The sequence below is a fragment of the Nostoc sp. FACHB-152 genome (assembly GCF_014697475.1).
Lineage (GTDB): Bacteria > Cyanobacteriota > Cyanobacteriia > Cyanobacteriales > Nostocaceae > Nostoc_B.
In genome coordinates this window covers 115,343-230,685 of the sequence record NZ_JACJRV010000004.1, presented here as the reverse complement: position 1 = coordinate 230,685, position 115,343 = coordinate 115,343, and the positions used below count along the sequence as shown (strand labels likewise).

At 40.4% G+C, this 115,343-nt stretch carries 96 protein-coding genes, 2 tRNA genes, 2 pseudogenes and 1 other annotated feature (2 of these 101 running past the window's edge); of the genes and pseudogenes, 33 read left to right on the top strand and 67 right to left on the bottom strand.

Annotated elements, in window-relative coordinates:
• A protein-coding gene (locus H6G76_RS06180) for a DUF1565 domain-containing protein (RefSeq protein ID WP_190697011.1) crosses the window boundary here: on the top strand, window positions 1-554 show its 3' portion. 1,123 nt of this gene lie to the left of the window's left edge; only the last 554 of its 1,677 coding nucleotides appear in the window; the start codon falls outside the window, past its left edge; the stop codon is at window positions 552-554.
• 433 nt (window positions 555-987) lie between these two features.
• Here the strand turns inward: H6G76_RS06180 and H6G76_RS06175 are convergent, their stop codons facing one another.
• Window positions 988-1,260 (bottom strand): DUF3493 domain-containing protein, encoded by a 273-nt coding sequence (locus H6G76_RS06175; RefSeq protein WP_190697008.1) that lies wholly within the window; start codon window positions 1,258-1,260, stop codon window positions 988-990.
• A gap of 33 nt (window positions 1,261-1,293) precedes the next feature.
• Between H6G76_RS06175 and H6G76_RS06170 the strand changes: the two genes are divergently transcribed.
• A tRNA-Thr gene (locus H6G76_RS06170) sits at window positions 1,294-1,365 on the top strand.
• Here H6G76_RS06170 and H6G76_RS06165 read toward each other — a convergent pair.
• A complete protein-coding gene (locus H6G76_RS06165; RefSeq protein ID WP_190697005.1) occupies window positions 1,366-2,409 on the bottom strand; it encodes a M42 family metallopeptidase in 1,044 nt (347 codons plus the stop codon). It lies immediately after the preceding tRNA gene.
• Between the two features lie 54 nt (window positions 2,410-2,463).
• Here H6G76_RS06165 and H6G76_RS06160 point away from each other — a divergent pair, with 54 nt between their 5' ends.
• The gene (locus tag H6G76_RS06160; RefSeq protein WP_190697002.1) at window positions 2,464-3,240 is read left to right on the top strand and encodes a class II aldolase/adducin family protein; all 777 of its coding nucleotides are present in this window, start codon (window positions 2,464-2,466) and stop codon (window positions 3,238-3,240) included.
• On the opposite strand, the gene H6G76_RS06155 is transcribed toward H6G76_RS06160, so the two are convergent.
• Window positions 3,182-4,228, bottom strand: a complete 1,047-nt coding sequence (locus H6G76_RS06155) for an SGNH/GDSL hydrolase family protein (RefSeq protein WP_190696999.1) — start codon at window positions 4,226-4,228, stop codon at window positions 3,182-3,184. The two genes, H6G76_RS06160 and H6G76_RS06155, sit on opposite strands and share 59 nt — an antisense overlap.
• A 266-nt stretch (window positions 4,229-4,494) precedes the next feature.
• On the bottom strand, window positions 4,495-5,865 hold the full coding sequence (locus H6G76_RS06150; protein ID WP_190696996.1) for an S-layer homology domain-containing protein: 1,371 nt from the start codon (window positions 5,863-5,865) through the stop codon (window positions 4,495-4,497).
• A gap of 1,821 nt (window positions 5,866-7,686) precedes the next feature.
• On the opposite strand from H6G76_RS06150, the gene H6G76_RS06145 reads away from it, so the two are divergent.
• On the top strand, window positions 7,687-8,892 hold the full coding sequence (locus H6G76_RS06145; RefSeq protein ID WP_190696993.1) for a histidine kinase: 1,206 nt from the start codon (window positions 7,687-7,689) through the stop codon (window positions 8,890-8,892).
• Here H6G76_RS06145 and H6G76_RS06140 read toward each other — a convergent pair whose 3' ends face one another.
• Window positions 8,893-9,915 (bottom strand): PleD family two-component system response regulator, encoded by a 1,023-nt coding sequence (locus H6G76_RS06140; RefSeq protein WP_190696991.1) that lies wholly within the window; start codon window positions 9,913-9,915, stop codon window positions 8,893-8,895.
• A gap of 150 nt (window positions 9,916-10,065) precedes the next feature.
• Window positions 10,066-10,203 carry a hypothetical protein gene (locus H6G76_RS06135; RefSeq protein ID WP_190696988.1) on the bottom strand — a complete coding sequence of 46 codons (138 nt, stop codon included), beginning with the start codon at window positions 10,201-10,203 and terminating at the stop codon, window positions 10,066-10,068.
• Between the two features lie 796 nt (window positions 10,204-10,999).
• Between H6G76_RS06135 and H6G76_RS06130 the strand changes: the two genes are divergently transcribed.
• A complete protein-coding gene (locus H6G76_RS06130; RefSeq protein ID WP_190696985.1) occupies window positions 11,000-11,260 on the top strand; it encodes a chlororespiratory reduction protein 7 in 261 nt (86 codons plus the stop codon).
• Between the two features lie 145 nt (window positions 11,261-11,405).
• On the opposite strand, the gene H6G76_RS06125 is transcribed toward H6G76_RS06130, so the two are convergent.
• Window positions 11,406-11,951, bottom strand: coding sequence for a DUF2854 domain-containing protein (locus H6G76_RS06125; RefSeq protein ID WP_190696982.1), 546 nt, complete (start codon window positions 11,949-11,951; stop codon window positions 11,406-11,408).
• A gap of 208 nt (window positions 11,952-12,159) precedes the next feature.
• Between H6G76_RS06125 and H6G76_RS06120 the strand changes: the two genes are divergently transcribed.
• The gene (locus H6G76_RS06120) at window positions 12,160-12,342 is read left to right on the top strand and encodes a hypothetical protein (protein WP_190696979.1); all 183 of its coding nucleotides are present in this window, start codon (window positions 12,160-12,162) and stop codon (window positions 12,340-12,342) included.
• 132 nt (window positions 12,343-12,474) lie between these two features.
• On the opposite strand, the gene H6G76_RS06115 is transcribed toward H6G76_RS06120, so the two are convergent.
• The 6 genes from H6G76_RS06115 to H6G76_RS06090 all read right to left on the bottom strand — a co-directional run bounded on the left by H6G76_RS06115 (window position 12,475) and on the right by H6G76_RS06090 (window position 22,026).
• Window positions 12,475-12,891, bottom strand: coding sequence for a response regulator transcription factor (locus tag H6G76_RS06115; protein WP_190696975.1), 417 nt, complete (start codon window positions 12,889-12,891; stop codon window positions 12,475-12,477).
• A 156-nt stretch (window positions 12,892-13,047) separates the two neighbouring features.
• Window positions 13,048-15,258 carry a polyphosphate kinase 1 gene (ppk1, locus tag H6G76_RS06110; RefSeq protein WP_190696972.1) on the bottom strand — a complete coding sequence of 737 codons (2,211 nt, stop codon included), beginning with the start codon at window positions 15,256-15,258 and terminating at the stop codon, window positions 13,048-13,050.
• 139 nt (window positions 15,259-15,397) lie between these two features.
• Entirely contained in the window at window positions 15,398-19,507 is a 4,110-nt protein-coding gene (locus tag H6G76_RS06105) for a carboxypeptidase regulatory-like domain-containing protein (RefSeq protein WP_190696969.1), read from the bottom strand.
• A gap of 184 nt (window positions 19,508-19,691) precedes the next feature.
• Entirely contained in the window at window positions 19,692-20,552 is an 861-nt protein-coding gene (locus H6G76_RS06100; RefSeq protein ID WP_190696966.1) for a molecular chaperone, read from the bottom strand.
• A gap of 59 nt (window positions 20,553-20,611) precedes the next feature.
• Window positions 20,612-21,121: a hypothetical protein gene (locus H6G76_RS06095; RefSeq protein ID WP_190696964.1), complete on the bottom strand. Its 510-nt coding sequence runs from the start codon at window positions 21,119-21,121 to the stop codon at window positions 20,612-20,614.
• 308 nt (window positions 21,122-21,429) lie between these two features.
• Window positions 21,430-22,026, bottom strand: coding sequence for a hypothetical protein (locus H6G76_RS06090; protein WP_190696961.1), 597 nt, complete (start codon window positions 22,024-22,026; stop codon window positions 21,430-21,432).
• Between the two features lie 457 nt (window positions 22,027-22,483).
• Here H6G76_RS06090 and H6G76_RS06085 point away from each other — a divergent pair, with 457 nt between their 5' ends.
• Window positions 22,484-23,896, top strand: a complete 1,413-nt coding sequence (locus H6G76_RS06085) for a cell wall metabolism sensor histidine kinase WalK (protein ID WP_190696959.1) — start codon at window positions 22,484-22,486, stop codon at window positions 23,894-23,896.
• Between the two features lie 100 nt (window positions 23,897-23,996).
• Here the strand turns inward: H6G76_RS06085 and H6G76_RS06080 are convergent, their stop codons facing one another.
• Window positions 23,997-24,536, bottom strand: coding sequence for a DUF2267 domain-containing protein (locus H6G76_RS06080; RefSeq protein WP_190696956.1), 540 nt, complete (start codon window positions 24,534-24,536; stop codon window positions 23,997-23,999).
• A 693-nt stretch (window positions 24,537-25,229) separates the two neighbouring features.
• Here H6G76_RS06080 and H6G76_RS06075 point away from each other — a divergent pair.
• Complete coding sequence (locus tag H6G76_RS06075; RefSeq protein ID WP_190696953.1) at window positions 25,230-26,120, top strand: hypothetical protein; 891 nt, start codon at window positions 25,230-25,232, stop codon at window positions 26,118-26,120.
• A 69-nt stretch (window positions 26,121-26,189) separates the two neighbouring features.
• Here the strand turns inward: H6G76_RS06075 and H6G76_RS06070 are convergent, their stop codons facing one another.
• Together H6G76_RS06070 and hslO are read right to left on the bottom strand one after the other, a co-directional pair.
• The gene (locus H6G76_RS06070) at window positions 26,190-28,250 is read right to left on the bottom strand and encodes a chromosome segregation ATPase (protein WP_190696950.1); all 2,061 of its coding nucleotides are present in this window, start codon (window positions 28,248-28,250) and stop codon (window positions 26,190-26,192) included.
• A gap of 143 nt (window positions 28,251-28,393) precedes the next feature.
• On the bottom strand, window positions 28,394-29,311 hold the full coding sequence (gene hslO, locus H6G76_RS06065) for an Hsp33 family molecular chaperone HslO (protein ID WP_190696947.1): 918 nt from the start codon (window positions 29,309-29,311) through the stop codon (window positions 28,394-28,396).
• A 226-nt stretch (window positions 29,312-29,537) separates the two neighbouring features.
• Here hslO and H6G76_RS06060 point away from each other — a divergent pair, with 226 nt between their 5' ends.
• Window positions 29,538-29,927 carry a hypothetical protein gene (locus H6G76_RS06060; protein WP_190696943.1) on the top strand — a complete coding sequence of 130 codons (390 nt, stop codon included), beginning with the start codon at window positions 29,538-29,540 and terminating at the stop codon, window positions 29,925-29,927.
• 81 nt (window positions 29,928-30,008) lie between these two features.
• On the opposite strand, the pseudogene H6G76_RS06055 reads toward H6G76_RS06060, so the two are convergent.
• From H6G76_RS06055 to hisD, 3 genes and pseudogenes are all read right to left on the bottom strand, one after another.
• Window positions 30,009-30,596 (bottom strand): annotated as a pseudogene (locus H6G76_RS06055) (Uma2 family endonuclease).
• A gap of 27 nt (window positions 30,597-30,623) precedes the next feature.
• The gene (locus H6G76_RS06050; RefSeq protein ID WP_190696940.1) at window positions 30,624-31,049 is read right to left on the bottom strand and encodes a universal stress protein; all 426 of its coding nucleotides are present in this window, start codon (window positions 31,047-31,049) and stop codon (window positions 30,624-30,626) included.
• Window positions 31,050-31,239: 190 nt separating this feature from the next.
• Window positions 31,240-32,541, bottom strand: a complete 1,302-nt coding sequence (gene hisD, locus H6G76_RS06045; RefSeq protein ID WP_190696937.1) for a histidinol dehydrogenase — start codon at window positions 32,539-32,541, stop codon at window positions 31,240-31,242.
• Window positions 32,542-33,044: 503 nt separating this feature from the next.
• On the opposite strand from hisD, the gene rpsT reads away from it, so the two are divergent.
• From rpsT to H6G76_RS06000, 8 genes and pseudogenes are all read left to right on the top strand, one after another.
• A complete protein-coding gene (gene rpsT, locus H6G76_RS06040; protein ID WP_190696934.1) occupies window positions 33,045-33,338 on the top strand; it encodes a 30S ribosomal protein S20 in 294 nt (97 codons plus the stop codon).
• Between the two features lie 74 nt (window positions 33,339-33,412).
• Window positions 33,413-34,198: a TatD family hydrolase gene (locus tag H6G76_RS06035; RefSeq protein ID WP_190696931.1), complete on the top strand. Its 786-nt coding sequence runs from the start codon at window positions 33,413-33,415 to the stop codon at window positions 34,196-34,198.
• A gap of 735 nt (window positions 34,199-34,933) precedes the next feature.
• Window positions 34,934-38,233 carry a DNA-directed RNA polymerase subunit beta gene (gene rpoB, locus H6G76_RS06030; RefSeq protein ID WP_190696928.1) on the top strand — a complete coding sequence of 1,100 codons (3,300 nt, stop codon included), beginning with the start codon at window positions 34,934-34,936 and terminating at the stop codon, window positions 38,231-38,233.
• 127 nt (window positions 38,234-38,360) lie between these two features.
• Window positions 38,361-44,393 (top strand): annotated as a pseudogene (locus H6G76_RS06020) (DNA-directed RNA polymerase subunit beta'').
• Window positions 44,394-44,759: 366 nt separating this feature from the next.
• Window positions 44,760-45,305 carry a GIY-YIG nuclease family protein gene (locus H6G76_RS06015; protein ID WP_190696920.1) on the top strand — a complete coding sequence of 182 codons (546 nt, stop codon included), beginning with the start codon at window positions 44,760-44,762 and terminating at the stop codon, window positions 45,303-45,305.
• A gap of 266 nt (window positions 45,306-45,571) precedes the next feature.
• Complete coding sequence (locus H6G76_RS06010) at window positions 45,572-47,050, top strand: protein kinase domain-containing protein (protein WP_190696917.1); 1,479 nt, start codon at window positions 45,572-45,574, stop codon at window positions 47,048-47,050.
• A gap of 104 nt (window positions 47,051-47,154) precedes the next feature.
• The gene (locus H6G76_RS06005) at window positions 47,155-48,789 is read left to right on the top strand and encodes a serine/threonine-protein kinase (RefSeq protein WP_190696914.1); all 1,635 of its coding nucleotides are present in this window, start codon (window positions 47,155-47,157) and stop codon (window positions 48,787-48,789) included.
• A 213-nt stretch (window positions 48,790-49,002) separates the two neighbouring features.
• Window positions 49,003-50,814, top strand: coding sequence for a serine/threonine-protein kinase (locus H6G76_RS06000; protein WP_190696912.1), 1,812 nt, complete (start codon window positions 49,003-49,005; stop codon window positions 50,812-50,814).
• A gap of 10 nt (window positions 50,815-50,824) precedes the next feature.
• Here H6G76_RS06000 and H6G76_RS05995 read toward each other — a convergent pair whose 3' ends face one another.
• From H6G76_RS05995 to rplS, 9 genes are all read right to left on the bottom strand, one after another.
• Window positions 50,825-51,469 (bottom strand): TIGR00730 family Rossman fold protein, encoded by a 645-nt coding sequence (locus H6G76_RS05995; protein ID WP_190696909.1) that lies wholly within the window; start codon window positions 51,467-51,469, stop codon window positions 50,825-50,827.
• Between the two features lie 260 nt (window positions 51,470-51,729).
• On the bottom strand, window positions 51,730-52,116 hold the full coding sequence (rplL, locus tag H6G76_RS05990) for a 50S ribosomal protein L7/L12 (RefSeq protein ID WP_190696906.1): 387 nt from the start codon (window positions 52,114-52,116) through the stop codon (window positions 51,730-51,732).
• A gap of 99 nt (window positions 52,117-52,215) precedes the next feature.
• A complete protein-coding gene (gene rplJ / locus H6G76_RS05985) occupies window positions 52,216-52,755 on the bottom strand; it encodes a 50S ribosomal protein L10 (protein ID WP_096579191.1) in 540 nt (179 codons plus the stop codon).
• A 61-nt stretch (window positions 52,756-52,816) separates the two neighbouring features.
• Window positions 52,817-52,983 (bottom strand) — a sequence feature (ribosomal protein L10 leader region).
• A 58-nt stretch (window positions 52,984-53,041) separates the two neighbouring features.
• A complete protein-coding gene (gene rplA, locus H6G76_RS05980) occupies window positions 53,042-53,758 on the bottom strand; it encodes a 50S ribosomal protein L1 (RefSeq protein ID WP_190696903.1) in 717 nt (238 codons plus the stop codon).
• Window positions 53,759-53,893: 135 nt separating this feature from the next.
• Window positions 53,894-54,319 carry a 50S ribosomal protein L11 gene (rplK, locus tag H6G76_RS05975; protein WP_015114848.1) on the bottom strand — a complete coding sequence of 142 codons (426 nt, stop codon included), beginning with the start codon at window positions 54,317-54,319 and terminating at the stop codon, window positions 53,894-53,896.
• A 6-nt stretch (window positions 54,320-54,325) separates the two neighbouring features.
• Window positions 54,326-54,958 (bottom strand): transcription termination/antitermination protein NusG, encoded by a 633-nt coding sequence (gene nusG, locus H6G76_RS05970; protein ID WP_190696900.1) that lies wholly within the window; start codon window positions 54,956-54,958, stop codon window positions 54,326-54,328.
• Entirely contained in the window at window positions 54,958-55,179 is a 222-nt protein-coding gene (secE, locus tag H6G76_RS05965) for a preprotein translocase subunit SecE (RefSeq protein WP_190696897.1), read from the bottom strand. The genes nusG and secE overlap by 1 nt, the downstream gene beginning before the upstream one ends.
• A 198-nt stretch (window positions 55,180-55,377) precedes the next feature.
• A tRNA-Trp gene (locus H6G76_RS05960) sits at window positions 55,378-55,450 on the bottom strand.
• Window positions 55,451-55,600: 150 nt separating this feature from the next.
• Entirely contained in the window at window positions 55,601-55,963 is a 363-nt protein-coding gene (gene rplS, locus H6G76_RS05955; RefSeq protein WP_190696894.1) for a 50S ribosomal protein L19, read from the bottom strand.
• Between the two features lie 156 nt (window positions 55,964-56,119).
• On the opposite strand from rplS, the gene H6G76_RS05950 reads away from it, so the two are divergent.
• Window positions 56,120-57,064, top strand: coding sequence for a glycosyltransferase family 2 protein (locus H6G76_RS05950; protein WP_190696891.1), 945 nt, complete (start codon window positions 56,120-56,122; stop codon window positions 57,062-57,064).
• 114 nt (window positions 57,065-57,178) lie between these two features.
• Here H6G76_RS05950 and H6G76_RS05945 read toward each other — a convergent pair whose 3' ends face one another.
• Together H6G76_RS05945 and H6G76_RS05940 are read right to left on the bottom strand one after the other, a co-directional pair.
• Window positions 57,179-60,415, bottom strand: coding sequence for an efflux RND transporter permease subunit (locus tag H6G76_RS05945; protein ID WP_190696887.1), 3,237 nt, complete (start codon window positions 60,413-60,415; stop codon window positions 57,179-57,181).
• Between the two features lie 92 nt (window positions 60,416-60,507).
• Window positions 60,508-61,953, bottom strand: a complete 1,446-nt coding sequence (locus H6G76_RS05940; protein ID WP_397333622.1) for an efflux RND transporter periplasmic adaptor subunit — start codon at window positions 61,951-61,953, stop codon at window positions 60,508-60,510.
• 483 nt (window positions 61,954-62,436) lie between these two features.
• Here H6G76_RS05940 and H6G76_RS05935 point away from each other — a divergent pair, with 483 nt between their 5' ends.
• A complete protein-coding gene (locus H6G76_RS05935) occupies window positions 62,437-62,979 on the top strand; it encodes a phycobiliprotein lyase (protein ID WP_190696884.1) in 543 nt (180 codons plus the stop codon).
• Window positions 62,980-63,092: 113 nt separating this feature from the next.
• Here H6G76_RS05935 and H6G76_RS05930 read toward each other — a convergent pair whose 3' ends face one another.
• The 4 genes from H6G76_RS05930 to H6G76_RS05915 all read right to left on the bottom strand — a co-directional run bounded on the left by H6G76_RS05930 (window position 63,093) and on the right by H6G76_RS05915 (window position 68,174).
• A complete protein-coding gene (locus H6G76_RS05930; protein WP_190696881.1) occupies window positions 63,093-64,661 on the bottom strand; it encodes a DHA2 family efflux MFS transporter permease subunit in 1,569 nt (522 codons plus the stop codon).
• Window positions 64,662-64,740: 79 nt separating this feature from the next.
• Entirely contained in the window at window positions 64,741-66,015 is a 1,275-nt protein-coding gene (locus H6G76_RS05925) for an MFS transporter (RefSeq protein WP_190696878.1), read from the bottom strand.
• 33 nt (window positions 66,016-66,048) lie between these two features.
• The gene (locus tag H6G76_RS05920) at window positions 66,049-67,533 is read right to left on the bottom strand and encodes an HlyD family secretion protein (RefSeq protein WP_190696875.1); all 1,485 of its coding nucleotides are present in this window, start codon (window positions 67,531-67,533) and stop codon (window positions 66,049-66,051) included.
• A gap of 176 nt (window positions 67,534-67,709) precedes the next feature.
• The gene (locus H6G76_RS05915) at window positions 67,710-68,174 is read right to left on the bottom strand and encodes a MarR family winged helix-turn-helix transcriptional regulator (RefSeq protein WP_190696872.1); all 465 of its coding nucleotides are present in this window, start codon (window positions 68,172-68,174) and stop codon (window positions 67,710-67,712) included.
• Window positions 68,175-68,401: 227 nt separating this feature from the next.
• On the opposite strand from H6G76_RS05915, the gene H6G76_RS05910 reads away from it, so the two are divergent.
• Window positions 68,402-68,770, top strand: a complete 369-nt coding sequence (locus H6G76_RS05910; protein WP_190696869.1) for a transposase — start codon at window positions 68,402-68,404, stop codon at window positions 68,768-68,770.
• A gap of 145 nt (window positions 68,771-68,915) precedes the next feature.
• Window positions 68,916-69,707, top strand: coding sequence for a hypothetical protein (locus H6G76_RS05905; protein WP_190696865.1), 792 nt, complete (start codon window positions 68,916-68,918; stop codon window positions 69,705-69,707).
• Window positions 69,708-69,757: 50 nt separating this feature from the next.
• Here H6G76_RS05905 and H6G76_RS05900 read toward each other — a convergent pair whose 3' ends face one another.
• The 7 genes from H6G76_RS05900 to H6G76_RS05870 all read right to left on the bottom strand — a co-directional run bounded on the left by H6G76_RS05900 (window position 69,758) and on the right by H6G76_RS05870 (window position 76,787).
• Window positions 69,758-70,069: a hypothetical protein gene (locus tag H6G76_RS05900; protein ID WP_190696862.1), complete on the bottom strand. Its 312-nt coding sequence runs from the start codon at window positions 70,067-70,069 to the stop codon at window positions 69,758-69,760.
• Window positions 70,070-70,568: 499 nt separating this feature from the next.
• Window positions 70,569-71,837 carry an FAD-dependent hydroxylase gene (locus tag H6G76_RS05895; RefSeq protein ID WP_190696859.1) on the bottom strand — a complete coding sequence of 423 codons (1,269 nt, stop codon included), beginning with the start codon at window positions 71,835-71,837 and terminating at the stop codon, window positions 70,569-70,571.
• A 177-nt stretch (window positions 71,838-72,014) separates the two neighbouring features.
• The gene (locus tag H6G76_RS05890; RefSeq protein WP_190696855.1) at window positions 72,015-72,284 is read right to left on the bottom strand and encodes a hypothetical protein; all 270 of its coding nucleotides are present in this window, start codon (window positions 72,282-72,284) and stop codon (window positions 72,015-72,017) included.
• A 774-nt stretch (window positions 72,285-73,058) separates the two neighbouring features.
• Complete coding sequence (locus H6G76_RS05885; RefSeq protein ID WP_190697257.1) at window positions 73,059-73,817, bottom strand: YebC/PmpR family DNA-binding transcriptional regulator; 759 nt, start codon at window positions 73,815-73,817, stop codon at window positions 73,059-73,061.
• Window positions 73,818-74,003: 186 nt separating this feature from the next.
• Window positions 74,004-74,981: a sucrase ferredoxin gene (locus tag H6G76_RS05880; protein ID WP_190696852.1), complete on the bottom strand. Its 978-nt coding sequence runs from the start codon at window positions 74,979-74,981 to the stop codon at window positions 74,004-74,006.
• 610 nt (window positions 74,982-75,591) lie between these two features.
• Complete coding sequence (locus H6G76_RS05875) at window positions 75,592-76,131, bottom strand: hypothetical protein (RefSeq protein WP_190696850.1); 540 nt, start codon at window positions 76,129-76,131, stop codon at window positions 75,592-75,594.
• Between the two features lie 53 nt (window positions 76,132-76,184).
• Window positions 76,185-76,787, bottom strand: a complete 603-nt coding sequence (locus H6G76_RS05870) for a DedA family protein (protein ID WP_190696846.1) — start codon at window positions 76,785-76,787, stop codon at window positions 76,185-76,187.
• 118 nt (window positions 76,788-76,905) lie between these two features.
• Between H6G76_RS05870 and H6G76_RS05865 the strand changes: the two genes are divergently transcribed.
• On the top strand, window positions 76,906-77,688 hold the full coding sequence (locus H6G76_RS05865; RefSeq protein ID WP_190696843.1) for an ABC transporter permease: 783 nt from the start codon (window positions 76,906-76,908) through the stop codon (window positions 77,686-77,688).
• A 4-nt stretch (window positions 77,689-77,692) separates the two neighbouring features.
• Here the strand turns inward: H6G76_RS05865 and H6G76_RS05860 are convergent, their stop codons facing one another.
• Window positions 77,693-78,331 (bottom strand): Uma2 family endonuclease, encoded by a 639-nt coding sequence (locus tag H6G76_RS05860; RefSeq protein WP_190696840.1) that lies wholly within the window; start codon window positions 78,329-78,331, stop codon window positions 77,693-77,695.
• A 224-nt stretch (window positions 78,332-78,555) separates the two neighbouring features.
• On the opposite strand from H6G76_RS05860, the gene H6G76_RS05855 reads away from it, so the two are divergent.
• Together H6G76_RS05855 and H6G76_RS05850 are read left to right on the top strand one after the other, a co-directional pair.
• The gene (locus tag H6G76_RS05855) at window positions 78,556-78,972 is read left to right on the top strand and encodes an ankyrin repeat domain-containing protein (protein WP_190696838.1); all 417 of its coding nucleotides are present in this window, start codon (window positions 78,556-78,558) and stop codon (window positions 78,970-78,972) included.
• Window positions 78,891-79,145 carry a DUF4253 domain-containing protein gene (locus H6G76_RS05850; RefSeq protein WP_190696835.1) on the top strand — a complete coding sequence of 85 codons (255 nt, stop codon included), beginning with the start codon at window positions 78,891-78,893 and terminating at the stop codon, window positions 79,143-79,145. The genes H6G76_RS05855 and H6G76_RS05850 overlap by 82 nt, the downstream gene beginning before the upstream one ends.
• Window positions 79,146-79,495: 350 nt before the next feature.
• Here H6G76_RS05850 and H6G76_RS05845 read toward each other — a convergent pair whose 3' ends face one another.
• The 4 genes from H6G76_RS05845 to H6G76_RS05830 form a co-directional block, all read right to left on the bottom strand.
• Window positions 79,496-80,008 (bottom strand): hypothetical protein, encoded by a 513-nt coding sequence (locus H6G76_RS05845; RefSeq protein WP_190696833.1) that lies wholly within the window; start codon window positions 80,006-80,008, stop codon window positions 79,496-79,498.
• A 10-nt stretch (window positions 80,009-80,018) separates the two neighbouring features.
• The gene (locus H6G76_RS05840) at window positions 80,019-81,299 is read right to left on the bottom strand and encodes an acetyltransferase (RefSeq protein WP_190696830.1); all 1,281 of its coding nucleotides are present in this window, start codon (window positions 81,297-81,299) and stop codon (window positions 80,019-80,021) included.
• Window positions 81,300-81,482: 183 nt separating this feature from the next.
• Window positions 81,483-81,710 (bottom strand): hypothetical protein, encoded by a 228-nt coding sequence (locus tag H6G76_RS05835; RefSeq protein WP_190696827.1) that lies wholly within the window; start codon window positions 81,708-81,710, stop codon window positions 81,483-81,485.
• A 714-nt stretch (window positions 81,711-82,424) separates the two neighbouring features.
• Window positions 82,425-83,354, bottom strand: coding sequence for a 1-acyl-sn-glycerol-3-phosphate acyltransferase (locus H6G76_RS05830; protein ID WP_190696824.1), 930 nt, complete (start codon window positions 83,352-83,354; stop codon window positions 82,425-82,427).
• Window positions 83,355-83,480: 126 nt separating this feature from the next.
• On the opposite strand from H6G76_RS05830, the gene H6G76_RS05825 reads away from it, so the two are divergent.
• A complete protein-coding gene (locus H6G76_RS05825) occupies window positions 83,481-84,347 on the top strand; it encodes an alpha/beta hydrolase (protein ID WP_190696821.1) in 867 nt (288 codons plus the stop codon).
• Here H6G76_RS05825 and H6G76_RS05820 read toward each other — a convergent pair.
• The 6 genes from H6G76_RS05820 to mnmE form a co-directional block, all read right to left on the bottom strand.
• Window positions 84,344-84,733 carry a hypothetical protein gene (locus H6G76_RS05820; RefSeq protein ID WP_190696818.1) on the bottom strand — a complete coding sequence of 130 codons (390 nt, stop codon included), beginning with the start codon at window positions 84,731-84,733 and terminating at the stop codon, window positions 84,344-84,346. The two genes, H6G76_RS05825 and H6G76_RS05820, sit on opposite strands and share 4 nt — an antisense overlap.
• A gap of 72 nt (window positions 84,734-84,805) precedes the next feature.
• A complete protein-coding gene (locus tag H6G76_RS05815; RefSeq protein WP_190696815.1) occupies window positions 84,806-85,138 on the bottom strand; it encodes a XisI protein in 333 nt (110 codons plus the stop codon).
• The gene (locus H6G76_RS05810; protein WP_190696811.1) at window positions 85,126-85,542 is read right to left on the bottom strand and encodes a XisH family protein; all 417 of its coding nucleotides are present in this window, start codon (window positions 85,540-85,542) and stop codon (window positions 85,126-85,128) included. Before H6G76_RS05810 ends, H6G76_RS05815 begins: the two co-directional genes overlap by 13 nt.
• 41 nt (window positions 85,543-85,583) lie before the next feature.
• Window positions 85,584-86,354, bottom strand: a complete 771-nt coding sequence (locus tag H6G76_RS05805; RefSeq protein WP_190696809.1) for an SDR family NAD(P)-dependent oxidoreductase — start codon at window positions 86,352-86,354, stop codon at window positions 85,584-85,586.
• Window positions 86,355-86,379: 25 nt separating this feature from the next.
• Window positions 86,380-86,604, bottom strand: a complete 225-nt coding sequence (locus tag H6G76_RS05800; RefSeq protein WP_190696806.1) for a hypothetical protein — start codon at window positions 86,602-86,604, stop codon at window positions 86,380-86,382.
• 98 nt (window positions 86,605-86,702) lie between these two features.
• Window positions 86,703-88,091, bottom strand: coding sequence for a tRNA uridine-5-carboxymethylaminomethyl(34) synthesis GTPase MnmE (mnmE, locus tag H6G76_RS05795; protein ID WP_190696803.1), 1,389 nt, complete (start codon window positions 88,089-88,091; stop codon window positions 86,703-86,705).
• A gap of 298 nt (window positions 88,092-88,389) precedes the next feature.
• Between mnmE and H6G76_RS05790 the strand changes: the two genes are divergently transcribed.
• The gene (locus H6G76_RS05790; RefSeq protein WP_190696800.1) at window positions 88,390-88,590 is read left to right on the top strand and encodes a hypothetical protein; all 201 of its coding nucleotides are present in this window, start codon (window positions 88,390-88,392) and stop codon (window positions 88,588-88,590) included.
• A gap of 252 nt (window positions 88,591-88,842) precedes the next feature.
• On the opposite strand, the gene H6G76_RS05785 is transcribed toward H6G76_RS05790, so the two are convergent.
• The 7 genes from H6G76_RS05785 to H6G76_RS05755 all read right to left on the bottom strand — a co-directional run bounded on the left by H6G76_RS05785 (window position 88,843) and on the right by H6G76_RS05755 (window position 97,805).
• Window positions 88,843-89,361, bottom strand: a complete 519-nt coding sequence (locus tag H6G76_RS05785) for a hypothetical protein (RefSeq protein ID WP_190696797.1) — start codon at window positions 89,359-89,361, stop codon at window positions 88,843-88,845.
• A gap of 522 nt (window positions 89,362-89,883) precedes the next feature.
• Window positions 89,884-90,486, bottom strand: coding sequence for a DUF4360 domain-containing protein (locus H6G76_RS05780; protein ID WP_190696794.1), 603 nt, complete (start codon window positions 90,484-90,486; stop codon window positions 89,884-89,886).
• An 828-nt stretch (window positions 90,487-91,314) separates the two neighbouring features.
• Window positions 91,315-92,931, bottom strand: coding sequence for a mucoidy inhibitor MuiA family protein (locus H6G76_RS05775; protein WP_190696791.1), 1,617 nt, complete (start codon window positions 92,929-92,931; stop codon window positions 91,315-91,317).
• Window positions 92,932-93,037: 106 nt separating this feature from the next.
• Window positions 93,038-93,967, bottom strand: coding sequence for a LysR family transcriptional regulator (locus H6G76_RS05770; RefSeq protein ID WP_190696788.1), 930 nt, complete (start codon window positions 93,965-93,967; stop codon window positions 93,038-93,040).
• A gap of 274 nt (window positions 93,968-94,241) precedes the next feature.
• Window positions 94,242-95,045, bottom strand: coding sequence for a BMC domain-containing protein (locus H6G76_RS05765; RefSeq protein ID WP_190696785.1), 804 nt, complete (start codon window positions 95,043-95,045; stop codon window positions 94,242-94,244).
• A 184-nt stretch (window positions 95,046-95,229) separates the two neighbouring features.
• The gene (locus H6G76_RS05760) at window positions 95,230-95,976 is read right to left on the bottom strand and encodes a transferase (RefSeq protein ID WP_190696782.1); all 747 of its coding nucleotides are present in this window, start codon (window positions 95,974-95,976) and stop codon (window positions 95,230-95,232) included.
• A 158-nt stretch (window positions 95,977-96,134) separates the two neighbouring features.
• Entirely contained in the window at window positions 96,135-97,805 is a 1,671-nt protein-coding gene (locus H6G76_RS05755; RefSeq protein ID WP_190696779.1) for a ribulose bisphosphate carboxylase small subunit, read from the bottom strand.
• A 27-nt stretch (window positions 97,806-97,832) separates the two neighbouring features.
• Here H6G76_RS05755 and H6G76_RS05750 point away from each other — a divergent pair, with 27 nt between their 5' ends.
• Entirely contained in the window at window positions 97,833-97,970 is a 138-nt protein-coding gene (locus H6G76_RS05750) for a hypothetical protein (protein WP_190696776.1), read from the top strand.
• Window positions 97,971-98,013: 43 nt separating this feature from the next.
• Here the strand turns inward: H6G76_RS05750 and H6G76_RS05745 are convergent, their stop codons facing one another.
• The 3 genes from H6G76_RS05745 to H6G76_RS05735 all read right to left on the bottom strand — a co-directional run bounded on the left by H6G76_RS05745 (window position 98,014) and on the right by H6G76_RS05735 (window position 99,068).
• Window positions 98,014-98,316, bottom strand: a complete 303-nt coding sequence (locus tag H6G76_RS05745; protein WP_190696774.1) for a EutN/CcmL family microcompartment protein — start codon at window positions 98,314-98,316, stop codon at window positions 98,014-98,016.
• 6 nt (window positions 98,317-98,322) lie between these two features.
• Window positions 98,323-98,670 (bottom strand): carbon dioxide-concentrating mechanism protein CcmK, encoded by a 348-nt coding sequence (locus tag H6G76_RS05740; RefSeq protein ID WP_015111750.1) that lies wholly within the window; start codon window positions 98,668-98,670, stop codon window positions 98,323-98,325.
• Between the two features lie 89 nt (window positions 98,671-98,759).
• Entirely contained in the window at window positions 98,760-99,068 is a 309-nt protein-coding gene (locus H6G76_RS05735; protein WP_010995042.1) for a carbon dioxide-concentrating mechanism protein CcmK, read from the bottom strand.
• Window positions 99,069-99,720: 652 nt separating this feature from the next.
• On the opposite strand from H6G76_RS05735, the gene H6G76_RS05730 reads away from it, so the two are divergent.
• From H6G76_RS05730 to H6G76_RS05720, 3 genes are all read left to right on the top strand, one after another.
• Window positions 99,721-101,577, top strand: a complete 1,857-nt coding sequence (locus tag H6G76_RS05730; protein WP_190696771.1) for an NAD(P)H-quinone oxidoreductase subunit F — start codon at window positions 99,721-99,723, stop codon at window positions 101,575-101,577.
• Window positions 101,578-101,722: 145 nt separating this feature from the next.
• Entirely contained in the window at window positions 101,723-103,219 is a 1,497-nt protein-coding gene (locus H6G76_RS05725) for an NADH-quinone oxidoreductase subunit M (protein ID WP_190696767.1), read from the top strand.
• A gap of 154 nt (window positions 103,220-103,373) precedes the next feature.
• Window positions 103,374-104,504: a CO2 hydration protein gene (locus H6G76_RS05720; RefSeq protein ID WP_190696763.1), complete on the top strand. Its 1,131-nt coding sequence runs from the start codon at window positions 103,374-103,376 to the stop codon at window positions 104,502-104,504.
• A gap of 151 nt (window positions 104,505-104,655) precedes the next feature.
• On the opposite strand, the gene H6G76_RS05715 is transcribed toward H6G76_RS05720, so the two are convergent.
• Together H6G76_RS05715 and H6G76_RS05710 are read right to left on the bottom strand one after the other, a co-directional pair.
• Complete coding sequence (locus H6G76_RS05715; protein ID WP_190696759.1) at window positions 104,656-104,964, bottom strand: P-II family nitrogen regulator; 309 nt, start codon at window positions 104,962-104,964, stop codon at window positions 104,656-104,658.
• Window positions 104,965-104,968: 4 nt separating this feature from the next.
• Complete coding sequence (locus H6G76_RS05710; protein WP_190696756.1) at window positions 104,969-105,940, bottom strand: sodium-dependent bicarbonate transport family permease; 972 nt, start codon at window positions 105,938-105,940, stop codon at window positions 104,969-104,971.
• A 1,050-nt stretch (window positions 105,941-106,990) separates the two neighbouring features.
• Here H6G76_RS05710 and H6G76_RS05705 point away from each other — a divergent pair.
• Together H6G76_RS05705 and H6G76_RS05700 are read left to right on the top strand one after the other, a co-directional pair.
• Window positions 106,991-108,553, top strand: coding sequence for an efflux RND transporter periplasmic adaptor subunit (locus H6G76_RS05705; RefSeq protein WP_190696753.1), 1,563 nt, complete (start codon window positions 106,991-106,993; stop codon window positions 108,551-108,553).
• 74 nt (window positions 108,554-108,627) lie between these two features.
• Window positions 108,628-111,759, top strand: a complete 3,132-nt coding sequence (locus tag H6G76_RS05700) for an efflux RND transporter permease subunit (RefSeq protein WP_190696750.1) — start codon at window positions 108,628-108,630, stop codon at window positions 111,757-111,759.
• A 164-nt stretch (window positions 111,760-111,923) separates the two neighbouring features.
• Here H6G76_RS05700 and H6G76_RS05695 read toward each other — a convergent pair whose 3' ends face one another.
• The 3 genes from H6G76_RS05695 to H6G76_RS05685 all read right to left on the bottom strand — a co-directional run bounded on the left by H6G76_RS05695 (window position 111,924) and on the right by H6G76_RS05685 (window position 114,416).
• The gene (locus H6G76_RS05695; RefSeq protein WP_190696747.1) at window positions 111,924-112,841 is read right to left on the bottom strand and encodes an alpha/beta fold hydrolase; all 918 of its coding nucleotides are present in this window, start codon (window positions 112,839-112,841) and stop codon (window positions 111,924-111,926) included.
• A gap of 12 nt (window positions 112,842-112,853) precedes the next feature.
• The gene (locus tag H6G76_RS05690) at window positions 112,854-113,681 is read right to left on the bottom strand and encodes an SDR family oxidoreductase (protein WP_190696742.1); all 828 of its coding nucleotides are present in this window, start codon (window positions 113,679-113,681) and stop codon (window positions 112,854-112,856) included.
• Between the two features lie 198 nt (window positions 113,682-113,879).
• Window positions 113,880-114,416, bottom strand: a complete 537-nt coding sequence (locus H6G76_RS05685; RefSeq protein ID WP_190696738.1) for a hypothetical protein — start codon at window positions 114,414-114,416, stop codon at window positions 113,880-113,882.
• A 594-nt stretch (window positions 114,417-115,010) separates the two neighbouring features.
• On the opposite strand from H6G76_RS05685, the gene H6G76_RS05680 reads away from it, so the two are divergent.
• A protein-coding gene (locus H6G76_RS05680) for a class I SAM-dependent methyltransferase (protein WP_190696735.1) crosses the window boundary here: on the top strand, window positions 115,011-115,343 show its beginning. The gene runs 465 nt beyond the window's last position; only the first 333 of its 798 coding nucleotides appear in the window; its start codon is at window positions 115,011-115,013; its stop codon lies beyond the right edge, outside the window.

Genomic DNA, 115,343 nt, shown 5'->3' with positions numbered 1-115,343 from the left:
GGGCAAGAGCATACATTGAAGCGTTAGCCTCTCAAAATATTATTGCTGGCTTTCCTGACGGGACATTTAGACCTAATGAACCTGTAACTCGCGCCCAATTTGCTGCCATTGTCACCAAAGCTTTAAACCCGACAAGCAAACGTGCGGCTACTAAGTTTAAAGACGTAGCCAGCAATTTTTGGGCTTTTGCTGCAATTACATCTGCTTATCAAGGGCAGTTTGTTTCAGGCTATCCCGATGGCACTTTTAAACCACAGCAACAAATTCCGAGAGTACAAGCATTAGTAGCCTTAGCCAATGGTTTAGGTCTAACTGCGACTAACCAGAATGTGCTGAGTTTTTATAGTGATGCTGCCCAAATTCCTAACTATGCAAGAGACCCAGTTGCGGCTGCTACTTCACGGCAATTAGTGGTTAACTATCCTACAGTTAAGCAACTAGATCCTAATCGTCAAGCTACTAGAGCCGAAGTTGCTGCTTTTGTTTATCAAGCATTAGTTAATGCTGGACGTGTTCAACCAATTACTTCACCGTATGTGGTTACAGTTCAGTAGCGCTCTGATGAGATAGTGAAAAGCGCCAAGACTAGCAATTTGTTAGCTTGGCGCTTTTTATTTTTTAAGTTTTCTTAAAGCTAGGGTCTTTATATTTAGTTGACCCCATTTAAATGTTATGGATTTATGTTCAGAGTCTTTATATTGGCTGACTCCGTTTGAACAATTTCCAGTTTCGCAGAAATTTTGAGTTTTCCTGATTTCCTAATATTTTTTTTATGTTTTCTCTCTTTATGTTGCATATTATGTCAGAAAGTTAATTATTTTACACAATTTAAAGATATGTAAATAATTTGACAGTTTTTAAATTAACCTAGTTCTAATTAGCTCCTAAATTAAATACAGCCTGTGGATTTAGTTTTACGCATAAAAAACGAATCGGACAAAAGTATTAATTTTATCTTCTGTCTTGGTTATATTTAAGTAACTATACTTACTTAGGTAGCTGTTGACGACTTTTTTCCCAACGCCAGAGGAAAACTATTAGAGCTACGATTCCTACCTGTAACGCTAAATTAGGTAAAGAGCTTTCCAGATCTCTACCAGCAAGGACTCGAAAAAAGAAAACAAACGCGCCAATAAAACTGGAAGCACCAATGCCAATATAAATAAATTGCCGCAACCCACGATAAGGCGTTGCCATTTCAGCTTTTAAACGGGCATACTGTTCTGGACTAAGGCGGGTTTTGGGATTTGGTTCTACCATATATAAATGATGCTATAATTTTTTCTCGTGTATGCCGATGTGGCTCAGTGGTAGAGCAGCTGATTCGTAATCAGCAGGCCACGGGTTCAAATCCCGTCATCGGCTTTATTCTGTGAAGGTGTCACAAAAAGCTTTTAATAGATTAATACAGTTAGCGATCGCACCCAAATGAGCAATTTCGTAACCGTGGGTGTTTTGTGTCGGAAATGCCAAACAAGCAGCACGTCCGACATGGCCAAATTTCATGGCAATTGAGGCATCACTACCAAAGCCACTGAGGAGCGTTAGTTGTAAGTCTATATCTAGCTGCTTGGCACAACGGTATATTTGCCCATTTAAGGCTTCATCATAGATACCGTAAGCATCTTGTGAAAGTAACACCGGGCTGTCACTATCTTTGACGGGATATTCTGGAGATAGAGGACAAATTTCTAAAGCAATCAAAGCAGCTAAACTCTGGTTTTGAGTAAAAAATAGTGCGCCAATTGCTCCGACTTCTTCTTTTGCTGATGCTACCAAATACACATCACAGGCTGGTTGTTTGAGTCTTTCGGCTAAAGCTAAAAGAATAGCTACAGAAGCTTTATTATCTAAGGTGTAACTGGCGATGTGATCCTTTAACCGAATGGGACGTTTACGGTGCTTCCCAATTACCATTCTGGTTCCTGGGCGAATACCTGCGGCTTCTAGTTCAGTAGTAGTAAGTTTGGTTTCAATCCAGGCATTTTCCCATTGTACAGGTGTATCTTCTTGCTGAACTTTTTGCGGCGATTCGTGGGAAACATGGCGAGAACCAAAGCTGAGAATACCACTAATAGTTTCATTATCTCCCAATAAGTCAACTACACCTTCACCATAAACCCAAGGAAAAGCACCCCCCAGCTTACGAACTTCTACGCGTCCGTCTTCGCCAAGATTTTTGACAATTGCCCCAATTTCATCTTTGTGAGCTGTAATGGCGATCGCTCGGCTAGAATCTTTCCCAGAAATTTTCGCAATAATATTATCGGCGCGATCGCTCCAAACTTCTACACCCAGTGCTGTAAATTGTTGCGTCAAAAATTGGTTAATTTCTGCTTCTGCACCACTAGGAGAATGGTGCATCACCAATTCTTCAATAATTTTAAATAGCTGGTCGTAATCCCACATTCACGAAAACAAGTTTAAATATTTGTATTTACCATCACACAATATCAAGATAGTATGCAAGCAATACCTGTACAAAAGCCCAATGCTCCTCAACTTCCAACTTTTACATCCATAGAAGAGGAGCGTCTGCATCGTCAACAGAGATTAGCAGCCGCATTACGTTTATTTTCTAAATATGGTTTTGATGAAGGAATCGCTGGTCATATCACAGCACGTGACCCGCAAAACCCAGAACACTTTTGGGTCAATCCTTTTGGGATGCACTTTGGTTTAATCAGAGTCAGTGACTTGATTTTAGTAAACCAAGAAGGTGAGGTAATTATAGGCGATCGCCCGGTAAATCGGGCTGCTTTTGCGATTCATTCCCAAGTTCATGCAGCTAGACCTGATGTAGTAGCTGCGGCTCATGCTCATTCTATCTATGGCAAAAGTTGGTCTAGCCTTGGTCGTCGTCTTGACCCCCTAACTCAGGATGCTTGTGCTTTTTATCAAGACCATAGCCTGTTTGAAGATTATACAGGTGTCGTACTTGACCCAACCGAAGGTCAGCGTATTGCCCAAACCCTGGGCAAAAACAAAGCCATCATCCTCAAAAACCACGGTTTATTAACGGTTGGTCACTCAGTTGACGAGGCGGCTTGGTGGTTTATCACAATGGAACGCTCTTGCCAAGCCCAATTATTGGCTGAGGCGGCTGGCAAACCTAGCCCAATTAAACATGAGTATGCCGAGGTAGCACATACTCAAGTTGGGTCACATAATTTAGGTTGGTTTAGCTTTCAACCTTTATACGAAATGATTGTGCGCCAAGAACCCGATTTGTTGGACTAATGTTCAATTTTTTTTGTTGACGCTTGAGCATTGCTGCTGCACCCAAAGCACCAAGCGTCAACATTCCTAAAGGTGCTGAGGGTTCAGGAATTTGTTTAGACTCAATAGCACGCAATGCTGCATCAGCTACTAACTTGTGACCCACAGTAGTAGGATGCACATCATCCCAGAAGAAATGCTTGTCTGGGTTTGAACAAAAAACTGTTGTTGTTGGTAGATGACAAGCGTTATCTACATCTTCAAAACCAAAGGTTGAAGGCGATGACATCGCTTGATTAGATAAAGAATAAGTATCAACCGAAATAATATCCAGTCCGTAGGTTTTATTTAAAGCAGCAATATTTGTTGCTAAACCTTGGTTAAACTCATTAGTGAACTGTCGAAGACGTTCAGAATCTAGATTGTTAAGCTTAACATAAGGTAGCTTTGACAGGTCGGACAGGTTAAATACGACAATATTTTTAGCACCGGCTTGTGCTAAGACTCCTAAAGCTTGAGAAATATTATTGACTGCTGTTGTTGCGTTTTGAGGATTCAGAAACAGAGCATCATTAGCTCCACCCCATACTGTATAGAGTGCATTAGGGTCAGCGTTTTGAAAGGAACTGGTATATAAGCCAACTTGGGCTAATATTCCGGGTAAGCCGCTATCTGGAGAGACAGCATTAATTATGCCAGTTGAAGAACCACCAAAGGCATAGTTTATGCCTTCTATAGGGGGAGTTGTACCTAACTCAGTGAATAAAGTAGGTTTTAAATCCAGTTTATCTGCCAAATAGTCCACCCAGATCAAGCCGTTAGAATAGCGTCCATCAGAAGGGTAGTCACTTGGGTTCGGCACAGTACCCTGGCTAGCGTTGAAGACGTTACCTTGATCAGATAAGCTATCGCCAAACACAATAAACTGGCTAAACTGCGCCGCCGATGCTTTTAATGGCAGCATGAAAGAGAAAAAGACAAAGCCTGCCGCTACAAGTTCTTTTTTCATATGGTGTTAATAGTGATATTATTTGCTGGGTATCAAGCAAGTAAACAGCCAGAAAGGCTGTAAATGTAGCATTTGTATTTTCAGATCATTGCAAAATTCGGTACTCGAAGTTAGATAATTGTGTAATTTTACTTAATTAATCAAGGCTTATTTATCGATAACTAAATATATTTATGTGATCTTTATGATTAATCCGGTAATTGATGAAGAAAAAATAAGGTGGACTGTTTATCCACCCTGATCAAAGCTAAATTAGGTACCTAAATTTAGGTAGGCGATCGCTTTAACTTTAAAGCATCCACAGCTGATACTCCTTCACCTGGAGTGCCAAAATACCATAAGGCCGCAGCCGCTTCAGCACGAGTCACAGGTTTTTTAGGTTGAAATAGAGTTGTATAGCCAAAGATTCGTCTAATATTTGATTGCTCGGCATTTTGGAAATCCGCCAAAACAGCCCGTAATGCTTTTGGGTCTATTTTCCCCACGTCTTGGAATCCCCAAGTTTGCTTAACCGCATCTAAATTAGCATTAGGCAAAGCTTGGCGAGTATCTAAGGGTACTTTCCATAAAATCAATTGCTCTCGCGTCAGAGGTGCATCTGGACGAAATAAAACTGTAGTTGCATCTCCAGATAAAGGGCTGGGAATTAAACCTGCTTCGGCTAACCCCTGAATTACGGGAAAATCCGGGTCTGTTTTTGACACATCACTAAAAGCTGGCTGCGTACTTTCCGAGGCCAAGCGTATTTGTTTGGCTGGATTGTTTGCATACATCGCATTGTTAGCAGCAACTAACCAGCGTGCATATATTCGCCGGGGAATGATTTTATTTGGCTCAAATTGGGTTGTGGGATTCGAGTTAGTTTTGGTTGTTTGCGGCTCGATGGATAAAATACCTAATGCTGTTAAGTCTTGGATATGTTGACGTAATTCTTGTGGCGTTTTGTTTAAGTCTGAAAATTCCTCTGAGGTAGGTGTGGTTGCAGCAGTTGTTTGGTTATTAGATGTGTTGTTTGGCTGTGTTGCCGTGTTTGTAGGTGCTGTTGGGCCAATAAACTGCGAATCTCCCGGTTGAGGAATATTATTATTTGGCGGAGATTGTGCTTCACTACTATTTGGAACGTAGTCAATTACTAAATTAGTAGCGGTTTGTGGTTGATTAGGGGCAGCATTTGTAACTGATTGGGCTTGAATCGATACGTTTAACAGCAAATTACTCCGACGTGCCTCAAAAGTACCGATATCATCGGCTGGTTGTTGCAAAATCTGCCAGTTATTATCCTGTAACTGGCTGCGATAAAAGCTAGTTATAAAATTGCTCGGATCGGAACTAAGCCAGCGAGTTGATACTTTATTTTCTGAACCAGTAGCAGGCTTAACTTCCTGGAGTGTGGCATTTGTATATAAAGGAATTTCTTTGGGAAAATCAGCAGGTAACTGGACTGTTGGTTGCTTCTGCCCTGGTTGTGTTTCTTTCTGAGTAGCTTCCCCAATGATAGTTGAATTGTTTTGCAGCCTGGGATCTGCTGCCAAAGATTCTTCCAGATTTTTGGCAGATGGAGTGTTGGTACAGGCTGTTAAAGAGGTGAGTAAAACAGCCAAACTTAATAAGGCAGCTGGACGTTTACAGGGAAGCACAAGCAGAAAATTATTAATAGCGTGTCCTTTTCTACCCTAGCGCAGACTGGCGATACTTCACGGTGAGTTACAAGATTTAGTTTTGCTCAAGCTAATGTGCAGACTAGCAGCGCAGGGCGGAAGTAAAAAGTCAAAAGTATTATTGAATAAACTTTTTCGGAATTTTAAATGGTTGCTTTATTTACGCCATGCTGTAGTAGTAGTTTAGATGATCGCAGTTAAGGAATACTGTGCTTTGATCAAGTTGCGTAAATTTAGGTTTTAGGAATTAAGTTTCAGCGATCGCATATTCGAGTTTTTACCAAAAATACTTAGGTGATCAATACACATATCTATAAAGTTGAATAATTTTTTATTTAATAGCTACACACTATTTATTGACAGAATTAGCTAAGGCTCTGCCTCCATCTGATTACTTATAATATTCTTTGAAGCTAAATTTTTATTTATGCACAATATATTTAATTTTCCTTATTTATAAAATATTGAATAGTAGCTCAAAACACGTAAAAATCTATTATTAACCACTACTTTGAATATAGGAATCATATTTGATTTTTGAAAAGAATCAGTACATTGTTACCAGCCTGAGAAGCTTTTGCCTATTGTCTAGTGCCTATTCCCTCTTTACACAAGTATGTTCAGTAATCAAACCAGATTCCTATAAAATCTCTAGACATCACAACTCAGGAGCCAACAAAATTGCTTGAAGAACCTATACTTACAAAGTGGACAAAAATTGGTCAATAATAAAATTTTTAAATTAAAAGTGATAAAATAAAACCACATCTATATCTAGCATGAGCCTCAAAAGAAAAAAGTTTGCACTCACTGATGCTAAAAAAACTCTAAGCAATTGTGAGAGTAAATACTCTTTCATGTAGCAAGGCGATCGCAGTTGTTCAAGAAAGCCGATGTTTGGCTGTGACTGTTTTTGCCACCCTCACAAAAGTTTGCTGATCACAGTGAGGAAAATGCTAATGTGATAAGTTATTGTGTTTTCACACCAACAAAAAGGAGTGATTTGTCAGATTCGGGCTAAATCACTCTATTGAAAGCACTATCAAGCTAGACTTAGAGAATTTTGAGCGATCGCTAACTAAAAGTTTACAAAAGGCAGTAAATTTGTGGTTAAGAGTTATTTAACTGCTGCGGTAAAGGGGAAGCTATTCTGAGAAAGTCGGCCCTAAAGCTAAACCAAGTTTAGGGTTTTAGTAGTGATAGTTAAGCCAAGCGTCAAGTGTTTGCTAGAACAATTAATGGCTACCAGATAAATACTATGGTATGGGCAATTTGTTACCTAAGATCTCAGCCAATTAAAGCGTTAACCTTCAGCGATCGCTGCACAAATCAACTTAGATTTAGTATAAAAAAATGCCAGTATAATTCTCTGTCAATTGTATTAGTACTTAAAACCGAATTTATACTGACAAGTAGATTGTTTTATAAGCAGTATGCTAGCTAAAAAGAAAACAAAGGTAGAACAAGATGTATCTTTCAAAAAACAAGGAAACTAGGGAATAGAGAACAAACAATAGTCAAGAGGTCTTGTTGATTCTATTTGTAGCAGGTGGTGCGCCGCCTGTGTTGCTGCTCTTCAGAAATATAGGGACAGGAAGGTGTAGGGCGATAGGAAAAGAAATAGTGTTTATTTCATATTTTGCTAGGGCGTATCCGCGCTAGTTAGAGACTTACATCAAAAACCTAGATTCAGATGGGAGTAGGAAAAATCTAAAATAGATATTAAATTGGAAAAAACAACGACCATCGACAAAAATTCGTTCATTGTACTTTCTGCAAAGCGTCGCCAGGTTGTTACCAGTGCTGAAACACGATTACATGCAAGTTTCCCAGGATCAGCCTACTTCTTTTGAGGCTCCTCTCCAGTTATTACTATTTGTCGATGGACGACCTAAGTCTCGACAACAAGTACAGCGCCTACGTGCTTACTTAAAAGAATTACAGGCTGAGTATAATTTTGAACTTCAAATTATCGATGTCGGTCAACAACCATATCTGGCAGAACATTTTAAATTAGTAGCTACACCAGCTTTAATCAAAATCCACCCAGAACCAAGACAAGTTCTTGCAGGAAGTAACATTATTGCTCAACTCAAGAACTGGTGGCCACGCTGGCAGGCTGCTGTCGATGCTTATTTAAAATTGCAAGAAGATTTACAAGAGCGTATAGATGATAATGGGCGTATATCATCGCCTAAATCAACAATTACTTCTGTTGCTGTTTCTGCGGAACTGCTCAGACTCTCAGACGAAATTTTTAATTTAAAGCAAGAAAAAGAGAAGCTTCAGGAACAGTTGCAATTTAAAGACAGAGTAATTGCGATGCTGGCTCATGACCTTCGTAATCCCTTAACAGCAGCAGCGATCGCTATTGAAACTTTACAATCTAACTACAATATAGAGTTAGGTGAGTTTCAGCGTTTGAAACCAGCAATGGCAGCGCATTTATTAAAACAAGCTCGTACTCAAACTAAGATAATTGATCGGTTAATTGCTGATCTGTTACAGGTAGGTCGAGGCAGCGATAAAGAGTTTACTATTATACCGCAAAAAACAGAATTAGGACAACTCTGTTTAGAAGTGTTAGAAGAATTGCGCGATCGCTACATGGCTAAATCGCAAATTCTAGAAACAGATATTCCTAAAGATTTACCCAGCGTGTATGCCGATCCTGAACGCATCCGTCAAGTCTTAGTAAATCTCTTAGATAACGCCATTAAATATACCCCAGCTGGCGGCAAAATTAGCATTGCCGGATTACACCGCACCACTCAAAAGGTTCAGTTTAGTGTCGGCGATACTGGCCCTGGTATTCCTCTAGAAAGTCGTGATCTGATCTTTGAAAATCACTTCCGCCTGCAAAGAGACGAAGGTACAGAAGGATATGGGATTGGTCTTTGTCTATGCCAACGTATTATTCGAGCGCATTATGGTCAAATTTGGGTAGACTCTAATGCTAATGGTGGTGCGTGGTTTCACTTCACCTTGCCAGTGTATCCTTTTTAATTACCTCAGAACAATTCGATTACGTCCTTCTGCCTTAGCTGTGTAAAGTGCTTTGTCGGCGGCAACAATTAAATCTGAAGGGGAAGTTTCCCAAGTCGGAATCAGGGTGGCTACTCCTATGCTCAGAGTAACATAATCATTCACAGCAGAAGCATCATGAACAATTTGTAAATTTCGCACCCCAGTTTGCATCGCTTTCGCAACATGAAATGCGCCAGATGCATGAGTATTGGGCATGACTACCGCAAATTCCTCACCACCATAACGCGCTACCAAATCATGATGTTTTTGTGCTTTCTTGTTTAAAACAGCACCTACCTTTTGCAAGCAAACATCCCCAGCCGGATGACCATATTGATCGTTATAAAATTTAAAATAATCAATATCACATAAAATTAAAGATAATGGGCAGCCTTCTTGGGCTAGATTAATCCACTGTGTAGTTAAATATTCATCAAAACGGCGGCGATTAGCCAGACCAGTCAAGCCATCAACATTAGCAAGTTCTTGCAACGCCAAGTTTGCCGCCTCTAACTGTTTGTATACTTGAGCTTGCTGTAGCAGGCGGCGTAAACGTTGGCGCAAAACTGCCCAGTGAATTGGCTTAGTAATGTAATCAGTGGCTCCTGCTTCAAAAGCACGGTCTACAGACGCTGCATCATCTAAACTAGTAATCATTAATATTGGAGTACGTCCCCATAGCTTAGAAATCACAGCACCACCCGAAGCCGAGTCTATATCTAGATTTGCCAGTGCTGAGATCAGATTATTTCGGGCAATTTGCAGCAATTGTTTACAGCAAGTAAAACCATCCATTACAGGCATAATTGCATCTAGCAACACTATGTCTGGTTTAACAGTCTCATAAGCATCTAAACACTGCTTACCATCTGTGACCTCAACCACTCGATAGCCTTCTTGTTCCATAGCTTCACGCAAAAGCACGCGGATGGTCTTATCATCATCAGCCACCAGAACTACCGGAGGTTGTTTAGAAAGTGAAAAGGGGCTTATCGCTGACATGAATTGCGTTCCACAGAAAATAAGATTATCGGAATGGGTAAACTAGAGTAAGGTTTGATTACACAACCAAAATGCTTCAAACTCAGGTTTTGTTTGGGGTATGTACAACCTTACTAAAATGTAGATAGGCTAAGTCCGCCTGAGTTGAAGTTATTGGCTAATGTTAATGGGCGGTTTAAATTTAGCCTGCAACCCTGGTTGAATAAAAGGTAAAGTCGTCCACTGAGATGGCGATCGCCGCATAATAATCTGCTTAAGTACGGAAATTGCAGCATCAGAATACCTCAATCCACAATCCAATTTTTTTGGATAACAGAAGAGTCAACCAACTGCTGTCTAAAAAATTTTAGATAATTACGTTGCATGGAAATCTACTAAAAAGCTAATAGTAATTTTGAGTTGTCTAGTTTTAACTTTGGTAGCAAATCTTATGCTTATATTTCCCTAGTGCTAAACTGTAATTGCTATTTTAGGTAAAACTTCAAACATCCTCTAAAATTCTAGAGTTATAAAGTTACTTTATATACATACTGATAGTATTATCAAGCCCAGTGATAAAGTTACTTTGAACACATAATAAGGATAACTTCAAAAATTATCAAATCTACCTTAGAATATAGCTAAAATCCAATCTGAGGAACGCTAGGCATCTGCTTTGTTTATCTATAGCTCAAGCTTCTATCTCTGCTGTTAGAGGATGTCTGAGAAGTATTAATATAATTTTCTTGATACCTCTTAAAAAGAAGTATTTAAGGGTTTCTACAAGTCTTAAATACAACACAAAAAAATTTTAGACATCCTCTTAAAGAAGAATTCAATAAATTACATAGGGTTATTATCAAGCTAGGTGATAAACTTTATGGTGAAAATTTAGAGAAGCTTAAAAATTTCAGTAAAATTTCTTACCTTAGCCTTGAATACTTATCTATGCTCAAAACATATGGTAAAGTTTCTGAGACATTACTGATTTATTGACTAAAATATATAAAGATAAAATTTAGTAAAGGTAATTGTTTGTCTACCGTTAAACAATTACCTTTAAAATAAACTTCTTACAAAAAAAATAATCTACTCCATTAATACGATGCCAGACTATTTAATGTACCAACAAGATAATTTTGTTGTTTTAGAAACCAATCAACCAGAGCAATTTCTTACAGCCGCAGAATTATTAGAAAAGTTGCAAAAAGTTTTACAAGGAATTAATTTACAGGATTTACCACCAGAATTGCAAAATATCGATTCTGTGCAAGATAAAGCCCAATATTTAATTGACACAAGTTGCGAGTTAGATATCGGCGCAGGACAATATTTACAGTGGTATGCCGTGAGATTAGAAAAATAATTTTTGGTAAGTTTAATTGTGCATAAGATATTTTGAGATGTTTTACTTCTGTATTTACTCGCCCTGTCAATAATTAATAAACCTGCCTAATGTCCCTAACGTCAGTTGTTGATGAGAAACTCATGAACAACTGACTCACCATTGATTATTGACTAGTAATTAAAGCTAATTCAATCTTATTTTCTCCTGGCTGGGTGATTTTAATCTCAACTCCAGGGCCAAAATAGCTAGTCATTTTTTCTTGCTTTTCTTGCCAAACATTAATTGGAATAAAAGGGGAATCAAATTCTAAAATTAACGTATATGCACCATTAGTTTCTTCTTCTCGTAAACCGGTAACTGTTGGCCTGTCTTCATCAGAGGGACTCAGCCCCAAGTAAGTCAGTGCTGTATCGAAGTGGTCATCTTGACCGTAGCAATATCGCGTAATGTCTTTGCGAATTTTATTTTGAGTGACTGTTGCTTGTTGCTGCCGTAAAGATAATACTTGTGGTGTTGTTGCTTGTGTGAAAGGTATGGGTTTAAGTTCATTGGCTTTGAGTGCCAGCCCTCCCAACAATAAAGGAAAACCGTAAAAAAAACCGACGAGATTTAGGGTGGCATTATTAGCAGCATAGGCGATGAAACCGACAATGGTTAATATGCTACCGATGGTTAAACCTAAAGTTCCCAAAGAGATTTGGCGTAACATGAGCTGAAGATAATATTTATTAACACATTAGTTTATTATCATCGGCTATGTGTAACAGATTACGGAAGACCAACCATCCAAAAACCTAGTTTGTCGTTTCTTCGCAATCATTTAGTCACAGGTTTGACAACTTTTGGCTGTTTGATCAAGCTTCTCCCGGTTTTGCGTTAACTTTAAACTGGATATAGTTAACCATGAGACAACAACAATGGATCTACAAACTATCAAAGAAAGAATTACTGCTGTTCAAAGTAAACGAGACTACCTATTAAGCCTCCTGGAACAGCCCAACTTAGGCACTTTGAGAGTAGATGTCAATCAAGCTTTAGAAGAACTAGACGATTTAATTGATGAATATAAACGTACTATTCCAGAAACGGGCAATAATTAAGTAGAGATATAAAAACTGCGTCGGTATAACTCTACGTTACGAGTTATATCGACGCGCCCATATAATCAATATTCCCAAGCTTCCAGAACTGAGCCAAACCTACGTTAAATTGCCAATAACGAAGCCGCAACATTATCCTGCCATTCTCGTATCTCCCCCACGGTGGCCTAGGTGTCTAACCATAGCGATGAGTTCGGTGGTAGGGACATCTTTCTTACAAAAATAATCAAAGTTAGCCATTCCCGTGGTAGGTGAAGAATGAGCATCTTCTACTGAGGAATAAGCAAGTATCTGAGTATGTGGAGAGATGGCTTTAATTTGACTAGAAGCACTCCAACCATCCATGATTGGCATCTGTAAATCTAGAACAATCACATCAGGCTGGTAGCGTTTCACCATTTCTACGGCTTCTTGACCATTACTAGCTAACCCAACAACTTGAATATTTTCTTGACAAGAAAAAGCTAATTGCAGAGTTAAGCGAGTTAGTTCGTGGTCATCAACCACTAGAACGCGTAACGCAGAAGACTCACAGGAGAGCATTAACATTCAAGGGAAAACAAAATAAATTACAACAGTGCTTATAGTTTATGAGAGTAAGTTCCCAGAATTACTCTATCTTATGGTTGAATAAGTGCTGTCTAGTCAACAAATTCATCTAGATAAAGTATTGAAAAATTATAGTTTGCTAAAAAAATTATTTTTTTAGTTATCAGTATAAAAACTAACTTTTTTAGAATCAAGCAAGTTTCCAGCTATACCTGTAGAACGCAGTGCCATATTCATCAGAGTTATTTGTGAATTAGAATCGGCACAATCATCGCAGGGACGGCGTTGTATGTAAGTACCATCACCTTGCAATTCCCAAGCTTGACGGTTATCTGCTAGCATGATTCCGAGAATTTCTTGCAAGTCTTTAGCAATATCTTGGTCTTTAATTGGTGTAATTACTTCCACCCGCCTATCTAAGTTGCGGCGCATCCAATCAGCACTACCAATATAGATTTCTTCCTGAGCATTGTTATAAAAATAATAGATGCGGGAATGTTCTAAAAAGCGACCGACAATGCTGATTACCCGAATATTTTCACTAATGTCTTTGATTCCTGGGCGTAAACAGCAAATCCCTCTAATAATTAAATCAATTTCCACACCAGCACGGGAAGCTTCGTACAAGGTGGCGATGATTTGGGGATCGACGAGAGAATTCATTTTGGCAACAATCCGGCCAGAAAATCCATTCTGAACATTTTCGATTTCACGCTTAATTAGAGATAAAAAGCGATCGCGCATATTCACAGGCGCGATTAATAATTCTCGATAAGACTTTTGCCGCGAGTATCCAGTCAAAAAATTAAATAAGTCCGTAATATCAGCACCTAATTCTTCACGACAACTGAACAATCCTAAATCGGTATATAATCGTGCAGTTTTTGGATTGTAATTTCCAGTGCCGATATGTACATACCGACGCATCCGATCTTTTTCTCGGCGCACTACCATGACGGTTTTGCAATGGGTTTTTAAGCCAACTAACCCATAAACAACGTGAACTCCAACTCTTTCTAAACGCCTTGCCCAGTAAATATTATTTTCTTCATCAAACCGGGCTTTTAATTCTACTAATACTGATACTTGCTTGCCATTTTCAGCCGCAGCAATTAAGGCGTTAACAATCGGCGAATCACCAGAAGTCCGGTAAAGGGTCATTTTGATAGCTAGTACATTCGGGTCATAGGCTGCATGGGTGATAAAACGCACAACCGTAGCTGAGAAAGATTGATAAGGATGATGTACTAATAAATCCTTTTCCTGAATTACTGCAAAAAAGTCTTTGCCTTCTTCCATCTCCATGACATCTGTATCTATACTCGGTTCTCGCAATCTTTGCAGACGCGGAGGAACGACAGACTGACGAGGAGGATCTTTTAATTCCGGCAAAGGCAATGCCATAAAGTACATCAAGTCTCGCAGACCCAATAAACCATCTACTTCATAAACATCGCTGTCTGTTAAGTCTAAATCTTGCAACAACCTTGTCCGGATTGGTTCTGGAGTCTGGGATTGAATTTCTATTCGGACGGGATTACCACCCATACGACGTTTACGTAGTTCCTGTTCGATCGCTAATAGCAGGTCATCTGCTTCATCTTCTTCTAGTGTTAAGTCGGCATCACGGGTAATGCGGAAGGGATGATATTCCTGGATATTCATACCCGGAAATAGCGCATCTAAATTATGCGCGATCGCCTGTTCTAAAGGTACACCTGTCCAGTTTGCTGGTTGCCCATTTTCTTGAATGCCTAACTCTGGTGGTAAAGGTAAAAATCGCGGTAGAACGCTAGGAACTTTGACTCTGGCAAAAAATTCCTCGTCAGTATCGGGGTTTTTGACGACAACTGCCAAATTTAAACTGAGATTAGAAATATAGGGAAAAGGATGGCTAGGATCAACAGCCAAAGGAGTCAAAACTGGAAATATTTGTTCTTCAAAATAATTATCTAAATAAGTCCGTTGTTTTTGATTTAAATTAATATAATCCAGTAGATGAATACGGTGTTGGGCAAGTAGGGGACGTAGAACTTCTTCAAAATGTTGATGTTGTTTGACTACTTGCGGACTCAGGTTCAAGCGAATATCGTCTAGTTGTTGTTGCGGGGTACGACCATCGGGAGTTAACTGAGTAACTTTTGCTTCCACCTGTTGCTTTAATGCTGCAACCCGCACCATGAAGAATTCATCTAAATTAGAACTGAAGATTGCTAAAAACTTTAGTCGTTCTAACAGTGGTGTGCGTGAGTCACAGGCTTCATGCAACACTTTACTATTAAATTCCAGCCAGCTTAACTCTCGGTTGAGATAGTATTGTGGATCGTTTAAATTGATGGGATTGGCGCTCTTTTTTGATTTTGGCATGACGATCTGCGGGTAGCCAGAAGTAGCCCATACGACTGGAGAACAATAAACATAGTAGTGGAAATAGGTGATATACGAGAAGCCGCTTTTTTACAAAAGTCACTATGCTTTGATAAAGTATGCAATCTCTGAAAAAACTTTATTTTTGCTTAATTTCTTTGGCTGCTGTAGAAATTGGTAATTGCAGATTTTGGTCGTAGACGAACTCGTTACGAATAGTTACCTCGCGTTTGGGAAGAGTCGAGCTATTCGCGATCGCCTCTTGAGGCGGAACCTGCAATGTATACTTCCCTGTGGGAACTCCATCAACACGATACAGCCCAAATTCGTCAGTCATAGCTGATAAAACTTCTGTACCAGCGAGGTTTACTAGTTCTACTCGTACATCTGGCATAGGTTGACCTGCAACATCGGTAATTCTGCCGGCTAACCCGTATTCTAATCTGGCGGCAAAATCTAAATTAGTTACACCAGCCATTCCCACCTCAGCAACCCGACTGGTTTTCGGTAAGGTAAGTTCTACAGGTAGCTTTTCTGGGTCAACTTCTACTCGATAAACACCTTCTGGTAAACCGCCGACAAAGAAATTACCACTAGAGTCTGTTGTTGCACCACCAACAGCCTTGTTGTGGTTATTCATGACTCGCACACTAGCACCACTTAAGTCATAACCTTGGTTTTCGCCTTGGAAGATAATACGCCCAGCGATCGCACCACGGTCTTTCCCAACAGAGCTAAAATTACTAGGAACGGCTCGGCCACCAGCAAACGATAAGTCTGATACTAATGATATTGTCAGGCGATCGTCACCAAAGCCGCCAAAATTATTTCTTCTACCTGCAAGCGGAATACCTTGATATTCCACTCTGGCAAACAAACCAGGAAGTACTTGCATAGTAGCACCGACAACTGGCCCGAAATTCCCCTCACTATAAGCTAGTCCCATTCGCCAACTCAGTTGTCTAATATCCAATGGATTATGGTTAAGTGTAGCTGTATAGCGAGTAGCGAAATCACCACCAAAATTGCTACCTAAAGATAGTTGATAACTGCGATTAAAGTCATAGTTTAAATTAGTAGTGTATCTATCACCAAACGTATTCAAAGAAAGCCTAGCAGCACGATTAATTTGATAAAACGCATTAAATAAATATTGCCCTGTAATGTCAGGTCTACCGCTTAAATATAAATTAGAAAATGGTCTTAAAGAGAAAGTGGGTGATATATATTCATTAGAATCACTCCCACTTTTACGGCTACGTGCTAGAAAACCTAACTGAAAATTATTATTAAATCGATAGCTCACTTCTGCACTATGATTCAGAAACTCACTAGAGTTTTTTCCATTACGATAACCTGATGGGTAAGACTGGGAATTAGCAGTAATATCCAATTTGCCTAATTGGATATCTAAATCTGTGTTGTAAGCTAACTTACCAAAAGAATTACCCACGCTAGCAGATAAAACAACAGGATTAGCTACTCGCCAAACTAACCCAGCTTGGCTTTGTAATGCATTGGGTATAGCTTGTAAAGAACCTTCAAAAGTTAAGTTGTTAGAAAGACCTTGACGAACTTGGTAAAAACCTGCAAACTGACCAGCATCAATACTATTATCATCAAACAAAGTATTTTGAGCTAAATTCCCAGTTAAACCAACACCAGCTAATTGAACATTGCCACCTGCTGGTAATAACAAATCAGAAGAATTTATGCGAACAGAACGAATTTCACTAGGAACGCTAAGATTGTTACGATCAAAAATTAAAACCTCAATTTGATTATTTTGACCAACAGGCAAATTAACATCAATAAATTCGTATCTACCATCAAACCCCACTTGTTGCTGCGCCACAACAATGCCAGACACTCTGAGTTGCACAAAACTAGCTGGTGGTGCTACACCTTGGAAAGTTTGTAAAGGTCTAGAACGTCTAGGTAATAGTTCATTAGCACTGTTATTTTGATTAAATCTGTCTGTTGGTATATTTGTATAGCCAACTTGCGCTCCTGTAAGATTAAGCGAATTTAACAGTGGATTGATGCCAATTTGTTGCCGCCCAACTTGATAAAGGAATCCACCATTACGTTTATAGTAAAAATATTCAGATAAATCAGGAGAATTTTCAAAATTATTATTGACACGTACACGCCATAAGCCACCTGCTAATCTGCCACCCAGCAGTGTAGAACTTTGTAACCTTACATCTCCTGAGTTATTAACAATATTTAACTCTTGTCTGAAATTAGAAAATCCATTGTTAGGAGCAAATACATCTGGTTGTAACTTAACTGTTTGGCTAGTATATTCAGTACTATTGTTGCCCCAAGGCAAGTCAATAATTAAAGCTAAATCTAACGAGTTAAACTCTATTTTTGAAGATAATTTTTCCCGTATAACAGTATCACTAATATAAGTAATACCTTTAATATTTTGAATATCATTATCACCAAGACTAATAACACCTAAAGGTGTGCTTAATTTTGTCTTACCGTCTTTGATTTCAACGGTAAAGTCAGCAAGTTTAGCAAAGTCTTCTAACGGCAATAATAAAGTATTCCCTTGACGTATAACATCTAAGTTGCCGACCTCTCTTCTATTGATGATTACCCCAAGCAATAAATTTTCTAAGTTTGAACTTGCCGTTTGAGTGAAAGTTATTCGTGAACCATTATCTACATTTAATATACTCGTACTGACATCTACCCCTTCTTTCTGAGGCTGTACTTGGGAAGGTTGAGTTTTTACAGGTTTTTGAGTTGATGCAGAAGTAGTATTACTAGCAGTTTTTTGTGGAACCTGTGACTGAGGCGGTTGTTTCGTTAAAAATGCGCCTAAATCTTCCGATTTTTTTGTTGTATTGCTGTTAGTTGAAACTTCATCAGGGACATTAGCAACTTTTTGTGGAACTAATGAATGAGGTGGTTGTTTCGTTAAGAAAGGGGCTAAGTCATCAGAATGTATTGCAGTTTCATTAAATGCAATAGTAGTATCATGATTCTCCTGAAGTGCTTGTTTAGCCAAAAAAGTTCCGAAATCATCAGCAGTTTTAGAAGTATCATTGGTAACAACTTCCGAAATTGCTGTAACAGTTTGCGATCTTTGTTTAGCTACAAAAGTTGCTAAGTCTTCTGGTGTTCTTGTAGCGATTGTAACTGGATCTGAGACTGTTGGATTTTGACCCTGTGAAGATTGTTTGGCCAAAAAACCAGCTAAGTCTTCCTGGGTTTTGGCTGCATCACTATTTCTGGCAACTTCAACTTTAGTAGCTTGTGCCTTTAATGGAGACGGTTGTTTTAATCTTCTTGAGTCAGTTTCACTTGTGGCAACTTTAACAGGCGTTGTAGTCTTTTTACGTTGAACTGATGACTTTGGTTTAGTTTTGTTCTCTGGAGTTTTTGCAGCAACCTTAGCAGGCGTTTTAACTTTGTGTTGAGTAGAAGACTGTAGCGGTTGTTGTTCTGCGGCTGAGTTGTCTGGTGTTGTTGCAGCAACTTTAGCCGGTGCTTTAACTTTATGTTGAGTAGAAGACTGTAGCGGTTGTTGTTCTGCGGCTGAGTTGTCTGGTGTTGTCGCAGCAACTTTAGCCGGTGCTTTAATTTTATGTTGAGTAGAAGACTGTGGCGGCTGTGGTGTTACTTGAGATCTGTCTGGTGTTGTCGTTCTATCATTAATGAAAAATTCAATACTGGCTTGGGTATTTATAAGTTGAAATTCAGACTGAGTAGGCTGTTCTGCTGACAAAGCTACTAGCTTATCTGGCTTTGCTGAATTTTCGCTGGTAGTAGCAACTTCAGAGGGTGCTTTGATTTGTTTGCATTTAATCAGTTGTTTAGTCAACAAATCAGGAGATTTTTCTGATGTTGCTAAACTTGCACTAGTGGTAGCTGTTGTGTCATCTGTACATTTATTAATTTGTTTGGTTAATAAATCTTCTGACTCATCTGATGTTTGTGCAATTTTATCAGTTAAAGAAACTTCAGAGAAGGTTGTAACTGTTTTATTTGGCAGAACTTCTGCTTCTTCATCGGAAATACCTTCAGCAGAAAGTTCCCATTCTTCTAAGCCATTTGTGGAAAACTCAGCAGATGGTGTAGTTTCAGGTGGAATAGGAGTAGCTACCGTATGCCGCGCAGTTTTATACGCTGGGTTAGCACTATTTTTATCTGGTGCTGTAATAGGAGTATCTTGCGCTGGTAAAGTTGCGACTTCTGCTGGTGGTAAAGGCGGTGAAGCTTGGTAGATCATATTTGAATACACACGCTGGTATGACAGCCTAAAAAAGTTCTAGGCTGGAAGTTAATTGCAGAGACAGACAAAATAGCTTAAAAACTAAAAAATTTAGCTGAAGAAAAGACGAAGTATCTACAATATCAGGAGCGGTTAAAAGGCGACTAAAAGAGTAAAAGAGTTAGTCTTAAAACTGTTGTATTTACTTTGCCACTGTAAAGGTAATACCCTTATCAATTGCAGTAGCATTCAAATTTCCATCAACATCTAAGACGTATTTACCAGGTGGTAATTTTTTGCTGATGTTAAGTATCAATTGACGGCGAGTACCAGGCAATACAGGATTTGAAGGTAGCGAGCCTGCTTCTAACAAACCATCTGGTAATTGTGTTTTTTTCGATTGTAAGTTAGCGATTTTTTTAGTTACACTTGCGCCAGGATATTTATTAGCAGGCCAAATTCCATATTGTCCGTTCAACCGGACATAAGCATTACCTTGGCTGGAAATATCAAATGCTGCTTTTACAGGAGCAGCTTTTGTGTCTACTATGATTGAATTGAGCACACCAACTCTTTTAATGTCACCAACGTAGCCGTAAACAGCAACACCAAAACGCCCAACAACTTTAACAGCTACTGTTGCTTTCGGATCGATGATTTCGTTGTCAGAGGGTAATTCTTCTATGAAGATAAAAGCTCGATGCTCACCTGGATTTGGCTGAACACGAGGACGAACAGCAAAGCGTACTGTTTGAGTTTGACCAGGAGGAAGAGTGAACTGAACTGGATTAACTATAATCCATTGAGCTAGTGACTGTTCGGTTGAAGATATAGGCTGAGTTTCGTTTTTTTCATTTAATGTCCAGCCTTGAGTATAAACTCTAAATGTGGCTGGTTTCGAGCCGTTATTTAGTACTTTAAAAACTTGAGTGTTTTGCTTTTTTTGCCCAAGATTTAATTCAAATCTTGGCGGACTAACACCAATTGATATTGCTGATGTCGGGCAAGATGCCAAAACAGATAGACCGACAGCAGCTAGAAGACTTATAGATATTTTTCTCATAACTTAATACACCACTTTGCTGTTTCTATTTATGAAATTTATATTAACTAGTTACCTTGTCATTCTGTTACTCTTATGATTAGGTTTCCCAAATAACTACCAGATGCTTTTATGGCTGATAAATTAAATTTAAAAGTAGCTGAACCTTGCACAATAACTTTACCTGAGTTGGAACTATTTCCCTTAAAACTTGGTTTTGTTTCATGAACAAGTTCAACAGGGATTTCAGATGATGGTTGATGAGTGTTAATTACATTTGGGAATTCATAAGTTACTGATAAATTATTCTCGCTTCCCTCTGTAACTTCTACCTCCCATGTAATTGTGCGGTTGATTTCTTTATGAAGATTAGGTGGCGTTGAGCCAAATGAGCCAACTATTTGGACAACTTGACCTTCAACAATTTCTGATAGGGGAATTTGTAAAGGTTCATTGGTGATTTTTAGGCAACCATCTGTAACACTCTCGCTACTGCCACAAACTATTTGAGCTTTTGCACTACCAACATTGCTAAGTTGGAACATACAAAGTAAAGCTGATGCTATACCAAGACAAACTTGCAGCTTCATCAAATTTTTTATTAGGTAATTTATAAAACGATGAATTTGGCAATTAAGTACAACTAGAGCAATAGTAATATTTCATCTTTTTAGCAAACAATTATCCTAAAAAGGTAAAGGCTGCCTCAGCAGCCTCCAGTGTTTTAGCCTGCTGAGGCAGGTTGAGTTAACATAAAATCTGTGGAGGAGATATTAATAAAATATTGAAGATACACCACAGAGAAATTAACCAAGCAAAATTATCTTGCTCTAAATCAGTCTTAACTGCCATTTTAATAACACAGACTGAAGTAAGTTTAAAGATTAAGTCAACTTACTTATTCAGCAGTAGCTGTGATTGTTAAAACTCCTCCCGTGTGAAGTCCTGACTCTTGAACTCCCGCAAAATTGAAAGTAAAGTTTAATGTTTTCTCTATGGCCTCAGCATAATCTAAACCAGGCGCATCGTCTGCGATTCCTGTCGCATTGTTACCTGTAACAGAAACGGTTACTGTCGAACCGTTTATACCTTTTGTCAAATCATTGCCGTTATAACTAATCTTATGGCGAATTTTACCAGTACCGCCACCTAGTCCCCAAAACCTATATACAGGAACATTTTCGTAAGTTTTGTTTGTAGAAGTTAAACCAGGGCCAGTAATACCACCAAGAGATTGAGATATAGTAGGTGAGGCTAAATCTCCTGTTACATCAGTTTTAGCAGATGTAAATGTGCCTGAGGTATTACCTCCTGTTAAATCTGCAATTGTTGGTTTGAATGTGATAGTATCGTAAGTCTCTAAAAACACTACATCTGGAACTACTACCTCAATTTTTACACCATAGTCAACAGCTTTTGCAGGTGTAGATAATAAGGCGCTTGCGAGAGCGGCTGTGCTGAGACTGAATGCAGCTAGAAATAAGTTTTTTTTCATGGTGACTATATAAATGAATCTTGGGGATAAGATTACAAAATAAATCTATCCTTGTAGTAAAAATGGCACATCAGAAAAACCACTAAAATTTGTAAAGTTTATATATATATAGACTGGTAAAATCACTAGATAGACACATTGTTGTCCAACAGAATGTTATGGTTATTTTTCACTAATTAAATTGCTATAAAGTTTTCAAAAAAATATTAAACCGTAAAATTACTATTAGTATTACCTATGTTTTGCTTTTGAAATGAAGTAAGTTATTAGTTAAGCCCTAATTATTTAAAATAAGTTTTTAAATGATGAAGTGGCTACATTTATGAACTCAGAGTATGCTTTGCTTATTTATTAATTAGAATAATTATTTTGGTATAATATTCCGTTTATTTACTATATTTTTATTTAATAGTCCTTGTTAATGATAAATCTACGTAAGTAGCTCTAGTTTGCAAGTATGTTTCAAGCTACTCGCCGTCGTCTCGCTATTTGGTATACTGCTGTAACTGCGGTGTTACTGTTACTGTTTGCTAGTGGTGTGTATTTGTATGTCCGTAGTACTTTGGTGGAGCGGATTGATGATACCCTTAATCATGTGGTGGAAATTGTAGAGCGATCGCTTGTCATCGAATCAGTGAATAACAATACTGACAAATTCCGCATCAATGTAGAAGCCAGTTTTCCCAACAATGCTCAGAATGCGGACGATGACCATATCGACTTAGAATGGTTTAGTCCTACTGGTCAACTGCTGTGGTCAACTTTATCAGAACCTCTCAATATCCCCATTCACGGTAATCATACTGGCGAAACAGTCCGAATAGCTAAACAAGACCAGTGGGGAGACTCAGAATTATCATTGCGTCAAGTAACACAGCGTGTGGAATTTGGACGACAAGTATTAGGATATCTGCGTGTAAGTCATCCTTGGTTTGAAGTTACCAAACCCAGCCGCCAGCTACTTATAGATTTAGCCTTGGGTATTTGGTTAATGTTACTATCTGTAGCTGCAAGTGGCTGGTTTCTTTCTGGTAAAGCAATGGAACCTGTAGGTGAATCTTACCAACGTCTCAAGCAATTTACTGCTGATGCTTCCCATGAACTGAGAAGTCCAATTGCTTTGATTCAAACTAATGTGCAGGTTGCACTGTCTGAATTGGAATTAGTAGAAACAGAAGCTAGTACTTGTTTTAACTACCGCCAACAATTAAAGGTAGTGGAACGGCTGACGCAACGTTTAGGTAAGTTAGTTAATGACTTACTGTTTTTAGCACGACAAGACAGTGGTATTAGTAAAGTTGATTTTTCGCATTGTCCTTTAGATGCTTTGCTTATGGAAGTTGTCGAAGAACAGCAACTGTTAGCTAAGGAAAAGAGTATCAATCTAAATTTAGAGTTAGTTGACCCTCCTACTGCCGACACTAGTCCTGAATTGCTAGAAAATTGGTTTACAGTATTAGGCAATTGGGATCAACTGATCAGACTATTGACAAATTTAATTGGTAATGCATTACAGTATACTCCCACAGATGGAAAGGTAAATGTGGAATTGGCACGCCTAGAAGGAACTAATCGCGTGTCGAGAATGCGTACCAACACTGCTCAATTACAAATCAAGGTGAGTGATACCGGTACTGGTATTCCCTCAGAAGCACTACCACGTTTGTTTGACCGCTTTTATCGGGTAGATCCTGCACGTACTCACAAAAAGAGTGAAAGTATAAGCACAGACAAAGCTACTGGTTCAGGATTAGGGCTGGCGATCGCTCAAGCTATTGTCGAACATCACCAAGGACAAATTCAAGTTGAGAGTACCCTTGGCAAAGGAACGACTTTTATTGTCACTCTACCCATAACTCTAGAGTCTTAAATTTTATTTTTTTGTTTCTTGTGAAATTAGTCAATTTTTCAACAAAAAGCCTGTTTGAGATAATCATCCGCAAACAGACTTGACTTTTTTTGACTTTTAATTAGGCTTGTTCCCAAAGCTCACGGATGCGATCGGGGAGCCAGCCAGCAATTTCTTGAATTCGCTCTTCGGAAAGTTCGTCTTTGGTAGCAGAGAAGACCGCTTTAATTGCCTGATCTCGGTCTACTGTCCCAGGTAGTCCTCCTTCATTAGCAACTCTGGTAAGAAATAGATTGGAATCAATCCCAATTGGAGCCGGCCCTCTTAAAGGTTGACGGACTCGACTTAAAAATCTCACAATTGGATTGGTGTCTTTCCAAAGTTCAGCGACTTCCATTTCGAGTGCTTTATCTTCTGTAGGCACAGCCTCATGATGCAGCTCTGACTCAACACGATCAATCGCATCTGTCGTCATTAAGTCGCGCATGACGCGAAACACAACTTCGCTAAAGTCTCTTGCGTCATATAGATCGGCAAATCCGGCTTGAACCATAACCTTTTCTAGAAAGGAGCTATGTTCGTCGGCGATCGCAGTTCGAGAATCTTCAATCTCCGTTGGGTCAACTTCTGGAATGTTTTTTCTAAATGTTTGATCTGGCATTGTTTTTTGTGCTTGTTAATTTTGAGTCTTTATGCTTACTTATGTAAGTTCGCACAAATCAAAAACACTTAGTGTCCTCCAGAAGTTCAAATGCTATCTATCCAAAAGTTAGAAATTTCACGCATAATATCAGAGAGCTTACATTAATACCGACAAGCTATTTGCATAGCGATTTCATCCCTTGTGTCATCTGTGCCGTTTAATTAAACGTCTACTACGGGCATACAGATATCCATCATAACTCATATAGAATTTGCTTTAAATCAAGCTTAGGTTTAAGTCAACAAAAGTTTTGAAATTATTATCGCTACAATCAATAAAAAATTTATTATTGTCTTCCTACTTTAGGAATAACTATTTTTTTATATTTTTTTATTTTTTTATCCCCCAGTTAGATATATCACCATAATTAAATTTTTAAATTGAGATTATTGAGGGATCGGCATCAACCACAATATTCCTACCAAAACCATACAGTTGAGTAATCAGCACAATTTAATATGAACTCGCTCAATCTTTGCCTCTCCTTATTTACTACTAACTACGCAATGGGGCAGGCACAAAATGCACATCCAAAGTTGACAACTCTTTCATATCAAGAAAGGGGTTCAGGAAGATGCCGATACTAGATATGCAAAATTCACAAATTTATAGGGTTTTGGAAAACATACTCAATATCATTAGGAGTTAACCATGAATATGAAATCTCAAAAATTACGCAAATATGCTGGCATCTTCAGTGTTATGTGCGGAGGTTTACTGATTAGTGTGCCTGCAATTTCTCAAACAGCAGTAGCACAAGAATCTAATTCTCCAACATTAAGGCAAACTAATTCTAGAGTGAATCCCTGCCCTAGTGTTTTCTACGAAGAACCTTTTAATAATCGAGTTCTAGTACCTGAAGGATGTCCTGCTAATGCAATAACTCAAAGACTAGCTAACCAAGGGATTCTGTCCACAGCCCGCGCTCAAACTCAATCCCCTGGTACAACTACATCCTCACCATACCAAACAGGACTGGGCGTAGGCGGAGAAACACCCCAGACAAATGCTAATAGAGGACAACTTAATCCTTGCCCTCAAGTCTATTATCAAGAACCTTTTAACAGTAGAAACCTTGTACCTGAAGGATGCCCACCTAATACTTTCTCCCAAGGGCGACAATCACAAGGCGCAACATCTAATCAAGGTACTTCGGTAAATCCACAGGTTTCTACAGGTGGAACCACAACTCAAACACCTTTGCCATCACAACAACAAGCTCCTAGTGCAACCATCGCCCTTGCTAATGGTTTAGTTAACATTAATCTTGTGAATGATACTGCGGCTAAAGTAACTTATCAAGTAATCGGTGATACCGCAGCGCGCTCTCTTCCAGGTAAATCAAATGTGATGCTACAAAATATCAGCGCACCAGTTACTGTTACATTTGAACGAGAAGATGGTGGATTATTAACAGTAACCCCACAGCCTTCTTCTGAACAACAAGGAATGCTAGAAGTCAGGTTAAATGAAGCTACTGATGTAGCTCAAGATAGAAAAGCGATGAGAATTCAATCAGACGGTTCTATTTTCTTGAACTAACTTAAACAGGAAGTCTGATATATAAATCATGTAAAGACGTAGCAATGCTACGTCTCTACAAAAAATTACTTACAAATTAGTACCCTCTGTACTAGATGGCTGAGGTAACTGAGGTTCAGGCTGAGGTACAGGTTGGGGATTTAAAAATTGCTGCCAAGTTCTAATTTGCTCTTGGGCAGTACTGTAAACACTCGTTCCTTTAGGAATTAACCCAGCAGTTTCAATTGCTTGACTGAGATTTGTATTACTTTGATTACGGGCAATATCTAATAATTGTTGACTCCATTGGTCAATGCCGACATTCGCATCTAAGCGGAGAATACTTCTACTAGGTACTTTTTCAGCTAAACGAATAGCCTCAACTAAAGCACCTGGTGTTCCCACAGCTGCCATTTCCCGTGCTTTCTGCCAATTTTCTTTAGCACGAATTTGCCCTTGCCAATCATCAATAGCTGCTTGTGCTTCGCCAGAAAGCGATCTTCCTGAAGATGCAATTGGTTGGACTGTGTTAATTGCTGCTGCTAAATCTCCAGTTTGAGCTAAGTCTCTTGCCTGATCTAAGTATGGCTGGTCTTGAATGCGTTGTATTTTAGCTGTCCAATTATTAATTCTTTTGCGAGCATCTGGATACAATGCCCGACCCCTACGGATTTGGCTAGCTTCTGCGATCGCTGCCTGCAAGGAGTTGATATCCTCTAGTAATGCCATTTGTTCGGCACGCTCTAAGTAAGGTCTATCTTCGATTGTTTGTACTTGAGCTTGCCAACGGCCTATTTCTTGTCTAGCTTCTGAACCACGAGGATTATTACCTGGTATTTGCTGGGCTTCAACAATTGCTGCTGCTAAGTCGTTAATTGTACCTTGGCTCGCCAGTGTCCGCGCTTTTTCTAAGCGGGCAACATCTTCAATTTCTAATTGCCAACGGGCAATTAATTGTTGTGCTTTATTATAGTTTGGCCGGGAAGGGTCGATTTCTTGTGCTTGCGCGATCGCAGTTTCTAAACTAGCAACTGTACCTAGCCAAGCACTTCTTTGCGCGTCTGCTAAAGCGATAAAGTCTTCTATATCGGCTTGTAATTTAGTATTGTCGGGAATTTGCCTAGCAATGTCTAAGGCTGTATCTGCATCTTTTGCATCCAACTTAGCTTGTGCTAAATCCAGCATCTTCCGTCCAAATAAGGGAATGGACTCCTGGGCTTTTTTATAGAAATAGCTATCTTCCCGAATCGATTCCGCAATTTTGATTGCTTCTAATATGTTATCTACTACTTTAGATTTAGCTAAACTATCAGCTTTATCTAATTTATCGCCATCTTCCCGTACAGATACAATCAGGCGGTTGAGTTGATCGTATTTAGTACTTGCCCAGTATTGGTTGTCTACATACTGTAATTTTGCTGCCAGCAAAGATGCTGATTGCCAACGCCTTTGCTGCAATTGTTCTTCTACTGTTTTGTAGATATCTTCTGCCTTAGCCCAGATAGTTTGCCATTTGCTAATCTTCTCATCTACTAACTTATAGGCTGGCAGGTCTTCAGGTACTTTCTCGGCTATGGCGATCGCTTCTTCTAAATTGCCACCATGAAAACTTTGATCAGCTAATTTTAAAATATCCCGTGACCATTCCTCGACAAACCGATCAATTTCGCCACGCAGGGGATGATTTTGTGGTAATTGTTTAACCAGAGCGATCGCTTGTAACAAATCATTGACCGTCTGTTTAGAAGCCGCTAACTGAGCGCAGTGCAACCGCACCGACGCACTCGCTAACGGCCAAAAAATCGAGGGGCAGTTAGGAGCAGCTGGCAACTTCAATAACATTGCCATTGCCAAAAACCCTATACTGCCAGGAATCAACGCTAATAATATTGACCATAACACCCAACTTTTCATCCAGCGTGGCAAAGGCCTGGAACGTTTGCTGGGTGAACTACTTTCTGCTGAATGATTGTCTTTTATAGGTAGTCCGTCGGAGTTACTTTCTGTTTGTTGCTTCACGGAATTAGAGGTAGAACCAGTAGCTGGGATGGCAAATGCTTGATTGTCGCCGAAATGAGGTGTTCGGTTTATATGATCTGGTTCTCTGGCTTTGCCTGGAGTCCAACCGTCTGGAATATCCCGCTCTGTCATTTCTCACACCAAAAATTTATTAAACAGCGATCGGTTCTATATCAAGAATTTAGTTGTTGCCATAGTAGCTTTGTCAGCCTTAAAAAGCTACTGTTTTTCTCATCTTTCTCCTGGTATACCTTTAACCATTGTTTGAATCAGTCTTATTTTATACTTTCTTGAGAAACAGAAGATTCAGCTTGTAAATCAACAATTAACTGTGCTAAATGATCGCTACTTGCTTGGTACACTCTGCCACAAAAATCACAAGTTGCTTCAGCCCCATCATCTTTAACAATCATATCTTGGAGTTCTGCCTCTCCTAATATCTTAAGTGCGCCTAGTACTCGATCAAAAGAGCAACCGCAGTGAAAACGTAATATCTGAGTTTCGGGAAATATGCTTAGTCCCATATCTCCTAGCAGATCATTAAAAATTTCTGGTAGTGTTTTACCAGCTTGCAACAATGGGGTAAATCCTGATAAGGCAGCCACCCGTGATTCTAAGGTTGCTACTAAAGCTTCATCTCTGGCAGCTTTAGGTAAAACTTGCACTAACAACCCACCTGCGGCAGTTACTCCCGATGCACCTACAAATACGCCTAAAACCAAAGCTGAAGGTGTTTGTTCGGAACTTACTAGGTAATGAGCTATATCGTCACCAATTTCCCCAGAAACAAGTTCTACGGTACTAGAGTAAGGGTAGCCATAACCAATATCTCGGACAACGTAGAGATAGCCATTGCCTACTGCACCACCGACATCAAGCTTACCTCTGGCGTTGGGAGGCAACTCTACAGATGGGTTTCCGACATAACCGCGTACTGTTCCATCTAAGCCTGCATCTACTAATATACCAGCCAAAGGCCCATCGCCTTTAACCCGGACATTCACCCTAGAGCCAGGACGTTTCATACTAGAAGCCATTAATAAGCCTGCTGTCATAGTGCGCCCTAGTGCGGCTGTGGCTACATAGGAAAGCTTGTGACGCTGCCTAGCCTCTTCCGTCAAACGTGTAGTAATGACACCTACTGCACGAATCCCACCTTCAGCTGCTGTAGCGCGAATTAACTGATCCGCCATGAAAAAACCTTACATTTCTTAACAAGTACGTATTTTCTATTCTATGTTCTGATTTGCGATTTAAAGTGAGGGTAGGAGGATTAGCGATCGCATTTGCAATACTAGAAATAGGGGATAGGTAACAGGTGAGAGGTTACAGAGTTGAGTAATGTCTTAACTACCTTGCCTATTGCCATAATTCATCACTCAAAAGATTTTTCCTGAATTCCTTATATTTTTCAAAATAATGTTCGGTAATTATCAACAAAGCCAACTGCGAATAGAAATCGAGGCATCAGCTAGTGCCATTGCTGATAGCTTACTGCGTCCTGCACAACTAGAAAAATGGCTATTAGGACAACGCTTTGCCCCAGGAATGCCAGAAGAAATTTATCCAGGCTTCCAGTTTACAAGCTGGACTGGGCCGATCTCAATTCATCATCAAGTAGATGTAGCGAAAACTAATTGCCTGCGCTTAGTGCTGAGTGGCGGTATTGACGGTTTCCATGAATGGTATTGGGGCGAGGGTTGGGTACAGTCCCGCTTGGAAGGAATTTCGATGTTTCCCCTAAATCTAGGTCAAACCCTGAGTTTATTGAGCTTACGTCAGTTTTTACTACAGGCTGGTAAACGGTAAGCTTAGGAAGCTAGGGAACCCAAAATAATGTGGGCTTAATTCTCAAGCTTCTCTAGCTCCAAATTCTTTCAAAAAACTTTACTAATCTTCAGCCAATAAGACTTGCTCAACTGTTAATTCTAATTCGGTAAAAGTTGCCGATAAAATCCTTTCTGCACCAACAAACTCTACTGGTTCGTATAGTTCTTCAACTAATGTCAAAACAGTCACTTTGTTTATTAAAGGATCTACAATCCAATACTCTGGAATATTCAGAGCATTATACTCAACTCGCTTGGCTCGATAATCTACTGTCTTTGTTGATTCACTAACGACTTCTACTACTAACAAAGGGGGTGGTTCATTAACTTCAATTACCGCTTCTCTGTTTCTTAATTCTTGCCATTGTGACAAGGGAACTACAACTACATCAAGAATTCTTGATGTATCCTATTTGCCAGCACGGGGAGAACGAACACCAATAACCATTTGTTTAGCAGTCCAATCTAATTTGAGTCTGAGAATTTCATCTCGAAAGCGATGATAGAGAAATGCCACCACTGCCCCATGCTGTCCACTTCCCAAACTCATGGGAATCAATTCTCCATTGACTAGTTCGTAACGAGTATCAGTGCCATCATTGTATTTTAGGTATTCGGCAAAAGTGAGTTTTGGGGTAGTTGTAGTCATAACCTCTTTTGCTGACGTTGTTAATTATTACTTTGACTTAACCACCAGAACTGAACAATTAGCTTCTTCCACTACTTGACTGCTGACAGAACCCTGAACAATTCGTTTCATCCCAGTCAAACCGCGACTACCAATAATAATTAAATCAGCTTTATAAATATTAGCTAGGCGAATAATTTCATCGGCAGGTTCGCCAGTGACTAATTCGATTGCACTTTGAATAGATAACTTTTCTTGGTAAGCTTGCAGTTGTTTTTCAACATGAAAATAAGACAAAGTTGGTGATTCAGGGTGAGGCCGGTCTGCGGATAGTTCTAGTTCTGATTCTGGCGTGGGAAAAACATGGCAAAAAACAATTTTGGTTTCTGCTGACAATACCAAATCACCTAAAACCTGAATTACGCGTTCTGCAAGTTCCGTCCCATCCAGAGCTACCAAAATATTTTTTAGCACTGCCCTCGTCTCCTCAAACGTAGACCCCTGACACTCAATGTTCACACAATCTCATGGAAATTTGAGTTTATCTAAACTTAGCTATGCTGTGCGCCATAAAATCGCATTTCAGCAATTACTGTTTAAAATTTAAGTGTGAAGCCAACAAGTGACAATTGCTAAAAGTATAGGAAAAAATTAAGCATTGCTATCACTCATCTTGCTGAATTCGCTGTCTAACTGAATCAGCATGAGAAGGTAAACCTTCAGCTGTTGCCAATAAATCAATTGCGCCAGCTACTTTTTGCAGGGCAGTTGGTGAGTATTGAATAATACTAGAGTGTTTGAGGAAGGTTTCTACGCTTAATGCGGAAGCATAACGAGCAGCACCAGAGGTGGGGAGTGTGTGGTTAGGGCCTGCTAAATAATCACCTACGGCTTCTGGTGTTGAGTAACCTAAAAATATAGCTCCTGCGTGGCGAATTTTTGGCAAGATAGCCCAAGGGTCTTTGATTTCTAATTCCAAGTGTTCGGGGGCAAACTCATTAGAAAGTTCTGCTGCGGCTTCGAGAGATTCTACCAGCACAATTAAGCCATAGTGAGCGATCGCTTTTTCTGTATCTATCCGTCGTGGGTGATCAACTAATTGTCTTTCAACTGCTACTTGCACGTTTTTAGCCAAAGCAGGATCGGTAGTCAGCAAAATCGCCGCCGCCATTGGATCATGTTCTGCTTGCGCTAGCATATCAGCCGCCACATGGACAGGATTTGCGTATTCATCAGCAATAATTAGCACTTCGCTAGGGCCTGCCAGCATATCAATGCCGACAATTCCATAGACGAGTTTTTTCGCTAAAGTGACATAAATATTGCCCGGCCCGGTAATTATATTGACTTTCGGAATTGTTTCTGTACCATAGGCTAAAGCTGCGATCGCCTGCGCTCCACCAACTCGGTAAATTTCTTGCACTCCAGCTTCTTGGGCAGCTACTAACACTGCTGGGTTAATTACTTTCCCCGCGCCTGGAGGCGTTACCATCACCACGCGCGGTACACCTGCCACTTTGGCTGGAATTGCATTCATGACTACCGTGCTAGGGTAGCAAGCACGTCCCCCAGGTACATATATCCCGGCTCGGTCTACAGGAGTGTAGCGTTTGCCTAACACTACATCATCCTCGCCAAAATTTACCCAGCTTTTTGGGACTCGCTGACGGTGAAATGCTTCAACCTGAGAGCAAGCTAATTGGATTGCTTTGAGTAATTCTTTAGACACTTGTTGATAAGCTGCATCCAGTTCTGAACCCGTAACACGTAGTTCTTCTTGCTTCAAGGTTTGGTTGTCAAATTCAGCCGTGTAATGTAACACAGCTTTGTCGCCTTGACGCTTTACAGCTTGCAACACTTCCCGCACCGTTGCTTCTTTATGAACCACTTGTTCGTCATGGGTGCGATCGCAGATACGTTGTAGTTCTGCTATAACGTCTGCCTGCTGAGTAATAATTCGCAGCATGGAGTAAGGAAAATGCCAAAATTTTTAGATTATTCCTGAGAATTAGTCTTGCTCTTAACCCCTAAGGGTGGCGAGTTTCATTCTGATTCTCATCTCTAGCTTAACCTGGATTTTTTTGATACCACCAAGGCTACCAGCATATGGGTAAATTTATCAGACGACTCATTATAGTTAGTGTCTACTGACAATTCATCCTGATTCGGAAGCAACATTGACAGTTACACCGCTGATAATAGTGGTAGTTAGTTAGGGAAATAATTTACTGAAGTACTTTATTCTAGCTTAATTCCCAGGTTCAGCATACAAAATCTTAGGTTGGGTGTGAACCGTGTAGTAGTGTAACGGTAAGATTTTCCTCATACCCTGACACCCGACACCCGCACACTCTTTGTTTTTGCTATTTCCCAAAAATTTTTGGGGAAATTCTGACATTGGCATCTTAGATGCTATATTAGTAAATCTAGTAGTGTGTGTACATATTAATAGTCTTTTTGGAATTGACTGTGGCGAATACAAAGTCTGCTCTCAAGCGCGCCAAAATCGGAGAACGAAATCGGCTGCGTAATAAAACTTACAAATCAGCTGTTAAGACGCTGATGAAAAAATACCTTACTGTTGTAGAAACCTACGCGGCTAATCCTACGCCCGAACTCAAACAGCAAGTAGAAGAACGGTTGGCTGAGGCTTACAGCAAAATTGATAAAGCTGTTAAGCGTGGCGTACTGCATCCTAACAATGGTGCTAGAAAAAAATCGAGACTAGCTCAAAGACTCAAGCCACTCGCACAAACAGCATAGTAAGTAGTCCAAAGTCAAGAGTCCAGAGTCAATAACTCAGACTTTGGACAATTGACCATTGATAATTGACGAAAATGCAGCTGATTGACACCCACGTTCATCTTAACTTTGATAGCTTCCAACCAGACTTAGCAGCAGTGCGATCGCGGTGGCAAGAAGCGGGAGTAGTACGTTTAGTACATTCTTGTGTCGAGCCATCAGAGTTTTCCAGCATTCAAGCTATCGCCCACCAATTTCCCGAACTTAGCTTTGCTGTGGGGTTGCATCCTTTAGATGCCGAAAAATGGCAAAGTGATACAGCCGAGAAAATTAAATACTTGGCAAGTTCAGAACCGAAAGTAGTAGCGATTGGCGAAATGGGTCTGGATTACTACAAAGCTGAAAACTATGAGCAACAGCACATGGTATTGGAAGCGCAACTAGCCATCGCAGCCGAACTCAACCTTCCAGTGATTATTCACTGTCGGGATGCAGCCAGTTCATTGAGGGAAATCTTGCAAAAATGGCAGGATATTAAAGGGGGAAGTATTCGGGGTGTTATGCATTGCTGGGGTGGAACACCCGAAGAAACTCAATGGTTCCTTGACCTGGGTTTTTATATTAGCTTTAGCGGGACTGTGACATTCAAAAACGCTAAAGACATTCACGCCTCAGCTGCGATGGTAAGTAGCGATCGCCTATTAATTGAAACAGACTGTCCATTCCTTGCTCCTGTTCCAAAACGGGGCGAAAAACGCAACGAGCCTGCTTATGTGCGTTATGTAGCGGATAAATTAGCTCAGTTGCGGGGAGAGACAGTAGAAGCGATCGCTCATCAAACCACGCAAAATGCCTGTAAATTATTCGGATTGGCTCTGTAATATTGAACTGTTTAGGCCGCAAGGTGTGGTAAAAAGAATAAAACATCAGGAGGATAAAAATATGATAATATTAATCCCTCCAAAACATTTAGCTTGCGTCATAATGATAAAGGAAGAAACAAAAAAATTTTAAGATAGATACTCTATTGTTATCAACTTGACCATCCTCCACTCTCCACATACGGATGCTCTAAATACATGACTAACCTTGACAACCGACATTAAGCCAGATTTTGGCAAAATCTACCCTGCTTTGTATTTAAACCTATAGAAAATTGTTAAAAGTAATTGCCTTGTGATTAAAACCCACCAAAACCAAGCTTATCTGATTAAAGACCGACAAAGTGCGGCTGATTCTCATTATCTTTTTAACTTATCGTCAAATTAAACGATGTATTTAAAGATACAACATTTTTGAGTAGCGTCAGATAATTTACGCGTTTTTGGGAGGGGAAGTGAGGAAAAGAAACCATATGCAGAAATATCTCAACCCTCTATTGTTGAGAAATCAAGGTAATAGCTGGATTTTAATAGCTATTGACTGTTTACAAGGGCGTTTACCCCCCTTGGCAAAATCACCCTGTTCAGATTAAAAAATGGCTGCGGGAGACCGCAGAAATAAATAGCAGGTGGCACAAGGAGTAGTTCCTAACAGCTAAGGACACTGGCTGGTAGAAGGAAGCGTCCCACAGCAGTGTCCTCTAAAAGTTTAACCAGGTTGACAAAGGTAGAGGCATGAATAAAGACAAGTATATGGAACCCGCCTTTTTGTTGCCCGACTTGATTGAAATCCAGCGATCGAGTTTTCGCTGGTTTTTAGAAGAAGGGCTGATAGAAGAACTTAACTCCTTTAGTCCTATTACAGACTATACAGGTAAATTAGAGCTGCACTTTTTAGGTCAGAACTATAAACTTAAGGAGCCTAAGTATAGCGTAGAAGAAGCAAAACGGCGGGATAGCACCTACGCAGTCCAAATGTATGTTCCCACACGCCTGTTGAACAAAGAAACAGGGGACATTAAAGAACAAGAAGTATTTATTGGTGATTTGCCGTTAATGACCGATCGCGGCACCTTTATTATTAACGGAGCCGAGCGGGTAATCGTCAACCAAATTGTGCGATCGCCTGGAGTTTACTACAAATCAGAAATCGATAAAAACGGGCGACGTACTTATTCAGCCAGTCTGATTCCCAACCGGGGAGCATGGCTAAAATTTGAAACAGACCGTAACGACTTGGTGTGGGTACGCATCGACAAAACCCGTAAACTTTCAGCCCAGGTACTCCTGAAAGCCTTGGGTTTATCAGATAATGAAATTTTTGATGCCCTGCGCCACCCAGAATATTTCCAAAAAACCATCGAAAAAGAAGGGCAATTCTCAGAAGAAGAAGCCCTCATGGAGTTGTATCGCAAACTCCGTCCTGGTGAACCACCCACCGTACTAGGTGGACAACAACTATTAGACTCTCGCTTCTTCGATCCCAAACGCTATGACTTGGGTCGTGTTGGTCGATATAAACTTAACAAAAAACTCCGGTTATCAGTTCCCGACACCATGCGCGTGCTGACCCCTGGCGATATTTTGTCGGCTGTAGATTACCTGATCAACCTGGAATATGACATTGGTAGTATAGATGACATTGACCACTTAGGCAATCGTCGTGTAAGAAGCGTGGGCGAATTGCTGCAAAACCAAGTACGGGTAGGTTTAAACCGCCTAGAACGGATTATCAGAGAACGGATGACCGTATCTGATGCGGAAGTTCTCACCCCAGCATCCTTGGTGAACCCCAAACCATTGGTAGCAGCCATCAAAGAATTCTTTGGTTCCAGCCAATTAAGTCAGTTCATGGATCAAACTAATCCACTGGCAGAACTGACCCATAAACGCCGACTTTCCGCTTTAGGACCTGGTGGTTTGACTAGAGAACGGGCAGGATTTGCGGTGCGAGACATTCACCCCTCCCACTACGGACGGATTTGTCCCATTGAAACCCCAGAAGGCCCCAACGCTGGTTTGATTGGTTCCTTGGCTACCCATGCCCGTGTTAACCAGTACGGATTTTTAGAAACGCCATTCCGGCCTGTAGAGAACGCGCGGGTAAGATTTGATCTACCTCCCGTTTACATGACCGCCGATGAAGAAGACGATCTGCGGGTCGCACCAGGAGACATACCTGTTGATGAAAATGGTCTAATTATTGGGCCGCAAGTACCAGTACGTTACCGTCAAGAATTCTCCACCACAACACCAGAACAGGTAGACTACGTAGCAGTCTCTCCAGTACAGATTGTATCGGTTGCAACTAGCATGATTCCCTTCTTGGAACATGACGACGCTAACCGCGCGCTGATGGGTTCCAATATGCAACGCCAAGCAGTACCCTTGCTCAAACCAGAGCGTCCCTTAGTCGGAACTGGTTTGGAAGCTCAAGGTGCGAGAGACTCCGGGATGGTAATTGTATCCCGTACTGATGGGGATGTCACCTACGTTGATGCGACGGAAATCCGGGTGCGTCCCAAACCCAATGCGCCAGAAATTCGGTACACCGTTTCTAAGTATCAACGCTCTAACCAAGATACCTGTTTAAACCAGAAACCCTTGGTGCGAATTGGTGAAAAGGTTGTGGCTGGACAAGTACTAGCAGATGGTTCATCCACAGAAGGTGGCGAATTAGCGTTAGGACAAAATATTGTAGTCGCCTATATGCCTTGGGAAGGCTACAACTACGAAGACGCGATTCTGATTTCTGAGCGGTTGGTACAGGATGACGTTTACACCTCAATTCACATTGAAAAATATGAAATTGAGGCTCGACAAACAAAACTTGGCCCAGAAGAAATCACTAGAGAAATTCCCAACGTCGGGGAAGATGCTTTACGCCAGTTAGACGAACAAGGCATTATCCGCATTGGGGCGTGGGTAGAATCAGGAGACATCTTAGTAGGTAAAGTTACACCTAAAGGTGAATCTGACCAACCACCAGAAGAAAAACTCTTACGTGCCATCTTCGGGGAAAAAGCGCGGGATGTACGTGATAACTCTTTGCGTGTACCTAACGGAGAAAAAGGTCGAGTAGTTGACGTGCGCTTGTTTACCCGTGAACAAGGCGATGAATTGCCACCGGGAGCCAACATGGTAGTGCGCGTATATGTCGCGCAAAAGCGGAAAATCCAAGTTGGGGACAAAATGGCAGGTCGCCACGGTAATAAAGGGATTATTTCTCGGATATTGCCACTGGAAGATATGCCTTACTTACCAGATGGTTCACCAGTAGACATCGTACTTAACCCCCTGGGCGTACCTAGCCGGATGAACGTTGGACAGGTATTTGAGTGTCTGTTGGGTTGGGCTGGTCATACCTTGGGAGTGCGGTTTAAGATTACTCCTTTCGATGAAATGTATGGCGAAGAATCATCCCGCCGAATTGTGCATGGCAAATTGCAAGAAGCGCGGGACGAAACAGGTAGAGACTGGGTATACAACCCAGATGATCCTGGCAAAATCATGGTGTTTGACGGTCGTACAGGCGAACCCTTTGATAGACCAATCACCATCGGCGTAGCTTATATGCTGAAACTGGTGCATTTGGTGGATGACAAGATTCACGCCCGTTCTACAGGCCCGTACTCCTTGGTTACTCAGCAACCCTTGGGTGGTAAAGCACAACAAGGTGGTCAGCGATTTGGAGAAATGGAAGTGTGGGCGTTGGAAGCCTTTGGTGCAGCCTACACCTTGCAGGAATTGCTGACAGTTAAATCTGACGATATGCAGGGGCGGAACGAAGCGTTAAATGCGATCGTTAAAGGTAAAGCCATTCCTCGTCCAGGTACACCTGAATCCTTTAAAGTGTTGATGCGAGAACTGCAATCTTTAGGTTTAGATATTGCTGTTCATAAAGTAGAAACACAAGCAGACGGTAGTTCCTTGGATGTAGAAGTCGATTTAATGGCAGACCAAGCAGCCCGACGGACACCACCGCGACCAACTTACGAATCTCTATCTCGTGAATCGTTGGACGACGATGAGTAAATAAGGATGAAGGCATAAAGGTTGAATTATCTTTCAACCTTTATGTCTAATAGCAAGTAATTCATCCTTGACCTTTAACCCTAAATTGAATAATTCATAATTCATCCTTCATACTTGATATTTCCGTATGAGATCAGCCCAAACTAATCAGTTTGACTACGTAAAAATCGGTTTGGCATCGCCAGAACGCATTCGACAATGGGGAGAACGCACCCTACCCAATGGTCAATTAGTAGGTGAAGTCACCAAGCCCGAAACGATTAATTATCGTACTCTTAAGCCCGAAATGGATGGCTTATTTTGTGAACGGATCTTTGGCCCTGCAAAAGATTGGGAATGCCATTGCGGTAAGTATAAGAGAGTAAGACACAGAGGTATTGTTTGTGAACGCTGTGGTGTAGAAGTTACTGAGTCTAGAGTACGCCGTCATCGTATGGGGTACATCAAACTCGCTGCACCAGTGGCGCACGTTTGGTATCTCAAAGGCATACCTAGCTATATTGCCATCCTGTTAGATATGCCTTTGCGGGATGTAGAGCAAATAGTTTATTTCAACTCTTATGTTGTTCTTAGTCCTGGTAATGCTGAAACTCTAACCTATAAGCAACTACTGAGCGAAGATCAGTGGTTAGAAATTGAAGACCAAATCTACAGTGAAGATTCTATCTTACAAGGGGTAGAGGTAGGTATTGGTGCTGAAGCACTGTTGCGCTTACTAGCTGATATTAATTTAGAGCAAGAAGCAGAAAATTTACGTGAAGAAATTAGTACTGCCAAAGGACAAAAACGGGCAAAACTAATTAAGCGTCTGCGGGTAATTGATAACTTCATTGCTACTGGTTCCAAACCAGAGTGGATGGTAATGTCAGTTATTCCTGTGATTCCGCCTGACTTGCGCCCAATGGTGCAACTAGATGGTGGACGGTTTGCAACCAGCGACTTAAATGATTTATACAGACGCGTTATTAACCGCAACAATCGTCTGGCACGCTTGCAAGAAATTTTGGCCCCAGAAATTATTGTGCGGAACGAGAAGCGGATGCTGCAAGAAGCAGTAGATGCGCTAATTGATAACGGTCGTCGAGGTCGTACAGTAGTTGGTGCTAATAACCGACCGCTAAAATCCTTATCTGACATTATTGAAGGTAAGCAAGGACGCTTCCGACAAAACTTGTTGGGTAAACGGGTTGACTACTCTGGACGTTCTGTAATTGTAGTTGGGCCGAAGCTGAATATTCACCAGTGCGGCTTACCTAGAGAAATGGCAATTGAGCTATTTCAACCGTTTGTGATCAACCGCCTGATTCGTAGCGGTATGGTTAACAACATTAAAGCAGCGAAAAAATTAATTTCTCGTTCCGATCCCAGTGTTTGGGATGTCCTAGAGGAAGTGATTGAAGGACACCCAGTGCTGCTGAACCGCGCACCAACGCTACACAGATTGGGGATTCAGGCTTTTGAACCAATTTTAGTGGAAGGACGAGCAATTCAACTGCATCCGCTAGTTTGTCCAGCGTTTAACGCTGACTTTGACGGAGACCAAATGGCGGTACACGTACCACTGTCCTTGGAAAGTCAGGCGGAAGCAAGGTTGTTGATGTTGGCTTCTAATAATATTTTGTCGCCAGCTACAGGCAAACCAATTATTACGCCTAGCCAAGACATGGTATTGGGAGCTTACTACTTAACAGCAGAAAATCCCCACGCTACAAAAGGTGCAGGTAAATACTTTGCTTCGCTAGAAGACGTAATTATGGCTTTTGAGCAACAGCAAATAGACTTACACGCCTATATATACGTGCGTTTTGATGGTGACATTGAATCAGACCAACCAGATACAGAACCTCTAGAAGTAACCGACAACGGTGACGGTAGCCGGACGTTACTGTACAAGTACCGCCGAGTCCGGGAAGACTCCGAAGGTAATTTGATTTCTCAGTACATACGCACAACACCTGGCCGCGTAATTTACAACAAGGCAATTCAGGAAGCACTAGCAAGTTAGTTATTTTTCCTTTGTCATTTGTCATTTGTGATGAGCAAAGGGCAAATGACCATTGACAAATGACTATTGACTATTGACTATTGACCAAGGACTAATAGACTAATGACTAACGAAAAAAAAGTTTTTCGCAATCGCGTAGTTGATAAAGGTCAGCTGAGAAATCTTATCTCTTGGGCGTTTACGCACTACGGAACGGCGCGAACTGCTGTAATGGCGGATAAGCTGAAAGATTTGGGTTTCCGTTATGCTACTAGAGCCGGAGTTTCCATCAGTGTTGATGACTTGATGGTACCACCTAGTAAGCGCAGTCTTCTGGAAGCAGCAGAAGAAGAAATCCGCGCTACAGAAGCTCGTTATCAACGGGGAGAAATTACTGAAGTTGAACGCTTCCAAAAAGTAATTGATACTTGGAACGGTACTAGTGAAGCTCTTAAGGATGAGGTAGTCACCCACTTTAAGCAAACCAATCCCCTCAACTCTGTGTACATGATGGCGTTCTCTGGGGCGCGGGGGAATATCTCCCAAGTCCGGCAGCTGGTGGGAATGCGGGGACTGATGGCAGATCCGCAAGGGGAAATTATTGACTTACCAATTAAAACCAACTTCCGGGAAGGGTTGACTGTAACGGAATATATTATTTCCTCTTACGGCGCGCGTAAAGGCTTGGTAGATACAGCTTTACGGACGGCTGACTCTGGTTATCTGACCCGTCGTCTTGTAGACGTATCTCAGGATGTGATTGTTCGAGAATTCGATTGTGGTACTAACAGAGGTCTAGCCCTACAGTCGATGACAGAAGGTAGCAAAACTTTGATTCCTATAGCAACTCGTTTGATGGGACGGGTCGTGGGAGAAGATATAGTACATCCTACAACCAAAGAAGTAATTGCACCACGCAACACCCCCATTTCTGATGACTTGGCCAAAGAAATTCAAAAAGCTGGGGTCAAAGAAGTTGTGGTGCGATCGCCTCTGACTTGTGAAGCCGCACGTTCTGTATGTCAACACTGCTACGGCTGGAGTTTGGCTCACGCCAAGATGGTAGACTTGGGCGAAGCTGTGGGGATCATCGCTGCTCAAAGTATCGGTGAACCCGGTACTCAGCTAACCATGCGGACATTCCACACAGGGGGTGTATTCACTGGGGAAGTAGCCCAGCAAGTGCGCTCTAAAATGGCTGGGACAGTCAAGATTCCCCGGAAATTGCGGACAAGACCCTACCGTACACGCCACGGTGAAGATGCTTTGTATGTGGAAGCTAACGGCATCTTGATGTTAGAACCCAAGAAAGAAGGTTCGGAAACTCCCGTTGCCCAAGAAATTCAAGTTACCCAAGGTTCAACACTATATATAGTTGATGGTCAGCAGGTAAAACAAGGACAGTTACTGGCAGAAGTAGCGATTGGGGGTCGGACAACTCGTACCAACACGGAAAAAGCGGTCAAAGATGTGGCCACTGACTTGGCTGGAGAAGTCAAATTTGCCGATGTCGTTGCTGAACAAAAAACAGACCGTCAAGGTAACACCACAACCACAGCATCACGAGGTGGTTTGATTTGGATTCTATCTGGGGAAGTTTATAACTTGCCTCCTGGTGCAGAATTGGTAGTTAACAATGGCGATCGCATTGCTAGTAATGGCGTTTTAGCTGAAACCAAACTGACCAGTCAGCACGGTGGTGTGGTACGTTTACCGGAAGCTACACCAGGCAAGAATACTAGAGAAATTGAAATCATCACAGCTTCGGTAGTTTTAGACCAAGCAACCGTTACAGTCAATAGTTCTCAAGGACGGAACAACTATCTCATATCCACTGGTAACAACCAAGAATTTAACCTCCGAGCTACTCCTGGCACTAAAGTGCAAAATGGTCAAGTAGTTGCTGAGTTAATCGATGACCGCTATCGCACTACCACTGGTGGCTTTTTGAAATTCGCTGGGCTAGAAGTTCAGAAGAAAGGCAAAGCCAAGCAAGGTTATGAAGTGGTACAGGGAGGCACAATGTTGTGGATTCCTGAAGAAACCCATGAAGTTAATAAAGATATTTCCTTGCTGTTGGTTGAAGATGGTCAGTTTGTCGAAGCTGGCTCGGAAGTAGTTAAAGATATCTTCTGCCAAAACAGTGGTGTAGTAGAAGTCACTCAGAAAAATGACATTCTGCGGGAAGTAGTCATTAAACCCGGTGAACTGCTGATGGTTGATGATCCTGAAGCTGTCATCGGCAGAGATAACACTTTTGTCCAGCCAGGAGAAGAACTGTTAGGACAAACCTTTACAGAATTGCGCTACATCCAGTATGTAGAGTCTCCCGAAGGCCCAGCATTGTTGAGCCGTCCGGTAGTTGAATTTGCTGTACCCAACACCCCAGATGTGCCTTCTACAACATCTGTTAGTCAGCAAACTGGACGTTCAATTCAATTGCGAGCAGTGCAACGTCTACCTTACAAAGATGCTGAACGCGTCAAATCGGTAGAAGGTGTGGAACTGCTACGTACTCAGCTAGTGTTAGAAATTGAGCAAGAAGGTGAACAAGACCATAATGCTTCTCCTTTAGCAGCAGATATTGAATTGGTGGCGGATGCCGAAGACCCAGATATACAACGCTTACAGCTAGTAATTTTGGAGTCATTAGTAGTTCGTCGTGACATTGTGGCTGATGCCACCCAAGGTAGTACCCAGACAAGTCTGGAAGTTCAAGATGGACTAACTATTGCCCCTGGTGCTGTAGTCGCACGTACCCAAATCTTGTGTAAAGAAGGCGGTATTGTACGGGGTGTCCAAAAAGGTATAGAAGCAGTGCGCCGTTGCTTAGTATTGCGTCACAGCGATATGATTACGATGACTACTGCCTCTAAACCCAAAGTGAAAGTCGGCGATTTAATGGTCGAAGGTGCCGAAATTACTCCGGGAGTATTTGCAGAAGAATCTGGGGAAATTGTAGAGATTAAGAATGCGGCTCCGGCAGCATCTGGTGAGGAATCAGCACTCAGTACCCAGAAATATACTGTGACTATTCGTGCTGGTCGTCCTTACCGAGTCAGCCCTGGTGCAGTGTTGCAGATTGAAGATGGTGATTTAGTACAGCGCGGTGATAACTTAGTGCTGTTGGTATTTGAACGTGCCAAAACTGGAGACATCATTCAAGGTTTGCCACGGATTGAAGAACTTCTGGAAGCTCGGAAGCCAAAAGAAGCGTGTATTTTAGTACGCCGGGCTGGTGAAGTTAAGGTAGTTTATGGTGATGGCGATGAAGCGATCGCTGTCAAGATTGTGGAATCTAATGGTGTAGTCACCGACTATCCCCTTGGCCCAGGACAAAACCTGATCGTACCCGATGGTTCTCACGTCTTAGCCGGACAACCAATCACTGATGGCCCATCTAACCCCCACGAAATTCTGGAAATCTTCTTCAGCTTAGGTTCTGAGGATGGAGTCTACGCTTGCGCCAGCCATGCTTTGCAGAAGGTGCAAACATTCTTGGTGAACGAAGTGCAATTGGTGTATCAGTCCCAAGGTATTGATATCGCCGACAAACACATTGAAGTAATTGTGCGCCAGATGACCAACAAAGTGCGGATTGATGATGGTGGAGACACTACAATGCTTCCGGGTGAGTTGGTAGAATTACGCCAAGTTGAACAAGTCAACGAAGCAATGGCAATTACAGGTGGTGCGCGCGCTCAATACACACCAGTATTGTTGGGTATCACCAAAGCATCTTTGAACACAGACAGCTTTATCTCGGCTGCATCTTTCCAAGAAACAACACGGGTCTTGACTGAAGCAGCTATTGAAGGGAAATCCGACTGGCTGCGTGGTTTGAAAGAGAACGTAATTATCGGACGATTGATTCCGGCGGGTACTGGATACAATACCTATGATGAACCCGGTGCGATCGATGATTATGCAACTCTGGACACTACAAGTGTCTTGGATGAAGTTGATGATCCCCTAGATATGGTGTTAGACGATCGCACCGCTCGTGCTTACAATCTAGATACACCTTCCCTAACAGAAGGGACATATGGTAGTCGTCTTACAGGGTCATTTCTTGATGAAGATGATTTAATCGCCGATGAAGTTCATGACCTCGTAGCAGATGACGATGACGATGACGATGAGGAAGATGACGACGAGGATGATTTCGATATCTAAAATTGAAAGTTAATCATTAATTAAAAAGGCAAAAGACAAATTTCTTTTGCCTTTTTCTTTTTAACCAAGTTCGAGATAAGCTGAAACTGTTATTCTGTCCTTGGTTTTGACAGCGTAAAAGCCTGATTTTTTCGTCCAAGTGAGCGAATTTAAGTCCTTAACTTGAACTGAAGTTAAAATCCCAACTTAGTAAGCTGTTCCACATTTAACTTGCATATTTTTGATTTAATAGAAAAACTTCAACTTCACTCTCTCTCCCGCCCCTGCTCTCCTGCGGTCTTAATGTACAAATTATGTGTGTAACAGCTTAGGACTGCTGTAATATCAATTTGATATTGTTAGTAATGTTTGCATCTGTTTTGATCTATGAGTAACGAAATAAATGCTTCATCTTTAGAAAGTTTAGAATACATACCATATATTGATGAAAATGGACAATTGCCAGAGCAATTGACAGGAAAAATAGGTGTATATGCAATATTTAATCAAAGTAAATTGCTGCAATTTGTGGGATATTCAAGGGATGTATATTTGAGTTTGAAACAGCATTTAATTCGTCAACCAGAACAATGTTATTGGATAAAAACTCAAACTATTGAACGCCCCAGCCGTAGTGCCTTAGAAAGTATTGAAAGTGCCTGGATTGAAGAAAATGGTAGTGTTCCTTTGGGAAATGGGAAGAATAAAGAGAAATGGACGCAACCAATTAATGTAAAAGCTTTAATGACATCCGAGGAACAGTTAAGTTATCAGAACCCTAATAATGATGAATTAGCACAAATGAAAATTATCAAAAATGTTGCACGACGAGTGGAGGCTGAAATTTTAAAATTTTTAGCAGATCGTGGTTTACAGATAGAACTCCGCTTTAATCCTAAATTGAAAGAAGAAGGATTATTAGATTTGAAATGAAATTAAAAAATTAAATAGCAATTTTTTAACGAACCGCAGAATCGCAGAGAAGCCAGTGCGTTTGGTCGCCAGACTCCCTCACTGGCGCAACACAAAGTTAGAAAAAAATAGTAATCCTGTAACCGGAAAGGAGGAGTGTAAAAAGTTCCAAGTATACAACGAGTATAAAAATCATTGAGGGCGGCTATACTAGCGTAGTACGGCATAGCAGAAATAATTGATACAAATATCTGCTTGTTGCCACTAGTGACAATTTGCAACCTGCAATGACAATACAGCTGCTGAACGATCGCTATCAAATTATTAATACACTCGGTGCTGGTGGGTTTGGTGAAACCTATTTGGCAGAAGATACCTATATGCCTTCTAAACGCCGTTGTGTAGTTAAGTTGCTACGACCGATTCAAAATAATCCGCAAATTTATCAACTGGTGCAAGAACGGTTTCAACGGGAAGCTGCAATCTTAGAAGAACTTGGTAGTGGTAATGATCAGATTCCAAAATTGTATGCTTACTTTGAAGCAGCAGGGCAATTCTATTTGGTTCAAGAATGGGTGGAAGGCCAGACTTTAACAGCCAAAGTTCAGCAGCAAGGATTATTTAGTGCAAGCGTAATCCAAGAAATATTGGTAAACGTTTTACCTGTTTTGGATTATGTGCATTCCAGGCAAATTGTCCACCGTGATATTAAGCCAGATAACATCATGGTGCGCCATCGAGATGGTAAACCAGTACTGATTGATTTTGGTGCGGTGCGTGAATCAATGGGAACAGTGGTAAATTCTCAAGGGTTACCTACCAGTTCGATTGTGATTGGCACGCCTGGATATATGCCGAGTGAGCAAGCCGCAGGTAGACCGATGTATTCTAGCGATTTGTATAGCTTGGGACTGACAGCAATTTATTTGTTAACTGGGAGACAACCACAACAATTAGAGACAGATTCCCAGACTGGGGAACTTTTGTGGCGACAGAATGCCAGTCATGTTAGTTCCAACATAGCAGATGTAATTGACCGGGCGATCGCCTATCATCCACGCGATCGCTATCCTACCGCAAGAGCAATGCTAGATGCTTTGCAAGAAGTAACTAACCCAATACCGCCAACACAACCAATAATCCCAAAACCGCAACCTCCAACAATTCCTGTAACTCCTCAACCATCAACTCAAAGCAATAATCAAAATGGCTTACTGATGGGTGGTTTGATTGCAGGTGGGCTAATAGGTGCAGCTGTGATTGTTACTCAAGTTTTTCCAAAATCCCCTCAACCTATTGCCGAGCAAAATGTATCAGTATCACCGTCTAATACCACACCTACAGTTGTTGAAACTCCCATAAATTCAACCTCAAAAGTTCCCCAAACTTCTCAACCAACACCATTAGCGCAAGTATCAGAAAGTCCAGAATTTACTCCCTCACCTTCCACTACATCGACACTGCCAGATATTGTTAAAACTCCTGAAAATTATTTTTGGCTATCTAGAAGACCTGTAACAGATGCAGATTTAGATGGTAAAGATGGTTTTACCTTAGACATAATGAGAAATTCCATTTTCGCTCGTCATGGTCGCCGTTTTGAGACTCCAGGCTTACAAGAATACTTTGATAATCAGCCTTGGTATATTCCGACATACTCACCCAAGAAATTTCCGCCAAAATTACTTTCTAAATTAGAGCAGCGAAATATTGATTACATCGCCAAATATCAAGACCGCTATCAACTAAGATATTTTAAAAAATAAATTGTTTACAATTTTATTTAATATTAATCATTAAGTAAGTGCTAATCAGTAAAAATATAAATTACATAATAAATAATTTAATATTTATAGATTGGCACTAATTTATGGAAAATCTGCTAAACAACCGTTATCGAGTCCTAGAAACATTAGGTAGTGGTGGATTTGGAGAGACATTTCTGGCAGAAGATACTCATATGCCCTCCAAACGACGCTGTGTAATTAAACAGCTAAGACCAATTCAAAATAATCCCCAAATTTACCAACTAGTACAGGAAAGATTTCAACGGGAAGCAGCAATTTTAGAAGATTTGGGCGGCTCTACTAACCAAATTCCGACATTATATGCTTATTTCCAGTCTTCAGGACAATTCTATGTAGTGCAAGAGTGGGTTGAAGGCGAAACTTTAACCACAAAAGTTAAACGGCAGGGTTTATTTAGTGAAAGTGCCGTGCGAGACTTGTTGCTTAATTTATTACCCGTTTTAGAGTATGTGCATTCTAAACGGATAATTCACCGCGATATCAAGCCAGATAACATTATTGTCCGGTATCGTGATGGTAAACCAGTACTGATTGATTTTGGTGCGGTACGTGAATCAATGGGAACGGTAGTCAATTCTCAAGGCAATCCTACCAGTTCGATTGTGATTGGGACACCTGGGTATATGCCCAGTGAGCAAGCCGCAGGTAGACCGATGTATTCCAGTGATATATACAGTCTAGGAATGACAGCAGTTTATTTGCTGACGGGGAAACAACCACAGGAATTAGAAACAGACCCTCGCACTGGAGAAATTCTTTGGCGTAGCTATGCTTTGAGTGTAAGTCCTACCCTAGCAGGAATTATTGATCGAGCGATCGCCTACCACCCCAGAGAACGTTTTGCCACAGCTAGAGAAATGCTGGAAGCTTTGCAAACAGGAACAGTCAGTTTTCCGCCAACAGTACTTCCTACACCAACGCCTGCAACAATACCAAATACAGTTGCCGTTAGTCCACGTGTTCAACCCACTCCGCAGTCTGTTAATCAAAACAATGGAAATAAGGGATTTTTACTGGGAATTGTTGGCGGATTAATGGGTGCTGCTGTAGCGATTGGTGTTGCTCTCCATATAATAAATCAATCAGTTGTAAAGTCTACACCATCACAAAGTGATGTTCCCGCCAGCCGCGACGAACAAGCACAAGTAATAGATTCTCCATCACCTGAGCCTTCCGAAACTTCTACAAATAACCAAGCCCAAGAAGATACTCCACCAGTAACTACTCCATCACCTGAGCCTTCTGAAACTTCTACAAATAACCAAGAAGATACTCCACCACCTATTAGCTCTCAACCTCCCACACCAATTGTTAGCGAAACTCCATCTGCTGAAGAGCCTTCATCCACACAGCCAGAAGTAGATAGACCCTCTCCTGAAAAATTTGTGCAAGACTATTATGCAACTATTAATGAGGGTCAATATCAAGATGCGTGGAATCTGCTATCTCCTCGATATCAAAATAATCAACGTCTTCATCCTCAAGGTTATGATTCTTACCTTGGCTGGTGGAGAGGACAAGTAGGAAGTGTTAGTGTTGAGCAAGTAAATTTAGTAGAAACTAATGCAGAAACAGCTACAGTTGATGCTCTATTGACATACTTCATGAAAAGCGGCAAACAAGTACAGGGTTCTGTACGTTTTTCACTTTCATGGGATACAGATAATAATCGGTGGGTAATTAGTGGTGCTAATTAGCTTGATATTAGAATACTGAATAAAATTAAATACATCAAAAGGCATTTATATTTGCTCTTTATATCTCCCAAAATGTGGTACTGATAATACAGCCATCTTGTTAATAATTAGTGCTATAGAGACGGAACATTATCTGTTTTTATCTCGTAATGTACATTTAAAGAGGGCAAATATTGACGATAAAGCATTGCGTTTGTGCGCTTGTAACGGTTCATGACCACAATTTTACTGAACAATCGCTATCAAGTTATTCAGGTACTCGGTGCTGGTGGGTTTGGTGATACGTTTCTGGCAGAAGATACCCATATGCCTTCTCGCCGTCGCTGTGTAATCAAGCAACTCAAACCAATAACTAATGACACCCAAACTTATAAACTAATTCAGCAAAGGTTTGAAAGAGAAGCAGCAACGTTAGAAGTATTAGGTGAAAGTAGTGACCAAATTCCTAGACTTTACGCCTACTTTTTAGAGAATGGAAAATTTTACCTCGTTCAAGAATGGATTCATGGGCAAACTTTAACAGAAATTGTTGCCGCCCAAGGTTGCCAAAGTGAAATTAATGTCCGAGGTATTCTTTTAAATCTGCTATCAGTATTAGATTATGTGCATAGCAAAGGCATAATTCACAGAGATATTAAACCAGATAATATTATTCTCCGTGCTGTTGATCAAAAGCCAGTTTTAATTGATTTTGGTGCTGTTAAAGAAACAATACGTACAATAGTTGCAACTCCAGGTCATCCAACTCAATCGCTGGTTATTGGTACGCCTGGATATATGCCGAGTGAACAAGCTATAGGAAGACCAGTTTATGCCACAGATATTTACAGCTTAGGTTTAACAGCAATTTATTTATTAACTGGCAAATCACCATCAGAATTACCAACTAATCAGCAAACCGGGGAAATTCTTTGGCAGAATTACGCGCCACAAGTTTCGCCACAACTGGCTGTGGTGCTGAATCAGGCAATTAGACCGCAGGCGAGCGATCGCTACAGCACTGCCAGTAAAATGCTATATGCTTTAAACTCTGCCACAGCTACTAATCATACCTCCAACACTATTAGCTTCAGTCCTGCTGTGACTGCGCAAACGCAGCGAATTCAGCCATTTCAGCCATCATCTACGCCTACTAAAATTTCTGCAACAAATTCACGCAAGTCTGTTTGGATACTTTGTGGCTTAATAGCAGGCGGTTTAATTGCTGGTATCACAATTTCTCGCTTAATTCGTACCCAACAGCCAGAAATACCTATTGTTACAAATTCTAACCCTGCCGCGTCGCCCTTTCCATCTCTAGAACCTGATAGTCAACCTAGTGCTGCACTCCCTTCAGCTACACCCAGCACACCAATACAGCAACCACAAATTCCTGCTCCTTTGCCGACTAATGATGATACAACTTCCTCTAATCAATCACCAGCAATAACCAACGAAGAACCTGTAACTTCTGCGACTCCTACACCAACGGCTACATTAGACCAACCAAAAACAACAGATAACCAACCTGCTGTAATTCCTACAACAGAAGCACCAGTTATACCACCAGAAGAGCCAGAGAAGAAAAAAAAAGAAAGTACAAACAAGCCAAGCGTTCCCGCATTTCCTACAGGTACAGCTAGAAGCACGGTAGAAGCCACTCTTGGAAGAAAAAGTAGAGATTTGAGAGGCTTGTGGGGAAATACTCGTGCTGTGACTTACAAAGTAGTACCAAACCAAGTAGATTTAGGCTATCTCTTCGACCGTAAATCTGGAAGATTAGTGCAAACCGAAGCGGCTTTTGCTCAATCAGTAGACCCAGAGGTGATGCAAAATACTTTAAGTGGAATGTTAAACGGACAAGCTACTTCAAAAATTCAGCAAGGACTACAACAAATTCAACAGCGTCAGAGAGATGATTTTAGTTTTACGCTAGGTTCTATGAAAGGACAAATTGTGCGTCAATCTTGTGATTTAATTTATATCAGTATTTGGGAAGGGGATTTACATCCTATTGGCGACCCATCCGCAGCCAAACAGTGTTAAACGTTCATAATTATTTTATTGATTTTAGTTCTTCAACTAGTAAAGAATATTCATCAGTTGACTGTTTCGAGGTAAGAGATAATTCAGAACTTTCTACTTCCGAGAATTGCTTAACTAATTTTTCTAACATTAATTCCACATCATCATAAACACTTACTAACTCACGCAATTTCTCGGAAACAAATCCTTCTTTAACTGTATGGTCAAGATAGGTAAGTAATGGGTTAAAAAATCCAGCAATATTGAGTAGTGCTATTGGTTTTTTATGAATATCGAGATGCGCCCAAGTAATTATTTCAAACAGTTCATCAAGTGTACCAACGCCACCAGGTAGAGCGATAAAAGCATCAGAAAGTTTATACATAATCGCTTTGCGATCGTGCATAGTCTTCGTAATTGTTAATGATGATAGTTCAGGGTGAGCAATTTCATAAGGTATTAAAACCTCTGGAAGTACACCTGCAACATAACCTCCAGCTTGAAGACATCCTGAAGACACTGCACCCATCAGTCCAATAGAAGCACCACCATAGACTAGTCCAATTTGCTGCTGTGCCATACTCATACCCAATGTACGAGCAACTGATTCATACATAGAGTTTGCTCCAAATTTGGAACCGCAAAACACGCAAATATTAAATGCTGGAGGCTTCATTTTGCTTTTACTCCTGTACTGTAATAGAACGTGAGTTCGATGAACCTCTCCCCAACCCCTCTCCGACGCAGAGAGGGGCAAAATCTTGCTAGTTTTAAATGAAAAAGTCATATTTTCAAAGCCTCTCCACCTGTGGGGGAGAGGTTTGGAGAGGGGTTCTTGATATCTGTCGAACTCACGTTAATAGAGAACATGAATGCAATACAAAAAAAGGAGCCTGTATGAGGCTCCTTAATTAAAAACTAGTATTAGAATTGTAACTACTTAACGGTTACTTTACCGCCAGCTTCTTCAATCCGCTTCTTAGCATCTTCAGCAGCATCTTTAGCAATAGCTTCTTTAACTGCCTTGGGTGCAGCTTCTACCAAGTCTTTAGCTTCTTTCAGGCCTAGACCAGTCAATTCACGTACAATCTTCAGTACGGCAATCTTCTTGTCAGCAGGAACAGATTCTAGAATTACGTCAAACTCGGTTTTCTCTTCTACTGGTTCAGCAGCAGCAGCAGCAGTGGGAGCAGCCATAGCTACGCCAACGGGAGCAGCAGCACTTACGCCAAAAGCTTCTTCGATTTGCTTAACTAATTCAGCAGCTTCTAGCAAAGTTAAGGATTTCAATTGTTCTAAAATGTTGTCGGTCGTAGCAGACATTGATGTAACTCCGTAATGTTTGATTATTTATTAGTGATTTGTCATTCGTCATGTGTCATTTGTGATTACCACCATTGACTATTGACTCTTGACCTTTGACTATTCAGCCGCACTTCCTTGTTCTTGTTCGGCCACAGCTTGCAAAGCACGAGCCAAGCCACCAGGAACTTCGTTGATACCCACAGCAATTTTTGTAGCCAGAGCGTTGATAGCTCCAGCAATTTGACCCATGAGTTGTTCTTTGGATGGCAAGTCGCCTAAAGCTTTGACATCAGCTTCTTTCAGCAAGCGGCCTTCCATGACACCGCCACGCATTTCTGTCTTTTTAGTGGCTTTTTGGAAGTCTTGGTAAGCCTTAATTGCGGAAGAGAAATCCTCTTTGACCAATAAAAAGGCGGAAGAACCTTTCAGCAACTCTGACATTGGTTGCCATTTTTCGTCCTCTTGAATAGCAATACCCATTAAGGTATTTTTTGTCACCTTACAAGTAGTGCCTGTAGGACGCAGCCGCCGCCTTAAGTCTGTGATTTCGGCAACTGTTAGCCCTTGGTATTCAATTACCAGTGCCAAAGTTGACTCACTCAAAGATTGTTTGAGGTCAGCTACTATTTCTTGTTTGTTTTCTAACGTTCTACCCATCTCGTTTCACCTCCAAGGGCAAAATCAGTGATTTCCCTGCTTGTGTGTTTTAGTTTTACCAGCCCAAAACAATAAACCCCAGTTTTTTAAACCGGGGTTTCGCAGCAAAACTCTTGACGCTGTAGCGGCTACACCTTGTAGGTAGTACTTCAGGCAATTAGAGTTTTTACCTCGGCAGGATATTAAGCAATTTGCACCTGCTGTCTCCGGCTTGGATTATTTAGTTTTGCATTTGTCTTTGTCTGTCTTTTGTTTTTACCAATGACGATTGACAAATGACTAAACATTAAGCAGCTTCGTTTAGTTTTAAATCACGTAAAGCGGTGATATCAACTTTAATTGAAGGCCCCATAGTAGCAGATACATAAAAGGTTCGCCAATAACGACCTTTTGCTCCAGAAGGACGGTTACGGTCGATTGTTTCTTGTAATGCCTTCAGGTTTACTAACAAATCTTCTGGCGAGAAACCTGCCTTACCAAACATAACATGGACAATACCTGTACGGTCAGCCCGGAATTCTAATTTACCAGCTTTGAATTCTGCGATCGCACTTGCAATGTCGAATGTCACTGTACCACCTTTTGGGGATGGCATCAAACCACGGGGGCCTAGCAATTTACCTAGTTTTGCTACCTGTGGCATGACATCTGGTGTAGCAATCAGTTTATCGAAATCCATCATCCCTTTTTGGATTTCGTCAATCAGTTCTTCCGAACCAACTATATCTGCACCAGCGTTGCTTGCTTCTGTTACTTTTTCACCCCTAGCGATAACTGCTACCCGTACAATTTGTCCTGTACCTTTAGGTAGTGCTACCGTTGTCCGCAACTGTTGGTCTGTATATTTCGGGTCAATTCCCAACCGGATATGTGCTTCAGCAGCTTCGGCGAATTTAGCGGTTGCTGTTTCTTTTAGTAATGCTAATGCGTCTAATGGCGCGTAGTCTCTATCTTCTACTTTTGCTTGCAGTTCTCGCAAGCGACGTGATACTTTTTTTGTCATTTTTTTCTCCTGGGGTCAATGGCGAAGTTGGGCTTCTCCCCCAAATAATTTTTTTAGTAGTGAGTGCTTAGTGCCGAGTGCGAAGTCATAATATTTTCCTTTTGCCTCCTGCCTTCTGCCTCCTGCCTTCTTTGACTATTCTGTAATAGTTACGCCCATATTTCTAGCGGTTCCTGCCACGATGTTCATTGCCGCGTCTATGTCGTTGGCGTTGAGATCGGGTAATTTAGTTTGGGCAATTTCTCGCAATTGCGCCTGGGTAATTGAACCAACTTTCTTTTTGTTGGGTTCGTTGGAACCTCTTTCAATTTTCGCCGCTTTGCGAATTAACACTGATGCTGGTGGCGTTTTGAGTACAAATGTAAAACTCCGGTCTTCATAAACCGAAATTTCTACAGGGATAACCATTCCAGCTTGGTCTGCTGTTTTGGCGTTGTACTCTTTGCAGAACATCATGATGTTAACACCATGTTGACCCAATGCCGGGCCAACTGGTGGTGCTGGGTTGGCTTTTCCAGCGTTCAGGGCCAATTTAATGACCGCTACTACTTTTTTCGCCATCTGTATTTAGCTCTGTTTCTCTACCTGATTGAATTCCAATTCAACTGGTGTATCTCTGCCAAAAATCGAGAGCAAGGCTTTGAGTTTACTTCGCTCTGGACTGACTTCAATCACCTCGCCTTCAAAGTCCTTAAATGGCCCAGAAAGCACAATTATTTTATCACCAGTAGCCATATCAATTTTGACAACTGGCTCTTGTTCAGTGGTTTGTTTGAAGATACGCTCTACTTCTGAGTAACTTAGAGGTACTGGTTTAACGTGACCACGACCTTTGGCACTGCCACGTTTTTGTTCTGCTCCCACGAAGTTAATGACATGAGAAGTGTTACGCACTACCTGCCATGTATCATCATTCAATACCATCCGTACTAAAACATAGCCAGGAAACACTTTTTCTTCTGTGTGCTGGCGACTGCCATCTTTCCGGATTTTTACTGCTGGTGTGTGTGGAATTTCCACTTGAATTATTTTGTCCGCTACGTCAAATGTTTGGATACGTTGTTCCAAGTTAGTTTTGACGCGTTTTTCGCAGCCTGAGGCTACTTGCACTGCATACCACCGCGCTTCTTTGATCGCTGCTTCTGCTGTTTCCTCTGGCTGTAAATTTGAGTTAAGTGGGTCGTCTGTTGCAAAAGTCATCAGAACACCTGTTTTGCTGCCCAAGCAAACAATCCATCCACCAAATAAATCAGAGATGCGGAGAGTGTCACCATTAACAGCACGGCTGCTGATTCGCTCACTAGCTGTCTACGACTTGGCCAAACTACTTTTTCAAGTTCTTCTTTTGTCCCTTGAATGAAGTTTTGAATGTTTAATCCACTAGTGTTTTCTGGCAATTCAGCTTCATTTTTTTTAGCCACTGTTGTTTCTCCCCCCGTTTCTTGTACAGCTATATCCTGCTTAGTTTTATCTCAGGTTTACAGCTTTGATTCCAGCCTGCTGACTTGCAGCAAAAAATTGCTCAAGTATCAAACAATTATACCCGAAATCACAAGCACTAACTACGTTAGTTTGTAGTAGAAGTGCTGTTGTTTCGGGTTTTGTTTTTTGCTTGCGAGCGCGCCCTGGAGGACTTGAACCCCCGACATCAGGTTTTGGAGACCTGCGTTCTACCAACTGAACTAAGAGCGCACAGGTTGGTTTGGATTCGGTGATTGCGCTGAACTTTGATTTAGTTTAACGCAATTGCGATTCTTATTGTACACGATTTTTGTCGGGGAAGCAACTTAGCGGCAAAAGCCGCTTGTTAATTGAGATTTCTCCCATACCCTGAGCAAAAAATTACAAAGGACGGTCGAAGCGTTGCTTGATCCGGGTAGCTTTACCAACGCGATCGCGCAGGTAATAAAGTTTAGCACGACGTACTTTACCACGGCGTACTACTTTGATGCTATCGATGCGAGGGGAGTGCAATAAAAACACTCGCTCTACGCCTACCCCTTGAAATACGCGGCGAACTGTAATAGTTTCATTAATACCGCCATTGCGTTTAGCAATGACAACGCCTTCGTAGGGTTGTACGCGGTATTTGTCGCCTTCTTTGATTCTCACGCCGACTTTGACGGTATCGCCAACATAGATGTCGGGAAGATTTGATTTTAACTGTTCCGCTTCAATGGAGCGAATGATCTCTTGAGCGTTCATAGCCGCCTATATGCTTTAAAAACTCACAATCATCCATAATAAATCGAAAATCTCCTTTCAGTCTACTGCTATAGAATAATTAGAATTTTTCACCGATTTGAGTTTCTGGAAATGGAAGTTATATTACGTAAAGCTTTGGTACAGGTGTGATTTTTTATGAAATTTAGCGTCGTTATCACTACCTATAACCGCGTAAGCTTACTAAGGCGCGCTGTTGAGTCTGCTTTGGGTCAGACAATTCCTTGCGAGGTGGTTGTAGCTGATGATTGTTCTTCTGATGATACAGCCGCCTATGTAGCAAGCTTGGGTGATGTGATAGTTTACCATCGCAATGAAGTCAATCAAGGTCATGCAGCAACAGTAAATGCTGGTGTGCAGAAAGCAAGCGGTGACTGGATTAAATTTTTAGATGATGACGACTATCTAGCTGCCAATTGTATCGAAGAGATGGCAAAGGCGATCGCTCTTTGTCCAAGTGCTGTGATTTGCTCTTGCATTGCGGCTCAGGTGGATGAAAATGAAGTTGAACTCAGTCGCACTCCTAAACTTGGGCCGGGTTCAGCTTTTTACGTGCCGCAAACAGATATTCACTACGGTATGCTTTTGGAATTATTACCTTTTGGCACACCTGTACAAGTAGCTTGCAGGCGTGATACTTTTTGCCAAACAGGTGGTTGGGATTCCAAATTAGATGCTAATTGTGATGATATTGATTCTTGGCTACGGATTGCCCAGTTTGGTGATGCAGTTTTTATTAATCAATGTTTAGCTTACCGTACTATTTGGGCAGGAGCATATAATCATAAGTTTGCTGTAGCTAAACGCTTAAATACTAATATTTTAATTAAAGAAAAAATCTATGCTTTGGTTAACGAAAAATATCATCAACATATTCCAAACTTGCAAGATATAAAAAGTTATTTGAAACTCCATTGGGCTTTTGTAGCACTGAAACAGAAAAATTTACAAAACTTTTTCTTAATTTTAGATAAAGGTGCATTTTCACCAGCAGTATGGCGGCTTTTACTCAATGCTATATTTTTACGCCGCTCTGGTTACGACAATCATCAGATTCGCAAGTTTGTTTTGATTGAAAGCTAGTTTTTATATAAATAACCGTTTGACTTAAATTGATTCTTGCTCAGGCTAAAAATTTATTTTAACATGAGCAATTTATTCATTTTTTAGGCAGCATTAAATCACAATTTGATGGGTTTAATAGAACTTGTTTTTCCACTTATCAAACTGTATTAACATAGGCTTCAGCCAACGCCAATCTAAAATGTCGTGCAGCAGCGTATAGAAACAAGGGATGATAAACAGTGTCAGCGTTGTGGCGATCGCCATCCCAAAGAAAACTACAATTCCTAAGGGCTGCAAAAACTCAGAACCTTCGCCAATACCTAATGCTAAAGGAAACAGCCCCAAGATGGTAGTAACTGTAGTCATCATAATTGGGCGTAAGCGTTGCGGTGCGGCTTTTAAGATGGCAACTTGGCGAGTACAACCTTCCTCTTGTTGAATTTGGTTGGCAAGTTCTACCATCAAAATTCCGGCGTTGACCACAATCCCTACTAGTAGCACAGCACCGACAATTACAGTTGCACCAATTGCAGTTTGCGTAACATAAAGTCCAAAAATTCCTCCAGCTAAAGCCAGGGGTACAGTAAACATAATTACCAACGGGTCAATCAGTGAATTGTATTGTACAGCCATGACTACGAAGATTAAGAACGTTGCTAAGGCTCCCAAAGCTTTCAGCGCATTCTGAATCTGTTGATTAGACTCTTGGGCAGAACTAGGCAAAATGGAAACGCCATCAGGTAACTGCACATCTTTTAGTACTTCTTGAACTTCTGCCAAAGCAGCACCAAGGCTTGCTCCTTCACTGAGATTACCTGCAATAATAAATACTTGACGTTGGTTAATTCTCTGTATTTCCCCAGGTGCTTGACCTTCGTCAATCCGAGCCACATCTAAAAGGCGGACTAGTTGGTTGTTATTGGTGAATAATGGTAATGTCTCTAATTGGGAAGGACGTTGAATGTCTTCTTGATTTAGTTGCACCCTAACATCTACTAAACGATTACCGCGTTGAATTTGGGTGGGAATTGAGCCTTCAATCGCTGTTTGGATGGTTGTACCAATTTCTTGCGCTGTCAGCCCCAAAGCTGAAACTCTTTCCCAGTCGGGACGAATTTGAATTTCTGACTGCGTGGGGTCGGCATTTGGTCGAAATCTAGCTAATTTTGCTCTTTCTGTAAGAGCTTGCAATACTTCGTTTCCAGCTTGTTCTAAAGTTTGGGAATTTTCGCCTTGCAAAATAACATCAACTTCTGAACCTTGGGCTGGAGTATTAGTCAAGATTAAACCGCGCACTTGCCCAGGACTTAAACGTAACAAAATTCCTGCCAAATTTAGTTTGTTAAATTCCTGATTAACCTTTTGAACATATTTTTCAACATCTTGCCCTGGTTTAAGGCTGATAGTGCTGCTGGCACGTAATGGATTTTCTGTGGTGTTAGTCCCAAACAAAGAACCCCCCACTGTTGTAAATGCATAATCGGTTTCTGGTTGCTTCAGCAAAATGTCATCGACAATTTGCATCACTTTTTCAGAAGTTGCTAAAGGTGTGCCAGGAGGAAATTGAACTCTTAAGTTGGCTTGTCCGGTGTTAATACGTGGCAAAATTTCTTGCGGAATTTGACCAACCATAAACAAGCTGCTACCACCTAAAATCAGCAAAGCAGTAGTAATTACCAGTAGACGATGACGTAAAACTTTTGTGAGGAAAATACCGTATCCTCGTGTTAGATCTTCAAAGCGGCGATTAAACTGTTGTAGTAGCCAAAACTCACTAATCCGGCTAGACCAAGGTATTCCTAGTAGTCGAGAAGCTAGCATGGGTACTATTGTGACTGCCACAATCAAAGAGGCTGCTACTGCAAAAGCAATGGTGAGAATTAGTTCGTTAAATAGTAAAGAGATAAAACCGCCAATTAATAAAAATGGCACGACAGAAACTAAGTTGGCACCTGTCGCAGCGACTAAAGCAGATTCTACTTCTTGGGAAGAAGCGATCGCAGTTTCAATAAAGAATTTGGGATTCCGCCGTTTTCTTTTTGGTTGCTGATTAGGAGTTAACCCGGCTTTTTCGGAAATATTTTCTAAGATGACAACTGAGGTATCAATTGCTTGACCGATGCCTAGAGTCAAGCCTGCCAAACTAAACACATTTATAGTTAAGCCAAACAGTTTCATTAAAGCGATCGCCGCCAAAGTACATAAAGGAATCGCTAAACTGATAATTAATGTTTGTCTGATTGACCCTAAAAATAACAGTACTGCTGCTGCTGCCAATAATGCCCCAGAAATTGCAGAAAAGGTAACATCATTTAAAGAGTTACGGATGAAGCGGGATTCATCTGAGGTGGCTGTCAAAATCATATCCTCTGGAATTAAGCCAGAAGCACGCAATTGTTCAATCCTTTGCTTGACCCCATCGATAACAGTAATCGTGTTGGCATCGGGTTGTTTTTGGATTGCTAGTTTTACAGATGGCTGACGGTTGAGGTAAACAAATACTCGCTGGTTTTCTGTACCATCTATGACCTCAGCAAAATCGCGTAAATAAACGCGGCGGGGAGGAATAGCAGAGGTAGCAGCACCAGAGGTAGGCGCAGATACTTCAAAGGAAAGATTTTCGATTTCTTTGGCATCTTGGAAGCGCCCGATAGTGCGGGTTAAGGGTTCAGAATTCTGTCCTAAAATTCGACCGCCAGAAATATCTTGGTTACGGGCTGTTAGTTCATCAAGAACATCGTTTAGTCCTACACCCAACGCTTGTAAACGGCTTAAATCTACAAGCACACGTACTTCTTCTACTGCACCACCAGCGACATCAACAGCAGCAACTCCGGGTACAACACTCAGTTCACGACCCAACTCTTCATCGGCAAATACCCGTAAATCTTGACCTTGCAACGAGGGTGAAGTTAGAGCTAACTCGTAAACAGGCAATTGTGAGGGGTCAACTTTAAATATGCGTGGCTCCTCAATGGTATCTGGCAACCGACTCCGACCTCGATTAAAAGCAGCAGTAGCATCATTTAAAGCTTGGTCAATATTTCCACCCGGTTGGAAAAATAAATCTACACTGATTTGTCCCTCACGAGTTTGGGAAAAAACTTGTACTACCCCTTCAGTAGCAGAAAAAGCTTCTTCTAAGGGCTTAGTTATTTCATCAACTGCTACCGATGGTGAAATTCCTGGGGCTTCTATCCTTACGCCAATTCGGGGATATGTAATTGAGGGGAGCAAGTCTACTGGCAAACTTGTCAAAGCAAATATACCCAAAACCACCACTGCCAAGGTAAGCATGAGTGTACCGATGTGTTGGCGGATTGAGATGGCACTGATACTGAGTCCACTGCTGTTCTTGGTCTGCTGCATTGCTGTCGCTAGGCTCCAATTTAGAAATGCAAAATTAGAAAATAAATGTATTATTTAGGATTTTTGATTTCAGGAATTTTTAGAGATTGACTCTACTGTTTTGTTTCCGACAAAATCGAAAGTCTTACAGCAGCACCATCTTTTAATGGTCTACCACTGCGAACTACGTAGCGTTCTCCTGGTTGCAAACCAGATAAAATTTCTACTTTTTCATCAGCCTTTTTACCTAAAGTGACGGGACGCGCCGCTACTTTTGGTTGACCTTGTGTGTCTGAAACTACAAATATGGTGCCATTCGTCTGATTATTTGCTGTCTGGGTTCTAGAGGGTTGTCTGTCTGTAGCTGCTGCTTGAATAGCAGTTTGGGCGACTACAACTCGCTGTGCTGTTTGGTTTTCAAAATTAACTCTAGCTAAGAGTCCGCTACCAATAGTGCCGCCACTGTTAGGAACTTCCACTTCTACAGGTATCAGGCGAGCAGTAGCATCGGCTGCTGGGGATATACGTATGACTTTGCCAATGATTGTTCTTTGCGGAAAGGCATCTAAGCGTACTTGTACAGACTGCCCAAGTTTAATTTTTGACAGTTCTAATTCCGAAACTTGGACTACGACTTTGACTCGGCTAAAGTCGCCAATTTGTATAACTTCGCCACCTGCTTGCAAAAGATTGCCGGGTTCTGTAACTTTGCCTGTAACTACGCCATTGATAGGGGAAATCAGTCGGGAGTAGGAGCGGCGTTCTTTGGCTTGCGCTACTACGGCTTGTTGCGCCAGCACTCTACCTTGAGTGGCGGCGACGGCTTGCTGTTCTGTACGTACTTGCTCAGTAGCAGCCCGCAAAGCTTGGGCGGCTGTTTGCGCTTGAGTGCGTGCTTGTTCGGCGGCTTGTTGGGCGATCGCACCTTGTTTGTATAATTGCTGTTGTCTTTGTGAATCTGATTGAGCTTGTACTAGTTCTAACCGCAGCCTTTCGACTTCAGCACGGGCATTACTTACTAGGGTTTTGGCTCTCGCTACATCTGATTTCTGGGCTGCTAGTTCTGCTTCGGCTTGTTTTAAGTCTGTCAGCAGCAAGGCATCATCTAACTGTCCGATGCTCTGTCCTTTCCTAACTTTATCGCCTACGTCTACGTTTAAAGATAATAACCTGGCTTCTACTTGCGATCGCAGCGATACGGTGCGGTAAGGTATGGTTGTACCTGTATACTCTTGCTGTTTTTCTAGTTTATCGGTACGAGCGATCGCTACATCTACAGGTGTTGCACTACCACGTTCTCCCCCCCTATTTTGTGATTGCGCTTCTGCGGTTTCTTTAGGTAGAGATCCACAACTTATTGTTAGTAGCCCGCTACTCAACAAAAAAACAATTAATGGTACAGATTTCACGACTGATTTATTGGAATATTTGCTGTTATATTTGGGATTTTCAGCCTTTGTTTGGCAGGATAAGTTTTTCTGAGTATGCATTACCTGGTTTGGGTTTATGTAGGTTTGCTGTTTCATCGATTTTTGCGGTAGTTTGCCGTTGAAAATCATTTGTTTTGCTTTAATCAAAAAATTTCTATAAAAGATAACAGCTTGTCATTACCAAGTAATTTTGTAAATATGACTAAAGTCATGAAGTTTAGGAAAAATATCTTTTTTGCCAATTTTTGGCTAAAAATGTCAAAAATTTCTGTTATTATTCTGCATAAGCAGAAGCAAAATACTTTTTAATTCATAATAATATAAATTGGGCTATTACTGGTTTTTCTTACTTATATTTCTTATGTAAATATGAAAGTTAAGCAAGGCAACATCAAGGACTAATTTTGCCCTTAATTTTTGTATTTGCTAGCCTTAATCAGCGATATTTAGTTTTACTAAGTATACATAACATATCTTAGCAAACATACTAGGAAAGTAATCTGTAATTCTCAGTATTTATGAAATATATTAAAAATTATAAACCGTAATTGTCTTTTGACCCCATGTAGTATATAGAAAACGCTACTATAGGATAAGCGAGGACAATAACGCGTGACATCATCACTAAGACTGACTCAAACTGCTGACGAAGCACAAATTGCAGAATTTTTTCGAGAATCTGCTGGTCAGTGGCACTCAGAAAGGCGATACTATACCCTACCGGAGGGAGAAACTAAGGAGATGGAGAGTCTCATTACCATCCGGTTTTTAGAAAAGGGATGCGCCGAATTACAAAAGTTAGCGCAGCTGCATAATTTACTTGATACAGCTAGTTTAATATGTGGTGCAGAGGTACTTTGGAATAGTACGGATATACTGAAAGGTAGACAAGAATCTCAGGGTTCGACATTATTTGGTGCATTAGGAAATATCTTATATCGCGATCGCGGTTTTGCTACATCTAATCCAGTTACCGCCGAGTATCATTTCCCCAACCCTAAAACGCTGTGTTTGCGAACTGAGTACAAAGGTTCAGTGTTTGAGGAAGAGTTAAAGCTTATTGGTAATAAATATCGTACAAGACAAACAATTATCTCCCGTGCAGGGGAACAGATAATGATTGGTCAATATTTAGAAAAAAGAATTGATGGTTAATTAACTGATTAATCATAAATCTTTTGTAGAGACGTTGCAATGCAATGTCTCTACATTTTGTGAGATAAATATCAAATATTTAAAATTTGAATCTGAAATTTAGAATAAAAAATCTAATGTGCGGCTGTAGCACCAGTAGCTTTAACTTTTTTAATGAATAAAACTGCAACACCACTGAGTAATAAAGCTAAACCAATAAAATAGAAACAATCATTAAAAGCCATGACAAATGCTTCACGGCGGACGACATTTGTAATAGATGCGATCGCCTGATTTTGTGCTGTAGTTAAATCTGCGCCGCGACTGATAAAATATTGCGTCATTTGGTCAATTCGCTGTTGAGTTTCTGGGTTATATAAAGATACTGCATCCCCTAATCTATTAGAATGAAATTGCTCTCTATTAGTTAATAAAGTTGCTAATACAGCAATTCCTAGAGAACCTCCTAGATTTCTCATCATATTAAATAAACCACTAGCTGACCCTGCATCTTTAGGATTTAAACCAGCTGTAGCAATAGATGTTAGCGGAACCATAATTAATGGTTGTCCCATCGCCCGAACAAGTTGTGACCATCGCAACTGATCTAACCCTGTTTGATTAGTCATTCCTGCATTCATGAATGCGCTTACAGCAAACAATGTAACGCCTAACGCCACCATAAAACGCACATCAATGCGTTGCATCAATTTTGGAATAAACGGAATTATAAATAATTGCGGAATCCCAGCCCAAATTAGAACTTCGCCAATTTGCAGAGCATTGTATTTTTGAATTTGAGCAAGATACAAAGGCAAAATATAAATTGAACCATATAACCCTATCCCTAAGGATACATTCACAATACTTGCTAAACCAAAGTTGCGATAACGTAATAAACGTAAATTAATAAATGGTTGTTTGCGAGTTAATTCAATAACAAAAAATAAGATCAAAAAAATCGCTGCGATTATACTCAAACGCACAATCAAAGCTGAACCAAACCAATCTTTGCGGCTACCTTCTTCTAACACAACTTGTAGGGAACCTAAGCCAATAGCCATCGAAATAATTCCCCACCAGTCACCTTGTTTTAATAACTGTATTTGAGGTGGAATTTGCTTAATTCCATACCACACACCAGCTAGCATTAATATTCCAGGGAAGATATTGATATAAAAACTATATTCCCAACTATAATTTTCTGTTAGCCAACCACCTAGGGTTGGGCCAATTGATGGTGCGAAAACTGCTGTAATTGCAAATGCAGCTAGTCCTATTGATTGTTTAGCTGGTGGTAAGGTTGTTAAAACAACTGTCAACGATGAAGGAATTAAAACCCCACCTGTAAACCCTTGCAAAGCTCGAAAAACAATCATGGAATTTAAATCCCATGCCCAAGCACAGCAGATAGAAAAGAAGATAAATAATCCAGTATTAACTAATAAATAAAGCCTGAGGGAAAAAACCCGCGATAACCAGCCTGTTAAGGGAATAACTACAATTTCTGCTACGAGGTAAGCAGTAGAAATCCAAGAACCTTCTTCTAATGTTGCGCCTAAAGATGCTTGAATATCTTGTAATGAAGCGTTAGTGATTTGGATATCTAAGACTGCCATGAATGCACCAAGCATACTGGCTAATACACCAATCCAAGTTCTTAGAGATATGCGTTCTGGTGCTACAGCAGAAACTTTAGCCATAGTATTGCTCCAGTTTTAGGTGCGAATAAAATTGGGAAACTATTAAAAATTTATCAGGACTAAAATGAGATTTTACAATTTATTGAGAACCTTTACTACTGATTAAAATACCCTTCTGTTCATAAATCGGAATTACCATTTGACGTAAAGCCGGGAGTTGTCTGCTAAAAAATATTGAGCCAATAATACAAGCTATACCATCAATTATTAATGTATTTGGCGCACCAATTATATTTGCTATCCAACCTCCTACTAAATTACCTATAGGTATCATTCCTAAAAATGACATTGTATATATGCTCATCAATCTGCCGCGTTTATCTTCGTCTACAATAGTTTGCAAAAATGTATTACTAGCAGCTATCTGTAAAATTGTTCCTAAGCCAACAAATAGCATTGTGAAAAGGGACAGAGGTAAAAATCGGGAAACTGAAAAGGCAATTAGACCAAATCCTAATATTGCTGGAGCGATCGCAATTAATTTACCAATTCCTAATATGGTTTTACGAGTTGCAAGATATATTCCACCTGATAAGGCTCCCACTCCGGATGCTGCCATTAAGAAGCCTAATGTTTCGGCACCACCTTTGAGGATTGTTTCGGCAAAAACTGGGACAAGAATTGTATTTTGCAATCCCATGAAACTGACTAATGCTGAAAGCAATAAAATTGCCCGAATGGGAGGAAAGCTAAAGGCATAGACAAATCCTTCTTTAACTTTTTGCCAGGGATTACCGTCAGTGACAGATACTTTCCACGGCTTAACTTTCATTGCCAGCAAACCCATGATGACGGCAATATAACTCAAGCCATCTATTAAAAAACAGTAGGCAACACCAACTCTAGCAATTAGTAATCCTCCGATGGCTGGGCCAATTAGTCGCGCACCATTAATCATAGTTGAGTTGAGGGCGATCGCATTGGCTAAATCTTCTTTACGTTCTACTAATTCGGGTACAAATGCTTGTCGTGCTGGTGCATCCAAGGCATTGATGAATCCTTGTAATAAGCTTAAAGCGATGATGTGCCAAACTTGAATCACACCTGTTAATGTAAGTGCAGCTAACGCTAACGACTGGATCATCGCCATGACTTGCGTACTGATTAAGGTACGATACCGCGAAAAGCGATCTACAAATACCCCACCCAAGGGAGCAAGAAAAAAGCTGGGAATTTGGCTAGCAAATCCGACAAATCCTAGCATCAATGGTGAGTTAGTTAAGTCATACACTAGCCAAACAGTAGCTAGTTGAGTCATCCATGTACCAATTAAAGAAAGCCCTTGTCCGGCAAAAAACAAACGATAGTTTCTTGACCTGAAGGCTGGTATCTGCAACCGCTTAAATATAGTCATTGGTTATTTGTCAATGGTCAATAGTCAATTGACTTATTTAACTTCAACAGTAACTTCCGCAGACATCCCAGGTGTAATCCGTGAGTCGTAACCTTGGATACTCTTTTGGTCTAAAAGTATTTTTACGGGGATGCGTTGCACGACTTTGGTAAAGTTACCTGTGGCGTTATCGGGTGGTAACAAGGCAAATTGCGCGCCGGAAGCTGGCGAAATACTGTCAACCCTTCCAGTAAAGGTTTGATGTGGAAAAGCATCTAGTTTCACTTCTACTGGCTGTCCTGGTTTCATCCTTTCTAATTGGGTTTCTTTGAAGTTGGCTACTACCCAATTATCCTGATCGACAATCGCCATGAGTGGTGAACCGGCTTGTATCCTATTACCAACTTCCACTGTTTTTTTACCAACTCGTCCGGCACTAGGCGCAGTAATATTGGTGTAGGATAACTGCAATTGGGCATCTTTTAATGATGCTTCTGCCTGAGCGATCGCAGCTTTGGCGGCTTCATATTGGCTGCGTTTCACGCTAGTGTCTTGACCGCCAGCAGTGGCTTGTTGCAATCCACCTCTAGATGCAGCGAGTTTCGCTTGGGCGCTAGTAACTCCTTGTTGGGCTTGTGCTAGTCGAGATTGGGCTTGGGCTACCCCAACTTTGGCTGAGGCTAATTTGGCTTGGGCTTGTTGGACTCCTTGCACAGCCGCATTTTTTTGGGCTACAGCTACGTCATAGGCAGCTTTGGCTGTATCCAATTGTTGACGAGCGATCGCACCTTGTTGATATAGGCTTTGGTAACGGTTGTAATCTGTTTGCGCTCTTTCTAAGTTGGCGTTTGTTTGGGCTACTTGGGCTTGGGCGGCGGGAATTCCGGCTTGGGCTTCTTGTACTGCTGCTTGGGCGGCGGGAATCCCGGCTTGGGCTTCTTGTACTGCTGCTTGGGCTGTAGAGATGGCGGCTATTGCATTACTAACATCGCCTTGTGCTTGAGTTGTCTTACCACTGGTGGTTTCAGAACTTAAGGCAATATTAGCTGCGGCGGCTTGGGCTTGACCACGAGCATTTTCTAAGGCTGCGGCGGCTTGCTGTACTTTGCTTTCGTAATCGCGGGGGTCGAGTTTGACTAATAACTGTCCCGGTTGTACTTGTTGGTTATCGTTAACTAAAACTTGGGCAACTGTTCCCGGAATTTTGCTACTAACTTGGTGAACGTGTCCTGTAACTGTGGCGTTGTCTGTTTCTTCGTGAGTAGAGGCGAACTGCCAATAGTGATAGCCAAATGTACCTGCGGCGATCGCACCTACACCCAACCCTGCCAAAATTAAAGGTAGCCGCTTTTTACTGCGCGGTTTCTCTTTTTTTTCTGTCTCTGGCTGCGGATGTACTTCAGTTTCTGGTGCTTCTGGTACTGCTATTTTTGCTGATTCTGGCATTGCTGCATCTAATGCCTCAGCGTCATTAATCATTTTGATTTCTACAACTGCACCTTTGCCATTTTTATTTCCATTTAAAGTATTGATGCCCATGTTTCCCTAATTCCTTGCTCAAAGATTTGGTTGACAGCCTTTTATTTAGCACACGTACTATTTATAGTCTAGTTATTCATAGCCTAGTTATTCTTAGTCTTTTACTTAGGACGCTTACTATTTTCTAAAAAATATTTATACACTGCCTCACCCATTTGGGTGATTATAATCTTTTCTTAAGATAGGTTAGAGATTGCTCTGTTTAGTAGTTGCGAAAAGAGTTCACGGTCAGCAGCAGAAATACCACGCATAGTTTCTTCCCGTAATTCTGCGGCTAGTGGAGGTAAAACTTTTTCCAATTCCTTACCAGCATCCGTCAACCAGATGCGCCAAATACGGCGATCATGTGCGTCTCGCTCTCGACGGACTAAGCCGCGTTCTTCCATCCGATCTAGTACACCTGTTAAAGTCCCGCCCACCTGTTGCAACTTCTCGCCAATACTGGATGTCGGTAAACCATCTTCTTGCCACAAACAGCACAATACCAACCAATGAAATGGTGTCAGCCCAAACGGTTCTAGTTTGTCAGTAAACTTACGAGTCAGCAGTTGTGAAAGCAATTTGATTCTATAACCCAAGTTGTAGGGTGCTAGAACTTGCTGCCACGACTCTAAAGTTGTATTATCTAATTTAACAACCATTATGCAAATTACTTAGTGTGCGTAATATTTAGTATAACAGATTTATTCATCTAGGCAAGAGGGCGATCGCATTCAGAAATAAAGTAGAGAAGTGGCGATCGCAAAGCCAAATATGACACATCGACAAGAAGAATTTTCTTGTCTTTTTTTATCTAATGAAGAAATAAAACTCTAGGATTTTAAAAGTAAATTTTGACATCGTTATGCTCAGAGTTCAAAGCATAACGATGTCACTAAATAACGACGAATGCCTTGCCTTACTTGAGCAAATTCGCTGGGGTGGAAAGCCAAAATGTCCTTATTGTGAGTCAACTAGAGCAACTGCATACAAAAGCGATCGCAGATATCACTGTAACGAATGTTTTACTTCATATAGTGTTACGGTCGGTACTCTTTTTCATAAGACTCATGTAGAATTACATAAATGGTTCATAGCAATTCGACTTGTACTGAATTTACCAGGGGGTATCAGTGTGCGTCAGCTTGCCAAAGAGATTGGGGTTAATAAGAATACTGCTTGCTACATGATTGTGCGTATTCGTACAGCAATCAATGACGATCAGGAACTAATACAAAGAGTTTTAAACAAAAATTAAGACTTAGGCTAGCAATGCAAAGTTTTACAGATTTATATAAGTTGGCTAAGTTACTAGATTAACTTAAAAAGTTCATTTGAGGCTTAGTGTAACCATATAAACCAGCTTTGAGCGCAAATATAACTATATTTTTGGAGAAATATCAATGTTAAAACCTCTGTTTAAGTCAACTACTGCTAGCCTGTTTTTTATATTTTTCATTATCTTAACTTTCGTTACTGGGAATTTAATGGGTAGCCTACCTAATGACCCAAAACTAAATGATAAAGTATCAGAAAAGCAAAAAATAATTTATCCTGTTTTGTTAGGCTTTATACCAGTAGCTGTAGGTATTCTTAATTTTTTCATTAATACAAAAATAGAAGAAGAAGCAAACAAAAAAATTGAAGAAAATCATAAAGAATGTAAAGAAAAAGTTGAGAGTTATGCTCACAATTTTTTGAGAACTTTGGGGTCAGTAGAAATACAACTCCAAAAACTAGATGGGAATGTTAGTGGAGAATGCTTATTAGAAGTTAATAAATTTAAAGAGGTTGTCAGAAGTTACGTTATAAATTATGATGCATCTCAAAAAATTGTTAAGTTGCTAGATAATGATAAACTGCGTCATAAATTGGAAATTGATGTAATCGCAAAAGCAGTGAAAAAGTTTGATATTCCTATAAATTCTGATGAATCTAAGGCCTTTAGCCAGGACATTGGTAGATGCATAAACTGGTTACGAGATAGTATTGATGTGCTTGACTATCGTCCAATTTATCCACCGGAAATGACTACAGCACTAAAGTCAGGCGTGAAAAATTTTGCTCCTTACGAAGATGCTTTAAACAATATTAAATTTGAAGACAAACTCGAAGAGGCATCAGACTCCACAAGAATTATTGAAAAATATGTTAATTACTTAATCAATGAATTGAAAAAATCTGTTAATCAATGAATTGCAGATGAAAGAAATGCATAGCAATCTGAGTGTTCTAACAGTTAATTTTATTTATGACTCTTGTCATATCCCATAGATTTTATTGCTATTTGCAGTTGAACCCAAAATGAGTTCAACTTCTTATCGTCTCTACGAAGATTATCACCAGATTTTGACAACTCCCTTTCAAATTTTTTTGTCTCCTTAGTTAACTCAGTTTCAATATATAATAAAAATTTATTGATTTCTGAATAAGGTTCTTGTTCTTGGAATTGGGAATATTTTCTTAATATAGATTTAATTGTCTGTACAATCGTTAAACAAGTATTTAATGCCTCTGTGGTGCTATATCTAGGTTCAGGATAATTATTTTGTGTCATTTTTTTGAGAATAAATGATTTTTTTGTAATCCAGCCAGAGATTCAATTATTTAAGTTATTGAGATGTGAGAAAATCTCTAAAAGTATTGTGAGAATATAAATTGATACACACAAACAAAGTTAGCCTAGTATTAGTTATTCTCTAAGACTATTGACTTTATAGATTAACTAATACTGAATAGTACTTATTTATTACGAACCAATCACTACCTTTAACTAGGACACAATGATGTTAGAGGTTATTTATACAGTAAAAATGGAATTACTGTAAAATGCTTTAAACTAAAGCTTTAACACAGCCTACTTCAGCTTTAGTTTTAAGTATCCTCTTATTGATTCAGTTGGATTCAAAGCAAATATGTGGTCACACTTCCTCACCAAAAGCGCTCGCACTCTGTATATTTACCCAAGCTAAATTAGAGCGAGTTTCCAGCCAAGAAAGCTGGAATAAAATCGCTCAAACCGGCAAATCAAAGTAGTATCACCTACAGAATGTTGGTTAAAAACGCTGTGCTAATTGCGGAGTACGCCCTTTTAAGCCAATCATTAACTTGAGTGCAAACACTTTTAAAGGTGGAACGCGCTGCATTAACCATAAACCCAAACGCCGCACAGCTACCAAGGGTAAGATTTGGTTAGAAAACATCCGATCTAACAAATCGGTGAAGCCTAGAATTGTCAAGTTCTCCAGTTGTCGCCACCGTTCATAGCGTTTGAGAACTTGAATTTTACCGATATCTTCGCCTTTAGCGTGGGCTGTTTGAATAATTTGCGCTAGTGCGGCTGCATCTCGAATACCAAGATTTAAGCCTTGTCCACCGACGGGATGACAGTTGTGGGCTGCATCGCCAATTAAAGCCAAGCGCGGGAGAACGTAGCGATCGCTTTGCATGAGTTGCACTTGAAAGACAAAGCGATCGCCTAATAATTCCAACTTACCCATGTGATCACCGTAGCGGCGGGTAAGTTCTGCCAAAAATTGCTCATCATCCAATGCACACAAGGCTTTTGCCTCTTCATGGGGGGCTGTCCAAACGATGCGGCAACGGTTCCCAGGTAAAGGTAAAATCGCAAAGGGGCCGCTAGGCCAAAATCTTTCGTAGGCTGTATCGTTGTGGGGTTTTTCGGGTTTGACAAAGGCAACTATACAAGATTGCCAATATTTCCAGCCATGAGTTTTGATACCTGCTGCTTGGCGAATAGGCGATCTCGATCCATCAGCCGCTACCAGTAATTTACTGCGGACTGTATATATCTGCTCAGAAATTTTGATATCGATTGCCACAATATCCTGCTGATGCTTTGTGTTGACCACTTCAGCCGGACATAGATAATTCACATTTGGACATTTCTGCACAAATTCCTGCAATGGCTGTAACAAGGCTTGGTGTTCTGCTACGTAACCTAACTCTGGTGTACTTTTACCGATATCAGCTGATTCAAAGTCCACCACATCAGGATAATCGGCATCCGAAAGACGCACATGGCGGTATTTAGCAATGTTAGGTGAGATTTTGTCCCAAACTCCAATACCTTGGTAAATCAGTGCCGAAAGCATATGAACTGCATAAGCTTGGCCTTTGGCTACGGATGTTGATGTTACCTTCGCCTCAATGAGGAGTATATTCAAGCCTGAATCTTTTAAGGCAGAGGCTAGGGTTAACCCAACAATTCCACCACCGACAATTACCAAATCATAGTCGTATCCCCGTTTGTCTGTGGTGGGTTGCTGAGGGGAAAGTGTTTGAGTAAGCTGCGTTAGCGTCATTGTTAAGAGAAATTAAGCCATCTTAACTATTATTGTTACGCGATCGCCCCCTCCTGAGCAAGTTAAAACGAACAAATACAGAAAAACCTCGCTGTTATCTGAAGATAACAGCGAGGTTTAACCTAAGTGATTGCCTTTTCAGAAAAATTTAGAGGATATAAGTTCAGTCTAAAACGACTATTTGTGAGCTTTGTTAGCAGCAGTAGTAGATTTATGAGCTAAGTTGGCAGCAGTATACTTGCGATGTTTGTAATGTTTTAAGTGTTTTTTGTGATGAATTTTACCTGATTTTACCTTGGTATGATTGTCACTAATTGCAGTTTTATGATGCGTTTTGGTAGCGTTAGCCTTAGTTGTTGTAGTTTCAGCATGAACAGCAGGTGCAACTATAGCTAAAGGGGAAGATACTACTAAAGCTAAAATTAAACCCTTCAATAAACTCTTCATTTGAACTCCTAATTTAGTCTCAAGAAACTAACGATTTAACTATGTCAAACACTTATGGCAAAATCTTGTTGTTTATATGAATTTTGTGTGACCACTGTAGAGTATTTCTCAGTGAATTTGCTTTAATATCTTTCCAAAAAACTTAACTTAAATCAAAGATTTTTGAAATATCAAAATATAGATTATACTGAACTGTTATTTTTAACAAAAATTTATAAACCATATTATAGCAGTTTAACTTCAGCTAAATTAGTCTTTGAAAATCTGAAAAGCTTATACAACGACTATTCTGGCTTTTAATTTTTGCTTTTCTAGACTAAATAAAGTCTACCTAATTTAACTGCTAAATACTGTAATAATAAAAAAACTGCTGTAATTTACAGCAGTTATGAAAGTGTACAGGGCAACAAAAAATATAAAATTCATGTCAAATTATTTAATTTAAATCTAACACTAAAATGTGAAATTTAAATTCATTTTGAAAATATTAGATAATCCTACAAACTTTATGATAAGAATGGCTTAATAGCCTTCTCTAAAATTTAAATAGATATGTATAAACATCTTAAAATTTGAGAAGACTAAAGCCAAATCAACCTTGAAGCTAATTACTCTGCGAGGATTGGTATCTCATAAGTAACCTGCAAACAAACTATCGCAAAGTAATGTGTCATTATTTTGTTCTTAGTATAGATTTTGTGTGACAACTTGAGATAAGGTGACAGTACAGACTGATAGTCAAATTGTGATGACGAATTTTCTACGTTATGATGTTTAAACAACACTCAAAGCTAATAACTGTTCTGACATATCAAAATTAGATGTAACATTTTGGACATCATCTAAGCTTTCTAGAGTATCGATTAATTTAAGAAGCGATCGCGCCTGATCTGAGTCTGTCACCTCGACATTATTACTAGGAATCCAGCGCAATTCGGCATCAGTCACCTTAAAACCTTTGTCTTTTAATGTTTGGTTGAGGGTTTCTAAATTCGCCACCTCAGTCAATACTTCCGCCGTCTCATCTTCAGTCATCTCATAAGACTCAGCACCACCTTCTAAAGATGCTTCTAAAAGCTGGTCTTCATCAACCACACCTTGGACGACACACACACCCTTTTGGTCAAACATCCAGCTAACACAACCAGTTTCACCCAAATTTCCCCCATTTTTACTAAAAGCCACGCGCAAGTCAGCCGCAGTGCGGTTGCGATTATCTGTCAGGGCTTCCACTAAAACTGCGACACCACCTGGCCCATAACCTTCATAACGAATTTCTTCCAGAGTATGATTATCGCCGCTAAATGTACCTGCACCTTTAGCGATCGCCCGTTCTATATTGTCATTGGGGATACCTGCTGCCTTCGCCTTTTCAATCGCTGTACGCAGTTGAAAATTTCCTGCTGGGTCTGGTACGCCGTTTCTCGCCGCCACAATAATTGCCCGCGATAACTGAGTGAAAGTCTTGCCTCTTTTTGCATCCACTACAGCTTTTTGACGCTTAATATTAGCCCATTTACTATGACCTGCCATAATTTGAAAATATCTATGCTCTCTCCAAAGATTAGGATATACATAGCCTTTGTCAATATGCAAAGGAAAATATAAAGTATGAATTATGAAGTGTGAAGTATAAAATTTATCTTTATCTATATATAATGTTTCAACCACAATTTGTGGTAGATGAGCAGCCCTTTAATTTACTACCTATAGCAAATTTTATTTACTCAAACTGACCATCTTGGTTGATGTTAAGCAAAGATTAGCTACCGCATATTTTACTAACATTGAGTGTTGAGTTGAATTACAAGCACTTTTCAGTTGTAGAGACTTAGCATTATCCTTGACGATTGTAGCTTGATATGTGTAAATAGAACCTTCCTCACTTTCATAATTAAGTTCAGTTAAGAACGTATTATTGTCTAAACTTTGCTCAAGGATTCTACCAACAACTTTGTAGTTAAACCAATCCCATCCATGATGGAGAATAAGTTCTCTTTCTAAAACTTGTAAGGGGCTTGGCAAAATTCCCCACCCTCGATAAACTTTTGCTAAACATTTAATGTCGCCAGTTCGAGTTAATATTGACATAAATGAGTCTTGATCGAGAACACCATAATATCTAGCTTCTGGCAAATCTATGGCGGTAGGCGCGAAGCGATGCCCACCAAAATGGCTTGATTTCCAAAGTCGAACATTATCTAAATTAAGATTAGCAATAGTAGCAGTAGCATGGAAGTAAAAAGGATTGCCATACCTAGCACAGCACTTATCATGACTACCATGTGTACACACTAAAATGTCTCTTGTCGGGTCTGTGTATACTGGATAATCAGCAGTTTTATTGTGTAACCATTTTTTAACAACTCCTGCTACCTGTTCAATATTTGGTAGATGGAATTCATATTTTTGATAACCATTACTGAAACCTTGTTTTTTTTGATAAATCAACAAAGTTGTTTGGTCAGCTTTATGTGATACATCATTAGCAATTACTAAGAATCTAATCGGTAACTTGGCTTTGTTTATCTCCTCCGCTAATAAATGTAAATTTTTAGGTACCCAGCGAGAATTAAATGCATCTGTAGTCCAAGGTGGAGGACACTCAACTAAAATGTAAGTTTCGTAATTGGTAGCACTACCAATCAAATCTTCTCCTACTTCTCTTGTATAGTCAGAACAAAAAAAGGTATTCATCGAACTTAACTCATCTATGGGTGTTACGAGTGAAGGGTGGGTAAAGAATAATTGTGTTGATGACTACAATTGTTTTAACCCAAAAAGTTAAACAAGAATAATGTGCATTTACTTGTCAAAAGTAAACTGCCAATTTATAACATCATTTTTGCTCAAAGTCTGGCTGTTTAATCAAATCTCCACAATATTATCCATGAGATAAAAACAATGTTCTGTTATGGTTTGGTGGCAAAAGTTTAAATCTTTTATTAAATTATGGCGATAAGTAGCGATCGCTTCGGTATTAATTTGGAATACTTTTTTAATTTACCTGTTTTTAAGCTAATCAGTTTTTATAGTCATATTGCTAAATATTCTCAATAAAAGTTTAAAAATTTTAAGTCAAATATTGTATAAATTTATACAATATTTTGCTGTTCAAAGTTAGCAGCATGGTTTAGTCAGAGGCGGTTATACCTTGACTGTAACTGAAAATCAAGAACCATTGCAAGTATTTGACATCATTTCTTACCTTTTTCTCCATTGATAATTCTATGTTAGCAAGCTTAAATCAGATTTAGAGCCTCTAAAGTAGAAGCATTAAGTTTTTCAATAAAATCGATAAAAATTCTCAACTATTATTGCTATCGGATGGTAAACTCCCTTCCCAACGAAATAGCCTTGGTAGTTGCGATACGTCTATCGCGTAGTTCCCCAGCCACAACAAGAGTTCAAAAATTAATAAATATCTTACCCAAAGTAAGCTAGGGTCAGAACTGAGAAATGTCAAACCCTCATACAGCTGCCATAAACGATAAGGTAGGTAGATGTATGGAACCATTACCCAAACTACATTTTGTAGTTTCCTGAGTGTCAAAATCTCAGTGAGGATTTGCAACCCAAGAATAATAAAATACCAACCAAGCACAACTAATACACTTTGAGACTTCCACCATAAACCGTATAAAAGTATGGCTAGCAATGGTGGTATAACACCTAGTATTTGTACAGGTAATAACCACCATTTATACCAAGCGGGAAAGGGTAAAGGCAAAGTGTAAGGCTTGGCGTTTTTCCAACCTTGACTCACAATCAAAGTAAAAGCTGTGGCAATTAGGAAAAAGCAGATGTTTTCTATAAATAGGTAGAGGTTGATATCTAGAGAATTCATGGTTTAATTATTACTCTCTACCATTAGTAAATCATGCTTCCCTAGAAATATTTTTACCTATTAGCTCTGTTTTCTTGAATAAGATGCACAATCGAAGGTAATAAAGAAATAACAATGATTAATCCAATAATTGGTAATAAATATTTATCTACTTGCTCGGCAGGTAAAGATTTTCCTAAAAAGAACCCTAACATAGTCATACCGACAGTCCAAACAAATCCCCCGATTAAGTTATAAAAAATAAAAGTCCGATAATGCATAGCACCTAAACCTGCGACAATTGGTGCAAAAGTTCGCACTATCGGCACAAACCTAGCTAAAACAATAGTTTTCTTGCCATGCTTCTGATAAAATTTTTGAGTTTTAACAACGTGTTTTTTATGAAAAAGCCAAGAATCTTCTCTTTGAAAGAGCTTTCTACCAAACTTGTGTCCAGTAGTGTAGCCAATATTATCACCTAAAACTGCACAGATAAAAGCTCCAATAATTAAAATCCAAATATTGAACAAATTCTGAGAGGCTATAAATCCTGCTGTAAAAAGTAGACTATCTCCTGGCAGAAAAAAACCGATGAGTAGTCCTGATTCAGCAAAAATTATCGCCCATACGCCAAAATAACCTATTGATTTAATTAGCTCAGGTAAATCAAAATGCATAAAATATCAAATCCCAAAAATCAGCAATAACATATTATCTTTCAAAAATTTTGTTGCTTAATTAATATTATTAAGTTTACATAAACTTATTTTGTACATATTGGATTATAAGTGACGTATGAAAAGATATTGGAGACTTATAGGATTGTTTTGGAGTACTGCTATAGCAGCAGAGATGGAGTATCGCCTCAATTTTGTTATTGCCACTCTCAGTAGCGTAGGGAGTCTAGTAGGCAGTATTTTTAGTTTATTTTTGTTTTACCGCACTGGTTACACTTTTGCTGGCTGGTCATGGGAAGCTGCTTTGGTCGTTTTAGGAATTTTTACCTTGCTACAAGGCTTTTCTTTTACATTTTTAGCTCCTAATTTAAATAGAATCGTGCGTCAAGTCCAGGAAGGTACTTTAGATTTTGTATTACTAAAACCTATCCGCAGCCAGTTTTGGCTATCTACTCATACTCTTTCTCCTTGGGGTTTACCGGATCTAATTTTTGGCAGTATCATCATTGGCTATGCAGGTACTCGCCTTGGCTTAGGAATCAATAATTATCTGCTAAGTGCCGTACCCTTATTATTCGGTTTAGTAATTCTTTATAGCTTGTGGTTTATGTTAGGAGCCACTAGCATCTGGTTTGTCAAAATTTATAATGCTACCGAAGTACTGCGGGGTTTGTTAGAAGCTGGCAGATATCCTATGGTTGCATATCCTGCGACTTATCGATTTTTCTTCACCTTTGTAGTACCAGTGACATTTTTAACTACTGTCCCAGCAGAAACGATGCTGGGTAGAGGTGAATTTAGCTGGTTGATAGGTGCGGCGGTGTTAGCAGTCGCTTTGTTTTGGTTTTCTACGCGGTTTTGGCGGTTTGCTTTGCGTTTTTATACTAGTGCTTCTAGTTGAATTATTACAAGTTATTCTCTATCCACTTTCTAAAATTACGCATAGCCTGACTTCTACCAATAGTCAAACACTGCTGAACGTACTCATTGACTAATTCAATGATAGGTATATTTGCAAAATTAGGACTAGATTGAGATTTAATATATTTCCCTTCCCGGAGTAAGAAAATTTCTAAACCTTGCTTTGTATATCGCCAAAGTTCAGGAACTCCTAAAATTTCATAGTTATTAAATCGAGTCCGGGAGGTTATATCAACTTTGATTGCTAAATCTGGTGGCGGATCTATATTTAAATCAATCCGGTTTTTACCAATCACAGCAGCTTGGTTTTGAATATAAAAAGAGGTATCGGGTTCTACGGCTTGCGACATTCGTTCATTTTTCAGTGTTGTAGAACCAAAAGGTTCAAAATCAATTTGGAGTTGTTCTAATAAAATTTTGACTAAATCACCAATTAATTCTTTATCTTTTTCATGCTCAGGTAGAGGAACCATAATTTCTAGCCAACCATCACTATAAGAGATCCGTGCAGCACGCTTATCTCCCATTTCTTCTAAAATATTTTCTAACTGCTGCCAACTAATATCTTTGAGCAACATTTGTTGTCCCGGTTTGACGATAATTTGTTGCAGTTTTAAAAGCATATCGCCTCTGACAATAGGTATAAGTATTATTGTAAAGAATCGGAATGCGATCGCTCCTCCACCACATCATCAATTAAAGGCGATCGCTTCCCAGCAAACTTTAATTTTAAATTAGGCAAATGTCTAGTTTAAAATTTTACAGATAAAAAATTAATACAGAATATTTATTGCCTTTAAATGGGCAAAATCTCTAGAGATGCCCAGAGTATACAGGTATAAATTTTATGGATGAACAGCTAATTAACGCTATTGAATCGCGTGATATTGAACGTGTCAAAGCATTGCTTGCGGCTGGGGCAAACCCAAATGTCAAGAAAGGTGATGAAACAGCTTATGAACTCGCCCGTTACGGCCCTGATGAAATTAAATGTGCATTAATTGAAGCTGGTGCTGATGACGCATCTCTCAGACATTCCCTAGTTTGGGCGGTGATGACAAATAGAGTAGAAACTGTAAAAGTTTTGCTTGATAAAGGCTCAAATATTAACGTATCAACATACTCTGGTAGCCCGCTAGAACAAGCAGCCAGAACGCAGAAGGGCCAAAACAACTGTGTATTGTGCCAACCACTGATAAATATGATGTTGTTGCCTTACATCAAACAAATGGTTGTAATTATGGTGTTGGCCCTGGTTATGTAGTGCAATGGTTGCGAGAACTAGAAGCTACACAGCCTTTCGTTTTGACTATTATTGCCCACGATACTCTAGAAGGTCGTTTTCTCACACCCATTCAAGACCCTGAAGGACTAGCAAAAAGTATGTATGAGTTTTGTCCTGATATTGTAGACCAAGGTTGTGGTTCTTTGGAGTGATTGGCTGAGGGTCTTCGTTCCAATAACAATCTTTATTTCTGGTGGGATTAATTTTTCAGCATCTTAAAGATAAACTTCTTTTTAATCGCGCCAAAGGGAACACTGTCGAGGTCTTCATCTCCAGGCTATAACCGCGAACCCTCAATATGATGGGTACGCAGCGTTTCCGAAAGTATGTCTTAAAAAGAGTAGTAGCGTGACCGCCTTAAGATAGTGCATAAATTAACTCTTGTGGTGTGGGCATCTTGCCCGCACCGGACAGGCTGGATGCTTATCCCACAATAAATCCATAATGCAACATTTTAGTCCAGTCACGCCACTATTCGATTAGCTATGCCCCAAAACCAGTATCAAGGATTTAGACTGATATTAGTACCATTTGATTCAGAGGCAGTAGTTGCACCTACTGCCATTACTTCAGACCATTCACTGACGCGATTGTTATCTAAGACGGCGCGCACTCGATAACCAAGCTGAATCTTATGCATCAACAAGATTACTTCCCGGTTGAGTAATCCTTGTGATTTTTGGTTTTCATTAGATGCGGCTTGTAAACGAAAACAGCGATCGCTTTGGCGTTTTAACTTGGGAGATTTCCCCTCCACAAGCACAGTTTGTAGTTCGTATTCTTTAGCTTCGGGATACGGTTCCCAGCAAAGTTGCCAGTATGTTGACCAGCGAATTAACTCTGCTGGTAATTCCTCGACCTCATCCGACAATGTAGAAACAAGTCCGGTGATTGGAGGTTGTACCACTTGAGGCTGATTGACGGAGATGTCAGCAGCTATAGATGAACTGTCATCAAAACTTAGTACCAGTCCAAATATCAAAGTAAACAGCAGAATCAATCTTTTCATCATCATGCCAAATTGATTACCACTCCACAGGTAAAATCATGCTGCCGTTGTCGGCATAGATTGTGCGAGAAGCGATCGCTGTTCTGGCAGGTACTGTAGAATTGAAGACTGCGCTTCTTTGCCCAAGTGCTGAGTTGTTGCCAATGCTGGCACGGAAGATAACGGAGTTCGGACCTAGCCCCACATCATTACCTACGCTGGTTTCAGGGCCATTAGCAACACCACCGACAATCTGCCTACCGCCATGAACTAGAGCGCGAGGCCCATAACCAATCCCATTACCAAGAGTCAAACTAGTTGTTTCTAAAGCGTGAAAGACAACATCGTTTGCCATCCCAGCAATTGACCCAACATTAAAAGGTTCACCTTCATCTGCACGCAGCGAAATTCTATTAGCTAGTTTATTTTTGAGGTCTGCTAAAGAATCTTGGAAAGTGATGTTGCCGATAATGCGGTTACGATAGTTAGGATCACGAGTCGGACTTCCACCTATCTGCGGCAGACCTCCAGAGTTAAAAGAGGTGTTAGGAGCTTCATTTATCCCTTTTACCTTTGTCAGGTCTGCCCTGGCTAAGTCTGTATAACCTTTGGCAAATGCTTCATTAACTTCAATGATACCTTCCATTAATGCAACGTCTGCTTGTGTTAGGTTTACTACTTTCCCTAAACTGCCGCTATTAGCTTGTAGGTTAGTGGTGACGTTTTTACCAGGCAATACAACTTTACCAGCAGGTAAGGTAACACCAGGGCCAACCCGTGCGAGAAAGTTAACTACTGTGTTTCTTTCTATAGTTGCACCATCTATTTCACAGTTGAAGGCGAGAAATGTCTCTGGAATAGTGTTGCTGAACTGAGTATTAGTATTTGGGTCGGTAAAAGGCCCAGTTGAACCTTGAGTACCGATTTTAGCTGCACCTTTGATTACGGCCATGTGTGCCATAATCACACGCTCGCCAATCTCAACTCCCGTTCCGGAGGCTAGAATTTTCACTTGGTCTTGAGCATTAGAATCAGCCGCGATGCTAATGGGTGCATTAGTAGCATCTAACTCGGCAAACGGGGCGACGTAGACTTTTTCGCCCAAGGTAATATTTGTAGGATTGTTTACCGTTGCAGTTGGGTCAACGAAACTAGCTGACTCTGAAGGCGCAGTATTTGGACAAATAGGTAGGTTACCTGCCGTTGGATTACAAGTTCCGCCAACTGCAAAGGCGGGTTGTATATATAGCTGTGTGCTGATGACAAATGCTAGGGTAATTGCAACTAAGGCGCGAAAAATTGCGCGAGGTTTGAACATAGAAAAAAGCTCCTCACGGGCTATGAAATATTTGGCTATAAGAAAATCTGCATTCAAGAATTAGAGTCAGGCAATGTCTGGCGACAAGACGCAAAGCATCTATGCAGGCGTATAAATTACCAAAAAATCACACTGCAAAAGCCTCTATTTATACTCTTTCTTTGTTAAGAATGAGACAAAGAATTAACCGCCCCAAAAACCTGCTAAATTGTAGACTATTTGCAGGATAAATGATAACAAGGGACTCAAAAGTGGAACTGTAATTGTTGTTGTTGCCCCAGCAACCGCATTATTGTAGACAGTCTCCCAAGCTTCTGGCCCGCTAGTAGATTGCCCGTACACTTTTGTACTTACAACCAAAGTTAAGCTAAGTAAAGATAGACCAGCTAGTATTGCACGACGTTTCAACATTATTCCTTGATATTTGGTAAATTGCTCAGTTTTTTGGGTAGTGTAAACTACAAAGTTAAAGGAAACAAACCTTAAACTTGTCAGTTTATATGGACTAATAACCGCCAAATGGAAGTTAGTGAAGTGTTAATTACTACAAGCAGCAATTAACATTTTATTGTACTATTATTCGCTGCTTTATACTAGAGCTTTTGAGATTGATAAAAATTATGCTGAATATAAAAATATGATTAAATTTTTGATGCAACCTTTAGATAATGATTAGTGGCAAAAAGTTATCTGTCTTAGGAAATAACTTTGTTTTGAACTTATATTTAAATTGAGATACAAAAGTCAGGTAGTAAGAGTTGAATGCATTACTGTGCATGATATTCAGGCTTTCATATGTATTAATTTATTATACATTTCACTGTGAGTCTTAGCGCGTGCAAACTAGTTTACTTACATATAAAAATCCTAAAATTCTATCTTAGGAGGGTTATCTTTCTGTACTTAATCTTGACTATCAGATTGTAGAAATGGTTTTGCGATCGCAGTTATGCTAAAATTCCCAAATAATCAGCTATAAAGCATTAGTTAACTTAACTAATATTGAAGACAAGATTTCAATAACGAATTAACAATTGCTATAGCAAACTTAAATTAGATCCAAACAAATCTATTGGCTATTGCCTGTCTCCACGACTAGTTTGTAAATTAAGTAAGATTGCTATATCACCACAACATATGGTTAAGAAAGTAACGTAGCAGCTTTGTTCCTGTTGGTTCTTGATAGTCAGCTGGCAACAGAGCTATCATGGCATTTTGTAAAGCCTCTACAGCAATTTCTACTTCTTTTCGAGTAGTTTTCGCATTTGGTGCAAAATGTAACGGTTCACCAAAGCGAATAGTTAACTCTTTTCGGAAATAAAGGTCATGAGTACCAATTAATCCTACTGGTACTATTGGTACACCAGCGCGTAAGGCATATATCACAGTTCCTCGCTTGAGAGGAAGATGCAATTTACCCTCACTGTTTCCCAACCGTCCTTCAGGAAACAGAATCATTCCGTCTTTGCGAGCCAAAATTCGCAGAACAATGCGGTCTATTTGCCGCAATGTCTGGATATCACTGCCGGAAGGCACATCTTGTTCAATAGCTGCGGCTAATTCTGCTAAGTCTTGTCTTCCAGCCTTGGCTGCTTCCATCACAGCGACTTCTTCTTTCCACAACCGCGCTAAGGGAATGACACCTCCGGCAAAACTTAAAATGAACCGCTTCCACCATTTGTTGTAGAGAGTGCGAGCATCGCCCAAAATATAGTAATAGGGCTGGCTGGGGAGTTCTGCCAACAACAGCAAGGGGTCGATGTGGTGGAGATGGTTGACGGCGAGAATTGCTGATGTCTGCGGTAAACGTTCAATATTTTCTACGCGGACTTTGAATAGTATATGAATGAGCGATCGCAATACAAACCGTCGTACACTACCATTAACTAGGTGTTCTAGATGTCCTTGATTAATTGCTTCTAAGCGAGTCAGTGCTTGTTCAATTGTATAATGTACGGTGCGATCGCTTGCTGCTGCTACACCTTCTTTAACTCGCTTAATAGCGGCAGCATCCAAGGACGGCAAACTATCTGACTGATGGTTAGAAGAATTCATGCCCTAATCATAGTGTGCGATCGGATTTTATTGACCCATCCGGAGTTATAAGAATAAATTTTCCCTACAATGTACCTTGATTAGATAGTAATTAGCTGAGAAACTCATCCATCAAAAGTAAATTTTATGATTGACCGTAGCGAAGGCACATTTCAGGGTGTTGGAAAACTTGAACTGTATTATCAAAGTTGGCAACCACAAGGTAATGTCAGAGCAATATTAGTTATGGTGCATGGACTGGGCGGTCACGGTAGCAAGTACAATAATATAGTCCAACATTTTATTCCCAAACAATATGCTATCTATACCTTTGATATGCGCGGTCATGGACACTCACCTGGACAGAGGGGTTATATCAACTCATGGGATGAGTTTCGAGAAGACTTGCGAACATTTTTAGATTTAGTCCAAACCCAGCAGCCAAAATGTCCAATTTTTCTTGTAGGGCATAGTTTAGGCTCAGTTGTTGTCTTAGACTACGTTTTGCGTTATCCCCAAGAAGCTGCTGTGCTGCAAGGTGTAATTACTTTAGCACCAAGTTTAGGCAAAGTTGGTGTACCAAAAGTCAAATTACTCATCGGACAATTGATGTCACGAATATGGCCGCGCTTCAGCTTGAATACAGGACTTGATTTAGCTGCTGGTGCGAGGGATGAGAAAGTTTTAGCCGCATACGCCCAAGATAAGTTGCGACATACTTTAGGAACGGCGCGTTTAGCTACAGAGTTTTTAGATACAGTTGCTTGGGTGAATAACCATGCTGCTGAATGGCAATTACCATTGTTAATTCTTCATGGTGGTGCAGACCGAGTAACACTACCAGAAAGCAGCAAAGTTTTTTATGAGCAAGTAACTTTTGCTGATAAAACAAGAATTGAGTATCCTGAAGCTTATCACGAGCTTCAAGATGATCTTAATTATCAAGAAGTGCTATCTGATTTGGAGACTTGGCTAGAACAGCACTTACTAACCGAAACAAAAGTTATTGGCTAGACTGTGTTAGTTTCTAATAACTTCTTTGGTCTTGCAATAGGTTGTCCTAACCAGTTAACACGAATTAATTCTTTGTTATCAAGAAAACACCATTCAATTAGGCAACGCACTGACGCTGGCGTAATAATAGAATTCGTCTCCCATTGTGGACAGCTTACACGAATCCAATTACCACCTGCATCGGATAAGCCAGGAAATTCTTTGCCAAGGATAATTAAATAACGTGTTGATTCCGGTTGATGTAAATGATAAGCAACAATGAAATTTTTGTCTTCAGAAACTACGTGTAGGACAAAATAAGCCGAATCAGCGTCATCTCTGATATACCAAACAAATCTACGATTATTAATTAGAAGCTTTCGTCTATTTTTAGTGCTAACAGCCATAAATAATTGATGATTAACTGAATGGTTTAAAACTGTGTAGTCCCAAAGCAGTTTGTAGTAGAAATTGTATTTTTAATATCCTGTAGCAAATTCCGTAAATTTGCGCTTATAGGGAGCATGAAAACCTAAAACAATATCTTGTTTTGGAATTCCAGCCGCAACTAACTCATTTGCTACTCCTATCTCAGTTCCATCACGTTGAATCCAAATTTTGTCGTCTTTAATATCTATATGGATGATACAGCCGTAAACTCGTCGCAGATTTTCCCATCCCAAATGAAGTAGTTGGTAATGGTTTCGCTCTGTATCAAAGATTAATTGTAATTCTGTATCACTATCAGAATGATAGTTGGCATGATTTTTAATGATTGTTTGAATTAATTCACTGTAATTTATTCCTTCCATAATAAAATTTCCTCTGTAATAGGTTCAAAAATTAAGAGCTTCAACTTATATTCTGAAACCACTTCCTGAATAAATGGTCGAATAAATAAATCTCTATATATATCTTCAGAAATTGCTAAATATAAAACTCGTTCAGGTTGTTTTTTACTTAATGCTGAACGATAAGTAAGTGTCTGTCCTAAAGCGACATAAAAATCACTAATCTCAGATGTACCTAAAAAAGATTTAATCTCAACTGCTATTTTTTGCCCAGCTTTTTGAGCCGCTAAGAGTCTTTCTGCTCCTAAGTCTATATAGAAATCGATTTCATCAACCTTAATCGATAACGGGTCATTGGTAATTATCCATCCATCTTTTTCTAAAGCTGAACGCACAGCGTTGTGAAAAATATCTTTGGCTGACATAGTTTGATTATAAATATACTTATAACTTGCGTTAGGTTCAGCTACCAAGGTAACTTACTGCCATCCCAGGAAAAAAATTGCCCACTATCGCCTGCTTGAAGTTGCTCAATTACAGTTAATAATTGGCTGACTGTACGTTCTACTGAAAATAATTTTTCTGGTGGTACATTGCGCTGGAATGGACGAGAAAGACGTGTATCGGTTGTTCCTGGATGTAAAGTTACTACTATAGTTTGTGGACAACTTCTGCCATACTCAATGGCAACATTTCGCATCAACATATTCAGTGCAGCTTTAGAAGCACGATATCCATACCATCCACCCAGTTGGTTATCACCAATACTGCCGACTTTAGCAGATATTGTGGCAAATACACTGGGTTCTTTATGCTTAAACAATGGCAATAAATGTTTAGCCAACAGCACTGCACCAATACTATTTATTTGAAAGTAGCGGAGTAGATTTTCTGTATTAATTTGCTTCAAGCTTTTTTCAGGCTGTAAGTTTTCATCATGCAGCAGTCCCACACAATTAATTACCAAGTGCAGCTTGCTGACTTCTGTACTGATACGCTGCACAGATGCAATAATTTCTGACTCCTCAGTAATATCCATCATTAAACAAGTTAATTTATCTGGATATTCGTCTGTTAAAGATAATAATTCCTCGGCATTACTTGGATTTCGATATGTAGCATATACTTTGCTAATTCTTTCATCTTGAAGTAGTTTTTTTACAAAACATAGACCAATACCTTGGCTAGTTCCAATAATTAGGGAATTGGCATTTTTAATATTTTCAATGAGCGTCATTCTATTTAATTCGCAAAGTTATCAGTTAAATATTATCAGAATCTTTTGGTAAAACTTGGATAAAATATCTACGCTGATCGCAAACTACTATAAACTCACTATTTGGCATTCTTAGCTCTACTGGAATTATTTCGGTTGGTACTTCCATCAATAAACCACCATCTACAAAACCATTACCAGGAAAAGCGATAACGGTAATTATTCCTGGACGGAGACAGCCAAGCACTTGAACAGGAATCTTATCACGCATGAATTATTGTATTACAAGGTTTATGAAAAACGAACCATAGAGACACAGAGTACACAGAGTAATTAGAGTTTTACATAAATAATTTACTAATAAAACAATCATTTACCAATACAGAATCGGCTAAAAATCCTATCTAAAACTGATTCTGTGACTTCTTCACCTGTAATTTCTCCTAGTGCTTGAATTGCTCCACGTAAGTCAATTGTCCAAAAATCTAGGGGTAACTGTTCAGTAATTGTTGTTTGCACTTGCTCTAAAGAAATCTTGGCTCTAGTTAATGCTGCTGCTTGTCTTTGATTAATTGCTAAATCCATATTTGCAGCCTGAACTTTTCCTTGTTGAACTACTTCTAAAATGGCTTTTTCTAAATCATCAATGCCTTGATTTTGAGATGCTGCTGTATAAACTATAGAATTAATATCGCTATATTCTATAGATTTGATATCTCCATTTTCTACCAAGTCAATTTTGTTAATCACTAAAATCAACGGACGATGTTGCACCTGTTCATAAATTTCCTGGTCGCCTTCAGTCCAGCCAGCAGAGGCATCAATAGTAAATAAAACTAAATCAGCTGCACTGGCAGCACGACGCGATCGCTCTACGCCAATTTTTTCTACTTGGTCTGCTGTTTCCCGAATCCCTGCTGTATCTAGCACTTGCACGGGAATACCCCCGACAACTAGCTGTGACTCTACAACATCGCGGGTTGTACCAGGTAAGTCTGTAACAATGGCGCGATCGCTCCGGCTCCAAGCGTTCAACAAGCTTGACTTACCAACATTCGGGCGACCAACAATCGCTACTTTCAAACCTGTACGCAGTAGTTCACCTTGATCTTTGGTTTCTAATAAGCGGGTGATTTCTGCGGCAATGTGATCAATTGCTGATATGATGGCATTATCATCCAACGGATGTAAGTCTTCCTCAAAATCAATCCGCGCTTCAATTTCTGCGAGGATATCCAAACAGTTAGCGCGTAACTGGCGGATAGGATGAGCAAGTTTTCCTTGCAAACCAGCCAAAGCAGTTTGGGCAGCTTGGGGAGATTTAGCCCCGACTAAATCAGCAATGCTTTCGGCTTGAGTTAAATCCAGCCTGCCATTCAAAAACGCCCGTAAAGTAAATTCTCCTGGCTGTGCTAGTCTTGCGCCATGTTCCAAACATAATTGCAAAACCTGCTGCACGGCGATAATTCCGCCATGACAATGAAACTCCACCACATCCTCGCGGGTGTAAGAACGAGGTGCTTTCATAATCAGCAACAGTGCTTCATCAACTAATTCTCTTGTCTGGGGATGGCGAATATAGCCGTAAAGAATGCGGTGACTTTCCCAAATTTGTCGTCCGGGTGCGTGAAATAGAGATTGGGCAATTGCCATTGCTTGAGAACCAGACACACGCACAATACTCACACTACCTTGTTGGGGGACTACAGCAGTAGCGATCGCGGCGATGGTTCCAGTGGTCACAAAAATTTCTGACATGAAAGCTCTTTTTGGCAAGATATTGCATATATTATGGATAGCGTAGCAGGAGTGCATTCATCCAATATCCATAGCAATAAAGAGTTATCAGTCAACAGTAAACGGCTTGAAAGTCTTTTGTGCCTACTGGCAATAGCTATAAATACTCATCATAAAAAAATGCTGGGACTGGTGATGAAAAGACTCAGGAGATCTGAACTAATGACAGATGACAACTGACCAATGACAAATAACCATTGACTCATCGTAAAATTTATCTTGTGGGTAGGAAAACGCCCTAATTGGAGAGGAATCGACTGTGGAGCAGAAAATTAATTGCGCGGAAGCCTGCGTCAAAGGTTGCGTTTTAGGGGATAAATGCCCCAATATCGAGTTTAGAGAAGCCGCCTCACAATTTATCAAAGAGACTTCTTTAGACGATATGCTGGCAATTGCTGAAGAACGTCTGCGTAAAAAAATGATGGAACCGCCAAAATGGGTGCTACCTGAAGATTCTTAGCTACTAAATAGCACTGGATCTATATTCAATTCTCGCAGTTTTGCTGCTAGGCGATCGCTGCATTACTTCTCCTGTTGTCTACTTCTTCCGGTATCGGAATAAGTTCTCCTTCAGGAGTGTAAAAACGTAAATTTTCTTGATATAGATTAGTATTTGATTTTTTTCAAAAATCAGTACATTTGTTATTGATAGCCGATGCAACTCAGTTTATTAACGCTATTCATCAGGGTGTAAATTTTTCATAATAAAATATTACATCTGCTGTAATACAAATCTCATTTCTGTCAACTGTGCTTCTCCTCCACTCGATGACAATACTACATTAAGTCCAAAAGTTCCACTATTTGTATAGTCAGTTGGAATTATTTGACTGGTCAAATCAAACCGACCAGATGGCAGTGGCGGACTATCATATCTTATACGAGTCACTTTTATTCCTTGAGTGCCACCAATTAAAAGTGATGCGACAGCTACTGTTGCTGGTGTTCGCCTTACTTCACCTTTGAAAGCTAAAGGCACGAGCCTAAATTGCCTTTGGGTATTAGGAGTATTTATTCTAATAATACATCTCGCCCTTGACGATTGTGCGTTCACAATTAATGGCTCTACAAGTTTCAACTCCCTTGTTCCGGCATCATAATTTACCTTACATCCAGTAACAATAGGTTGTTGCTGGCTTTCTTGTGCATTAGCAATGCTAGATGAATTGGCATATAAAGAAAACAAGCTTATTAATATGAAAAAATTACGTGCATAACTTAATTTCAGCATAATCTACTCTCCATCAGCAAAAAATTGGATTATTAAAAGATTTACGACTATAGCAATCCCTTGATGTTAAAGAGACTGACGCTATTATTGAAAACTAACTTGAATAGGACTTACGCAATAACTATCTGAAACTCTCTTTACTTCGTGTCCTTTGTGTCCTTTGCGGTTCATTTTTTCATAATTTTGCGTAAGTCCTGTTGAAGAATTAGAAAACTCTTTTTGCGGAAAAATAACAGGTTGAAAAAAGCGGTAATTTAATATCACCAACCTTAAAGAGAGAAATAGACACAGATTTATCAAACAGCAATATTGGTATCAGCCGTGATAATTCATAATTCCGAATTAAATTGGAACCCGACTGACGGATGAAAAGTGGTGGAATCCTAAATGGTAACCAACCACTTGAAAAAATCTCTTGTTGCTGCTTCTCTCAACCTGCAATGTGCGATATGCAATATCAGTAAAACAACAAAGTTTTTTACTAATAGCATCATCTTTTTCAATCCCACAAAAATAAGCAACTTAACAAGGAGTTATGCCAAATATTAATGTCAGATCCGCAGAAGCCCCAGCATTGATATCAGTTGTATCAAGAATCCAATCAGATCCTTGTGAGGATTGTGCAATCATATTAATACCGAAAGTCCCTCGTCCACCACATGAGGCAGATAGAACAGCCAGATCATCTTGTTCTGTAAAAAACTCATTGTCGGCGATAGATCTATACTCGGTTCTTCCAGGCCCACTCGTAGTTGTACCAAGTGCACCACCAAGAAAACTATAGTTTCTGTTGAAGGTTACACCTCTACTTCTTGGAAGAACAGTAACAGTCCCTTGGTAAATTACTTCTACAGCTTGAACAAAGAAACCAGGGGGAATCGTAGTGTTAACACGTAAAATACACCTTTGACGCTGACCGTTAGTTGCCCTCATATTATTCAAAGAGATCGATATGCTTCTAGCGTTAGGTCCAGGAAGCTGCTTGTCAATACTACATCCACCTGATGCTATTGCACTTCCAAAAGTAATAGTAGGCCCATCTTGAGCTAAAACCTGATTGGCAATGAGGTTTATTCCAACAATTGTAGATATAGACAGTAAAGCACCAAATTGTTTGAAATTCATATGGATTGTACTCCTCGGAAACTAGATTATTTCTCTTAAGGGATAAGCAATGCCATTAATTGAAGCTCAATATTATGAAAGTTTTTTTCTGAAAAAATGCATTTTTACTGCATTCAAGAGGCAGAAGACAGAAGGCAGCTAGCTATGTTCCCATGCTTCAATGCATAGGATTTAAGCTAAACAAAAAGCATGAATATATAGCGGCTTTTTCCGCTCGATAACACTCTTGTTATCTAGTCGGCTTTAAATCCACAACTAAAGTTTTTATTAATACTTCTTTACCTTTTGCCGAAATACCTCAACACAAAAAGACGGTAAATTCTCAAGCTAATTAATGCACTAGTTGAGCATCCCTATTTGCAGATTACAAAAAAAGTGTGAGGAACTTGTGAAGAAATCTAGTGCTTATTAAAACTTATATTTTGTAATAAAAACTCAGATTATGTCCGGTAAACTAATTGTAATATGTCATTAAAAATGTAAAGAATTGTAATAAAATAATTGCAAGTGTATTGAGATTAGGATTTGCATAAATGCAGAATAAATTAGTTGTTGAACCTATGAGGAATTCTTTCAAAATAGTGCGAAATAATCCTCTAATTTAGTAATACTTGAGATTACTTCTCATCGTTCGCAATTATATATGTTTAATGGGATATAATAACCGTATATTTGGGTTCAAGAGCTATATCTGGGCTTACGCACAAAGCTTATACCAATTTGAGAAAAGAATGCGCGACACATGGATCAGACCACTCCTTAAACCTCAGGCGGGTGGGGTATCTGTCACAAACATTATTTGAATTGCTATTAGATTATCAAAATGTTTTAAATATCTAACCCAACTACCGTTAACTCAGGCGGGTGTTCAATCGTAAATTGATAATTTATCTCTCGTCGTTCTTGAGGTAAAACGCTTAACTCCCATTCTAGAATTCCCATTTCCCCAAGTTGAATTTGCGGTTGAATGCGAGTAAGACGAACTTTAATTTGCTCGTTACGGCTCACAGGTAATTGCTCAGTGAGTTTTAAATTAACTTCCTGATTGAGTAAGTTAGTAATTATGACTCGATAAGCGTAAGTAGTTCGACGTTGATTCACAATTATCTTTTTATCTACTTGACGCTCAACTAAGCTATGTTCAATTTTTAAACCTTCGTCAATGCCTAAGTTCAATATAAACTCTTGTCCAGGTGCAATGTTTTCTAATCTAGTGGTACCCACAAATACATGATCTCGAAAAATATTAGCTTTTCCTGGTAATAATGTTGCGCCATCCGAACTGTTTGTTACATTAGCTTGCAAATAAGCAAAGCTAACCAAGCGCGGCATTGCTACATAATCAAAACTACAAGGATAATCGTCATTAAAAATTGTGATTTTATGGGGCGCGCCATCACTAGGAATGTTGCCACTACCATTTAGTTTAAAGGTAACTACACTTCCTTCTTTGGAGACAAATGCTCCCATATTTTCTGCTGGAATGAGAGCCTCATTTGCTAAATCCTCCTCATCTTGGGGAAACATAGCCTCAGCAGGCGCAGCTGCTATGGTAGGCAGTGATGGACGAGGTAAAGCTCGTTGCAATGTACGTGAACGTAAGGTGTCAATATACCAAGGTTCTAGTTTCGGTGGCAATGTACCTAATCCTGGTTTAGCGGTTGAGAGGGTAAGAGCCACATCTAACCAGTCTTCGCCAGTATTTTGGGTAACTTCTGCAAGGTAACTTAAATTTACTGTCTGATTTGTACTATCAACTCTTAAGTCGTAAAGCGGAGTCCAGCTAGCACGATTCACAATGTAGGATACTTCTAGCTCAAACTCACCTTCACCGACAACTTCTATACCAACAACTAAGGTAAAACTTTCTTTAGGATGGGGTGTTTGAATGTTGTGTAGTGTGGCGTGGAGTGCTTGCAGTTGCTTGTCTAGTTCTTGCTGTTGGGTGCGGTAATCTCCAGATGCGATCGCATATTCACTATACTGGCTTCCCAAAAAGTTCAAGAAATCTAAAGTTTCGCTGAGGCTGAGGTTTTTGCGCGATAAACTTTGGGCAAATGGTTCTTCTGTTTTTTCACGCAAGCCTTCAATAAATCTCGCCTGCAATGCTAAGGCATCAATTTGAGCTTGCAAATTGCGTTTTTCTGCTTCTATTTGCTGAATTTGGCGGTTTAACTGTGCGACTCGTTCGGCAACAGGTTCTGTTGTGTAGATGCGATCGCTACTAACTCCCAACAAGCGCACTCCTACAGTACCTGTACCGCCAACTCTGACAGAATCAGTTTCTAGAGTCACTGGCAGTGAATTAATCACCAACTCCCTTTCCGCTCCTGTTAAAGAAACTACACCTCGTCGTGTAACTAAGGCTTGATTGCTGTATACCGTCACAGCTACTACCTGGGTTGATACTGTTTTTCGTACAGAAGGTGTTTCCGGGTGTGTCACTGCCAGATTTTCCTCAAATCAAATGACTCTGTTGGTTAAATTTGTAATGGTTCAGGTTCTTCCAGTCAAGCAAGTCGAAGCTTAATAACTACAAAAATGCCAAAACTTATTTAACAGTGCTATATGCAGCCATCTCTGTCTGCTCAACAAATGTCTTAGCAGCATCCAGTAGATACTCGTAATAGGTACGAGCTACGATTGATAGCTGTTTACCAGCCGGATAAACCATGTACCAAGCCCGTTTAATGGGGAAGTGTTGCACGTCCAAAATGCTGAACTCTGAGGCATCTGAGAGTAAAGTATGACGAGATAAAACAGAAATGCCTAAACCCCCAGCGATCGCTTGTTTAATTGCTTCATTACTTCCCAATTCCAGCTTCACATTTACCCTAACACCTTGTTCTTCTAACAGAGCCTGCACAGCGCGGCGAGTACCTGAACCCGGTTCTCGCATAATGAAAGGTTCATCATTTAGCTCGTGAATAGGGATATTTTTCTCTTTTGCTAGACGGTGATTAACAGGTGCAAAAACTACCAAAGGATTGTCTAAAAACGGCTCACAATTGACATCCAAATGTTCTGGAACCTGACTCATAATATACAAGTCATCTTGATTACCCATCATCCGCTCAATAATTTTTTCGTGATTTGTTACTTGCAGCGCAATATCGATTCCTGGGTAACGCTGACAAAATGGCCCTAACAAACGCGGGATGAAATACTTGGCTGTGGTAATTACTGCTAAACGTAATTGCCCTTGCTTTAGCCCTTTTAAGTCAGCCACCTTCATTTCAAATTGGGCTATAGTTTCAAAAATCTGCCGACAAGTGGCAAACAATTCTCTACCTGCTTCCGTCAAATACAAGCGTTTTCCTACCTGCTCAAATAATGGCAACCCGACAGATTTTGTTAATTGCTTGATTTGCATGGAGACTGTAGGCTGGGTAAGAAATAATTCCTCCGCAGCACGAGTAAAGCTACCATGCCGAGCCGCCGCTTCAAATACCTTCAACTGGTGTAGCGTCGCTTGGTTCAAGGCTGATTCTCCTCAATAGCGATTCTATAGATATAAAACTAGTATCACTGAACACCTGCACATCATGCCGTGTTGCTCATACAAAGTTATGAGTTTTAGTATAGAGAAAAATCTATTTTCGCTATTAAAAGAAAGATATTTGATTTATAGTCCGTAAAAGTTATGATTATTTCAACAAGCGAAGCGTAAGATGCCTTCCAGCCAAAGATGAATGCTGAATACTGAATGCTGAGGAGAATTTTCCCACAATTCATCACTCAAAGTTCAAAATTCATCATTCATCATTCCATAATTCTTCGGTCACTTTTGCAGGTAACTTAGCCAAGTCTGGCAACTGGAGTACCTCTAATTCCGCCACTTGCTCCTTATCTTTAATATTCACTGGCATCCTCACTGGTTGCCGTTCTTCTATCCAGCAACTTGCGACAGGCAAGGTTTGTTCTAACTCATCCAAAGGCCTAGGAATTACCATTACTGCGTTCAATTCCCCAATGCGTTCTGCTTCATACATCCCAGCTTCCACTGCTACTGCGACATTAGCAACAGAGCCACGAATAATGGCTGTACACAAACCCGCACCGATTTTTTCATAAGCTGCTAACTGCACATCAGCAGATTTAAGCATAGCATCGCAAGCCCCTACCATCGCCGGAAACCCCCGCGTTTCCACCAATCCAATGGCTAAATTGCTCAGACGGCTATAACTACCCTCCTCCATATATTTACTTAATCTATTGGTGATGGGCAGCACCACATCCAGATTAGGGAAAGGGCGAGGAATCACCAAACTAGAAACCAACTGACCAAACTGTTCAGCAGTTTGTACACCTGACTCAACAGCTAGGCGTACATCCGCAATGCCACCCCGAACAATGGCAGTACAATGACCACTACCAATTTTTTCATATCCAACTAGGTGAACCCCAGCTGATTTCAACATCATGTCAGCAGTTCCAACTATTGCTGGAAAGCTGAGAGTAGATACCAAACCCAAGGCAGTATCCTTGAAGCTATCTCTATCTCGCCGATGCGATGCTGCCCGAACAGTGCTAAGGGACTGTTGATTATATGTGTCCATGTGAATTCTCCAGGATACTCACAGTCAATGATGTAAATGCCCTTTTAGCAGCTTTCCCAAAGGTAGGCTAAAAGTTGAAACTGAAAGGCTGAAGAATCAAGCATAAAGGATGAAATCATTTTTTACATCCTTCATAATTCATACTTCATATTTCATACTTTAGAGGACAACTTACAATTAACACTTATTCCGGCGGTTCGTCAGACTTAGGATTATTCAAAGATTGCCTATGGGGAAATAACGTCGTTAACAGCCTGTTAATACTCCCTTGTCCATAAATTTGAGTTCCAAAAATATCAGAAGATTCAGGGTTTTCTGCACTTAGGTCATTAGAACTCGCAGCAGTTTCATCTTTTTGGGCTGGGGGTGGTTGTGCAGACGGTGTAGGCGAAGGTTGAGTAACAGAAACAGACTGGTGTTTTAACTCCAAGAAAGCCGAAGTTGAAAGATTCGTTGAGGAAATAGAAATTACTTTTTCTTCATTTCCACCTAAATGATTACTCTCTAATTCTTGCTGTTGGGTGTTATTAGAAGCAGTATTATTGACGGGTGGTTTTTGTGGTTGGGAAACACTCATCTGACGACTAGTATCTCCTAACACTGAGCTTGGTGGTACTACTGTTCCCGGTTCCACAGAACAGTTAAAAACTGTTGTGGCTGCCCCAATACAAGCATTAGCACCAATCTTTCCCCTTCCGACCATCAAAAAACCGGCTCCCAGGCTAGCACCTGCTTCTACTTCCAGGGTTCCTTCATTGACTTGGAGAATTGACCCCATACCAATACAGACACCAGGGCCAATAATGATTCTGCTGTTGGTAGCCGCTTGGAGTATTACACCAGGTGCTAATACTGCACTGGGATGAATATTCACCTCGCCACTAATATAAGGGTCAAAGTTATTGTGGAGGCGCAGTGGCGGCACAGACATGGAAAATTAAACCTCGGAAGCCGGACAAATTTTTATGAGAGAGTGGGGAGTTGTGAGTGGGGAGTTGTGAATGTTAAGGGTGAGTGGTGAAAAAATTCTCATTTCTATCCTTACTTTCTATTCCCCATTCCCTATTCCCTACTCCCTACTCCCTTTCACTATGGACGTTGAATAATTGTTTCTAACACACGGCGTTTGGCTTTGGGGTCAATGCCAATCAACCGCACGTATTCACCAGGATATTCAGATAGGTATGCTTCCAAAGCTGCGATCGCATCTCTTTCAGATCGGGCCTCAATTTGTCCACAGCTAGCCCAAGAACCAGTCCGGAAACGTCTTTGGTCTACGTGTTCCGCGCTAATTTTATAACCACTAGCCAGTAATTGCCGTAGTTGGTCTACAACTTCCGCATTCAAGCGATTGCTGCTAGCAGTTGCAGTTGCTTTTGGTGAGCTAGAAATACTTGAACTAGGATAAGTTTTTTGACCATTAGAGGGGGCAACTGGGCCATTAGGTCTTTGAATAATGCTTTCTAATACCCGGCGTTTGGCTTTCGGGTCAATACCAATCAAGCGGACATACTCACCTTGATGGTTGCCAATACATTCTTCTAACGCAGCCACAACGTCCTTAGCCGAAGTCGCGTCTATAGGCTTACAGCTAGCCCAAGAGCCAGTCCGGAAACGACGCTCATCTACGTGTTCTGTACCAATTTTGTAACCACCAGCTAACAGCTTGCGGATCTGGTCTACAGTTTCAGCACTAATTGAACCAATCCCAGCACCATTACTATTACCATTACCGTTATAGCTGCTGTAGCTAGCACTACCTGTACTAGCTGGTGCTTTAAAGCTAGCTCCTGCTGTTACCACACCATCCGGGCGTTGAATAATCGTTTCTAACACCCGACGTTTACCTTTGGGGTCAATTCCAAATAAACGCACGTATTCACCACTGTGTTCTGATAGACAGCCTTCCAACGCTGATAAAGCTTCATTCACAGATCTGGCTTCGATTGGCTGGCAGCTAGTCCAAGAACCAGTACGGAAGCGTCTTTGGTCTACGTGTTCTGTACCAATCTTATACCCCTGCTCCAATAGATAGCGCACTTGATCTATTGTTTCTGCACCCAAGCTATTGCTCGCCACTTCACTACTCCTTTCTAACTCTAAAACAGTGACACCATTACTTGTATAAGATTTAGCTAATTCATCCCGGATGGGTGCAATGCATTTGCTATCCGCAGCACAGCGATAACCAGCCCGCAGTGCTTGATTAATTCCCACTACATGATGAGCAAATTGCTGGTCTTGGTCTTGCACATCTGGCAGACGGTCAGCTTGCTGTTGGCTTGTAATTATCGCTCCCGAAGGTACATATTTACCTGGAGGAATTTCTACATCTTGTATTAAAGCGTGCATCATGACGATGCAACCCGAACCCACTCTGGCATTAAAAACTGTGGAGCGAAAGCCAATAAAGCAATTATCCCCTACATAAGCTGGGCCATGAATCAGAGCCATGTGGGTAATGGAAACATTACTACCAATCCATACCGAGTACTCATTGCCATCATCACCAATGACTCGGCCTTGTTCCAACCCATGAATCACTACACCATCTTGGATGTTGGTATTTTCACCTATGTAAAAGGGTGTACCTTCATCTGCTCTAATCGAAGTCCCTGGAGCAACGATTACATTTGCACCTACTCGCACATCTCCAATAACGTTAGAGAAAGAGTGGACAAATGAGGTTTCGTGGATTTCTGGCTCAGCTAAACTTCTTGACCACGGGGTTGGGGGTGCCGCCGTGCTGCTGACTGCCATCGCAAGATTCCTCCTGAATTAAGCTTTTTGTCCATAGTCAATAGTGAGCCAGTGCGTTGGGGAGACAGCGCTGTGGGCGGCTTTGCCGACTTGAAGCGACTGTCGTCGGGTTTCCCGACTGAAGCAACTGGCGAACCCGAAGGGTACATCGTCAATAGTCCATAGCTGATTGACTAATGACTTTTGACTAATGACTTTTGACTAATGACTATCTATATTGGTCTTTTTTACTGTAAATAAGGCGATCTTGAACATGAATAGTATCAATTATCGCCACTACTGCCGCATCCAAAGGGCGTTGTTCGTTACCAAGAATTTGACGAGCGGCACTGCCACGACTGATCAGCACCCACTCATCTACTCCTGCTCCCACAGTATCCGCTGCTACTTCGTATTGTGGTAAAGTATTTCCTTCTTCATCCACTAATTGCAACAGCAGTAGTTTCACACCTCGAAGACTTGGATCTTTTTGAGTGCTAACTACTGTGCCACGTACTTTGGCAATTTGCATTATATGTTATGGTCTTCTGCCGCCGAAAGGTCGAATTGCGTTGACATTTTCCCGGAATTGTTCTACGTCTTCTGTATAACGAATTGGCAGGACGTATTCTAAGTTTTCATGGGGACGCGCAATGATGTGTGTAGATAGCACTTGTCCACCATTGACTCGCTTAACTGATTCAACACCTGCTGCTACAGAAGCTTGCACTTCTGAGACATCACCTCGAACGATTACTGTTACCCGACCACTACCGATTTTTTCGTAACCTACTAAAGTTACACGCGCAGCTTTGACCATTGCGTCAGCAGCTTCTACTACTGCTGGAAAGCCAAGCGTTTCTACCATTCCCACTGCAATTGACATTAGTTTTAATCCCTAATTAATGTTTCTCAAGCAAAATAAAAGCGTAGCCCAAGCAAGCAACCCCGTCATTTAGTTTTTGTTATCAGTTTTTAAGTGCGAAACTGTTCTACAGCTTCGGTGTAACGAATTGGCAATACGTATTCCAAGTTTTCATGGGGACGCGCAATGATGTGAGTGGAAACCACTTCACCACCATTTACTCTTCTTGCCGCTTCAATTCCAGCTGCGACTGAGGCTTGCACTTCGGAAACATCACCCCGCACAATGACGGTGACACGAGCGCTACCAATTTTTTCATATCCTACCAGAGTTACCCTGGCGGCTTTCACCATCGCATCAGCAGCTTCTACTACTGCTGGAAAGCCCTTAGTCTCAATCATTCCAACTGCAATTGGCATCGCAGAAACTCCTAAAAATTAATCCAATCAGTACTGTGGTTTGAAAATTTCGACGGGGAAGCTCATCTTGAGCTAAAAGACACTTCCAAATTAAGCATAGGAAAGCTTGGCTCCCCTGGCAATATAAATTAGTATAATAGTTTATAATAAAAAAGTTTTAAAAAACTTAATAATTTGTGATCTCAGGATTCTGCTCGCTTGAAATCTACTCATTCCAAGAGCAGGCACTTATGCTTTATAATTTCTTTATTACATATACAAAACGCAGTTCATAACCAAGACTAATTCTGCTTGGCGAGGAATGATAAAAGGCTGTATCTGTTACTGTCTCCATCTTTCCTCTATTTTGCTGTATGTAAACAAGGATACATAGAAATTATATAATTTTTTCAAATATATCTTATAAAGTTATCTGCTAGAAGTAGAAATAGAAATTTACAGGTAAATATTATCTAATGGAAATAGGAGGTTCAAAGTATGGAAATTAATCAAATTTAAACTCTATTATAAATATTTAAGTCAAAAATACTCATTCTTAGTTTAGTTGAAAATTTAATTTAAAAGCAGTAGTTTTTCAAGATTTTTTAAAAAACAATGGTTAGAAAACTATCTGAGAAAAATCAAGGCTGAGTCGTCAAGGGAAGCAAATTAAATGAATCAATTTCTATTTTCAACAAGTTGGTGGGTGCCTTTTTATAGCTTGATAGGCGCTATTTTGACATTGCCGTGGGGGCTAGGAATCATCAGACGTACAGGACCTAGACCAGCAGCATATCTGAACTTGTTGACAACCCTTTTGGCTTTTGCTCATAGCTTATTTGTTTTTAAAGACATTTGGGATAGAGAACCAGAAAGTTTGCTGATTACTTGGTTCCAAGCAGCAGATTTAAATTTATCCATTGCTTTAGAAATCTCACCAGTGAGTGTTGGGGCAACAGTTTTTGTCACAGGATTAAGTCTGTTAACCCAAATTTATGCCCTAGGATATCTGGAAAAGGATTGGTCGTTAGCACGCTTTTTTGCTTTAGTAGGGTTTTTTGAAGCAGCCTTAAGCGGTCTAGCTATTAGTGATTCTCTGTTTCTCAGCTATGCCTTATTAGAAGTTCTTACCCTATCTACCTACTTGCTGGTTGGATTCTGGTACGCTCAACCTTTGGTAGTCACCGCCGCAAGAGATGCCTTTTTAACCAAGCGGGTGGGAGATTTGATGCTATTGATGGGTGTTGTATCACTTTCTACCTTAGCGGGCAGTTTAAACTTTTCTGATTTATATGAGTGGGCGCAAACAGCTAATTTAAGTCCTGTTAATTCAACTTTATTAGGATTAGCCTTAATTGCTGGGCCGGCTGGTAAGTGCGCTCAGTTTCCCCTGCATCTGTGGCTAGATGAAGCGATGGAAGGGCCAAACCCGGCTTCTGTAATGCGGAATTCTTTGGTGGTGGCTGGTGGTGCTTACTTACTGTACAAAGTCCAACCAATCTTGGCACTATCACCAGTGACTTTGAATGTTTTGATTGTCATGGGGACGGTGACAGCAATTGGCGCGACATTGGTGGCCATAGCACAAATCGATATTAAACGGGCGTTGTCCCATTCTACAAGTGCATACATGGGGCTGGTGTTTTTGGCGGTGGGTTTGCAGCAAGGTGGTGTGGCTTTGATGCTGCTGTTAACCCATGCGATCGCCAAAGCATTATTATTTATGAGTTCTGGCTCAATTATCTACACCACCCATAGCCAAGATTTAACAGAAATGGGTGGTCTATGGTCACGAATGCCTGCTACTACCACCGCCTTTGTTGTCGGTTCAGCTGGGATGATTACACTGCTACCACTAGGCAGCTTTTGGGCAATGCTGTCTTGGGCTGATGGTTTAGTAAGAGTCAGTCCTTGGGTAATTGCAGTTTTAGTGATAGTTAATGGCTTGACAGCTTTAAACTTGACCAGGGTGTTCAGATTAGTATTTTGGGGTTCTCCGCAACAAAAAACCCGACGTGCGCCGGAAGTTGGCTGGCAGATGGCATTCCCAATGGTGACATTGACAATATTGAGCCTACTATTACCGTTAATGCTTCAACAATGGTATTTATTACCCGCTTGGGAAAGTATTGATTGGTATGTAGTTTCTATACTAGTTGCTTCTACCATCTTAGGAGTAGGTATTGGATCTACGATGTACTTACACAAAGCTTGGTCAAGATCCAGAATTTTGGCGTGGCGGTTTGTGCAAGATTTGTTGGGTTACGACTTTTATATTGACCGAATATACCGTTTGACAGTTGTGAGCGCAGTTGCCCTGCTATCTAAAATATCTGCTTGGAGCGATCGCTACCTAGTAGATGGTTTCGTGAACTTAGTCGGCTTTGCGACTATTTTCGGCGGTCAAGGTTTAAGGTATAGCATTTCTGGTCAATCTCAAGGATATATGTTAACTATCCTTGCGGTAGTTAGTGTCCTAGGTTTCTTTATCAGCTGGTCATTAGGACTTTTAGATCACTTGCATTTCTAAAAGTCTTAGTGCTGATTTACAAGCTACAGCAAATGACAGGTGAATTAAGTACAAATTTTCTTCAAAAAGCCATATATCAAATCACCCATCTCTGTCACCTGTCATCTGTCCCCTTCACCTCCCCTCTTCTTCCTCAATACTGTGTATGCTGAGTGCGTTAATTTTGCTGCCACTTTTGGGTGCGGCGTTAATCGGTTTCTGGCCTTCTGTTCTTGACGGCAAGCTTGCCCGTAAAGTAGCTTTTTTGTTTGCCAGTCTAGGTTTTTTATGGTCAGTTTTTCTAGCTATCCAATTCAACCCAGGCGAAATTACTCAACAGTTTAGCGAGTTCTTACCTTGGGTAGATGCAATAGGTCTAAGTTATAACCTGGGAGTAGATGGTTTATCTTTGCCGTTGCTGGTTTTAAATGGACTGTTGACTTGTATTGCGATTACGAGTAGCGATGGCTCCATACAACGTCCACGATTTTATTACTCACTGATACTGCTGTTAAGTGCTGGAGTAACTGGAGCGTTTCTAGCTCAGGATTTACTGCTATTTTTCTTGTTTTACGAGCTAGAACTGATTCCCCTATATCTGTTAATTGCTATTTGGGGTGGTGAGAGAAGAGGTTACGCTGCTACGAAGTTTTTGATTTACACTGCCTTATCTGGGATCTTAATTTTGTCCAGCTTCCTGGGGATGGTTTGGCTGAGTGGCGGCTCTAATTTTGCCTTAGCAAACTTAAATGCTCAATCTCTACCATTAGCTACTCAACTTCTCTTACTTGCAGGAATTTTAGTTGGCTTTGGTATCAAGATTCCTTTAGTTCCTTTCCACACTTGGTTACCAGATGCTCACGTTGAAGCCTCAACACCGATTTCTGTGCTGCTGGCTGGGGTACTGCTGAAATTAGGAACTTACGGCTTACTGCGATTTGGGATGAATTTGTTGCCCGCAGCGTGGAGTTATGCCGCTCCCTGGTTGGCAACTTGGGCAGTAATTAGTGTGCTTTACGGTGCATCATGTGCGATCGCTCAAACTGACATGAAAAAAATGGTAGCCTACAGTTCAATTGGACATATGGGCTACGTTTTGTTAGCGGCGGCAGCATCTACACCACTCAGCGTCTTGGGTGCTGTGATGCAAATGATTAGCCACGGCTTAATTTCTGCCTTGTTATTTTTATTGGTTGGGGTAGTTTACAAGAAAACTGGTAGCCGTGATTTAGACGTTCTTCGAGGACTATTAAATCCCGAAAGAGGTTTACCTGTGATTGGTAGCTTGATGGTACTGGGAGTAATGGCCAGCGCAGGCATACCAGGAATGGTAGGTTTTATTTCCGAATTCATCATTTTTCGGGGTAGTTTTCCTGTATTCCCCGTGCAAACATTGCTTTCGATGATTGGGACAGGTTTGACTGCGGTTTACTTCCTAATTTTGATGAACCGTGCCTTCTTTGGCCGCTTATCTGAACAAGTAATCAATTTACCACGAGTTTATTGGAGCGATCGCTTGCCATCTGTGGTCTTAGCTGTGTTGATTGTAATTTTTGGTATTCAACCTGCTTGGTTATCTCGCTGGACTGAACCAACAATCACCGCCATGATTAGTGTAGATAAGGTAGTAGCAACCGTTTCTGTAGATAAAGCAGAAAAGTAGTATAGAACTTACGCCGTAGTTATGGAAATCTAACTACAGAGACACAGAGGACATGGAGGAATGAGAGTTTTTTGTGTAAGTCCTCAGTCTTCATTGTCCTTTATGTTTTCCTAAATCCCTTCATCTCCCTCATTCCCAACTTGGAGAATTTGCAATGGTAACTATTAACAATCAGTCTGCTAAACATCCCTTAGCTGAGTATGTTGAAAGATTGCGAGCAGGCGGAGCATTACTTCCCAATAGTCCAGAAAATGTTTTAGAAGTAGTTGGTATTCTTAAAAGTTATGGTGTAGTTTTAGATGCCTACTCCAACAATCTTATCTATATTGCTGAACATCAGTTTTTAGTATTTTTTCCCTTCTTTAAATACTTTAATAGCGATTTCTCTTTTAAGAAGTTACTACGTCATTGGTGGCACGATCGCATCAATTATGAATATGCAGAATATTGTATGAAAGCGATGATGTGGCATGGTGGCGGTGGACTAGATACATATTTAGATTCAAAAGAATTTCAAGAATCCGCTAAAGCAGTTATCACAGCAAAATTTAAAAATAATCCTTTTATATTGGGAATTAATCAACTTTTTCCCGACTTTTTAATTGAACAATTACGTGTCTCTGCATACTACAGTGGTTTAGGTCAATTTTGGCGAGTCATGGCTGACATTTTCTTGACCTTATCAGACCGCTATGATACAGGCGAAATTACGTCTATTGCCAACGTTGTAGACCATATTAAAGATGGTTTAGTTGATGCTGCTGTTAAGCCAATTACATATTCTGTAAAAATTGGCAATAAAGTCTATGATCTACTTCCTAAAAAAGTGGGTTTAACATTTTTAGGAGATACAGCAGTGCCTTATGTTGAGGCAGTTTTCTTCAGAGGGACTCCCTTTGCAGGCACAGTTTCATACAATGCCCAGGCTTATCAAATTCCACCTGATCAATCTCGGTTTCAGTATGGGGCGTTGTATGCTGATCCTTTGCCCATCGGTGGTGCAGGTATTCCTCCCACATTGCTAATGCAGGATATGCGGCATTATTTGCCAGAGTATTTACACACTATTTATCGTCGTCGGCTGCGGGGTGAAGATGATTTGCGGGTGCAAATCTGTATCAGTTTCCAAAAGTCAATGTTTTGCGTGACAACAGCCACTATTTTAGGGCTGATGCCTTATCCTTTAGAAACTCAAAATCCATCCGAGCAAAATGCTAATCGAGTTTACTTAGAAAAATGGATGGATAGGTTTACTACTTCACGTTTAAAAGATGTGAATAGTTAAAAAGTGCTGAGGGCAAACTATTTACTAGCCTCTAGTACACCACGGCGGAAATAAGCAGACATTGAAAAATCCTAAACAGCCTATTCCATAATACTTTTGACTTTTGACTTCCGCATTGCGGTACTAGTCCCTAACCTCTAGCCTCTCTTGCTCAACCCACACATCTAGTAGTCTCTATTTCCATTGCATCAGAAATAAAACAAGCTCCGCCAAACTTACTCAGAATTTGTCGCACATTTGACTCTACTACAGGTAATTTCTCAGGCGCAAAAAAGGCAATGATATAAACGTTGTCTAGCATAGTCATTGCTAAATCGTTTGTAACTTTGCCTCTTGTACCTTTGCCTGCTACATCTTTGATAACTGAGTGTCCGAGTACACCTGCTTTGTCTAAAGCCTCTAAAATTTTACCGAGTTCAACATAATGGGCAAAGATTTCTATCCGTTTTACTGGCTGCATTATCTTATCTCCAAAAAATATTAATACCGTATAAATAAAGCGGTATACCTACAATGATATTAAAAGGGAAGGTCACAGCTAGAGCGGTAGAAACATATAGGCTAGGATTAGCTTCGGGGACAGTTAGCCGCATAGCTGCTGGTACAGCGATGTAAGAGGCACTAGCGCATAAAACGGCGAATAATAAACTATCTCCTTGTGACATTCCGATCACTTTGGCTATTATTAAAGCTATTCCGGCATTGAAAATTGGTACTAGTATCGCAAATAGAATCAGGAAAACCCCTGTTTTTTGCAAATCTTTGATTCTTCGGGCAGCCAACAGCCCCATATCTAACAAAAAGAAAGTTAGGATGCCGTAAAATATATCTTGGGTAAAGGGTTTTAAGGTTTGCCAACCGTGTTCTCCGGTAAGAACACCCATGAGTAGGCTACCAACTAGCAAAAATACAGAACTGTTTAAGAAGGCTTCTTGCAATACTTCTGACCAAACAAACTCTTCCTCGTTTTGATTGGTGCTAAAGATATTAACTAAGATTAAACCGACAACAATGGCTGGCGATTCCATTAAGGCGAGGGCTGCAACCATAAACCCATCAAAAGCCATTCCCTGTTGAGTCAGAAAAGAACTAGCAGTGATGAAGGTGACAGCACTAATAGAACCATAGGTAGCGGCGATCGCAGCTGCATTGTAAGTATCTAGTTTGAGCCGCAAAATAAAAAAGGTGTAAATTGGAACAATGCAAGCCATCATCATGGCTGCCAAAAGGGTAAGAACAACGTCCTGAGTGATACCACTTTTGACTAATTCCACCCCACCTTTAAACCCAATAGCAAATAGTAAATATAAGGATAATAGTTTAGGTATAGGTGCCGGAATTTCTAAATCTGATTTGACTAAAACTGCTAGCACCCCTAGAAAAAAAGCTAGCACTGGTGGATTCAAGATGTTCGACACTATCAAGCTGACATCCATTGCCACCATTCCTCCGAATTACTTAACCGTCGTTCATCAATAAGTTTAGAGGAATATTGTACACATTGTTTAATTAACGGCGATCGCGTTTCAATTGCCACGATGTGTCTACACACCAATCAAAACTGCATCCAGGGTTACGTTTCAATTCATAATCAACAAGTCGATTGGCTGTAGCAACATCACCATGAACCAATCTGAGTAATTCTTGCCATTGCTAAGAATTACTTTTTCTACCGCTAGAGGGACGCGTAGATTAGCTAGTTTGTGTACTTTTTGTCTTATGCCTGTTTATAGAAGTTTTTTTAAAGTGGTAATTTCTGGAAATTTGTTGATGGCTTTGTAAAACCAAGTAGGCTAACCGCAGGATGAACAACATTAGGATGAGCCAAAAAGACAAAATAACAAATTCCATCAAACTAAAAATGTAAATGCTTTATTCCACGATGCGCGAATTATTTTGATAACAGCATCGGAATATCCCCGCATTTATTTTTGAAGCTTTCTTTGTAGACATTAAGGCTGCACACCATCGTGAATCTATAGTTTTTTGATATAGGTTTTTAATATTTTTGGGGCTGCTACTTAAAATTTCAATAAACAAAACTTATTTATTTCCCTAAAACATTAGGGGTTAGATCCTGAAAAGTAGATTTGTGAGCGATCGCTATTGTTTGCCCTAGTTTGTACACTTTTTTTTGGCATACATAATATAATGCAAGCAAGCACTTGCATTATAATCATGAATAACTTGTAGAAGCAGTCACCGAGGTATCTGCGAATGAATGCTGGGTTTTGGTGATTCTCCCAATGCTACTTCAATACTTGCGTAGATTTATTTATGTGTGATCTCAAGCAAACCAAAAATTAGGAAAAGGTTAGGGTTTATACCAATTCACAATGACGCTCGCAGGCTCGCTAACGCAGTTCGCAATTTAAAAACTTAGATGCAGCAAAGCTTTCAGGGTTTACATCTGTATCAAATTTTTCGTGAAATGGTATTAATCAAAACCTAGTCCTATTTCACATTTTTATAAATGAGAAAATAAAATGTCTAAATTTGAGTTCTCTGATTCACAGGTTCAAGCTGAAATAGAAGAGCCTGTAGCAACAGATTCTAGTCAGGCTCAACTAGAAGATCCATCACTAGAGCCAAAACCAACATCCATAACAAATAAAAAGCGGCCTTGGCCTGTAATTTTAGGCATTGTTTTGTTAGTTTCTGGTTTAGGTGTGGGTTGGCGATGGTGGACTACTAGCCAAGCAAATAATTCACCAGCGGCGGCGGCTGTCCCACCTCCGGGAGTTCCTGTCAAAATAGCTACTGTGGAGAGTGCAACTATTCAGCAAACATCTGAGTTTGTTGGTACTTTAGATGCGCCACGTTCTGTCACACTTAAACCAGATATTGACGGGCGTATTACTCAAATTCCATTTAGAGAAGGCGATCGCATTTCCCAGGGACAAGTTGTGATTCGGCTGCAAAGTGATGATGCTCAAGCGCAGTTACTCCAAGCCAAAGCTGCCTTAGAACAAGCTCAGGCGCGGCTAGCCCAACTTAAAGCAGGTACTCGCTCTGAAGAATTAGCTCAAGGTAGAGCGCAGCTAGAACAAGCCCAAGCACGTTTGCGAGATGCTCAAGCAGGAGCGAGACCAGAAGAAATTGCCCAAGCCGAAGCCCAAATTCAGTCGGCCAAATCTGATGTAGAACTAGCACAATCAAGAGCGCAACGCTACGCCCAACTACGTAAAGAAGGAGCAGTTTCGCAAGATGTTTTAGAAGGATATCTCAGAGAACAGCGCAGTGCAGAAGCGGCTTTAGTTGTAGCGCAAAAGCGACTAGACCAACTGCGCCAAGCTAGAAGCTCAGATATTAGGGAATTACAAGCGGCGGTGGAACAGCAAAGACAGAATGTGAGGCAATTAGAGAATGGCCCGCGTCAAGAAGAAATTGCCCAAGCGCGATCGCAAGTTAGCCAAGCTGCTGCTCAAGTTAAAGCCGCCGAAGTGCAATTGCAATACACCAATGTCCGCGCTCCATTCACAGGTATTGTTGGAGATATTCCTGTCAGAGTCGGAGAATTTGTCAGCAAAGCAGACGACCTCACCACTCTGACCAGAAATGATTCCTTGGAATTAAACATAGCTGTACCACTCAATGAAGCTAAACAATTGCGTGTTGGCTTACCCGTACAAATGCTCAATGACCAAGGTCAACCCACGGCCACAGGTAGGATTAGTTTCATCGCTCCCAATGCTAATGCCAATTCTCAAACAGTATTGGCTAAAGCCACCTTCGGTAATGGCAATAGACAACTACTCAATCGTCAGTTAGTCCAAACGAAAGTGATTTGGGATGAACGACCCGGAATCTTAATTCCAGTCACAGCCTTATCGCGCTTGGGTGGAGAGACATTTGTGTTTGTAGCGCAAGCACCAGAAAAACCTAAGCCAGGATCGCCATCTTTAGTAGCTGTGCAAAAACCAGTCAAATTAGGAGCTATAGAAGGTAATAATTATCAAGTTCTGGAAGGACTGAAAGCAGGAGACAGAATCGTCGTTTCAGGCATTCTCAATTTAACGAATGGCTCACCCATAATCCCCACTCCTTAGAAAAGTCTGAAGTCTGAAATTTCACATTCTATACTTCATCTTTCACACTCCCCACTCCCAACTCCCTAATCTCTATGTTTGTTGATTTCTTCATCAAGCGACCAGTCTTTGCTACGGTCTGTTCGATTATTATCCTGCTGGTGGGATTAATAAGTATTCCGACTCTGCCCGTTGCTCGTTTTCCCGATATTAGCCCCACCCAAATCAACGTTACGGCCAACTACAGTGGAGCCAGTGCCGAAGTAGTAGAAAGTGGCATAACTAATATTTTAGAAAGGCAAATCAACGGTGTTGAAGGTCTGAAATATATGACCTCCAGCAGCAGTAACGATGGTACAAGTAATATTACAGTTACCTTCGATGCCTTACGCGATAAAGATTTAGCGGCTGTTGATGTCCAAAATCGCGTTTCTGTTGCTGAGGCACAATTGCCAGATGTGGTGCAGCGTACAGGCGTTAGAGTCACCAAGGAATCTAGCAATATTCTAATGGCAATTGGTTTGTACACCGACAATCAAGAGTATGACAACACATTCTTGAGTAACTATGCTGACCTTTACATAGCAGATGCTTTAAAAAGAGTCAAAGGCGTAGGTGATGTGCAAATTTTTGGTGAACGTCGCTATGCTATGCGCCTGTGGTTAGATCCAAATCGCTTGGCAAGTCGAAAACTGACCCCAGAGGATGTAACTAGCGCACTGTCGCAACAAAACTTACAAATTGGTGCTGGGAGAATTGGACAAGAACCTGCGCCTCAAGGACAACAGTATCAGATTGACGTGCGTGCTGCCAGCCGACTGACCAGTCCAGAGGAATTTGCCGAAATTGTTATTAAAACAGAAGATGATGGTACTTTAGTCAAGCTTAAAGATGTTGGTCGAGCAGAATTAGGTGCAGAAAATTACAACACATTTCTCCGTTTTCAGGGCAAAGATGCTGTAGGTTTGGGTATTTATCAAGTTCCTGGGAGTAATGCCTTGGACGTAGCTAAGGGAGTTAAAGTTGCAATAGCAGAATTAGCTCCTACTTTGCCGCCTGGGATGAAATATCAAATAGCCTTTGACACTACTGTATTTGTTGAGGAGTCTTTAGCAGAAGTAGTTAAGTCTTTATTTGAAGCGGTAGTGTTAGTTGTAATTGTAATCTTCATATTCTTGCAAGATTGGCGAACTACGCTTATTCCCGCACTCACGATTCCCTTTTCTTTAATTGGGACGTTTGCCTTTGTTAAAGTTTTTAACTTTTCAATTAACAGTTTGACCTTGTTTGGTTTGACTCTCGGAACGGGGATGGTGGTAGATGATGCGATCGTTGTGGTTGAGCAGATTAGCCGCTTTATTAAAGATAAAGGCATAAGTCCAAAGCGTGCTGCTAGTGAATCAATGGCTGAGTTATTTGGTGCAGTCATTGCTACTTCGTTAGTGCTGATGGCAGTGTTTGTACCAGTAGCTTTCTTTCCTGGAACTACAGGCGCACTATATCAACAATTTGCGCTTACTATTGCCTTTTCGATCGCCATTTCTACTTTTATCGCTCTGACATTGACACCTTCTTTGTGCGCTTTGCTGCTGCGTCAAGGGCAAAAACCAAGGGGTTGGTTAGGTTGGATTTTTAACCATATTAACAGGTTTTTAGATTGGGTAACGCAGGGTTATCAGCGATCGCTTCTTTTCTTAACTCACATCAAAAGCGTGATTATCGGGCTATTTATTGTTTCCTTGGGTATGACTGCTTGGCTGTATACGTCAGTACCAACTGCATTCCTCCCCGACGAAGACCAAGGCTATTTCATCACGATTATCCAAGGCCCTCAAGGTGTTTCGTTGCAATACACCAGTGATGTGATGTCTCAGATAGAAAAGGAAATTCTCAAACTTCCCGAAGTGGTGGGAACTTTTGCTGTAGGCGGGTTTGGGTTCAGTGGTAGCACTGCCAACAGTGGGATTATCTTTACCACTTTAAAACCTTGGGATGAACGTTCAAGACCCGATCAGACAGTACAGTCAATTATTGGTAAATTGCAAGGTAAGTTTTTCGCTATTCCAGAAGCTAGAGTTTTCGCTGTAAATCCGCCATCGATTCAGGGATTAGGCAACTTTGGTGGTTTTACCTTTCAACTGCAAGACCGCAGAGGTAATAGTGGCTTAGAAAATTTAGTCCAGACGATGGGACAATTGCTAGGTCGCGCCAATCAAACCCAAGGTTTACAAGCAGTATTTACTACCTTTGCAGCTAATACACCTCAACTATTGATAGAAGTAGACCGCAACAAAGCAAATGCACTGCAAGTTAATGTAGACGATATCTTTACCACCCTACAAACTGCTTTAGGTTCGCAATATGTCAACGATTTTAACCTCCAGCAGCGTAACTATCGGGTGTATGTCCAAGCAGACGAACAGTTTCGCTCTAATCCTAAAGATATCGAGAAATTATACGTGCGTTCTCAAAGGAATGAAATGATTCCTTTGGGCAATCTTGTCAAGATTACCTCAACTACAGGAGCGCAAACCATTAATCACTATAATCTATTTCGCTCGATTGAAATCAACGGTGCTGCTGCACCCGGATTTAGTTCCGGCGATGCTATTCAAAAAATGGAACAGGCGGCGCAACAAGTTTTACCACCAGGTTACGGTTACGAATGGTCAGGAACAGCACTAGAAGAACTAGAATCGGGTGGTTTAGCACCAATTATCTTTGGTTTAGGATTGGTATTTGTGTTCTTGGTACTAGCTGCTCAGTATGAAAATTACATTGACCCTTTAATTATTATGCTTTCAGTGCCTTTAGCAATTTTCGGCGCACTGTTAGCACAGTCAATGCGGGGCTTTCCTAATGATGTTTACTGTCAAATTGGTCTAGTTATGTTGATTGGTTTGGCAAGTAAAAATGCAATTTTGATTGTGGAATTTGCTAACCAATTAAGAGACCAAGGCCTTTCGATTACAAAAGCAGTAATTGAAGCTTCACAAGAAAGATTACGCCCAATTTTGATGACTGCTTTTTCTACTCTTTTAGGGATTTTTCCTCTGGCTGTGGCTACAGGTGCAGGTGCAGGAAGCCGTCAATCTTTAGGAACCGCAGTATTTGGTGGAATGTTAATTGCAACGTTCTTGAGTTTATTTGTGGTTCCGATTTTGTATATTGTGATTAAGTCGTTTACAGAACGCTTGATTAAACCAAATCGGGAAGAGGTAATGTAATAAGTTGTCCTCAATACTATTCGGTTAAGTATTTTTAACTTGTAATCTGGTTTTGGGAAAAGGTTAAAGGTTTTCTTCTACTTTTTCCCCTTCCCCTTTCCCCCTTAACCGAAAGGTATTGAAGTTGTCCTTTGTCATTGGTCATTTGTCATTGGTGCAAATGACTAATTTTTTTGAGACAATTCTGCAATGAATGGCGCGATCGCACTTACAAATTCACTGGTAGATTCATAGGGTAAAACATTTCTTCCTGGCACTTTTACTCCACGACCTTGGGGTAAATTTGCCAGATAATCAGCTAAACGCTCATCGGGTGTTTCTTGTTTACCTTCTTTGCTAATACTTGATGCTGTTTCACCGACAATTACTAATGTCGGTTGTTTGATAGAAGCAATGTCATTACTATAGTCTTGCTGCCAAAATCTTGCTAAAAAAGAAAATACAGCATGACGACTAGCTGTATTCTCTGCACCTGCAACTAACATACTTAACAATTCATTATCTACATCAACACCAGTTGCAAATAACTGACGAGTTGAAAAAGACCGCAGAAACTTTTGAGTCCTTGCGTAGCGAAAGAAAGCATTTCCTAAAGGTGAATCTAACAAATTCCAAATTAGTTTTTGTTGCGAAGCTGACGCTTTCTTTGTAATTACAGTCCAAGCTGGTGGACCAGAAAGCACCAAGCCCTTAATTAAATTTAATTCCTTTTTAACTAATTCTATAGCGACCGGAAATAAAGCACCTTGCACTACTAAAACAACAGGCTTTTGTACAACTGTTTGTAAAAAATACTGTAATTGTTCTGCCCAATCTGTGGGAGTGCAAGCTACATGAGGCATATCACTTTTACCGCATCCTAATAAATCAGGATTATAAGTAAGATTTTGATAGCCTTGTTTATACCATTCGCTACAAAATCGCTGCCAAAATTGACCTGATAATCCTACACCAATCGGATGAATTAACAGTAGTGGAATTCCTGCTAAATTAATATTATTTGGTTGATAAACTTCGTAAGCACAGCAATATTGACACCATCTATAAAACTGGGTAGGAGATGTTGTAATAGATGTTTGCATAAGTCTAGTTTTTTAATCAAAAATCATCTGAGAATGAATCAGTTTATAGCCAGCATTTTTGAGCTTGTGATTTGATACTGTGGCGTTATATGGACGGTTGCTTTTTTGTGAAGCGTCCCATTGAACAGTGGGTAAATTGTGTTTTGTAAATAAGGTATCTAGTAATTCTTGGCTTTTTAAATGGGCATCATCAACTAAATTGTAAATACCATCTAAGTGATAGTGACGGGCAAACTCGATCGCGGCAACAATATCATCTAGATGAATCCAATTTGTGACATCTTTGCCATCTCCAGGACGAGTTGTACCAGATGCACGACCAAATATTTTAATTAATTCTCGTCCAGGCCCATAAATCCCACCCAAACGGAAGATGCAAACCTTCAGATTTTTTGTAGCGGCTGACAGTAAAACTTTTTCTGTTTCTCGGAGGATGATTGTATTAGCACTGGTTGGTTCAATTGGTGTGTCTTCATCTACCGTAGCACCATTGCGATCGCCATAAACTGAATAACTACCTGTGTAAATAATTTGTCGGAGATTCGTCAGGTGCGGCAAAATCGAGACTAAAGTTTTGGCTGTTCCCAGATAAGTTTCTTCATATGAATCTGCACCTTTTGCACCCACACTCAGCAGCACTATATCTTGATGCTGTAAAACTGATTTTAGTGTTTCTGCATCATTTCCTTGAACGACTATAACTTTTTGCGCTACAGCTTGCAGTGTCGGGATGCGTTCGGGTGAGGTAGTGGTGGCGGTAACAGCCAAAGTCATCTTTTGCTGCCAACACTTAGCAGCTGCATACCCAACGTAACCACAACCAATGATGGCAATATTCATCAATTTTTAGAGTCAGGAGTCCAAAGTTAATAGTACAAGAGTTTTAAGCGACTATACAAAGATAAATACCAAGCCCAGACGATTAAAATTGTTCAGAGGTTGTTGGAACAATATTTGGCTGTGATTATAAGTACTTAATAAACTTGCCCTCGAACACTGCACTATAAAGCATTGTTCGAGGGCAAGTTTGCTCTTATTCTATCTAGCAGTGACAAGCTGACCTGTAAAAGAGAATGACCCTGCATTTTGTCCATTACCCTGTAATGGATTTGCTTGTAGACCAAACAGACGAAGCTCAATTGTCCCTTCTACCGTTTGAGTTCTCTGATTAAAAGTAGCCTGATAATCATTTCTGGCAATACCGCTCCCACCTTGGTTTGAGATACTAAAGTTGAGTGCCCTACCTGTAATCGCCTTCGTCCCATTACAAGCCCAAGTGCCTTGAGAAGTGGTAAAAGGATCAAACTGACCCGAAATACCACCTTGGTTTGAGTCAGTGACAATTAAGTTACCTTCTTTAGTAAGAGTAATCAGCGCGCGTGAAGCAAATTTTCCTTTGGTATCTTTAATTGTCGTGAGGTATGTACCGGTAACAAACCTGCTGCAAACTGTTTGTTCAGAATTGAGATTAATTACAGATTCAGCTTTTACTTTTTGAGTGTTGCAAATATTCAAAATGCTCACTGTGGTAAATACACCAATTGTCAACCCAAGCAAAGTTTTATGAATTTTCATGATTAATAACAGTAGAGAATTGATAGAACTCTACTTAAAAACATATACATAAACAAGAAATACTCTTAATAATTTTTGGTTAACTTTTGTTTAAAATAAGCAGAACTTTTCAGTGTGAAGCGGAGAATATGACAACTATAGGTTTTTAGTTGTGTTTTAAAAAAGTAAACAACCGTTTGCTTACTTAAAATATAGGACTCATATTTAATTTCTGAAAAAATCAGTACATTTTTATGTGCTTCTCTTCTCTTTTTATATCAGTATGTTTAGTAATCATATAGGAAGTATTTGATTTTTTTAAAAAATCAGTATATTGTTACCTGCCTTCTATTGGGTTGCCTATTGCCTATTGCCTGCCTACATAAGTATGTTCAGTAATTAAATCAGATTCCTATACCAGATTCCTAGAATTGATTGCTCATTTAAGTATATCTGGTATTCATAAGGTTTAAATTCTGATAAAATACTATAAAATACAGCGTTTTGCCGTTAAATCCAGTACAACTTCAAAGAGGAAAAGAAACTAGAGACTAGAGATGTTTAGGTTAGCCTAGTGTGCCTGATGCAGATGAAGACTAATGTAGATTCAACAAAATGGCAAAGTCCAACTATTACGATAAAATTGCTTACATTTATGACCAAACCCGTTGGCTGACAGAAACTGTCGCGGAAGAAGTTGCAGATTTTATTCTTGAATTAGTCAATGCAAAGCCTAACACATCTTTTTTAGAACCTGGTATTGGTACTGGCTTGAATGTTCTTCCTTTGATTAAACGTGGTTATTCTGTAACTGGCATTGATGCTTCTCAAGCAATGCTTGACCAATTAAGGCAAAAACTACCCGAAATTCCGCAAAATTTGAATCTGATTCATGCAGATGCTTCACAACTACCTTTCACAGATGAAAGTTTTGATGTTGTGTTAACT

Bases quoted from the DNA above. Each gene is read 5' to 3' on its own strand.
- H6G76_RS06175 (WP_190697008.1), bottom strand. From the start codon at position 1,260: ATGGTAGAACCAAATCCCAAAACCCGCCTTAGTCCAGAACAGTATGCC.
- H6G76_RS06165 (WP_190697005.1), bottom strand. From the start codon at position 2,409: ATGTGGGATTACGACCAGCTATTTAAAATTATTGAAGAATTGGTGATG.
- H6G76_RS06160 (WP_190697002.1), top strand. From the start codon at position 2,464: ATGCAAGCAATACCTGTACAAAAGCCCAATGCTCCTCAACTTCCAACT.
- H6G76_RS06155 (WP_190696999.1), bottom strand. From the start codon at position 4,228: ATGAAAAAAGAACTTGTAGCGGCAGGCTTTGTCTTTTTCTCTTTCATG.
- H6G76_RS06140 (WP_190696991.1), bottom strand. From the start codon at position 9,915: ATGTCAGCGATAAGCCCCTTTTCACTTTCTAAACAACCTCCGGTAGTT.
- H6G76_RS06130 (WP_190696985.1), top strand. From the start codon at position 11,000: ATGCCAGACTATTTAATGTACCAACAAGATAATTTTGTTGTTTTAGAA.
- H6G76_RS06125 (WP_190696982.1), bottom strand. From the start codon at position 11,951: ATGTTACGCCAAATCTCTTTGGGAACTTTAGGTTTAACCATCGGTAGC.
- H6G76_RS06120 (WP_190696979.1), top strand. From the start codon at position 12,160: ATGGATCTACAAACTATCAAAGAAAGAATTACTGCTGTTCAAAGTAAA.
- H6G76_RS06115 (WP_190696975.1), bottom strand. From the start codon at position 12,891: ATGTTAATGCTCTCCTGTGAGTCTTCTGCGTTACGCGTTCTAGTGGTT.
- ppk1 (WP_190696972.1), bottom strand. From the start codon at position 15,258: ATGCCAAAATCAAAAAAGAGCGCCAATCCCATCAATTTAAACGATCCA.
- H6G76_RS06105 (WP_190696969.1), bottom strand. From the start codon at position 19,507: ATGATCTACCAAGCTTCACCGCCTTTACCACCAGCAGAAGTCGCAACT.
- H6G76_RS06100 (WP_190696966.1), bottom strand. From the start codon at position 20,552: ATGAGAAAAATATCTATAAGTCTTCTAGCTGCTGTCGGTCTATCTGTT.
- H6G76_RS06095 (WP_190696964.1), bottom strand. From the start codon at position 21,121: ATGAAGCTGCAAGTTTGTCTTGGTATAGCATCAGCTTTACTTTGTATG.
- H6G76_RS06090 (WP_190696961.1), bottom strand. From the start codon at position 22,026: ATGAAAAAAAACTTATTTCTAGCTGCATTCAGTCTCAGCACAGCCGCT.
- H6G76_RS06085 (WP_190696959.1), top strand. From the start codon at position 22,484: ATGTTTCAAGCTACTCGCCGTCGTCTCGCTATTTGGTATACTGCTGTA.
- H6G76_RS06080 (WP_190696956.1), bottom strand. From the start codon at position 24,536: ATGCCAGATCAAACATTTAGAAAAAACATTCCAGAAGTTGACCCAACG.
- H6G76_RS06075 (WP_190696953.1), top strand. From the start codon at position 25,230: ATGAATATGAAATCTCAAAAATTACGCAAATATGCTGGCATCTTCAGT.
- H6G76_RS06070 (WP_190696950.1), bottom strand. From the start codon at position 28,250: ATGACAGAGCGGGATATTCCAGACGGTTGGACTCCAGGCAAAGCCAGA.
- hslO (WP_190696947.1), bottom strand. From the start codon at position 29,311: ATGGCGGATCAGTTAATTCGCGCTACAGCAGCTGAAGGTGGGATTCGT.
- H6G76_RS06060 (WP_190696943.1), top strand. From the start codon at position 29,538: ATGTTCGGTAATTATCAACAAAGCCAACTGCGAATAGAAATCGAGGCA.
- hisD (WP_190696937.1), bottom strand. From the start codon at position 32,541: ATGCTGCGAATTATTACTCAGCAGGCAGACGTTATAGCAGAACTACAA.
- H6G76_RS06035 (WP_190696931.1), top strand. From the start codon at position 33,413: ATGCAGCTGATTGACACCCACGTTCATCTTAACTTTGATAGCTTCCAA.
- rpoB (WP_190696928.1), top strand. From the start codon at position 34,934: ATGAATAAAGACAAGTATATGGAACCCGCCTTTTTGTTGCCCGACTTG.
- H6G76_RS06015 (WP_190696920.1), top strand. From the start codon at position 44,760: ATGAGTAACGAAATAAATGCTTCATCTTTAGAAAGTTTAGAATACATA.
- H6G76_RS06010 (WP_190696917.1), top strand. From the start codon at position 45,572: ATGACAATACAGCTGCTGAACGATCGCTATCAAATTATTAATACACTC.
- H6G76_RS06005 (WP_190696914.1), top strand. From the start codon at position 47,155: ATGGAAAATCTGCTAAACAACCGTTATCGAGTCCTAGAAACATTAGGT.
- H6G76_RS06000 (WP_190696912.1), top strand. From the start codon at position 49,003: ATGACCACAATTTTACTGAACAATCGCTATCAAGTTATTCAGGTACTC.
- H6G76_RS05995 (WP_190696909.1), bottom strand. From the start codon at position 51,469: ATGAAGCCTCCAGCATTTAATATTTGCGTGTTTTGCGGTTCCAAATTT.
- rplL (WP_190696906.1), bottom strand. From the start codon at position 52,116: ATGTCTGCTACGACCGACAACATTTTAGAACAATTGAAATCCTTAACT.
- rplJ (WP_096579191.1), bottom strand. From the start codon at position 52,755: ATGGGTAGAACGTTAGAAAACAAACAAGAAATAGTAGCTGACCTCAAA.
- rplA (WP_190696903.1), bottom strand. From the start codon at position 53,758: ATGACAAAAAAAGTATCACGTCGCTTGCGAGAACTGCAAGCAAAAGTA.
- rplK (WP_015114848.1), bottom strand. From the start codon at position 54,319: ATGGCGAAAAAAGTAGTAGCGGTCATTAAATTGGCCCTGAACGCTGGA.
- nusG (WP_190696900.1), bottom strand. From the start codon at position 54,958: ATGACTTTTGCAACAGACGACCCACTTAACTCAAATTTACAGCCAGAG.
- rplS (WP_190696894.1), bottom strand. From the start codon at position 55,963: ATGAACGCTCAAGAGATCATTCGCTCCATTGAAGCGGAACAGTTAAAA.
- H6G76_RS05950 (WP_190696891.1), top strand. From the start codon at position 56,120: ATGAAATTTAGCGTCGTTATCACTACCTATAACCGCGTAAGCTTACTA.
- H6G76_RS05945 (WP_190696887.1), bottom strand. From the start codon at position 60,415: ATGCAGCAGACCAAGAACAGCAGTGGACTCAGTATCAGTGCCATCTCA.
- H6G76_RS05940 (WP_397333622.1), bottom strand. From the start codon at position 61,953: ATGATTTTCAACGGCAAACTACCGCAAAAATCGATGAAACAGCAAACC.
- H6G76_RS05930 (WP_190696881.1), bottom strand. From the start codon at position 64,661: ATGGCTAAAGTTTCTGCTGTAGCACCAGAACGCATATCTCTAAGAACT.
- H6G76_RS05925 (WP_190696878.1), bottom strand. From the start codon at position 66,015: ATGACTATATTTAAGCGGTTGCAGATACCAGCCTTCAGGTCAAGAAAC.
- H6G76_RS05920 (WP_190696875.1), bottom strand. From the start codon at position 67,533: ATGGGCATCAATACTTTAAATGGAAATAAAAATGGCAAAGGTGCAGTT.
- H6G76_RS05915 (WP_190696872.1), bottom strand. From the start codon at position 68,174: ATGGTTGTTAAATTAGATAATACAACTTTAGAGTCGTGGCAGCAAGTT.
- H6G76_RS05910 (WP_190696869.1), top strand. From the start codon at position 68,402: ATGTCACTAAATAACGACGAATGCCTTGCCTTACTTGAGCAAATTCGC.
- H6G76_RS05905 (WP_190696865.1), top strand. From the start codon at position 68,916: ATGTTAAAACCTCTGTTTAAGTCAACTACTGCTAGCCTGTTTTTTATA.
- H6G76_RS05900 (WP_190696862.1), bottom strand. From the start codon at position 70,069: ATGACACAAAATAATTATCCTGAACCTAGATATAGCACCACAGAGGCA.
- H6G76_RS05895 (WP_190696859.1), bottom strand. From the start codon at position 71,837: ATGACGCTAACGCAGCTTACTCAAACACTTTCCCCTCAGCAACCCACC.
- H6G76_RS05890 (WP_190696855.1), bottom strand. From the start codon at position 72,284: ATGAAGAGTTTATTGAAGGGTTTAATTTTAGCTTTAGTAGTATCTTCC.
- H6G76_RS05885 (WP_190697257.1), bottom strand. From the start codon at position 73,817: ATGGCAGGTCATAGTAAATGGGCTAATATTAAGCGTCAAAAAGCTGTA.
- H6G76_RS05880 (WP_190696852.1), bottom strand. From the start codon at position 74,981: ATGAATACCTTTTTTTGTTCTGACTATACAAGAGAAGTAGGAGAAGAT.
- H6G76_RS05875 (WP_190696850.1), bottom strand. From the start codon at position 76,131: ATGAATTCTCTAGATATCAACCTCTACCTATTTATAGAAAACATCTGC.
- H6G76_RS05870 (WP_190696846.1), bottom strand. From the start codon at position 76,787: ATGCATTTTGATTTACCTGAGCTAATTAAATCAATAGGTTATTTTGGC.
- H6G76_RS05865 (WP_190696843.1), top strand. From the start codon at position 76,906: ATGAAAAGATATTGGAGACTTATAGGATTGTTTTGGAGTACTGCTATA.
- H6G76_RS05860 (WP_190696840.1), bottom strand. From the start codon at position 78,331: ATGCTTTTAAAACTGCAACAAATTATCGTCAAACCGGGACAACAAATG.
- H6G76_RS05855 (WP_190696838.1), top strand. From the start codon at position 78,556: ATGGATGAACAGCTAATTAACGCTATTGAATCGCGTGATATTGAACGT.
- H6G76_RS05845 (WP_190696833.1), bottom strand. From the start codon at position 80,008: ATGATGATGAAAAGATTGATTCTGCTGTTTACTTTGATATTTGGACTG.
- H6G76_RS05840 (WP_190696830.1), bottom strand. From the start codon at position 81,299: ATGTTCAAACCTCGCGCAATTTTTCGCGCCTTAGTTGCAATTACCCTA.
- H6G76_RS05835 (WP_190696827.1), bottom strand. From the start codon at position 81,710: ATGTTGAAACGTCGTGCAATACTAGCTGGTCTATCTTTACTTAGCTTA.
- H6G76_RS05830 (WP_190696824.1), bottom strand. From the start codon at position 83,354: ATGAATTCTTCTAACCATCAGTCAGATAGTTTGCCGTCCTTGGATGCT.
- H6G76_RS05825 (WP_190696821.1), top strand. From the start codon at position 83,481: ATGATTGACCGTAGCGAAGGCACATTTCAGGGTGTTGGAAAACTTGAA.
- H6G76_RS05820 (WP_190696818.1), bottom strand. From the start codon at position 84,733: ATGGCTGTTAGCACTAAAAATAGACGAAAGCTTCTAATTAATAATCGT.
- H6G76_RS05815 (WP_190696815.1), bottom strand. From the start codon at position 85,138: ATGGAAGGAATAAATTACAGTGAATTAATTCAAACAATCATTAAAAAT.
- H6G76_RS05810 (WP_190696811.1), bottom strand. From the start codon at position 85,542: ATGTCAGCCAAAGATATTTTTCACAACGCTGTGCGTTCAGCTTTAGAA.
- H6G76_RS05805 (WP_190696809.1), bottom strand. From the start codon at position 86,354: ATGACGCTCATTGAAAATATTAAAAATGCCAATTCCCTAATTATTGGA.
- H6G76_RS05800 (WP_190696806.1), bottom strand. From the start codon at position 86,604: ATGCGTGATAAGATTCCTGTTCAAGTGCTTGGCTGTCTCCGTCCAGGA.
- mnmE (WP_190696803.1), bottom strand. From the start codon at position 88,091: ATGTCAGAAATTTTTGTGACCACTGGAACCATCGCCGCGATCGCTACT.
- H6G76_RS05785 (WP_190696797.1), bottom strand. From the start codon at position 89,361: ATGCTGAAATTAAGTTATGCACGTAATTTTTTCATATTAATAAGCTTG.
- H6G76_RS05780 (WP_190696794.1), bottom strand. From the start codon at position 90,486: ATGAATTTCAAACAATTTGGTGCTTTACTGTCTATATCTACAATTGTT.
- H6G76_RS05765 (WP_190696785.1), bottom strand. From the start codon at position 95,045: ATGGACACATATAATCAACAGTCCCTTAGCACTGTTCGGGCAGCATCG.
- H6G76_RS05760 (WP_190696782.1), bottom strand. From the start codon at position 95,976: ATGTCTGTGCCGCCACTGCGCCTCCACAATAACTTTGACCCTTATATT.
- H6G76_RS05755 (WP_190696779.1), bottom strand. From the start codon at position 97,805: ATGGCAGTCAGCAGCACGGCGGCACCCCCAACCCCGTGGTCAAGAAGT.
- H6G76_RS05745 (WP_190696774.1), bottom strand. From the start codon at position 98,316: ATGCAAATTGCCAAAGTACGTGGCACAGTAGTTAGCACTCAAAAAGAT.
- H6G76_RS05740 (WP_015111750.1), bottom strand. From the start codon at position 98,670: ATGTCAATTGCAGTGGGAATGGTAGAAACGCTTGGCTTTCCAGCAGTA.
- H6G76_RS05735 (WP_010995042.1), bottom strand. From the start codon at position 99,068: ATGCCAATTGCAGTTGGAATGATTGAGACTAAGGGCTTTCCAGCAGTA.
- H6G76_RS05730 (WP_190696771.1), top strand. From the start codon at position 99,721: ATGAATCAATTTCTATTTTCAACAAGTTGGTGGGTGCCTTTTTATAGC.
- H6G76_RS05725 (WP_190696767.1), top strand. From the start codon at position 101,723: ATGCTGAGTGCGTTAATTTTGCTGCCACTTTTGGGTGCGGCGTTAATC.
- H6G76_RS05720 (WP_190696763.1), top strand. From the start codon at position 103,374: ATGGTAACTATTAACAATCAGTCTGCTAAACATCCCTTAGCTGAGTAT.
- H6G76_RS05715 (WP_190696759.1), bottom strand. From the start codon at position 104,964: ATGCAGCCAGTAAAACGGATAGAAATCTTTGCCCATTATGTTGAACTC.
- H6G76_RS05710 (WP_190696756.1), bottom strand. From the start codon at position 105,940: ATGGATGTCAGCTTGATAGTGTCGAACATCTTGAATCCACCAGTGCTA.
- H6G76_RS05705 (WP_190696753.1), top strand. From the start codon at position 106,991: ATGTCTAAATTTGAGTTCTCTGATTCACAGGTTCAAGCTGAAATAGAA.
- H6G76_RS05700 (WP_190696750.1), top strand. From the start codon at position 108,628: ATGTTTGTTGATTTCTTCATCAAGCGACCAGTCTTTGCTACGGTCTGT.
- H6G76_RS05695 (WP_190696747.1), bottom strand. From the start codon at position 112,841: ATGCAAACATCTATTACAACATCTCCTACCCAGTTTTATAGATGGTGT.
- H6G76_RS05690 (WP_190696742.1), bottom strand. From the start codon at position 113,681: ATGAATATTGCCATCATTGGTTGTGGTTACGTTGGGTATGCAGCTGCT.
- H6G76_RS05685 (WP_190696738.1), bottom strand. From the start codon at position 114,416: ATGAAAATTCATAAAACTTTGCTTGGGTTGACAATTGGTGTATTTACC.